This is a genomic window from Stenotrophomonas sp. Pemsol, assembly GCF_003586545.1.
Classification (GTDB): domain Bacteria; phylum Pseudomonadota; class Gammaproteobacteria; order Xanthomonadales; family Xanthomonadaceae; genus Stenotrophomonas; species Stenotrophomonas sepilia.
Genome location: NZ_CP025780.1, coordinates 1,806,822 through 1,920,745 on the forward strand (window position 1 = coordinate 1,806,822; position 113,924 = coordinate 1,920,745).

The 113,924-nt window shown below is 66.7% G+C and carries 109 protein-coding genes and 2 pseudogenes (2 of these 111 cut by a window edge); 53 read left to right on the forward strand and 58 right to left on the reverse strand.

What is annotated here, in order from left to right:
• Positions 1–181: the 5' end (the start) of an excinuclease ABC subunit UvrA gene (locus PEM_RS08420; protein ID WP_111128472.1), read on the reverse strand. It extends 2,501 nt beyond the left edge of the window; 181 of the gene's 2,682 nt are visible here — the first part of the coding sequence; its start codon is at positions 179–181; its stop codon lies off the left edge, out of view.
• A gap of 178 nt (positions 182–359) precedes the next feature.
• Here PEM_RS08420 and PEM_RS08425 point away from each other — a divergent pair, with 178 nt between their 5' ends.
• The gene (locus PEM_RS08425; RefSeq protein WP_111128470.1) at positions 360–638 is read left to right on the forward strand and encodes a hypothetical protein; all 279 of its coding nucleotides are present in this window, start codon (positions 360–362) and stop codon (positions 636–638) included.
• 230 nt (positions 639–868) lie between these two features.
• A complete protein-coding gene (locus PEM_RS08430) occupies positions 869–1,366 on the forward strand; it encodes a DUF892 family protein (RefSeq protein WP_005416567.1) in 498 nt (165 codons plus the stop codon).
• Between the two features lie 39 nt (positions 1,367–1,405).
• On the opposite strand, the gene PEM_RS08435 is transcribed toward PEM_RS08430, so the two are convergent.
• The 4 genes from PEM_RS08435 to PEM_RS20465 all read right to left on the reverse strand — a co-directional run bounded on the left by PEM_RS08435 (position 1,406) and on the right by PEM_RS20465 (position 4,031).
• On the reverse strand, positions 1,406–2,140 hold the full coding sequence (locus PEM_RS08435; RefSeq protein WP_111128468.1) for a DNA-formamidopyrimidine glycosylase family protein: 735 nt from the start codon (positions 2,138–2,140) through the stop codon (positions 1,406–1,408).
• Positions 2,133–2,900, reverse strand: coding sequence for a DUF72 domain-containing protein (locus PEM_RS08440; RefSeq protein WP_111128466.1), 768 nt, complete (start codon positions 2,898–2,900; stop codon positions 2,133–2,135). The genes PEM_RS08435 and PEM_RS08440 overlap by 8 nt, the downstream gene beginning before the upstream one ends.
• A complete protein-coding gene (locus tag PEM_RS08445) occupies positions 2,897–3,364 on the reverse strand; it encodes a BLUF domain-containing protein (protein ID WP_111128464.1) in 468 nt (155 codons plus the stop codon). Before PEM_RS08445 ends, PEM_RS08440 begins: the two co-directional genes overlap by 4 nt.
• A gap of 286 nt (positions 3,365–3,650) precedes the next feature.
• Positions 3,651–4,031, reverse strand: coding sequence for a hypothetical protein (locus PEM_RS20465; protein WP_229765966.1), 381 nt, complete (start codon positions 4,029–4,031; stop codon positions 3,651–3,653).
• Between the two features lie 166 nt (positions 4,032–4,197).
• Here PEM_RS20465 and PEM_RS08455 point away from each other — a divergent pair, with 166 nt between their 5' ends.
• A complete protein-coding gene (locus tag PEM_RS08455) occupies positions 4,198–4,575 on the forward strand; it encodes a response regulator (protein WP_111128462.1) in 378 nt (125 codons plus the stop codon).
• Between the two features lie 15 nt (positions 4,576–4,590).
• Here the strand turns inward: PEM_RS08455 and PEM_RS08460 are convergent, their stop codons facing one another.
• From PEM_RS08460 to PEM_RS08490, 7 genes are all read right to left on the reverse strand, one after another.
• Entirely contained in the window at positions 4,591–5,019 is a 429-nt protein-coding gene (locus PEM_RS08460) for a BLUF domain-containing protein (RefSeq protein ID WP_005416573.1), read from the reverse strand.
• Positions 5,020–5,197: 178 nt separating this feature from the next.
• Complete coding sequence (locus tag PEM_RS08465) at positions 5,198–5,887, reverse strand: glycosyltransferase family 2 protein (protein ID WP_005416574.1); 690 nt, start codon at positions 5,885–5,887, stop codon at positions 5,198–5,200.
• Positions 5,884–6,471: an SAM-dependent methyltransferase gene (locus PEM_RS08470; RefSeq protein WP_111128460.1), complete on the reverse strand. Its 588-nt coding sequence runs from the start codon at positions 6,469–6,471 to the stop codon at positions 5,884–5,886. Before PEM_RS08470 ends, PEM_RS08465 begins: the two co-directional genes overlap by 4 nt.
• Positions 6,468–7,226, reverse strand: coding sequence for a PIG-L family deacetylase (locus PEM_RS08475; protein ID WP_111174906.1), 759 nt, complete (start codon positions 7,224–7,226; stop codon positions 6,468–6,470). Before PEM_RS08475 ends, PEM_RS08470 begins: the two co-directional genes overlap by 4 nt.
• Complete coding sequence (locus tag PEM_RS08480; protein ID WP_111128456.1) at positions 7,214–8,155, reverse strand: acyl-CoA dehydrogenase; 942 nt, start codon at positions 8,153–8,155, stop codon at positions 7,214–7,216. The genes PEM_RS08475 and PEM_RS08480 overlap by 13 nt, the downstream gene beginning before the upstream one ends.
• A 109-nt stretch (positions 8,156–8,264) precedes the next feature.
• Positions 8,265–8,762 carry a hypothetical protein gene (locus tag PEM_RS08485; RefSeq protein ID WP_065186752.1) on the reverse strand — a complete coding sequence of 166 codons (498 nt, stop codon included), beginning with the start codon at positions 8,760–8,762 and terminating at the stop codon, positions 8,265–8,267.
• Between the two features lie 10 nt (positions 8,763–8,772).
• Positions 8,773–9,936 (reverse strand): zinc-dependent alcohol dehydrogenase, encoded by a 1,164-nt coding sequence (locus tag PEM_RS08490; protein WP_111128454.1) that lies wholly within the window; start codon positions 9,934–9,936, stop codon positions 8,773–8,775.
• 148 nt (positions 9,937–10,084) lie between these two features.
• On the opposite strand from PEM_RS08490, the gene PEM_RS08495 reads away from it, so the two are divergent.
• The 3 genes from PEM_RS08495 to PEM_RS08505 all read left to right on the forward strand — a co-directional run bounded on the left by PEM_RS08495 (position 10,085) and on the right by PEM_RS08505 (position 11,566).
• The gene (locus PEM_RS08495) at positions 10,085–10,273 is read left to right on the forward strand and encodes a hypothetical protein (RefSeq protein WP_053496592.1); all 189 of its coding nucleotides are present in this window, start codon (positions 10,085–10,087) and stop codon (positions 10,271–10,273) included.
• Between the two features lie 99 nt (positions 10,274–10,372).
• Entirely contained in the window at positions 10,373–11,011 is a 639-nt protein-coding gene (locus tag PEM_RS08500) for a DUF6766 family protein (RefSeq protein WP_111128452.1), read from the forward strand.
• A gap of 3 nt (positions 11,012–11,014) precedes the next feature.
• Complete coding sequence (locus PEM_RS08505) at positions 11,015–11,566, forward strand: cysteine hydrolase (RefSeq protein WP_005416582.1); 552 nt, start codon at positions 11,015–11,017, stop codon at positions 11,564–11,566.
• A 15-nt stretch (positions 11,567–11,581) separates the two neighbouring features.
• On the opposite strand, the gene PEM_RS08510 is transcribed toward PEM_RS08505, so the two are convergent.
• From PEM_RS08510 to PEM_RS08525, 4 genes are all read right to left on the reverse strand, one after another.
• A complete protein-coding gene (locus PEM_RS08510; protein ID WP_111128450.1) occupies positions 11,582–11,815 on the reverse strand; it encodes a hypothetical protein in 234 nt (77 codons plus the stop codon).
• Between the two features lie 141 nt (positions 11,816–11,956).
• Positions 11,957–12,403, reverse strand: a complete 447-nt coding sequence (locus PEM_RS08515; RefSeq protein WP_240431602.1) for a Rap1a/Tai family immunity protein — start codon at positions 12,401–12,403, stop codon at positions 11,957–11,959.
• Positions 12,404–12,448: 45 nt separating this feature from the next.
• Positions 12,449–13,135: a hypothetical protein gene (locus tag PEM_RS08520; RefSeq protein ID WP_111128448.1), complete on the reverse strand. Its 687-nt coding sequence runs from the start codon at positions 13,133–13,135 to the stop codon at positions 12,449–12,451.
• A 54-nt stretch (positions 13,136–13,189) separates the two neighbouring features.
• On the reverse strand, positions 13,190–14,173 hold the full coding sequence (locus tag PEM_RS08525) for a LacI family DNA-binding transcriptional regulator (RefSeq protein ID WP_005416586.1): 984 nt from the start codon (positions 14,171–14,173) through the stop codon (positions 13,190–13,192).
• Between the two features lie 157 nt (positions 14,174–14,330).
• On the opposite strand from PEM_RS08525, the gene ptsP reads away from it, so the two are divergent.
• The 4 genes from ptsP (at position 14,331) to PEM_RS08545 (ending at position 20,858) form a co-directional block, all read left to right on the forward strand.
• Positions 14,331–16,844: a phosphoenolpyruvate--protein phosphotransferase gene (gene ptsP / locus PEM_RS08530; RefSeq protein WP_111128447.1), complete on the forward strand. Its 2,514-nt coding sequence runs from the start codon at positions 14,331–14,333 to the stop codon at positions 16,842–16,844.
• Positions 16,841–17,797, forward strand: a complete 957-nt coding sequence (locus PEM_RS08535) for a 1-phosphofructokinase family hexose kinase (protein WP_119706092.1) — start codon at positions 16,841–16,843, stop codon at positions 17,795–17,797. The genes ptsP and PEM_RS08535 overlap by 4 nt, the downstream gene beginning before the upstream one ends.
• An 86-nt stretch (positions 17,798–17,883) precedes the next feature.
• A complete protein-coding gene (locus tag PEM_RS08540) occupies positions 17,884–19,590 on the forward strand; it encodes a fructose-specific PTS transporter subunit EIIC (RefSeq protein WP_119706093.1) in 1,707 nt (568 codons plus the stop codon).
• 14 nt (positions 19,591–19,604) lie between these two features.
• Positions 19,605–20,858: a carbohydrate porin gene (locus PEM_RS08545; RefSeq protein ID WP_111174907.1), complete on the forward strand. Its 1,254-nt coding sequence runs from the start codon at positions 19,605–19,607 to the stop codon at positions 20,856–20,858.
• Positions 20,859–20,971: 113 nt separating this feature from the next.
• Here PEM_RS08545 and PEM_RS08550 read toward each other — a convergent pair whose 3' ends face one another.
• The 7 genes from PEM_RS08550 to PEM_RS08580 are packed head-to-tail and all read right to left on the reverse strand — an operon-like array spanning position 20,972 to position 33,002.
• Positions 20,972–21,817: an aldose epimerase gene (locus PEM_RS08550; protein ID WP_111128070.1), complete on the reverse strand. Its 846-nt coding sequence runs from the start codon at positions 21,815–21,817 to the stop codon at positions 20,972–20,974.
• Positions 21,807–22,844: a glycoside hydrolase family 43 protein gene (locus PEM_RS08555; protein ID WP_111128071.1), complete on the reverse strand. Its 1,038-nt coding sequence runs from the start codon at positions 22,842–22,844 to the stop codon at positions 21,807–21,809. Before PEM_RS08555 ends, PEM_RS08550 begins: the two co-directional genes overlap by 11 nt.
• A 16-nt stretch (positions 22,845–22,860) precedes the next feature.
• Positions 22,861–24,345: an MFS transporter gene (locus PEM_RS08560; RefSeq protein WP_111128073.1), complete on the reverse strand. Its 1,485-nt coding sequence runs from the start codon at positions 24,343–24,345 to the stop codon at positions 22,861–22,863.
• A 59-nt stretch (positions 24,346–24,404) separates the two neighbouring features.
• Positions 24,405–27,098 carry a glycoside hydrolase family 3 protein gene (locus tag PEM_RS08565; RefSeq protein WP_111128074.1) on the reverse strand — a complete coding sequence of 898 codons (2,694 nt, stop codon included), beginning with the start codon at positions 27,096–27,098 and terminating at the stop codon, positions 24,405–24,407.
• A complete protein-coding gene (locus PEM_RS08570; protein WP_111128076.1) occupies positions 27,095–28,789 on the reverse strand; it encodes a glycoside hydrolase family 43 protein in 1,695 nt (564 codons plus the stop codon). Before PEM_RS08570 ends, PEM_RS08565 begins: the two co-directional genes overlap by 4 nt.
• A 53-nt stretch (positions 28,790–28,842) precedes the next feature.
• A complete protein-coding gene (locus PEM_RS08575; protein WP_111128078.1) occupies positions 28,843–30,795 on the reverse strand; it encodes a sialate O-acetylesterase in 1,953 nt (650 codons plus the stop codon).
• Between the two features lie 32 nt (positions 30,796–30,827).
• Positions 30,828–33,002 carry an alpha-glucuronidase family glycosyl hydrolase gene (locus PEM_RS08580; protein ID WP_240431604.1) on the reverse strand — a complete coding sequence of 725 codons (2,175 nt, stop codon included), beginning with the start codon at positions 33,000–33,002 and terminating at the stop codon, positions 30,828–30,830.
• A 92-nt stretch (positions 33,003–33,094) separates the two neighbouring features.
• Here PEM_RS08580 and PEM_RS08585 point away from each other — a divergent pair, with 92 nt between their 5' ends.
• Entirely contained in the window at positions 33,095–34,153 is a 1,059-nt protein-coding gene (locus PEM_RS08585) for a LacI family DNA-binding transcriptional regulator (protein WP_162911585.1), read from the forward strand.
• A gap of 8 nt (positions 34,154–34,161) precedes the next feature.
• On the opposite strand, the gene PEM_RS08590 is transcribed toward PEM_RS08585, so the two are convergent.
• The 8 genes from PEM_RS08590 to PEM_RS08625 form a co-directional block, all read right to left on the reverse strand.
• Positions 34,162–36,720 carry an exo 1,3/1,4-beta-D-glucan glucohydrolase gene (locus PEM_RS08590; RefSeq protein ID WP_119706094.1) on the reverse strand — a complete coding sequence of 853 codons (2,559 nt, stop codon included), beginning with the start codon at positions 36,718–36,720 and terminating at the stop codon, positions 34,162–34,164.
• Positions 36,717–38,126 carry a sugar porter family MFS transporter gene (locus tag PEM_RS08595; RefSeq protein ID WP_111128081.1) on the reverse strand — a complete coding sequence of 470 codons (1,410 nt, stop codon included), beginning with the start codon at positions 38,124–38,126 and terminating at the stop codon, positions 36,717–36,719. The genes PEM_RS08590 and PEM_RS08595 overlap by 4 nt, the downstream gene beginning before the upstream one ends.
• Positions 38,127–38,157: 31 nt before the next feature.
• Positions 38,158–39,492 (reverse strand): xylose isomerase, encoded by a 1,335-nt coding sequence (xylA, locus tag PEM_RS08600; protein ID WP_111128083.1) that lies wholly within the window; start codon positions 39,490–39,492, stop codon positions 38,158–38,160.
• Positions 39,493–39,535: 43 nt separating this feature from the next.
• Positions 39,536–41,029 (reverse strand): xylulokinase, encoded by a 1,494-nt coding sequence (gene xylB / locus PEM_RS08605; RefSeq protein ID WP_111128084.1) that lies wholly within the window; start codon positions 41,027–41,029, stop codon positions 39,536–39,538.
• Between the two features lie 165 nt (positions 41,030–41,194).
• Positions 41,195–42,727, reverse strand: coding sequence for a tryptophan halogenase family protein (locus tag PEM_RS08610; protein ID WP_005416603.1), 1,533 nt, complete (start codon positions 42,725–42,727; stop codon positions 41,195–41,197).
• An 11-nt stretch (positions 42,728–42,738) separates the two neighbouring features.
• On the reverse strand, positions 42,739–43,761 hold the full coding sequence (locus tag PEM_RS08615) for a cupin-like domain-containing protein (RefSeq protein WP_111128086.1): 1,023 nt from the start codon (positions 43,759–43,761) through the stop codon (positions 42,739–42,741).
• Between the two features lie 3 nt (positions 43,762–43,764).
• Complete coding sequence (locus tag PEM_RS08620) at positions 43,765–44,523, reverse strand: SapC family protein (protein ID WP_111128138.1); 759 nt, start codon at positions 44,521–44,523, stop codon at positions 43,765–43,767.
• Between the two features lie 130 nt (positions 44,524–44,653).
• Positions 44,654–47,782, reverse strand: a complete 3,129-nt coding sequence (locus tag PEM_RS08625; protein WP_119706095.1) for a TonB-dependent receptor — start codon at positions 47,780–47,782, stop codon at positions 44,654–44,656.
• Between the two features lie 423 nt (positions 47,783–48,205).
• Here PEM_RS08625 and PEM_RS08630 point away from each other — a divergent pair, with 423 nt between their 5' ends.
• On the forward strand, positions 48,206–48,766 hold the full coding sequence (locus tag PEM_RS08630; RefSeq protein WP_111128090.1) for a fasciclin domain-containing protein: 561 nt from the start codon (positions 48,206–48,208) through the stop codon (positions 48,764–48,766).
• Between the two features lie 96 nt (positions 48,767–48,862).
• On the opposite strand, the gene PEM_RS08635 is transcribed toward PEM_RS08630, so the two are convergent.
• Together PEM_RS08635 and PEM_RS08640 are read right to left on the reverse strand one after the other, a co-directional pair.
• Complete coding sequence (locus tag PEM_RS08635) at positions 48,863–49,075, reverse strand: hypothetical protein (protein ID WP_005416609.1); 213 nt, start codon at positions 49,073–49,075, stop codon at positions 48,863–48,865.
• 106 nt (positions 49,076–49,181) lie between these two features.
• Positions 49,182–50,363: a serine hydrolase domain-containing protein gene (locus PEM_RS08640; protein ID WP_111128091.1), complete on the reverse strand. Its 1,182-nt coding sequence runs from the start codon at positions 50,361–50,363 to the stop codon at positions 49,182–49,184.
• Positions 50,364–50,661: 298 nt separating this feature from the next.
• Here PEM_RS08640 and PEM_RS08645 point away from each other — a divergent pair, with 298 nt between their 5' ends.
• Positions 50,662–51,909 (forward strand): arsenic transporter, encoded by a 1,248-nt coding sequence (locus PEM_RS08645; protein WP_032954213.1) that lies wholly within the window; start codon positions 50,662–50,664, stop codon positions 51,907–51,909.
• 24 nt (positions 51,910–51,933) lie between these two features.
• Here the strand turns inward: PEM_RS08645 and PEM_RS08650 are convergent, their stop codons facing one another.
• The 5 genes from PEM_RS08650 to PEM_RS08670 all read right to left on the reverse strand — a co-directional run bounded on the left by PEM_RS08650 (position 51,934) and on the right by PEM_RS08670 (position 57,363).
• Positions 51,934–53,367, reverse strand: a complete 1,434-nt coding sequence (locus PEM_RS08650) for a porin (RefSeq protein WP_005416612.1) — start codon at positions 53,365–53,367, stop codon at positions 51,934–51,936.
• A gap of 132 nt (positions 53,368–53,499) precedes the next feature.
• On the reverse strand, positions 53,500–54,276 hold the full coding sequence (locus tag PEM_RS08655; protein ID WP_005409726.1) for an ABC transporter permease: 777 nt from the start codon (positions 54,274–54,276) through the stop codon (positions 53,500–53,502).
• A complete protein-coding gene (locus PEM_RS08660) occupies positions 54,260–55,093 on the reverse strand; it encodes an ABC transporter ATP-binding protein (RefSeq protein WP_005416613.1) in 834 nt (277 codons plus the stop codon). Before PEM_RS08660 ends, PEM_RS08655 begins: the two co-directional genes overlap by 17 nt.
• 14 nt (positions 55,094–55,107) lie before the next feature.
• A complete protein-coding gene (locus PEM_RS08665) occupies positions 55,108–56,166 on the reverse strand; it encodes an ABC transporter substrate-binding protein (RefSeq protein ID WP_069138690.1) in 1,059 nt (352 codons plus the stop codon).
• 75 nt (positions 56,167–56,241) lie between these two features.
• Complete coding sequence (locus PEM_RS08670; RefSeq protein ID WP_111128093.1) at positions 56,242–57,363, reverse strand: 4-oxalomesaconate tautomerase; 1,122 nt, start codon at positions 57,361–57,363, stop codon at positions 56,242–56,244.
• A gap of 109 nt (positions 57,364–57,472) precedes the next feature.
• Between PEM_RS08670 and PEM_RS08675 the strand changes: the two genes are divergently transcribed.
• Positions 57,473–58,375 carry a LysR family transcriptional regulator gene (locus tag PEM_RS08675; protein WP_010485668.1) on the forward strand — a complete coding sequence of 301 codons (903 nt, stop codon included), beginning with the start codon at positions 57,473–57,475 and terminating at the stop codon, positions 58,373–58,375.
• A gap of 61 nt (positions 58,376–58,436) precedes the next feature.
• On the opposite strand, the gene PEM_RS08680 is transcribed toward PEM_RS08675, so the two are convergent.
• The 4 genes from PEM_RS08680 to PEM_RS08695 all read right to left on the reverse strand — a co-directional run bounded on the left by PEM_RS08680 (position 58,437) and on the right by PEM_RS08695 (position 61,340).
• Complete coding sequence (locus PEM_RS08680; RefSeq protein ID WP_111128094.1) at positions 58,437–58,817, reverse strand: hypothetical protein; 381 nt, start codon at positions 58,815–58,817, stop codon at positions 58,437–58,439.
• 108 nt (positions 58,818–58,925) lie between these two features.
• A complete protein-coding gene (locus tag PEM_RS08685) occupies positions 58,926–59,453 on the reverse strand; it encodes a DUF6622 family protein (protein ID WP_111128096.1) in 528 nt (175 codons plus the stop codon).
• A 118-nt stretch (positions 59,454–59,571) separates the two neighbouring features.
• Entirely contained in the window at positions 59,572–60,426 is an 855-nt protein-coding gene (locus PEM_RS08690) for a methylenetetrahydrofolate reductase (protein WP_111128098.1), read from the reverse strand.
• The gene (locus tag PEM_RS08695) at positions 60,426–61,340 is read right to left on the reverse strand and encodes a LysR family transcriptional regulator (protein ID WP_005416621.1); all 915 of its coding nucleotides are present in this window, start codon (positions 61,338–61,340) and stop codon (positions 60,426–60,428) included. Before PEM_RS08695 ends, PEM_RS08690 begins: the two co-directional genes overlap by 1 nt.
• A gap of 75 nt (positions 61,341–61,415) precedes the next feature.
• On the opposite strand from PEM_RS08695, the gene msuE reads away from it, so the two are divergent.
• From msuE to PEM_RS08710, 3 genes are read left to right on the forward strand one after another with little or no spacing between them, the layout of a single operon-like run.
• Positions 61,416–62,009 (forward strand): FMN reductase, encoded by a 594-nt coding sequence (msuE, locus tag PEM_RS08700; RefSeq protein WP_111128099.1) that lies wholly within the window; start codon positions 61,416–61,418, stop codon positions 62,007–62,009.
• A gap of 56 nt (positions 62,010–62,065) precedes the next feature.
• Positions 62,066–63,043 (forward strand): DUF1852 domain-containing protein, encoded by a 978-nt coding sequence (locus tag PEM_RS08705; protein WP_111128101.1) that lies wholly within the window; start codon positions 62,066–62,068, stop codon positions 63,041–63,043.
• 39 nt (positions 63,044–63,082) lie between these two features.
• Positions 63,083–64,117, forward strand: a complete 1,035-nt coding sequence (locus tag PEM_RS08710) for a methionine synthase (RefSeq protein ID WP_095377560.1) — start codon at positions 63,083–63,085, stop codon at positions 64,115–64,117.
• Here the strand turns inward: PEM_RS08710 and PEM_RS08715 are convergent.
• From PEM_RS08715 to PEM_RS20585, 4 genes and pseudogenes are all read right to left on the reverse strand, one after another.
• Complete coding sequence (locus PEM_RS08715; RefSeq protein WP_162911586.1) at positions 64,074–64,643, reverse strand: hypothetical protein; 570 nt, start codon at positions 64,641–64,643, stop codon at positions 64,074–64,076. The genes PEM_RS08710 and PEM_RS08715 overlap by 44 nt on opposite strands.
• A 145-nt stretch (positions 64,644–64,788) precedes the next feature.
• Complete coding sequence (locus tag PEM_RS08720) at positions 64,789–65,592, reverse strand: trypsin-like serine protease (RefSeq protein ID WP_069138688.1); 804 nt, start codon at positions 65,590–65,592, stop codon at positions 64,789–64,791.
• Between the two features lie 173 nt (positions 65,593–65,765).
• Entirely contained in the window at positions 65,766–66,374 is a 609-nt protein-coding gene (locus PEM_RS08725; protein ID WP_138951294.1) for a hypothetical protein, read from the reverse strand.
• 165 nt (positions 66,375–66,539) lie between these two features.
• Positions 66,540–66,671, reverse strand: a pseudogene (locus tag PEM_RS20585) (PHB depolymerase esterase); the annotation flags it as partial.
• Between the two features lie 237 nt (positions 66,672–66,908).
• Here PEM_RS20585 and PEM_RS08735 point away from each other — a divergent pair.
• Both PEM_RS08735 and PEM_RS08740 read left to right on the forward strand, forming a co-directional pair.
• Entirely contained in the window at positions 66,909–67,865 is a 957-nt protein-coding gene (locus PEM_RS08735; protein ID WP_205529641.1) for an NUDIX domain-containing protein, read from the forward strand.
• A 49-nt stretch (positions 67,866–67,914) separates the two neighbouring features.
• A complete protein-coding gene (locus PEM_RS08740; RefSeq protein WP_111128102.1) occupies positions 67,915–69,759 on the forward strand; it encodes a hypothetical protein in 1,845 nt (614 codons plus the stop codon).
• A gap of 143 nt (positions 69,760–69,902) precedes the next feature.
• On the opposite strand, the gene PEM_RS08745 is transcribed toward PEM_RS08740, so the two are convergent.
• A complete protein-coding gene (locus tag PEM_RS08745; protein WP_111128104.1) occupies positions 69,903–71,477 on the reverse strand; it encodes a CocE/NonD family hydrolase in 1,575 nt (524 codons plus the stop codon).
• A 159-nt stretch (positions 71,478–71,636) separates the two neighbouring features.
• On the opposite strand from PEM_RS08745, the gene PEM_RS08750 reads away from it, so the two are divergent.
• Positions 71,637–72,650 (forward strand): DUF4034 domain-containing protein, encoded by a 1,014-nt coding sequence (locus PEM_RS08750; protein ID WP_111128105.1) that lies wholly within the window; start codon positions 71,637–71,639, stop codon positions 72,648–72,650.
• A gap of 311 nt (positions 72,651–72,961) precedes the next feature.
• The gene (locus PEM_RS08755) at positions 72,962–73,702 is read left to right on the forward strand and encodes a DNA/RNA non-specific endonuclease (RefSeq protein ID WP_111128107.1); all 741 of its coding nucleotides are present in this window, start codon (positions 72,962–72,964) and stop codon (positions 73,700–73,702) included.
• A gap of 18 nt (positions 73,703–73,720) precedes the next feature.
• On the opposite strand, the gene PEM_RS08760 is transcribed toward PEM_RS08755, so the two are convergent.
• Positions 73,721–74,191, reverse strand: a complete 471-nt coding sequence (locus tag PEM_RS08760; protein ID WP_240431605.1) for a hypothetical protein — start codon at positions 74,189–74,191, stop codon at positions 73,721–73,723.
• A 131-nt stretch (positions 74,192–74,322) separates the two neighbouring features.
• Here PEM_RS08760 and PEM_RS08765 point away from each other — a divergent pair, with 131 nt between their 5' ends.
• On the forward strand, positions 74,323–75,018 hold the full coding sequence (locus PEM_RS08765; protein WP_111128108.1) for an HAD family phosphatase: 696 nt from the start codon (positions 74,323–74,325) through the stop codon (positions 75,016–75,018).
• 7 nt (positions 75,019–75,025) lie between these two features.
• On the opposite strand, the gene PEM_RS08770 is transcribed toward PEM_RS08765, so the two are convergent.
• Both PEM_RS08770 and PEM_RS08775 read right to left on the reverse strand, forming a co-directional pair.
• A complete protein-coding gene (locus tag PEM_RS08770; RefSeq protein WP_111128109.1) occupies positions 75,026–75,256 on the reverse strand; it encodes a hypothetical protein in 231 nt (76 codons plus the stop codon).
• Positions 75,253–75,678, reverse strand: coding sequence for a VOC family protein (locus PEM_RS08775; RefSeq protein ID WP_111128111.1), 426 nt, complete (start codon positions 75,676–75,678; stop codon positions 75,253–75,255). The genes PEM_RS08770 and PEM_RS08775 overlap by 4 nt, the downstream gene beginning before the upstream one ends.
• Positions 75,679–75,864: 186 nt before the next feature.
• Between PEM_RS08775 and PEM_RS08780 the strand changes: the two genes are divergently transcribed.
• Positions 75,865–78,435, forward strand: a complete 2,571-nt coding sequence (locus tag PEM_RS08780) for an aminotransferase class V-fold PLP-dependent enzyme (protein ID WP_240431606.1) — start codon at positions 75,865–75,867, stop codon at positions 78,433–78,435.
• A 26-nt stretch (positions 78,436–78,461) separates the two neighbouring features.
• On the opposite strand, the pseudogene PEM_RS20590 reads toward PEM_RS08780, so the two are convergent.
• Together PEM_RS20590 and PEM_RS08790 are read right to left on the reverse strand one after the other, a co-directional pair.
• A pseudogene (locus PEM_RS20590) lies at positions 78,462–78,899 on the reverse strand (helix-turn-helix transcriptional regulator); the annotation flags it as partial.
• Positions 78,896–79,822 carry a LysR substrate-binding domain-containing protein gene (locus PEM_RS08790; protein WP_111128112.1) on the reverse strand — a complete coding sequence of 309 codons (927 nt, stop codon included), beginning with the start codon at positions 79,820–79,822 and terminating at the stop codon, positions 78,896–78,898. The pseudogene PEM_RS20590 and the gene PEM_RS08790, both read right to left, overlap by 4 nt.
• A 91-nt stretch (positions 79,823–79,913) precedes the next feature.
• On the opposite strand from PEM_RS08790, the gene PEM_RS08795 reads away from it, so the two are divergent.
• On the forward strand, positions 79,914–80,954 hold the full coding sequence (locus PEM_RS08795; protein ID WP_111128113.1) for a hypothetical protein: 1,041 nt from the start codon (positions 79,914–79,916) through the stop codon (positions 80,952–80,954).
• Complete coding sequence (locus tag PEM_RS08800) at positions 80,951–81,832, forward strand: PD40 domain-containing protein (protein WP_111128115.1); 882 nt, start codon at positions 80,951–80,953, stop codon at positions 81,830–81,832. The genes PEM_RS08795 and PEM_RS08800 overlap by 4 nt, the downstream gene beginning before the upstream one ends.
• Before the next feature lie 7 nt (positions 81,833–81,839).
• Here the strand turns inward: PEM_RS08800 and PEM_RS08805 are convergent, their stop codons facing one another.
• The gene (locus tag PEM_RS08805; RefSeq protein ID WP_119706096.1) at positions 81,840–83,195 is read right to left on the reverse strand and encodes a sigma-54 dependent transcriptional regulator; all 1,356 of its coding nucleotides are present in this window, start codon (positions 83,193–83,195) and stop codon (positions 81,840–81,842) included.
• Between the two features lie 397 nt (positions 83,196–83,592).
• Here PEM_RS08805 and PEM_RS08810 point away from each other — a divergent pair, with 397 nt between their 5' ends.
• The 15 genes from PEM_RS08810 to PEM_RS20475 all read left to right on the forward strand — a co-directional run bounded on the left by PEM_RS08810 (position 83,593) and on the right by PEM_RS20475 (position 93,362).
• A complete protein-coding gene (locus PEM_RS08810) occupies positions 83,593–84,123 on the forward strand; it encodes a hypothetical protein (RefSeq protein WP_111128117.1) in 531 nt (176 codons plus the stop codon).
• Positions 84,120–84,737 (forward strand): hypothetical protein, encoded by a 618-nt coding sequence (locus PEM_RS08815; RefSeq protein WP_005416643.1) that lies wholly within the window; start codon positions 84,120–84,122, stop codon positions 84,735–84,737. Before PEM_RS08810 ends, PEM_RS08815 begins: the two co-directional genes overlap by 4 nt.
• Before the next feature lie 43 nt (positions 84,738–84,780).
• On the forward strand, positions 84,781–86,097 hold the full coding sequence (locus PEM_RS08820) for an adhesin (RefSeq protein WP_111128118.1): 1,317 nt from the start codon (positions 84,781–84,783) through the stop codon (positions 86,095–86,097).
• Positions 86,098–86,196: 99 nt separating this feature from the next.
• Entirely contained in the window at positions 86,197–86,901 is a 705-nt protein-coding gene (locus PEM_RS08825) for a C39 family peptidase (protein WP_111128120.1), read from the forward strand.
• Between the two features lie 13 nt (positions 86,902–86,914).
• Entirely contained in the window at positions 86,915–87,664 is a 750-nt protein-coding gene (locus PEM_RS08830; protein ID WP_111128121.1) for a hypothetical protein, read from the forward strand.
• Between the two features lie 49 nt (positions 87,665–87,713).
• Positions 87,714–89,006, forward strand: a complete 1,293-nt coding sequence (locus PEM_RS08835) for a transporter (RefSeq protein ID WP_111128122.1) — start codon at positions 87,714–87,716, stop codon at positions 89,004–89,006.
• 300 nt (positions 89,007–89,306) lie between these two features.
• Positions 89,307–89,597 carry a RebB family R body protein gene (locus PEM_RS08840; RefSeq protein WP_005416648.1) on the forward strand — a complete coding sequence of 97 codons (291 nt, stop codon included), beginning with the start codon at positions 89,307–89,309 and terminating at the stop codon, positions 89,595–89,597.
• A gap of 43 nt (positions 89,598–89,640) precedes the next feature.
• On the forward strand, positions 89,641–89,910 hold the full coding sequence (locus PEM_RS08845; RefSeq protein WP_005416649.1) for a RebB family R body protein: 270 nt from the start codon (positions 89,641–89,643) through the stop codon (positions 89,908–89,910).
• Between the two features lie 26 nt (positions 89,911–89,936).
• Positions 89,937–90,203, forward strand: coding sequence for a RebB family R body protein (locus tag PEM_RS08850; protein WP_005416650.1), 267 nt, complete (start codon positions 89,937–89,939; stop codon positions 90,201–90,203).
• A 60-nt stretch (positions 90,204–90,263) separates the two neighbouring features.
• The gene (locus PEM_RS08855; RefSeq protein WP_005416651.1) at positions 90,264–90,536 is read left to right on the forward strand and encodes a RebB family R body protein; all 273 of its coding nucleotides are present in this window, start codon (positions 90,264–90,266) and stop codon (positions 90,534–90,536) included.
• Positions 90,537–90,606: 70 nt separating this feature from the next.
• Positions 90,607–90,843, forward strand: coding sequence for a RebB family R body protein (locus PEM_RS08860; protein WP_005416652.1), 237 nt, complete (start codon positions 90,607–90,609; stop codon positions 90,841–90,843).
• The gene (locus PEM_RS08865; protein WP_111128124.1) at positions 90,840–91,424 is read left to right on the forward strand and encodes a RebB family R body protein; all 585 of its coding nucleotides are present in this window, start codon (positions 90,840–90,842) and stop codon (positions 91,422–91,424) included. The genes PEM_RS08860 and PEM_RS08865 overlap by 4 nt, the downstream gene beginning before the upstream one ends.
• A gap of 47 nt (positions 91,425–91,471) precedes the next feature.
• Positions 91,472–91,819, forward strand: a complete 348-nt coding sequence (locus tag PEM_RS08870; RefSeq protein WP_005416654.1) for a hypothetical protein — start codon at positions 91,472–91,474, stop codon at positions 91,817–91,819.
• Positions 91,820–91,839: 20 nt separating this feature from the next.
• Positions 91,840–92,919: a hypothetical protein gene (locus tag PEM_RS08875; RefSeq protein WP_111128125.1), complete on the forward strand. Its 1,080-nt coding sequence runs from the start codon at positions 91,840–91,842 to the stop codon at positions 92,917–92,919.
• Positions 92,920–92,948: 29 nt separating this feature from the next.
• A complete protein-coding gene (locus tag PEM_RS20475) occupies positions 92,949–93,362 on the forward strand; it encodes a hypothetical protein (RefSeq protein WP_235649634.1) in 414 nt (137 codons plus the stop codon).
• 59 nt (positions 93,363–93,421) lie between these two features.
• Here PEM_RS20475 and PEM_RS08885 read toward each other — a convergent pair whose 3' ends face one another.
• Positions 93,422–94,915: an AraC family transcriptional regulator gene (locus tag PEM_RS08885; RefSeq protein ID WP_111128126.1), complete on the reverse strand. Its 1,494-nt coding sequence runs from the start codon at positions 94,913–94,915 to the stop codon at positions 93,422–93,424.
• A 667-nt stretch (positions 94,916–95,582) separates the two neighbouring features.
• On the opposite strand from PEM_RS08885, the gene PEM_RS08890 reads away from it, so the two are divergent.
• The 6 genes from PEM_RS08890 (at position 95,583) to PEM_RS08920 (ending at position 102,328) form a co-directional block, all read left to right on the forward strand.
• The gene (locus PEM_RS08890; protein ID WP_032956532.1) at positions 95,583–95,846 is read left to right on the forward strand and encodes a CD225/dispanin family protein; all 264 of its coding nucleotides are present in this window, start codon (positions 95,583–95,585) and stop codon (positions 95,844–95,846) included.
• A 132-nt stretch (positions 95,847–95,978) separates the two neighbouring features.
• On the forward strand, positions 95,979–97,118 hold the full coding sequence (locus PEM_RS08895) for an SPFH domain-containing protein (protein ID WP_065186440.1): 1,140 nt from the start codon (positions 95,979–95,981) through the stop codon (positions 97,116–97,118).
• Between the two features lie 20 nt (positions 97,119–97,138).
• Positions 97,139–98,491: a membrane protein gene (locus tag PEM_RS08900; protein WP_032954186.1), complete on the forward strand. Its 1,353-nt coding sequence runs from the start codon at positions 97,139–97,141 to the stop codon at positions 98,489–98,491.
• Positions 98,488–98,745, forward strand: a complete 258-nt coding sequence (locus PEM_RS08905; protein ID WP_119706097.1) for a hypothetical protein — start codon at positions 98,488–98,490, stop codon at positions 98,743–98,745. Before PEM_RS08900 ends, PEM_RS08905 begins: the two co-directional genes overlap by 4 nt.
• Positions 98,746–98,955: 210 nt before the next feature.
• On the forward strand, positions 98,956–99,537 hold the full coding sequence (locus tag PEM_RS08910; protein WP_111128128.1) for an AprI/Inh family metalloprotease inhibitor: 582 nt from the start codon (positions 98,956–98,958) through the stop codon (positions 99,535–99,537).
• A gap of 139 nt (positions 99,538–99,676) precedes the next feature.
• A complete protein-coding gene (locus PEM_RS08920; protein ID WP_146256553.1) occupies positions 99,677–102,328 on the forward strand; it encodes a hypothetical protein in 2,652 nt (883 codons plus the stop codon).
• 89 nt (positions 102,329–102,417) lie between these two features.
• On the opposite strand, the gene PEM_RS08925 is transcribed toward PEM_RS08920, so the two are convergent.
• Complete coding sequence (locus PEM_RS08925; protein ID WP_146256554.1) at positions 102,418–102,849, reverse strand: hypothetical protein; 432 nt, start codon at positions 102,847–102,849, stop codon at positions 102,418–102,420.
• Between the two features lie 158 nt (positions 102,850–103,007).
• Here PEM_RS08925 and PEM_RS08930 point away from each other — a divergent pair, with 158 nt between their 5' ends.
• From PEM_RS08930 to PEM_RS08940, 3 genes are all read left to right on the forward strand, one after another.
• Positions 103,008–103,967: a cation diffusion facilitator family transporter gene (locus PEM_RS08930; protein WP_095377543.1), complete on the forward strand. Its 960-nt coding sequence runs from the start codon at positions 103,008–103,010 to the stop codon at positions 103,965–103,967.
• A 71-nt stretch (positions 103,968–104,038) separates the two neighbouring features.
• Positions 104,039–104,665 carry a DNA-3-methyladenine glycosylase gene (locus PEM_RS08935; protein WP_111128131.1) on the forward strand — a complete coding sequence of 209 codons (627 nt, stop codon included), beginning with the start codon at positions 104,039–104,041 and terminating at the stop codon, positions 104,663–104,665.
• Between the two features lie 115 nt (positions 104,666–104,780).
• On the forward strand, positions 104,781–106,499 hold the full coding sequence (locus PEM_RS08940) for a diguanylate cyclase (protein WP_111128132.1): 1,719 nt from the start codon (positions 104,781–104,783) through the stop codon (positions 106,497–106,499).
• On the opposite strand, the gene xth is transcribed toward PEM_RS08940, so the two are convergent.
• The 3 genes from xth to PEM_RS08955 form a co-directional block, all read right to left on the reverse strand.
• Positions 106,500–107,291, reverse strand: coding sequence for an exodeoxyribonuclease III (gene xth, locus PEM_RS08945; RefSeq protein ID WP_005416667.1), 792 nt, complete (start codon positions 107,289–107,291; stop codon positions 106,500–106,502).
• A 223-nt stretch (positions 107,292–107,514) separates the two neighbouring features.
• Positions 107,515–109,458: a MacB family efflux pump subunit gene (locus PEM_RS08950; RefSeq protein WP_065186447.1), complete on the reverse strand. Its 1,944-nt coding sequence runs from the start codon at positions 109,456–109,458 to the stop codon at positions 107,515–107,517.
• Positions 109,459–109,460: 2 nt separating this feature from the next.
• Entirely contained in the window at positions 109,461–110,642 is a 1,182-nt protein-coding gene (locus tag PEM_RS08955; protein ID WP_111128134.1) for an efflux RND transporter periplasmic adaptor subunit, read from the reverse strand.
• 237 nt (positions 110,643–110,879) lie between these two features.
• Here PEM_RS08955 and PEM_RS08960 point away from each other — a divergent pair, with 237 nt between their 5' ends.
• From PEM_RS08960 to PEM_RS08975, 4 genes are all read left to right on the forward strand, one after another.
• Complete coding sequence (locus PEM_RS08960; RefSeq protein WP_240431609.1) at positions 110,880–111,446, forward strand: hypothetical protein; 567 nt, start codon at positions 110,880–110,882, stop codon at positions 111,444–111,446.
• Positions 111,447–111,487: 41 nt separating this feature from the next.
• The gene (locus PEM_RS08965) at positions 111,488–112,204 is read left to right on the forward strand and encodes a response regulator (protein WP_032954218.1); all 717 of its coding nucleotides are present in this window, start codon (positions 111,488–111,490) and stop codon (positions 112,202–112,204) included.
• A gap of 3 nt (positions 112,205–112,207) precedes the next feature.
• A complete protein-coding gene (locus PEM_RS08970; protein WP_005416672.1) occupies positions 112,208–113,284 on the forward strand; it encodes an ATP-binding protein in 1,077 nt (358 codons plus the stop codon).
• A 191-nt stretch (positions 113,285–113,475) separates the two neighbouring features.
• On the forward strand, positions 113,476–113,924 hold the 5' portion of the coding sequence (locus PEM_RS08975) for an ABC transporter six-transmembrane domain-containing protein (protein WP_111174630.1). 478 nt of this gene lie beyond the right edge of the window; 449 of the gene's 927 nt are visible here — the first part of the coding sequence; it begins with the start codon at positions 113,476–113,478; its stop codon lies off the right edge, out of view.

Here is a 113,924-nt window from a genome sequence, read left to right on the forward strand (position 1 = left end):
AGACCGTGCCGAAGGCCAGCGAGGACTTGCCGGACCCGGACACGCCGGAGAACACCACCAGCGCATTGCGTGGAATGGAGACGTCGACATTCTTCAGGTTGTGCTCGCGCGCACCGCGCACCTCGATGCAGCCGCTGGCTGCGGCAGCACATGACGATTCGCCAAAGGGGGTGTTGGACATCTCAGCATTCCTGCATTCGGTGGGCGGAGCCCGCATGGTGCGCCCGAGCGGCCATTGTCACCGGTCCGGAGTGAATGGCGCGAGGGCGCCGGAGGCGGGATGCTGTCTTCACCTCTCGTTCGTACGGCGTTGCCCAGCCAAGGGCTAGCGTGGGGCTGTCCACACACCGGAGGCTGCCATGCACCCCGACGTACTCGGCTGGGCCGCCACGGCGGTACTGATGGCAACCTTGATCCGGCAGATGGTGAAGCAGTGGCAGTCGCCCAACCCGGAAGCCGTGTCCAGGTGGCTGTTCGCAGGCCAGATGACCGCGTCTGCGCTGTTCACGGTGTACAGCGCGATGCTGGGCAGCGTGGTCTTCGTGGTGACCAATGCGATGCTGCTGTTGACGGCTGTGGTGGGCCAGGTGATGGCGTGGCGCCGCCGCGGCCGACGCCGGGCTCCCCCGCCCTGCTGATTGTTAATGCGCGTTGCCTGAAGGTTTGACATTACTTTCCCCCACCGTTGATGGGGCCGGACCGTCACACGGATGAGGAGGCCGCTGCATGCCGTACGGTTCTGGCGCACTCTCGTAAAGACCGTGCGCAGTAATCCTGCGGGCGCTCACATGCCGCCTTCACCTGGCCCCTGCCCGATCGCAACCGGGCAGGACCTACGCTGAGCACTCCACTCACTGCGGAGCCCAGTATGGCTATCAAGACGGCGGAAGACCTGTTCATCCACGAACTCTCGGATATCTACAGTGCCGAGAAGCAGCTGACCAAGGCCCTCCCGCGCCTGGCCCGTGCGGCCGAGAACCCGGACCTGGCGGCAGCGTTCGAAACGCACCTGGAAGAAACGCAGGGCCAGATCGAACGCATCGATCAGGTGGTGGAGGTGCTTGGCATTCGCCTGAAGCGCATCAAGTGTGCGGCGATGGAAGGCCTGGTGGAGGAAGGCAAGGAAGTGATCGACAGCATCGACAAGGGGCCGGTGCGGGATGCGGCCCTGATCGGCGGCGCGCAGAAGGTCGAGCATTACGAGATTGCGTCCTACGGCACCATCGCCGCGCTGGCCAAGCAACTGGGCTACAAGGATGCCCTTCCGCTGCTGCTGGAGACGCTGGAGGAAGAGAAGGCCACCGACGAGAAGCTGACCCTGCTGGCCAAGGGCGGCGGCAACGCCAAGGCCGCGCAGGCCGCCTGACCGGCGCACCGCGGAGCCCGGCGGCCACGGATGGCCGCCTCAGGGCCCGTACAGCACCTGATCATTCGGGCAGAAGAACGTGCGTCGCCGCGTGGTCCCCATGTAGAGCTTGCTGATCGGGCCACCGCACAGGGGGCAGACTTTTTTCGTGTGCACCTGCCAATGCTTCTTCAGCTCGAAACGGCGCTTCCACTCCAGGAAATCAAAGCTGTAGGCGCGGGCCTGCTCGATCATGGCGGTAAGCCTGCGTGGCGGCAGGTCGCCCAGCCGGGTGGCCGGATGCACGCCTATCCGGAACAGCACCTCGTTCTTGATGATGTTGCCCACGCCGGCGAAGACGGTCTGGTCCAGAAGCGCATCACAGACCATGACATCCGGCAGGGCCTTCAGCTTGCGCCGGGCCAGCTTTGGATCCCAGGCCTCGTTCATCACGTCCGCACGCCAATCGTAGATGTCGTCCAGCGGCTGGTCGATCAGGCGCACGGAACACGCGTAGAAGTTCAGCTCACCGTTGTCGAACACCAGCGATACCCGCGCCGGGCCTGGCTTCCGTTCGTCGATGCGCCAGCTGCCGAACATCATCAGGTGGATGCGCAGCGTGTGGCGGCTGAACTCCAGCAGGAAGTGCTTGCCCCAACTGCGGACCGCCTTGACCCTGCGGCCCTGCAGCGGTGACAGGTCGATGCGGCTGTTACCGGACACGGTGCGGACCACGTGCCCCTTGAAATGGCTTGCGGCTTCGCGCAACAGCACGATGGAAGGGCCTTCAGGCATGTGCGTTCTCCGACAGCAGCGCCTGCAGGCGCAGGGCGTTGCGGGTGGCATGGCCCAGTGCGGTATTGTCCAGTACGCACCAGGCGGGTCGTTGCGCGTCGGATTCGCGCCGCAGCCGTTCCGCGAGCCCGGCCAGGGCCTGTTCGCTGTACGCACTGCGATAGATCTGCGGTTGGCCGTGCCAGCGCCAGTAGCTCCAGGTGCGGTCACCGCCGGGGATCGCTGCCACCGGCACACGTGCCGGATCCGCGGCAACCCGCGCAACCCCATGCGCGCTCAGCAACGCATCCACGTCAGTAGTGAACCAACTCGGGTGGCGGGGCTCGCACGCCAGCTCGGTCTGCGTGCGAGCGCGCAGTCCGCGCAGGAAAGTTCCCGCCGTGGCCGTGTCGTACACCAGGCTGGGCGGCAACTGCAGCAGCAACGGACCGAGCTTTCCGCCCAGCTCCCGCGCGCCTTCCAGGAACTGTTCGAGCGGCCGCATTGCATCGCGCAACCGACGCTCATGGCTGATCTCGCGCGGGAGTTTCACCGCGAACCGGAAGCCCTCTGGAACGCTCGCTGCCCAACGTGCGTAGGTCCTGGGCTGGTGCGGTCGATAGAAGGACGAGTTGATCTCCACCATCGGCAGGCGTGTGGCATAGCGCTGCAGCGCGCTGTCGCCCGCGCCGAACGCTTCCTCATCCGCCCGCGGCAGCGACCAGCCCGCACAGCCAACACGCAGTGGGGCAGATGCACGCGGGGCGGCCGCCACCTTCATCGCACCGACTGCTCGTACGGTTCCAGGGGCTCTCCCGCACCTGCATCCGTCTGCAACTGCGAGACCGACAGCAGACGATCCAGTGCGCTTTTTCCCGAGTCGAGCGCCGACGCGCTGCGTACGAAGCCGGTCCAGTCGGAGATGGCGATCTTTCCCAGCGCCAGTTCGTCCACCCGCACGCTGCGCATCCGCCAGTGCGGAAACTGTCGACGCCCCACCCTGCCCCGGTTCAACTCGACGACCCCACTGTGGCTGCCGGCCGCGAGAATGCGCGTGTACGCCGCATTGATCCCGGCCTCCGGGCCCTCCAGATACTGCAGGAAGCGCGAGCCATCGAACAGCAGCGTGCCGGTGACATCGACGGATTCGTTGAACTGCACCGCTTCGGCCACAAGCTGCTGCAGCCGCGCTGCGGTCAGGTTGCGGGAGGCTTCACTCACGTAGGCAATCGCACGAAGAGGCATGGCACCACCGATGGTTGCGGACCGCTTTACCTTAGCGATGCCGGTCGTACGCGCGGTGAGTCCGGTGTGGAGGCTGCGTCGAGTTGCGGCGCGTCCACGCCGCTTGGGCATGACGCGCTGATCGGGCACAAGCCGCAGACCACCGCAATGTCCGGCGCGCCCGGTACGCAGCCACCTCAGCAGGGGACCGCCTCGTCGGGAGGTGTGAACCGCCCAAGGTGTGCGCTGCACGCAGCCCTGATGCAGCGATAGCATCTACGGACTTCGGGATGGCCCTGGTCTGCGCTCAGGGCATCGGGCTGGACAGTGCCGTGCCGCCGGCTCGACTTCGCAGGCTGCCAGCCGGAGCGCGCGGAGCGTCCGCTGCCACCAGCGCCTGTACCACACGATGTTGCATACGGTGAGCGCCGCCTTCCACGCCCACGACATACACGAAGCGCCCATCGAACTTGGCGTGCGCGTCCTCCAGGACATCGTCGGCCTGCAGCGCCCGCTTGAGCGACTTCATCCACGTCCGTTCAGGCATGCGGTCCAGTTCCACTACGACGGCCGTGCCACCGCAGTCCAGCGGCATGCACTCGACACGCAGCACGCGGGGGGAAGCAGAATCGGTTCCGGATAGCGGCATGAGAAAAGCTCCGATGCGGGGGACGGCGGCAGTATCCATGGCACGTGCCAAGGCGCCGTCAACAAACTCCATCCGGCCCTGCACGCTGCCTATACGGTGCTGGAAGCGCGCTTCACGGGCTTCGCGCCGGGCTGACAAGCCGCACGCACCGTATTGATGCTGCACAGCACAGACTGGCGTTCCCGAAGCAACACAGGCTGCACACATGCAATCCGGATTGAGCCAGCGCAGATGCAACCTGCTGCTGGTGGAAGACCAGCTCGACCTGGCAGCACTGATGGAACATGCACTTGAGGACGCTGGCGACCAGGTGACACACGCCTACAGCGTGTTCGACGCGCTGGGACTGCTGGATACCCAGCAGTTCGACGGCGCCGTGCTGGACGTCGAGCTTCGAGACGGCGTGGTATTTCCAGTCGCTGATCGCCTGGCGGAACTTGGCATCCCCTTTCTTTTCGTCTCTGCGGTCTATGACCAGCTGGTGCCACAGCGCCACCGCCGCGCCGCCTTCGTGACCAAGCCATTCCACATCGATCAGTTGCAGGACACTGTGCGGCGTGTGATCAGCTGCACAACATGCTAGCACCCGTCCCGCACTTCAAGCGGCGTTCGCGTAGGGCTCAACGACTGCAAGCAGCTTCTCCATCGCTTCGGCTTCGTCCTGGCTCGTTACCGCCCGCTGGATGAAACGGCTCCAGTCAGCAAGGGCGATCCTCTGCAGCTCGCCCGCGCTGACCGACAGGCAGCGCATCGGCCAGAACGGCAACCGCCGCTGCCCGACACGGCCACGCCCGAGTTCGGTCAGTTCGGTGTGGCTGCGGGCGCCGCTTACGCGGGAGAAGGCAACATCCAGCCCGTCGGCGGGGCCTTCCATGTATTGCAGGAAACGCTGCCCGTCAAACAACAGAACCCCGGTCACGCCCGCTGATCGATTGAAGCGGGCCGCATCTTCCATCAGTGCAGCCAGGCGTTCCGGCGTGAACCCGGGGGCAGCCCGGCTGGCGTAGACAATCGCGCTGTTCGGCATCGGCCGCTCCTGCTCTCCGAGCCGATCAATCTAAGGTCGGCAGCGTTCACGCGCCGTAAACGCGTACAGGGAGCGCGTCACATATCGGCCGATGTGCCCGGGTTTCATGGGATTCGGCCTGAATCGGAGACGCCTGACGGCGCGCCCCCCTGCTGCGGTGCGGCGAAATGGCCGGTGTTTACGCAATGGCCGGCCCGGTCAGCACGGCAGGGGCACCCGCCGCCCCCATTTCAGCCAGATAGGCTGAAAATCCCCCTGCGGCGCGCCCTTCCAGACGCGCACTGGTGAAGACGACGGGAGCACCGGCCCAGCGTACATCCGCGCCGCAGGCCTGCAGCGCCCTCACCATCTGAACGTCTTCCCCGCAGCGCAAGGCAGGAAAACCGCCGACCGCACGATAGAAATGGGCAGAGACACCCAGGTTGGCACCATGGATGCGCCCGTGACCTTCCCCCCACTGCTGCCGCCCCTGGAATACCCTGCGCAGGCGATGTTCGGACGGGCAGCGCGCCGCAATGTCCACCAGTCCGCAGAAGGCGTCACACGGCTGCTCCAGTTGTCCAACCAACCAGTCGCCAGGGACCTCGCTATCAGCGTCGGTGCTGGCCAACCACCTGGCGCCGCGACCCAGCAGCTCGACGGCGGCCGCTGCGCGGGCAATCCCCACGCAGCGTGCATCCAGCCGCACAATGCCGACGCGCTGTTGGTGGCAGATGGACGCCGTCGCATCCGAGCAAGCGTCCAGTGCAACCACCACTTCGACCGCTTCGCCGCCCAGGCCCGGGTGCAGGGCCGCCCTTCGGATCGATTGCAGGCAGCGCGCCATGCTGGCTGCCTCGTTGTGCGCGGGGACCAGAACGCCTATCACCGCAGGCCCTCGTTGCGGGCCAGTGACAGCGTGCCGCGCGTCCAGCCCTGCAGCACGAAGTCCGCATCGCGATAGTGGAAGGCTTCGTGCAGGCCGTCGGCAAGGCAGCGATGCACGACTTCGGTCCGGCTCACCCGCCCGGGGAACGAGGGCAACCAATGGCAGGCGACCAGCAATCCGTCGTCACGAAGTGCTTGATCGATTCCGGCCCGCAGCTCGCGAAGGGCGCTCGTCCCCAGGTAGTAGCCCATCTCACCGCAGACGATCAGGTCGAAGCGCCCCGGCGGCCATTGCTCGGGGTGGCTGGCGCAGTGGACCTGCACGTGCGGCAGGTGGGCCAGGTTGCGGCGGGCCCGGAACGCTGCGCGCGGGCTGATATCGGTGGCCAGCAGGCGCTCACAGCGGGCCGCCAGGGCCTCGGTCAGCACGCCGTTGGAGCATCCCAGCTCCCAGCCACGATTGAACTGGCGCTGGCTCAGGCTGGCCAGCAGCAACGCACGCTTGCGTTCTTCATACCACCGACTGCGGTAGCCAAAAGGGTCTTCCTGCTCATGCAGTTCATCGAAGTACGGTTGCGCGCTCATGCCAGAAATACCTCGTAATCGCGGAAAAATCGGGCCAGTACATGGGAAGGCAGCACCGGCGGGCTGTTCAGGCCCGGCACGTTGCCCGTCTGCGTCCGGAACCGGGCGATCGCACTTCGTTTCACCGACGCCACTGCGGAAATGTCGACAAGCTGCGGGAACTCCCACGCCATATGCGCGCAGGCCGGATCCAGCCAGTGCCAACCCCATACCGGGTACTCCAGGCGACGGCAACCCACTGCGCGCGCGGCGCGGCAGGCTGCACGCCCTGCCGCTTCGTGATCGGGGTGCCCATCGAAGCGCCAGGGCGCCAGTACCAGATCGCCCGGCTGCAGGTGCTGCTGCAGCCAGTCCTGCAGGCCCTGTTCGTGCTTGCTGACCGCGCCATCGCCGATGCCGAGATGAAACGTCGCGTCGGCCGCAATCCCAAGTTCCGCCAATGCAGCTGCAAGCTCTGCCCGACGCGCCGACCGCAGGCGCTCCGGTGTCCACCACGGTTCACCCGGATAACACGCTTCACCATCGGTCACGGCAATGACGCCAACCTGCATGCCCTGTGCCGCGGCATGATGGAGCAGCCCACCACAGCCAAGAATCTCGTCGTCGGGATGCGGCGCAACGACCACAAGGCGGTCGTGGCCGGCGCACAGTGAACGGGCGGACGTGGACGGTTGCTGCCAGAGCCAATCGCAGCGCAGCCAGGCCTGTTCCTGAGTTCCCTGTCCTTGCAGGGGTGTGCTGGCTACAGCGCCCATGCGGTCTCCTCGGCTGCCCGCTGCTCACCCAGCCACTGCCAATCGCGATCGGCATGGCACTGCCTGAGGAACACCGTCAGGTCCGCCCAGCGGCGGGCGTGACCGTCTTCCAGGCACATCGGCGCCGGACCGAGCGCCCGGCCTGCAAGATCCAGGACGCGCGTCGCCGCCCGCTCGACCACGCAGCGCAGCCGCACTACGTCTCCCCGATGCGCCGATTGAGGCGCGTCGTCGATGCGTGCGGCCACTTCGCGAAGCAGCGCCGCAGCCGGCCCCAGCACAAGGTCCGCTGCACCCAGCAGCCGTGCGCGGTTGCCGTCGCTGCAGGCCGGCCGCATGCGTTCAGCCAGTGCCACCGCTGCGCCAAACCAGACCGCCGCGATACCGGCTCCGCCATGCCAGAAGCCCGGCCGTTGCAGGTAGGCGTCGCGCGGTCCCAGAATCGTCATCGGTGCGCCGTCGAAGCGCACCGTCGTGGACGGAATGCCGGCCATGCCAGCCGCCGGCCAGGGCTCACCCGAAAGCGTGCACCAATGCTCCGCCGGCACATGGCACAGCCACACGCCGTGTGTGTTCCGCACGGTTACCAGTGCCGCATCCACCCACGCGCTGCCTGAACACCAGGGCTTGTCACCATACAGTCCACCGCCGGCGTCGATGCGCAGGGTGTTGGCTGGGCCTTCTGCGGCCCACACCGCCAGCAGCTGCCCTTCAGCAACCCTAGGCGCGTTCAGCTCGGCAATGATCGCCAGGGCGTCGTAATGCGCTTCCAGTACCTTGGCCAGGCAGAGGTCCTCTGCCCCCCACGCCGCCAGCGCCCGCCAACGCTGCAGCGTGTGGCCACTTCCGGGCAAAGGCAGTGCGGGCTGCTGGGCGAGAACCTGGCGCGCGCGGTTGAACAGCGAAGAAGGCGACGTCACATCCTGCATGGCCGGTCTGCAATGAAGATAGGTGATGAACGTAGGCGCCCTGCGGTCACATCACTGTCTTGGCGGTGTGGCGGCCACATGAATACCCGGCGCAGTGTTCCTCACGCGCTCACCGCTGGCGCTGTTCGCTGGCACGCACGCACTGGCGCAGTTCCCATAGCCATGGCAACACCACCAGGCCAAGCGCCGGCAGCAATACAAACCCCCACAGCGCCGGTGCTGCCGGTGCCACATTGACTGCCCAACGAGGCTCGGCCTGCCACGCCACTCCGCCCAGCAGCACCCAGGGAGCGGCGTCGAGCACACTGTGCACGTGCTGCTCGGCCGGGCTGATGCGTCGCCGCCCGTCCGCGCTGACGGTGTCGAGGTAGCCGGCGATTGCATGCGCGATGACCAGAACTGCCAGCAGCGTGACGAGCAACCACGTGCTTTCCAGCACGAGCCACGCCAGCACGCCGCTGCCGATGAGCAGCAGCTGCAGCCCATGCAGCAGGCTCTCGCGCATCGCGGACGTGTGCGGCAGATCGGTACGCCGGTGAAAGTGGAAGTCCAGCGCACCGGCGGTCAACCAGACTGCGTAGACACAGGCCATGACAATCCCGCTCATGACGGCTCGCTCAGGGTGTCAATACGATCTTGCGGCAGTCGTCGTCCTTGGCATCGAACATCGCATAGCCTTGCGCTGCATCGGCCAGGCGCATCCGGTGCGAGATGATGTCCCCCGGATCCAGCTTTCCTTCGATGATTGCGTCGAGCAGTTCCGGCATCAGTCCCTGCACGTGGGTCTGTCCCATCTTGAATGTCAGCCCCTTGTCGAACGCATCGCCCAGCAGGAACCCGTGGATGAAACCGGCATAGACACCGGGAATGCTGACCACGCCGCCGCGGCGGGCGGCAGCGATGCACTGACGGATGGCCACGCCGCTGCTGCCTTCCAGTTTCACGGCGGTCAGCGCTGACTCCAGGGCACTGCCCTCGGCCTCGAAACCGACGGCCTCGATGCAGGCATCCACGCCGCGTCCACTGGTCTGGGTCAGGATGTAATCGGCCGGGTCCTCGATCTCCTTGAAGTCGATCGGCGTCACACCATAGGCACGGCGCGCGTAGTCCAGGCGGTAGCGAAGATGGTCGACCATGAAGATGGTCTCCGCACCCAGCAGCCGGCAGCAGGCCGCGCTCATCAGTCCCACCGGACCGGCACCGAAGATGGCTACTGTCGAGCCCGGCTTGACCCCAGCGTTCAGCGCGGCCTGATAGCCGGTGGGCAGAATGTCCGACAGGAACAGAACCTGTTCGTCGGCCACGCCTTCCGGAATGCGCAGTGGGCCCACATTCGCCTTGGGCACGCGCACGAATTCGGCCTGTCCGCCTGCCACGCCGCCATACAGATGGCTGTACCCGAACAACGCCGCCGGAGGCAGAAGGCCCTTCTGGTTCAGCGCAGCGCCCTTGCCCGTGTTGGTGGTCTCGCAGGCGGCATACTCGGCCAGCCGGCAGTGGAAGCACTCGCCACAGGCGATCACGAAGGGGATCACCACGCGATCGCCCGGCCTCACCTGCGTTACGCCGCTGCCGACCTCTTCCACCACGCCCATGAATTCGTGGCCCAGCACATCGCCGTCGTGCAGATCGGGAATCTTGCCCCGATACAGGTGCAGGTCCGAACCACAGATGGCGGTGGCGGTAACCCTCAGGATCAGATCGTCCTCAGCCGCCAGCACCGGATCCGGCACGGTCTCGACGCGCACATCCTTGCGGCCGTGATAGGTCAATGCCTGCATCGTGCTTCTCCAGAAGATCAGAACGACAGCATCGCAGTGACGTCCTCCCGCCCCGGTGACATCCAGGTGTGCACAGCGTTCATTCCGCGGCGTCGTAGCGTTAACCCCGACCGGGTCACGCTGCGAACACCCGCCACAGGAGCCCAGCATGAACGACAAGCTGCCTTTCAATCCAACAACAGACGTGGACGATCAATCGAAGGCGCACACCCCGGACAAGCGGCGCAATGATCGAGCGAAGTGGAAGGCGCACGACATGCCGGACGACGGCGATGGCCCCAAGGCCGTACCCGAGGACTACGAACGTCCCGACCCCGATCCGACGGGCAAGCGTTGAGGCCGCCTCACATCCTGGATGCGCCGGATTCACGCGTCATGGTGCGCTACCGGCTCAAGCTGCATGCACGGTTTCCGGTCAGCCTGAATGAGGTGTTGCATGTGGAAACGCAACGGTCTCTCGCTGGTGCTGCTTGCACTCACTGTCGTCTTCATTGTCGGGCAGGCAGTTGCGGGACATCACGTGCACAACCAGACGTTGACGCAGCACGGACGCGCGCCGGTCGACCTGTGGCACTACCTGGCGACCGGGCATTTCGTGAGCGCTACATTCGAGAACTGGGAGAGCGAGTTCCTGCAGATGGGGATGTACGTTCTTCTGACCGTCAGCCTGCGCCAGCGTGGATCAGCCGAATCCCGGCCGCTGGACCCCGCGCAGGAGCAGAACCGCGTGGAGCCGGGACCTGCGCCGTGGCCGGTTCGTCGCGGCGGCGCATGGAAGGTGCTCTACGCTCACTCGCTTGCGATCGCCTTCGGGCTGTTGTTCCTGCTCAGTTTTACATTGCATGCATTGGGTAGCTGGCGCGCCGAGCAGGTCGAGCAACAGTTGCAGGGATTGCCGGTGCCGGGTTTCCTGGAGCATCTGGCCGGCAGCACGTTCTGGTTCGAATCGATGCAGAACTGGCAGAGTGAGTTTCTTGCGGTGCTGTCCCTGGTTGTACTTACGATCTTCCTGCGGCAGAAGGACTCACCGCAATCCAAGCCGGTCGAAGCTCCGCACGCGCAGACAGGGGATTGAACCATGGGAAATGCTCCGTCAACCGCCTTGCTGATCATCGATATGTTCAGTCGCTTCGACTTCCCAGGCGCGCAGGCGCTGGCGCCAGCAGCGGAGCGGGCGGCAGCACAGATCCGACGCTTGAGAGACCACTTTGATGGCCACGGATGGCCGGTCATCTACGCCAATGACAATTTCTCGGACTGGAAGCGTGACTTCCGCCAACAGGTAGCACAGTGCCAGCGGGATGGAGGACCGGCCGGGCGGATTGCCGACCTCCTCTCTCCCCTGCCCGGTCACTACTTCGTGCTCAAGCCCAAGCATTCGGCGTTCCTGGCCAGCCCGTTGCCGATTCTGCTGGCCAAGCTTGGCGTGCGCAGCCTTTGGCTCAGCGGGATGACGGCCGATTCATGTGTCCTGGCTACCGCGCTGGACGCCAACGCCAGGGAATTCGACGTAGTGGTGGCACGGGAGGCCGTGGCGGGGACGCCGGCCCGGAAACAGCGTGCGATGGCGCTGCTCGCGGATTCGGGTGCAGCCCGGGTCGCACGGCTCGCCTCGCTAGTCCCGGCATGACCGGCCGGAGCGGGCTCAGGCCCGGTCTGTGATTCCCTTTACACCGGCGTGACCGGCGCAATGTGCGCAGCAGAAGATCTGACCGTTTCCTTCAACGCCATGCCCGATGATCGCGCAGTCGCAATGTGCGCAGCGCGGTGCGAACGCATGGATGGCGCACTCGAACGAATCGAAGGTGCCGCTGCGTCCACCCTGCTGGAGGGTGAAGCTCTTGTCGTAGTCATTGCCGCAGACATCACAGGTAGCCATGGGGCACCTCATGCGGAGAAAGGAGCATGCAGTGTCGCGGGTGTCGGCGGTCGTGAATGCATCGTGTCGCCAGCGTGCAGAACACCGATGTGTTCATTACGCAGGCTGCAGCCCGCGTTGCCAACGCCCAGCCCACGCGTCTCAGCGTGCCTTGCCGGGCTCGGCACTGCCACCAGGCGATGTGCCGCGACCACAGGGAAACGCCGCGCGCAGCCCTTCGACAACCAGGGGAGACGCATCCTGTTGCAATCGCACGCGGGGCAGCTGCCGGAGATGGGAAGACACCTGATCGACCAGTTCATGCGGAAGGATCCGGCCCTGCCCACACCACTGACCGCGGCTGGCATCGGCGACACCCAGGATATAGCTGCTGGCCCGGGCGCTGGACAGCCCCCGGCAGTGTTCGCCATCGCAGAACCCGTCAGCGCCTTTGCCCTGCAGCAGCGTGATGAGCTCCGCACCACTGACAAACCAGGTGCGTTCCGGTTGCGTTGTGCCTGCCACGGCGGGTCCCACCAGGGCGCCGAGGCACAGTGTCAGGAGCCAACGCATGCGGCGGTGCGCGAGGCGGGCGTGATGTCCTTTCATATCGGGGTCCTGGCTGTCGTTTTTCTGGATTCCACGCGGTGCCGGTCAGAGTTGATCAAGCTGATTGCGTGGTTCAAACGCCGGGTCGTCCTCAGCTTCCAGCATGGCATCCACCAAGGCGTCGAAGGGCGCGGCAGCGGTATCCAGGTCCGTGGAAGAAAGGAATCCGGATTCCCCCTGGCCGGCCAGGGCAATCGCGGCAACGGTCTCGCGCTCACCTTCCTCTGCCCAGAGATAGTCGTGGACCAGTGCCACCCCGTGGTCGCCCGCCTTCAGGAAATCGGCCGCGCCCCGTGCCACAGCCAGAAACGCGATGAGATCGTAGAGGCTTTCCGAATACGTCAGCGATCCCGCAACAAAGTGCGTACCAGTGCGGTCATAGGCGGCAACCTGGATATTCTCGGCCTGCGCGGATGCAAGGAAGGCCTTCAATGCGGCGCGATTGTCGGGGTAGCGGGCCAGCAGGGCCTGGCAGGCTATGAGCAGTTCATCCAACGCCTCGTCGCTTGAAGACGCCAGGCATTCACCGTTGCCCAAGCGCCACGGCCCGGCGATGCATCGCCAGTCGGACCATCGGGATGGCGAAGGCAGGGGCGCCGCCAGCCATCTGGAGAGATCTTCGTGGCGCAACTGCAGGCGCAACAGCGCTGAATAAGGCTCTGACAAGGCGATGACCCATCCGGTCTGCGTGTCCAGATGGCTTTTAGCAGACAACGCGCGCCCCGCCAACACCCCAGTGCCAGCCTCATGGACTGCGACTGCTACTGCCGCAGACGCGGCGCCGGACTATCGCGCAGCCGTTGACCCTCTCACCACGCATCTTCCCGTCATCACCAGTCTGCGTACCGGCAGCTCCGGCATGCGTAGGCGCTCCAGCAACAACGACATCGCAGCTCGCCCCATCTCTTCAACCGGCTGCTCGACCACGGTAATACCCGGTTCGACCAGCTCGGTCCATCGCTCGTTGTCGAAGCCTGCCAGCGCCAGCTCTCCTGGAATCGCAAGCCCAGCGCTGCGGGCCGCTTTCAATGCGCCCATGAGCAGCAGGCTGTTGCTGGCGACCAGCGCATCGGGACGCGACGGACTGGTCAACCACTGCTCGACCGTTGCGATGGCGGCCTCGGCCGTGGGCTCTACCTCGCGGTAGTCCGGTTCCAGCCCGTGCCTGCGCATTGCAGCGATATAGCCGTCGCGGCGTTCGGCCGCGGTGGTACTGGTGCTGCCGAACAGGCCACCGATGCGGCAATAGCCGCGCTCGGCCAGGTGTTCGACCAGGCCCGCCATCGCCGCTGCGTTGTCGAGGACCACGCTGTCGATCGAGCCACCGGGTGCGGCACGATCGACCAGTACCGTCGGGTAATCCAGCGTGAGCCGGTCCAGCCGCCCCACCGTGGTCCGGGTGGGCGCAAAAATCAGCCCACTGATGCGTTCCTCATGCATCAACTGCAGATACAGCGCCTCGCGCTCGGGGTCCTCATCGGTGTTGCAGAGGGTGACGCGAAGGCCTTCCCGGTACGCGACTTCCTCCACGGCGCGGATCAGCGCGGTAAAGAACGGGTTGCGGATATCGGCCACGATCAGGCCGATGATGCCGGTATGCCGGGCGCGCAGGCGTCTTGCCTGCAGGTTGGGGTGATATCCGGTCTGGCGGATCGCCGCCTCCACCCGGCCGCGCACCGCCTCGCTGACCGGGCCGCCGCCGAGCACCCGCGACACCGTGGACTTGGATACCCCCGCCACGCGTGCGACGTCATTGATGCTGATGCTCACTGGTATCGTTCCCGGAATCGAGCGCTTTTCTGGGCCGGACGGCCGTCCAGGACCATGTTAACGCCAAAGGACTATTGGATTTTTGTGCACTGCACATTGAAATGGCGAGTGGGAACGTTCCCAATACATCTCAGCCACCCCTTCCGCGGAGCCCCCTTTGTCGCCCCAGACCTCCCCTTCCCCGGCCAGCCGAGAACTGATCCGCCTGGACGCGCGGGCGCAGGACAAGACCGATGCCATTGCCCAGGTCGCCCAGATGCTGGTCGCGTCCGGCTGCGTGGCGCCGGGTTACGAAGCCAGCATGGGGCGGCGCGAAACGCTGGCGAACACCTTCCTTGGACACGGCGTAGCAATCCCGCACGGGCTTGGCGAGGACCGCCATCTGGTGCTCCGCGATGGCATCGCCGTGCTGCAGTTGCCGCAAGGCGTGGAATGGAACCCGGGACAGATCACCCGTCTGGTGGTCGGCATCGCTGCCCAGTCGGATACCCACATCACGGTGCTGCGCCGCTTGACCCGGCTGATCCAGGACGAGTCCACGCTGCAGCGGCTGTTCACCACCACCGAGGCGGGCGAGATCGTGAACGCGCTGGCCGGCGATGTTGCGATTGCCGCCACCCACGCGCCAGCGGTGGATCTGGCCGAGCGCTTCGAATGGACCATCGCCTACCCCAACGGACTGCACGCCCGTCCTGCCACGCGCTGGGCCGAGACGGCGCGCGGCTTCGCAGCCCGCGCGCAGGTCCGCGTGGGCGATCAGGCGGCCGATGCCAAGAGTCTGGTAGCGCTGCTTCAGCTCGGGTTGCGTGAGGGCGATGCCGTGCGTGTTTCTGCCGAGGGCGCCGATGCCCCCGCGCTGCTGGCTGCGCTGCGCAAGGTCATGGATGGATTGGTCGCACAGGAAAGGGCTGATGCCGAGCGTGCAGCCCAGCGCAAGGCAGCAGCCCCTGTCGCCGGGTGGAAACCGCCCGAAGCGCAGGCGACGATCATTGGCATCGGCGCCAGCCCCGGATTGGCGATCGGCCCGGTGCATGTGCTGGCCAGCACGCAGGCGGAAGTCACCGACCGTCCTGCCCCGCTTGGCGAGGGCGGCGCACGCCTGCAGGATGCACTCGGCCGCACCCGCCAGCAGCTGGCCGCTCTGCAGGACGACACCCAGCGCCGCCTTGGCGCTTCGGATGCGGCGATCTTCAAGGCGCAGGCCGCGCTGCTCGACGACACCGACCTGATCACCCGCACCTGCCAGCTGATGGTCGAAGGCCATGGTGTGGCGTGGTCATGGCACCAGGCCATCGAGCAGATCGCCTCCGGGCTGGCGGCGCTGGGCAATCCGGTGCTGGCCGGGCGCGCGGCGGACCTGCGTGATGTCGGCCGACGCGTGCTGGCGCAGCTTGACCCTTCTGCTGAAGGTGGTGGCCTGGCGGATCTGCCGTCGCAACCGTGCATCCTGATCGCCACAGATCTGTCGCCTTCGGATACCGCCAATCTCGACACCGGTCGCGTGCTCGGCCTGGCCACCGCGCAGGGCGGGCCGACCTCGCACACCGCCATCCTCTCGCGCACGCTGGGCCTGCCGGCGCTGGTGGCCGGCGGCGCCGGGCTGTTGGCGATCCAGCCAGGCCGCGAAGCGATCCTGGACGGCAGCAGCGGACGGCTCTACCTGTCCCCCTCCGAAGCCGATCTCGCCTCGGCACGCGAATGGATCGCCGAACAGCAGCAGATCCGCGAGCGCGAAGCCGCGCAACGCGCGCAACCCGCCCAGACCCCCGACGGCCACCGCATCGACATCGGCGCCAACGTCAACCTGCCCGACCAGGTGCCACTGGCACTGGAACAGGGTGCGGAAGGCGTCGGCCTGATGCGCACCGAGTTCCTGTTCCTCGAACGTGGCAGTACGCCCAGCGAGGAGGAGCAGTACACCACCTATCTGGCGATGGCCAAGGCACTCAACGGCCGCCCGCTGATCGTGCGCGCGCTCGACATCGGCGGCGACAAGCAGGTGGCGCACCTGGAACTGCCACGCGAGGAGAACCCGTTCCTCGGCGTGCGCGGCGCGCGCCTGCTGCTGCGCCGCCCTGACCTGCTGGAGCCGCAACTGCGTGCGCTGTATCGCGCCGCCAAGGACGGTGCACGCCTGTCCATCATGTTCCCGATGATCACGTCGGTGACCGAGCTGGTCGCACTGCGCGCCATCTGTGAGCGCCTGCGTGCCGAGCTGGAGGCGCCGGTGGTGCCGATCGGCATCATGATCGAAGTGCCGGCTGCCGCCGCTCAGAGCGACGTACTGGCGCGCCATGCCGACTTCTTCTCGATCGGCACCAATGATCTGACCCAGTACGTGCTGGCGATCGACCGCCAGAACCCGGAACTCGCCGCCGAGGCCGACAGCCTGCATCCGGCGGTGCTGCGCGCGGTCCGCGCCACGGTTGAAGGCGCACGGCTGCATGGGCGCTGGGTCGGCGTCTGTGGCGGCCTGGCCGGCGATCCCTTCGGCGCCATGTTGCTGGCTGGCCTGGGCGTGGACGAACTGTCGATGACTCCGAACGACATCCCGGCGGTGAAGGCGCGCCTGCGTGGCACCGCGATGACCGAACTGCAAGCGCTGGCGAGCACCGCACTGGGGTGCGAAACCGCCGAGCAGGTGCGCGGCCTCGATGGAGCGCGCGCATGACTGCCCGCGCCGTCACCGTGACCCTGAACCCGGCCATCGACCAGACCGTGCGCCTGGCCCGCCTGCAGCCAGGCCGGGTGCATCGCGCCGGCAGCTCCCGCGACGACGCAGGCGGCAAGGGCATCAACGTGGCGGCCTGCCTGGCCGACTGGGGCGTGCCGATCACCGCGCTGGGTGTGCTGGGCGACGGCAACGACGGCGTGTTCCGAACGCTGTTCCGTGAGCGGGGCATCATTGACGGCTGCCTGCGCGTTCCGGGCCATACCCGCACCAACATCAAGCTGGTCGAAGAGGCCAACGGCGAAACGACGGACATCAACCTGCCAGGCCTGGCCGTGGACGCTGCCGGCCTGGACGCGGTGTCGCGCCAGCTCGGCGCCCTGCTCGCGCCCGGCCTGCCGGTTGTGCTGTCCGGCAGCCTGCCGCACGGACTGCCGGCCGATGCATGGGCGCGGTTGCAGGCGCAGGCCGGAACGGCCGGTGCGCGCGTGCTGCTGGACACCAGCGGCGATGCGCTTGCAGCTGCGCTGGACGGCGCGCGGGGCGCGCTGCCCTACGCCATCAAGCCCAACCGCCACGAACTGGAGGCCTGGACCGGCACGTCGCTGCCGGATCGCAGCGCACTGCGCGCTGCAGGCCAGGCCTTGGTCGAACGCGGTGTCGCACTCGTTGCCATCTCCATGGGGACCGACGGCGCGCTGTTCATTGATCGCGCCGGCGCCCTGGTCGCGCGACCGCCGCGTCTGGCCCAGGGCAGCACGGTGGGCGCCGGTGATGCCATGGTCGCCGGCATCGCCGCCGCGCTGTTGGAGCGCTCCCTCGACCTCGCCGCCTGTGCACGACTGGCCACGGCGTTCTCGATGAGCCGGCTGGATAGCGGAGACGCGCGGCGGCTCGATCCGGCGCATGTGCGCGCCGGGGCCGGCGATGTACTGATCGAGTGGTTGGATTGAAACACCTGCCGGAGGAGCAGCGGTTGGCTTCGGGCCACCCGCGATGCCTCCGGCAAGGACGAACCCGAAGCATTCCAGGAGTTCCCATGCACGCTTCCACCGTAGTCATCGCCGCTGGCGAACGCAGCATCGAGGCGGTACTTGCCGCCGAGGCTCTGCGTCGCGCGGCCCGCCAGCGCGGGCTTGAGCTGATGATCGAAATCCGCAGCGACCAGGGCGTGACCGGCGCGCTGCCCGCCTCGGACGCCACCTCCGCGACCCAACTGCTGCTGGTGGGCGATGGCGAGGCAGACATCGCACGCTTCGGCAATGCCCGGATCGTGCATGCCAGCCTGGGCGAGGTATTGGACGATCCGGTCGCCGCGCTTGCACCGCTCGCAGCCGCGCCGGCCAGTGTCCCCGCCACCGGGGCTGGCAAGCGCATCGTTGCCGTCACCTCCTGCCCCACCGGCATCGCTCACACCTTCATGGCGGCAGAAGGCCTGCAACAGGCTGCCAAAGCGCTGGGCCATGCGATCCGGGTGGAAACACAGGGCTCGGTCGGCGCGCAGGATGCGTTGAGCGATGCGGAAATCGCCGCTGCCGATGTGGTGCTGATCGCCGCCGACCGCGAAGTCGATCTGGCGCGTTTCGCTGGCAAGCGCCTGTTCAAGAGTGGTACCAAGCCGGCGATCAATGACGGCCAGAACCTGATCCGCAAGGCGCTGGCCGAGGCCGGCGTGCACGCGGGGACAGCGGCTTCGGGCCGTACCGCAGAAAAGAACAAGAGCACCGGCCCTTACAAGCACCTGATGACCGGGGTGTCGTTCATGCTGCCTTTCGTGACAGCCGGCGGCCTGTTGATCGCCCTGGCGTTCGCGCTCGGCGGCATCTATGCCTTCGACGATGCCCACAAGGGAACGCTGGCCTGGTCGCTGTTCCAGATCGGCGCCAAGTCCGGTTTCATGCTGATGGTGCCGGCGCTTGCCGGCTACATCGCCTACTCCATCGCCGACCGCCCCGGCATCGCGCCCGGCATGATCGGCGGGCTGGTTGCGGTCAACATGGACGCAGGTTTCATCGGCGGCATCCTGGCGGGCTTCATCGCCGGCTATGGCGTGCACTGGATCAACCGTGCGCTGCGCCTGCCGCGCAGCCTGGAAGGCCTCATGCCGGTGCTGATCCTGCCGGTGCTGGGCACGCTGCTGGTCGGCCTGCTGATGATGTACGTGATCGGCACGCCGGTGGCCGCACTGCTGGCCTGGCTGACCGACTGGCTGCGCGGCATGGAGGGCAGCAGCGCGATCCTGCTCGGTTTGCTGCTGGGCGGCATGATGGCCGTTGACATGGGTGGACCGGTCAACAAGGCGTCCTACGCCTTCTCCACCGCCCTGATTTCCAGCCAGGTCTACACGCCGATGGCGGCGACCATGATCGGCGGCATGACGCCACCGCTGGGCATCGCGCTGGCGACGTGGTTGTTCAGCAACCGCTTCACTGCCGAGGAGCGCGGCACTGCCGGTGCCGCCGGCGTGCTCGGCCTGAGCTTCGTGACCGAGGGGGCTATTCCCTACGCGGCACGCGATCCGCTGCGCACCATTCCTGCGCTGATCCTCGGCTCGGCCGTGGCCGGTGCGATCTCGATGGCCGCAGGCGTCGAGTTGAAGGTGCCGCACGGCGGTGTGTTCGTGCTGCCGATCCCGAACGCGGTCACCCATCTTGGTGTCTACCTGCTGGCGCTGTTGGCCGGCGTGGCGGTCACCGCGATTGCACTGCGCATCCTCAAGAAGCCGGTCACGGCCCCCACCCTGTAAAAGGAACCCCGCCCATGACCTGCCCTTCCTGCCGCCTGGTGCCGGTAGCGATCCTGCTGACCCTGCCCTCACTGACCGTAGCTGCCAACGCGAGTGATGTCCTCACTCCCAAACTGGCTTACACCGGCGAGGCGGCCGCCACGCTCGATGGTGGCAAGCGCAGCGGCACCGCTTACGCCGGCCAGCTGATGTTCGGCGCCGATGTTGACCTCGACGCTGCGTTCGGCTGGCGGGGGGCCACGATCAAGGCCTATGGCATCAATCGCCACGGCACCAACCTCGCCAACAGCAGCACCGGCAACAGCACCTCGGTGCAGGAAATCTACGGCGGCCAGGGGACCCGCCTGGCCAACCTGACCCTGGAACAGAAGCTGTTCAACGACCGGCTGGTGCTGGAGGCCGGTCGCAGCGTCGCCAACATCCACCACCTCGGGTCGGAGCTGTGCCAGTACTTCCAGGGCAACTCGGCGTGCGGCAACCCGACCTACGTTTTCCGCACCAGCAACTTCACCTGGTGGCCGGTGTCGAGCTGGATGGCCGACGCCACGGCCTGGGTGACGCCCGATGTCTATGTCCGCATCGGTGCCTACCAGGTCGATCCCAGCCAGGCCGAGGATGGCCAGCATGGCCTGAAGTGGAATACGAACCAGGCCACCGGGTGGATCGTGCCCTACACGATCGGCTGGCGCAGCCCGGCTTCGGCACGACTGAAAGCCCGCTACGAACTCGGTGGCTGGCAGGACAACTCGACCTATCGCGATCCGCTGCGCGATGCCAACGGCATTCCCGCGCTGCTCAGTGGCCAGGAGTACGCGGCACGCCACGGTCGCTCCGGTGCGTTCGCGCGCTTCGAGCAGCAGCTTACCGGCGATGGCAATGGCCGCGGCCTGACCCTTTTCGGCGCCGCGCTCAAGGGTACCTCCGGGCAGCTGATCGAGGATCACTTCCTGCAGGCCGGGCTTGTGCAGAAAGGCACGTTCGCCCGCCGGCCGCAGGACAGCATCGGCTTCGTCGTCACCCGGCAGAAGTACAGCGGCATCGCGCTGGAGAACCTCCGCCTGGCCCGCGCTGCCGCCGGCGGCAGCGGCACCCCGCACGGAAGCCAGGTGATGATGGAGCTGAGCTATGGCATCCAGCTCACCCCGCAGCTCAGGATTGCACCGAACCTGCACTACATCGTGCATCCGGACCCGTTCAACGAACCTGCGCGGCAGCGGGACCTGCCGAATGCACTGATCGCGGGCATGCGGGTTGACTGGAACCTGTAGCAGATCGCGCGTGTCGGTCAGGCGCAGCCCGTGTCAGGCACCAGGGTCCACACCCGGTCCAGGCGGCGTACCGATACTCCGGAACCAGGGCGATTGCGGGCCCTGGCCGGGCTTCAGCTGCTGTCTGCCACCCACGCCAGTTCGAACGTCAACGCGAGGCGCTGGCCAGGCTCCAGCCGGTGCGGCGCCAGCGTGAAGCCGTCCGGCGGGCCACTCTGCGGTTCGACACAGGTGGCGTGCGGCGCAGCGTCGTAGACCACCCAGTGGTCGCGGTCCGACCTCAGCCGCAGGCGTTGGCCTTCGCGTACCAGCGTGACGTCACCGTCGGCAACGAAGCAGTCATCCCAAGGGCCGGTGGTGGGCTCCACGTGGGGCAGCGTGGCAATACCTTCCCTGTCCCGCGGATACATCGCGCGAGGATTGAACAGCAACCGGTCCGGCTTCCTGAACCAGGGGTGCCAGCCCAGCACCGCCGGCATCGCCTGTCCGCCCGCCTGGACCGAGAGGCGCAGCTGCAGGGTGTGAGGGTGCAGGCTCACTTCCTGGAGGGCGACGCCACCGAAGGGCCAGTAGCTGTCGCGCGGCAGCTGCAGCGACAACTCGGCTGCGGCCGCATCCAGCCGGTCGATCTGCCAGGGTCGCGAGAAGCCAACCCCATGGATGGCATGCCCGCCGAAATTGAGCGGCAGCGCATGCGGCGTGCCGTCGAAGCAGAACTGTCCCTGGCGGATGCGCCCGGCCCACGGCACCATCGGGTAGCAGCCCCACGCGATCGCCGCCGTGCCCGCCTGCTGCGCATCCACCAGCCAATCCACGCCCCGGTAACGCAGGTGCGCGATGCGCCCGCCCGCCGCTGCGGCGAGCGCAACCTCCAGTTCGCCGCATCTGAGCCAGTGCAGCTGACCGGCCGGCAGCGGGGCCAGCGCATCATCCCTCGGCAACATGCGCTCAGGCCCCATAGGGATTGATCGTGCGGATGCTTCCGTCCGGCTCCATGTGCAGCGGCGTGCACTTCGCCGAGCGCAGGTGGGTAATGCCGCCGGACATCAGCGCATCGTGATAGAACAGGTACCACTGTCCCTGGAACTGGCAGATGGAGTGGTGGGTGGTCCAACCGACCACGGGGGTGAGGATCACGCCAGCATAGGTGAACGGTCCATACGGGCTGTCGCCGATGGCGTAGCACAGCTGGTGGGTGTTGCCAGTGGAGTACGACAGGTAGTAGCGACCCTGGTACCTGTGCAGCCACGGGCCTTCGAAGAAGCGGCGCGCATGGTCGTCCGCACGCAGCGGCTGGCCATGCTCATCCAGGATCTGCACTTCGCGGGTGGGCTCGGCCAGTTCGGTCATTCCGGCATCCAGGCGGCCCACGCGCGGCCCCAGGGCCGGCGCGCTGCCCTCGGGTTCCTCGTGGGCCTCGCTGTACTGGTTGTCACGATACTTCTGCAGCTGCCCGCCCCAGATGCCGCCGAAGTACAGGTAGTGGCTGCCATCGTCGTCCTCGAACACGGCCGGGTCGATCGAGTACGCGCCCTTGATCGGCTCCGGCTGGGGCACGAATGGGCCCTCCGGTCGCGCACCGATTGCCACGCCGATGCGGAACCGGCCCTCGGCGTCCTTGGCCGGGAAGTAGAGGTAGTAGCGGCCATCGCGGCAGGCAGCGTCGGGGGCCCACATCTGTTTCCGCGCCCAGGGAACGTCGCGCACGTGCAACGCCATGCCGCAATCGACGGCAGTGCCGTTGGGCGTATCCATCTTCAGCACATGGTAATCCTGCATGCCGAAATGGCCGCCTTCATCGTCGAAGGGCTGGCCACCGTCGATGTCGTGCGACGGATAGATGTACAGGCGTCCCTCGAACACGTGTGCCGAAGGGTCGGCCGTGTAGATGTGGGTCACCAGCGGTTGCGAAATGGCGTGTGCGCTGAGCTGCGCAAGACGGGCTTCGCTGGCCTGGCCGTCTTCACCGGCAGAGAGGTCGATCATGGTTGTCATCTTGGCGTTACGCGGAGGCGTCGGCGGAACGGCGACGCAGGTGGAGATCCTGCTCGATGCGGGTTTCCGCGCGCTTGTCGATCCGGTAGAAGAACAGCAGCGCGACGGCGAGCAGGAACGGAAGGGAGCAGTAGACGCTTACGGTCAAGCGGATGCCCTGCACCACGGCCTCAGGCTGCTGCACCAGGCCTGCCTGGTAGCCGTAGTGGGCAAGGATCGCGGCGACCAGTGCGCCGCCGACACTGAGGCCGATCTTCAGCCCACACAGCATCGCCGAGAAGATGATCGCCGTTGCCCTTCGATGGTTCTTCCACTCCGAGTAGTCCGCGACGTCGGCGATCATCGCCCACAGCAACGGGATGGTGATGCCATAGCAGAAGCCATGCAGCATGAAGGCTGCGAACGCCACCGCCACCGCCGTGGGTGGGAACAGGTAGAAGGCCAGCAGGAACAGGGTCGAAACAAACAAGGCGCCCCCGAAGACATCGCGCTTGCCGAAGCGATCCGCCAGCCGCCGTGATGCACCAATACCCAGGATCATGCAGAGGATGCCGCACGCGTTGAACAGGCTGAACGCCGAGGTGGCCGCGTCCTTCGGCCAGGTGAACGCCGCGAAACCGGCGCTGGCGAGGGCGCCATTCAATGCACTGATCAGGCCATTGAAGCCTGAGTTTTCCAGGAAGCTGGCCAGCGCCGCTTCGCTCATGTAGTACTGGAAGTAATAGATGTAGGTGCCGCCTTTCAACGCCAGGTTGATGAACACCAGCACGGTCAGCGCCAGCATCACCTGCCACGGGCTGTTGTGCAGCAGGTCCGACAGGTCCTGCACTATGCCGCCGGTCTGCTCGCGCGTCGGCACGATGCGTTCGCGGGTGGTGGCGAAGGTGATCAGGAAGAACACTGTTCCGATCAGTGCGAAGGCGGTCATGACCTGTTCGAAGCCGCGCACCCGGTCGCCGTCACCCAGAATCAGCACCAGCGGCATCAGCAGCACCTGGATGATGAACTGCGCGATCATCACGGCCACGAAGCGGTAAGCCGAAAGGCTGTTGCGCTGCGCCATGCTGCCGGTCAGCACGCCGCTCAGCGCCGAGTACGGCAGGTTGTTCGCGGCGTAAACGCAGACCAGCAGCGCGTAGGTGCCCAGTGCATAGATCACCTTTCCGCGCTCGCCCAGGTCCGGGGTGCTGAACGCCAGCAGGGACAGTACGCCAAAGGGGATGGCCGTCCACAGGATCCACGGGCGGAAGCGGCCCCAGCGGGTGGACGTTCGGTCGGCCGCGATGCCGATCAACGGCGTGAACACGAACGCACCCAGCAGGCCGACCACAAAGATGATCGTGGCCGCGGTCGCAGCTGGCAGGCGGTAGACGTCGGTGTAGAAGAATGCCAGGTAGGTGATCAGGGTCTGGAAGATCAGGTTGGCAGCGAGATCGCCCAGGCTGTAGCCGAGCTTCTCGCGTACCGACAGCGCGTGTTCAGTGCTTGCCATGCAGCGGACGTCCTGGAAAAGGGATCTGGTCGAAGGGGAATCGATGCCGACGAGGGCGATCAGTCATGCGCGGGCACCACGCTGAACCTGCCCTGCGCACGAATATCGGCACTGGACGCCCCTACCCTGACCTCGTAGGCACCGGGCTGCACGGCGTACGCCGCACGCGCTTGGTCATAGTGGCGCAGGGCCTGCGCTGCCTGCAGGGTGAACGTCACCGTGCGGCGTTCGCCCGGAGCCAGATGGACCCGCTGGAAGCCGCGCAGTTCCTGCACGGCATCACCGCCACCGGCGTGTTCGCGCCGCACGTACAGCTGTACCACTTCGTCACCGCTGCGTGTGCCCGCGTTGGTCACATCCACCGCCACGCCCAGGCGGCCATCGGCGCCGATGGTGTCCGCATCGAGGCGGAGCGCACCATAATCGAAGCGCGTGTACGAGAGCCCGTGACCAAACGGGTACAGCGGCGTGCCGCGGAAGTAGCGGTAGGTGCGGCCCTCCATGGCGTAGTCGTCGAATGCCGGCATCGCTTCGCCGGCCTTGTAGAACGTGACCGGCAAACGGCCGGCGGGATTGACGTCGCCGAACAGCGCCTGGCCAACGGCGGTGCCGCCGCGCTGCCCGGGGTACCAGCTCATCAGGATCGCCGGCAGATGCGCCTGCGCCCAGTCCACCGCGATGGCCGAGCCGCCGGTGAGTACCATCACCACCGGCTTGCCGGTAGCGTGCAGGGCCTCCAGCAGGGTGCGCTGCGGCGCGGGCAACCGCAGGTCGGTGCGGTCGCCACCGGCAAATCCCGGATAGTTGACCGTCATTTCCTCGCCTTCGACATCGCCGGTGAGTCCACCGACGAACACCACCACATCGGCCTCGCGTGCGGCATCGAGCGCTTCATCGAACGGCGCCTTGGCACCGGGCATGCGCCACCCCAGGCGCACGCCGGCATCGCGCTGGTCGTCGTAGTATTCCAGTTTCAGGTCATAGGCACGCCCCGCCTGCAGGTCGAGTTCGACACCCTCGGCATGCAGGCGATCCGTGTTCACCCAGTGATCGACCACACGCTTGCCGTCAAGGTACAGGCGGTAGCCATCATCGCCGGCCACCTCCAGCCGGTAGCGACCGGACACGGGGGGCAGCAGTTGGCCGCTCCAGCGGATGCTGAAGCGGTCGTTGGGAATCCCCTGCCCCGGTGCCGCTTCGCCGCGTGCCAGCAGGTTGTCGGTCGGCGAGCCCCGGTCCCAGCGGAAGCCGATCTGCGCGTCGGTCCGCACCAGGGCCGGAGTGCCAGACAGGTCGGGCGTGCGGAAGTACTCGCCGCGCAGGCCGCGCTCGGGCGAGTCCGCCGAGGGCCGCAGGAAGCTCGGCTCGATCAACGGCGTGGCACCGGGATCGTCGCGCCCTTCCACCAGGTCCACGCCGCGGGCATAACGCACTTCAACGCCCTTGGCCGCCTCGCGTATGCCCTGCAGGATGGTGACCGGCGCGGCCGGTGTACCGAAGTAGTTGCCGAGCAGCGCCATGGTGTCGTCGGCGGTCGGTCCAACCACGGCAATGCGCTTGGTGTCGCGCGACAGCGGCAGGATGCCATCGTTCTTCAGCAGCACCAGCGAGGCCTGCGCGGCCTTCAGGGCAAGCGCATCATGGGCCGGCGCCTGGTTCACCGAGGCCGGAATGCGCGCCCAGCGCACCCGCTCCGGCGGATCGAACATGCCCAGGCGCATCCGTGCGGTGAACAGGCGAGTCACCGCATCGTCGATCTCCGCTTCGCTGATCAGCCCCTGGCGCACTGCCGCAGGCAGCGTTGCGTACTCCTGGCCGCATTCCAGCTCCGTGCCGTTCCTGACCGCCAGCGCCGCGGCGGCTTCGCGCGTGCCGACGATACGGTGGTGCTTCCAGATGTCGACGATGGCCCAGCAGTCCGAGACCACGTAGCCCTTGAAGCCCCAGTCGCGTCGCAGCAGATCACGCAGCAGGAAGCGGCTGGCGCTGGCGGACTCGCCGTACACGCGGTTGTAGGCGCCCATGACCGCATCCACTTCGCCCTCCTTCACCAGCGCCTCGAACGCCGGCAGGTAGGTGTCATACAGGTCCCGCCGGCTGGGCCTCGCATCGAAGTGATGGCGGTCGGCCTCCGGCCCGCTGTGCACGGCCAGATGCTTGGCGGTGGCGTCCAGCTTGCGGTAGACGGGGTCGTCGCCCTGCAGGCCGCGTACGAAGGCCACGCCCATGCGCGCGGTGAGGTAGGGATCCTCGCCGTAGGTCTCCTGTCCGCGACCCCAGCGCGGGTCGCGGAAGATGTTGACGTTCGGCGACCAGAAGGTCAGGCCCTGGTAACGGCCATGCGCGCCTTCGCGGAGGAACTGGTGGTGCTTTGCGCGGGCCTCGTCGCTGATGGTCGTGGCCACCTGCCCCATCAACGGTACATCGAAGGTCGCGGCCAGGCCGATTGCCTGCGGAAACACCGTGGCCTGCCCTGCCCGTGCCACGCCATGCAACCCCTCATTCCACCAGTCGTAGGCGGGCACACCCAGCCGTTCGATTGCCGGCGCGGCATTCTGCATCTGCGCCGCCTTCTCTTCCAGGGTCATCTGCGCGACGAGTGCGGCGGCCCGTTGCTCGAAGCTTGCCGAGACATCCAGCCAGGGCCGTGGCGCGGCCGCGGATGCGGCGGCCGCCACGCAGCTCAGGACGAACACGGTGGCCCGGCCACGCCACGTACGGAGGCGGGTCCTGGACGAAATCGACAGTCTCATTTGCTTCTCCCGGTGCGCTCGTCGCGCGCGAAGGGACCCAGCAGTGCGCCCACGAAGCCGCCTGCCCGGTCTGTACTCAGAACGGTGCCGTCCACGTCGCCTGCGAGCAGTTGCCAGCCCTGCCCGTCGCCGATGTCGAACGAGAACGCGTAGTCGCCCTCGTTGCCGGCAATCTTCAGGCGCAGCGCTGCAGACGCCGGCACGTCATGGCTGGCCAGCGTCCGCGTGCTGCCACCCCCGTCACGCGCTTCGAGAAAGAGCGAGAGGCGCCCCCCGCCAAGGTCACGAACGCCGAGGAAGTACCAGTACGCCTCGCTCTGAAACGCCGCCAGACCGGCGGCGACACCGGGGGCGGGCGGGGTCATCGCGGTGCTCGCCTCGAAGCGCAGATGCTGCTGGCGCCGGCCGAGAAATGCCGGATTGCGCAACGTGTCCAGATCCTCGGCAAGCGGGTGCACGGCCAGCAGGCCGGGGCGCTTGTGCAGGTCAGCCCAGGCATGCCTGGGCACGCGCACGCGCAGCCACTGGCGATCGAGCGCTGGGCCATCAAAATTGTCGCGCGCCACGAAATTGCCGGTCGACGGGGCCTGCGATGCCTCGCCCTGCATCCACGACGGCGCCTCGGCCACGTAGGGAATGGCCTGGTCGGTCGGCAGGATCTGCGGCCAGCCATCCTGCCATCGCACCGGCAACAGGTAGGTCTCGCGCCCGGTGTTGTAGTGGCGCTTCTGATAGTTGCGGCTGGCCAGGAACACCGCCCACCACGAGCCATCCGGGCCTTCGACCAGATCGGCGTGGCCGGCATTGGTGATCGGAAGCGGACGGTCGTCCGGCAGCTCGCGCTGGGTCAGGATCGGATTGCCCGCATAGGCAACGTAGGGTCCCCACACCGCGCGGCTGCGCAGCACCACCTGCGAATGCTGCGGCCCGGTACCCCCTTCAGCGTCGGACAGGTAATACCAGCCCTCCCGCTTGTAGATGTGCGGTCCCTCGATCCAGATCGGATTCTTCGCCGGCTCCACGCCTCCATCAACCAGCACCCGGCGTGGCCCGACCGGCTTGAATGCCGCCAGATCGATCTGCTGCATCCAGATGGCGCGGTGCCCGTCGTAGCGCGGCGGACCGGGCGGTGCATCGTTGTTGATCAGGTACACCTTGCCGTCGTCGTCGAAAAACAGTGATGGATCGATGCCATCGATGCCGGGCAGCCAGTGCGGATCGGACCACGGCCCGGCCGGGTCGCGCGCAGTGGCAATGAAGTTGCCGCCGCTGTCGGTGGCTGTGGTCACCACGTAGAAGACCCCGTCGTGGTACTCGATTGTGGGGGCAAAGATGCCGCGCGAGACGCTCAGCCCGTCGAAGTCCAGCTGCGTGGGGCGGTCAATCACATTGCCGATCTGCTTCCAGTGCACCAGGTCAGCACTCTCGAACACCGGAATGCCCGGGAAGTAGGTGAAGCTGGAATTGACCAGATAGAACCGGCCGTTCGCGCGCACGATGCTGGGATCGGCATGGAAGCCGGCCAGTACCGGATTGCGGTAGTGCCCGGCCGGCAGCGGCACTTCAAACGCCTGGTCATTGCCGCGGTACTCGAACCAGTCGAAGTACACCGGCGGAGCGTCCGGCGGCGCGCTGGCCCGGGCGGCTGCGGCCGACAGCAGGAACACTGCCGCCAGCTGCTGGCGCGCCATGGATCTCAGGCCGGCCCTGTCGCGGGCCACAGGGGACTGCGTAGACAACGTCATCATCGTCGGGCCTCGGCTTCGGCAATGGGAAGTTCGAACGGGCCGGCCGGCGCCCCGCTGCGATCGCGCAGCGTGCACACCGGGCCATCGGCCCAGCAGTAGCGGACATGCGTTGCGCGCGTGGACAGCGGGCCTCGCAGCAGGATCCGGCGCGCATCCAGTTCGGCGTCGGCGTACTCGCAGTGGCGCGCATGGTCCTTGGCCTCGCACAGTTCAAAGCCGATCGGACGCAGCGAACCGCTTGCGGTGAGCGCGCCTTCGACATCCTCGAACGCAATGGCCACGGCCGTGGGCGTCCGCACGGCCGTGACCGCCCGCGGACCTGACGGTGCCAGATCCTGCTCGCCGTACACCACGTGGCGGGCCACGCGCGCCAGGCGGCGCCCGAGCTCCTGCTTGTTCGGCGGGTGGATGTCGTAGGCATCGCCGATGTCGATAGCGATGGCGAGCCCGCTCTGCGCATCCTCGGCTGCGACGCGCTGCTGCGCCTCGCGCACCTGCGCCCAACCGCTGTCGGCGGGCGCAACCGGTGGCGGGCCATAGCTGGCCAGCTGCACGAGCAGCAGTGGCATGCGCGCACCGAACTGACGCCGCCAATCCTCGCGCAGCGCACGCAACCGCGCAGCGTATGCCGCACCATCACCGGTGTTCGATTCACCCTGGTACCACAGCATGCCGCGCAGCCCGAAAGCGCCGAGTGGTGCGATCATTCCGTTGTACAGCGTCGACAACCCGGTGGCGGCCTGCCAGGGGGCAAATGGCGGCGCCTGTTGGCCCGGCGCCACCCGGTACTTCCAAGGACCCTGCAGTGCCACCCGCTCACCGTTGTCGAACTGCAGGCCGTATGCCGTGGCGGGGCCAGTCAGGCCGCCTTCACCGTAGGTGTCGAGCACGTTGACCGCAATGCTGTTGGACCCTGCCTTCAGCAGGCCGCTGGGCAACGGGTAGCGCCTCTCGCCGGTGCCGTACTGGCTGCCCACGGAGACGCCGTTCACCCAAGTCACGTCCGCCTCGTCGGCCGATGCCAGCTCCAGGGTCGCGCCGCGTGCAGCCTGTTCAGCGCTCAGCACCACCTGCGTGCGATACCAGACCATACCGTTGTAATCGGCAAGCGCGGGCACGTTCCACCGCTCCCACGCCCCCAGCGCGGCCGGTGCGCGTGACCAGCCGCCGTCATCGGTGTCTGCGCGCCAAGGTACGTCGCCGGGCAGCGCGCCTTCACGCATGGCCCACCAGTGCTGCCAGTAGCGGCCCCAGGCTGCGCGTGCCTCCAGCGGATCACGCGCAGACCGCGCGAGGATATCGAGGGCCTCATCCAGGCCGCCCTGCCCGCGCAGCGCACCAACGCTGGTCCAGGCCTCGATCCGCGAGCCACCCCACGCTGCCTCGATCAGCCCCATCGGCACGTCGACCGTGCGCTGCAGTTCGCGCGCGAAGTAGAAGCAGGTGGCGGAGAAATTGCGCACCGTATCAGGCGTTGCCGATGTCCAGGCAGTGCTGTCGTTGAAGCTCTCCTGTGCCTGCGCGGCGGCGTACTGCGGCGCGGTGAACAGCCGGATCCGTGGCATCGTGGCTGCGGCAATCTCGCTGGCTGCGTTGAGCGAGCGCCACACCGGCAGTTCCATGTTCGACTGTCCCGAGCACAGCCACACGTCGCCGACCAGCACGTCGCGCGCCATCTCCCGACGTGTCCCGGCGTTTACTTCCAGCGTGTGCGGACCGCCTGCGGCCACCGGGGGCAGCGTTGCCTGCCAGCCGCCTGCGGCGTCCGCCCGGGTGCTTACCGCCTGCCCGGCAAACGTCACGGAAACCGGCTGCCCAGGGCCTGCGTGCCCCCAGACCACAATGGGCCGGTCACGCTGCAGGACGGCGTGATCGCTGAACAGCGGATGCAGCAATCCCGTCGTTTCCCGCGCCGCGGCCGGCATCGCCACCACTGCCACAGCCATCATCAACAGCGCACACCCGACCGCTCCGAACCTGCTCATCGGCCATCCCCCGGTGCGGACGGAAACTGCAAGGCCTGGTAGTACGACAACGGATGCGGCGGTGGCTGTTCGCCCGCGGGCAGCGGGCGGCCACTGAGCGACTGGAAGTACGCCACGCTGGCGTCACGCCACCATTGCGCTTCGTCGTGCTGGATCTGCAGGAACGCCGCGACGTGCCGATGCCGCTGCGGATCGATCCGGTCGCGCAGGCCGGCCCAGGTCGCCTGCATCGACTGCACCTGGCGCACGCCGCGCGAATAGCGCCCGACCAGTTCGTCCCAGAGCGTCCTCCCCGAGCGCATGCGGCGGTCCCACGGCACATGATGGAACCACAGCAGCAGCGACTCGGGCACCCGCTCGGGGTCGCCATAGACCTCGGCGACCTGCGGGGCGTACTGGCCCACGGCGTTGCTTCCGCCGGCGCTGCGGTCAAAACCGATGCCCTGGCTGTCTGCGCGGTGGTAGTACACCGACGTCCAGTCCGCACGTGGGCCTCCGTCCACCCAGGGGCCGGGGCCGTAGTGATGGCCGCGTGCCATCAGGTGGTGCAGGCCCAGCGGCGTCATGTAATCCACTGCCGCCTCGCGCGAGTCCATCATCATCCGCACGATCGGGCCGGTCACCTGCGGGTCGGGCGAGAACGTCAACGCTGCCCAGTCTTCGGCAATCGCGCGCGCGGATTGCTGCGGGTTCCAGGCCAGCCGGCCGAAGGCGTACCAGTTGGCCTGGTCGAAGTGCGAGCCACTCCAGGTGCGGTCCACGCCGATGTTGGCGACGCCGGCAATACCGGTCAGTGCGTGGCCCTCCAGCGAGCCATCGATCACGCGGGCAACCGTGGAGCCCTCGCCGCGGGCATGGGTGTCGGCCTGCAGCACTTCCTCGTAGAGCGTTCCCAGGTAGACCAGGTGCGTCGCAAAACCCAGGTATTCCTTGGTGATCTGCAGTTCCATCATCAGCGGCGTGCGTGGCATCGCGCCGAACAGCGGATGGAACGGCTCGCGCGGCTGGAAGTCGATGGGGCCGTTCTTCACCTGCACGATCACGTTGGGGCGGAAGGCACCGTCCAGCCCGACAAACTCGCTGTACGCCTGCTTGGCGCGATCTTCGGGAACCTCGTGCGAATACACGAAGGCCCGCCACATCACCACGCCGTTGTAGGGCGCCAGCGCGTCGGCCAGCAGGTTGGCGCCGTCGGCATGGGAACGACCGTAATCCTGCGGGCCGGGTTGCCCCTCCGAGTTCGCCTTGACCAGGAAGCCGCCGAAATCCGGAATGCGCGCATGGATCTCATCGACCTTGTCGCGCCACCAGCGCCGCACAGCCGGATCCAGGGGATCGGCCGTTGCCAGGCCGCCGAGCTCGATGGGCGCACTGAAGCGCGCGCTCAGGTAGACCCGGATGCCATAGGGGCGGAACAGGTCGGCCAGCGCGGCGGCTTTGGCCAGATAGGCCGGCGACAGGCTCAGCGCACTGGCGTTGACGTTGTTGAGGACGGTGCCGTTGATGCCGAGCGAAGCGTTGGCACGGGCGTAGTCGGTGTAGCGCGGGTCATGCCATTGCGGCAACGTCTGCCAGTCCCATAGCGAGCTGCCCGCATAGCCACGCTCGACGTAGCGGTCCAGGTTGTCCCAATGGTCGAGCACGCGCAGTGCGACCCGCGGCGACTCCCGCACGTCCAGCCCCTGCAGCGGCATGCCACGCTGCAACAGGCGCAGCAGGTGGAACATGCCATACAGCACGCCGACATCCCGGCGTGCCGCCACCAGCAGCACATCGCGCCCCCCGGTCCGGACCTGCCGGATCAGGAAGCCCTCGTCGCCCAACGTGGCGATCTCGTTGCCGAACGCGGCAACCAGCGCCGAAGACTGCGGCGTACCCAGCACCAGGGCATGGTCAGTAGTGATTGCCGTTCGCATTGGTGGGGCCGTTCCCAGCAATCCAGAAAGGCTCCGCGCAAGCTCGTCGCGGGTGGCGCGCTGCATCGGCGTGCCATCCGGGGCCACCACTTCGGCCAGCTGCCGCCGGTAGACGGCAGCGACCGTTGTGGCAACCGGCTGGTAGCGCATCCACAGCCTGTAGCCATCCTCCGCCCGTGCCCCGCCAGCACAGGCCAGCAGTGCGAGCACGGCGCACAGGCGCGTGCCGACAGCACGCAACAACGGCGTTAACATGCGCCTTTGTAAACTACGTTCGGGCCCGGGGCAGCGCATCATCGTCCCTCGCACCCGCGCGGCAGCGCCACCAAGAACAAAGGGATCGTGCATTGGACAAGCCGAAGAAATCGGTTCGCCGCAGAACCGCAGGCGTGACGATCGACGAGGTTGCGGCCCTTGCCGGCGTTTCGCCGATGACCGTGTCGCGGGTGATCAACCAGGGCAGGGTGCGTGATGTCACCCGCGAGCGCGTGCTGCGCGCTGTGCGCGAGCTGGGCTATACGCCCAATCTTGCCGCCAGTTCGCTGGCCGCTGCACAGCACACGCGCATTGCGCTGATCTACACCAACCCCAGCGGCGCCTACCTGCGCGAACTGCTGGTGGGCCTGCTGCGCGTCGCCTCCAGTTCCGCCATCCAGCTGGTCATCGACTACTGGGACAAGCTGGATGCCGAATCCGAACGCAAGGCGGCGCGTGCGCTCGCCGGACGCGTCGACGGGGTGATCCTGCCGCCGCCCCTGTGCGAATCGCAGGCCGCCGTAAGCGAACTGGTCAAGGCTGGCATTCCAGTGGTGGCCATCGCATCGGGTCGCCTGAGCGAGGCCCTGTCCTGCGTCCGCATCGACGATTTCAGTGCCGGCAAGGAGATGACCGATCACCTGCTCCGGCAGGGACACACCCGCATCGGTTTCATCCGTGGGCGCGATGACCTGAGCGCAAGTGCGCTCCGCTACGACGGCTTCGTCACCGCCCTGCGCGAGGCCGGGCTGGCGGTGGAGCCTGGCCTGGTCCAGCACGGTGACTACACCTACCGGTCCGGCCTGGCTGCCGCCGAAATGCTGTTGTCCCAACGCCGCCCACCGACCGCGATTTTCGCCAGCAACGACGACATGGGCGCTGCCGCCATCTCCGTCGCGCACCGGCGCGGGCTGGAAGTGCCGCGCGACCTGTCGGTCGTGGGTTTCGATGACACCTCGGCCGCCACCACCGTGTGGCCGGAACTGACCACGATCCACCAGCCCATCGCCTCGATGGCCAACGCGGCCGTCGACATCCTGCTGCGCACCATCCGCCGTCCGGCGGCGGACGCAACGGTGCTGCGCGATCATGTGATGCCGCATCGGCTGATCGCACGCGATTCGGTCGCCGCGCCGCCCCGGCGGCGGTAGCGCAGGCATCATGCTCCGCATCCGAGGGTGACCTCGGCTTCGTTCAGCGCACCCAGCGCGACGCGTGACACCGAGATCGTCATCGCATCGCCCGTCACCACCGACCACGGTCGGTCGATCGCGTCCATCCTTGCACCCGCCCTGGCCAGGCACTTCAGCGGCACGCCGACACGCTTCCACTGGCCCTGTGGAAGCGCCGCCAACGCCGGCCCGATGGCGACGCGCGCCGAGCAGCCCGCACTGCAGCCCACCGACAGCCACGCCTCACCCTTCGGGGCTGCGTCCACCCGTAGCGTGGTCAGCAGCATCAGGTCGCCGTTGGATTCGCGCTGCAGGTCCAGCGCCGTGTGCGACTGCAGTGCAGCGACGGCCTCGCCCTTGCCCGACCAGGCCAGGCGTCGCCCATCCTCCTGCGCCAGATGATCCACGCCGGTGATCTTCAGCCGGTCATCGGGCAATGCGTCCGGTACGCGGGTCACGGTCAGGCCCTGGCCAGCGGCATCCTCGAGCCGCAGTGCCATGCCAGGGCCTGCGTCACCACGCGCGAAGAAGACGCCGGTCGCGCCTTCGTTGCCGGTCACGCCCGATGCCTCCGGCAGCGCGGCCAGGTCGCCGTTGTCGGCGTAGGTCAGGCCGAAGCCGAACGCAAACAACGGATCGTAGTCCTTCTGGCCGACGTTGTTGGCGTACTGGGTGGCGGTGCGCGGCCAGCTGAAACTGAGCTTGCCCTTGAAATCGTGCTGCACGCGGCCATCGCTTCCGCGCAGCAGTACGTCGGCAATTCCGGCGCCTTCCGAGCCCGGCAGCCATGCAGCCACGAAGGCATCGGCGGCATTGATTTCCCGGTTCACCCAAAGTGGCCGCCCGCTCAGGAAGACCGCGACAACCGGTATGCCATCGGCCTTGAGCCGCTTGAGCAGCGCCAGGTCCGTTTCGTTGCCGGGCTTGTAGGCCAGCGTCGGCCGGTCTCCCTGGAACTCGGCATAGGGGTCCTCGCCAAACACCACCACCGCCACATCGGGCTTCACTGCATAGCGACCGTCGACGGAAAGCACGGCTTCACCACCCGCCGCGCTGGCCTGGCGCGCGATGCCCTCGTAGATCGTGTCCGCATTGGGGAAGTCCTTGCGGGTGGTGCCGGTGCCCTGCCAGTTGAGCGTCCAGCCGCCGGCCTGCTTGCCGACATCGTCGGCACCGTCGCCGGCCACGAGGATCCGCTGCTTCGGCGACAGCGGCAGGAGGCCGTTCTGGTTCTTCAGCAGGACCAGCGATTCGCGCACGGCCTGCCGGGCAACCGCGCGATGTGCCGGCGCGCCGATCAGTGCGAACTGCCCGCCGACGGCCCGCGTGGATGGCCTGCCGGCCTCGAACAGCCCAAGGCGGAACTTGACCCGCAGGATCCGGCGCACCGCATCGTCCAGGCGTTGCGGCGTGATCCGCCCATCCTTCACCGCAGCCAGCGTCGTCTCGTAGAACCCCTTCCAGCTGTCCGAGGCCATCGCCATGTCCAGGCCTGCGTTGATCGTGGCCGGGCAGTCTGTGGTGGTGCAGCCCTTGACCTGTCCATGACCATTCCAGTCACCCACCACGAAGCCACCGAAGTTCATGCGGCCCTTGAGCACATCGGTGAGGTAATGCCGGTGCCCATGCATCTTTTCGCCGTTGACACTGTTGAACGACGCCATCGCGGTCTGCGCGCCGGCGGCGATTGCCGGCGGATATCCGGCGGCGTGGATGCACACCAGATCTGACTCGCTGATGCGGGTGTCGCCCTGGTCCTTGCCGTCGGTGGTGCCGCCATCACCGAGGAAGTGCTTCACCGAGGCGATCACATGGCGGCCATCGAGGAACTCCGGCGTTCCCACCCTGCCCTGCAATCCCTCCACCATGGCGGCGGCATAGCTGGCCACCACCTCCGGCGATTCGGAGTAGCCTTCGTAGGTGCGTCCCCAGCGATCATCCTGGGGTACCGCAACGGTCGGCGCGAACGTCCACTCCATGCCGGTGACGCGGGTCTCCAGCGCGGTGATGCCACCGATCTGCCGCAGCAGCTCCGGATTGCGCGTGGCGCCCAGCCCGATGTTGTGCGGGAACAACGTGGCACCCATGATGTTGCTCTGCCCGTGCACGGCATCGATGCCGAACAGCAGAGGGATGGGCTTGCCGCCTTTGGACGTATCCATGGAGGCGTCGTAGAACGCGTCGGCCAGCGCCAGCCATTCGGCCGGCGAGGCGTCATAGCGGCCGCCGGGATCGGAGTTGCCTCCGGCCAGGATCGAGCCGAGGCGGTAGCGGCGCACGTCGTCGGGGGTGACGCTGGCGATGTCGCCCTGCACCAGCTGGCCGACCTTTTCCTCCACCGTCATGCCGGCCATCAGGTCGGTGATCCGCTTCTCCAGCGCAGGATCCGCGGCCAGTGGCCAGGTGACCTGCGGCCACGGGTCGCTGGCGGTTCCCGCAGTGGCGGCGGGCCGGTCCTGCCCGTGGCAACCGAGCAATCCCAGCATCACTACCGCGAGCAGCGTGCCGCTGCGGGATAAGGAGGTCTGCGATGTCATGGCGCTCATCCTTCCATCTGCTCCAGTTCCTTGCCCTTGGTCTCGTGCACATGCCGGACCACGAAAACCACCGAGATGATCGCCGCCACCAGGTAGATGCCGTAGGTGGCCGCCAGCCCTGCCGCGGCCAGCAGCATCGGGAACGTCACCGTGACCACGAAGTTGGAGGTCCACTGCGCCGCGCCGGCGACCGCCAGTGCCGAACCCCGGATCTGGTTCGGGAACATCTCGCCCAGCATCACCCACATCACCGGCCCCCAGGACAGATTGAAGAACACGACGTAGGCATTGGCCGCCACCAGCGCCAGCGTGCCCATGCGGCCGGGCAGCTGCAGATGCCCGTCGGCCAGCGAACCGCTGGCAAACGCCATCACCACCAGTGCAAGCGACAGCGACATCCCGGCCGAGCCGAACCACAGCAGGGGCTTGCGGCCGATACGGTCAATCAGCAGCACGGTGACCACGCAGGCGCCGATGCTCAGTGCGCCGGACAGCACGTTGATCAGCAGCGCGTCGTTCTCGGAAAAGCCGACCGCCTGCCACAGCACGGCGCCGTAATAGAACACCACGTTGATGCCGACCAGCTGCTGGAAGCAGGCCAGCCCGACGCCGACCCACACGATCGGGCGGATCCGCCCGGTCAGCGTGCTCTTCAGGTCCGACAGTCGCGGGCGATGATGGTCGTTGGACAGCGAGGCATCGATCTCCTCGAGCGTGGCCCTGGCCTTGTCGCTGCCCAGCAGCCGGGTCAGTACCCGCAGGGCGTCGTCCTTGCGCCGTTTCACCACCAGGTAGCGCGGGCTCTCCGGAATGGTCAGCAACAGCAGCAGGAACACCAGTGATGGCGCGGCCTGCATCCAGAACATCCAGCGCCAGGCGGCCTGCCCGCCCCACAGCGGTTCGGTCGACGCGCCCGCTGCGGCCGCCAGCAGGTAGTTGGACAGGAACGCGGCGGTGAGGCCGGTGATGATCGCGATCTGCTGCACCGTAGCCAGGCGGCCGCGATAGCGGGCCGGAGCGACCTCCGCAATGTAGGCCGGCGAGATCACGCTGGCCGCGCCGACCGCGAATCCACCCACCACCCGCGCGGCAATGAACCAGGCCGACGAGACCGCCGCCCCGGCACCGAGTGCCGACAGCAGGAACATCACTGCCGACAGGATCAGCACGTTGCGGCGGCCCAGGCGATCGGCCAGCCGGCCTGCACTGAACGCGCCCACCGCACAGCCCAGCAGCATCGACGCGATCTCGAACCCCTGCATCCATTCACCGGACCGGAACGCCTGGTGCAGGCCATCCTGGGTACCGTTGATCACGCCGCTGTCGAAGCCGAACAGAAAACCGCCAATCGTCGCCACCACGCTGATCAGTACGATCAGCCGCGTGTTCTCACCGCTGCCCGCTGCCTGGTTCATCCCCATCCCCTTGAGTGCACCGTGGCCGCGCTCAGCGCAGCAGGTACTGGTTGAGCAGGTTTTCGTAACGCTCCTGCTTGCCGCTGGCCTGGCGCGGTTCGCCGAGGCGGGCGGCCAGTGCCGCAAGGTCCGGCAGGCTGAGCGTGCCACGCTCGAAATCCTGGCCGGCGCCGGAATCGAAGCTGGCGTAGCGCTGCGCACGCCATTGTTCCCACGGCGACTCGGTCAGCAGTGCATGGGCAACCTCCAGCCCGCGTGCGAAGGCGTCCATGCCGCCGATATGGGCAATGAACAGATCCTCCAGGTCGGTCGACTCACGGCGCACCTTCGCATCGAAGTTCAACCCGCCCTCCAGCCCGCCCTGGCGCAGCACGACCAGCATTGCGCCCACGGTGTCGTACAGATCGCTGGGGAACTGGTCGGTGTCCCAGCCGTTCTGGGCGTTGCCGCGATTGGCATCGATGCTGCCGAGCAGGCCATGATCGGACGCGACCTGCAGGTCGTGCTCGAAGGTATGGCCGGACAACGTGGCGTGGTTGGCCTCGATGTTGAGCTTGAAGTCCTTGTCCAGCCCGTGTTCCTTCAGGAAGCCCACCACCGTGGCACTGTCGAAGTCGTACTGGTGCTTCATCGGCTCCATCGGCTTGGGCTCGATCAGGAAGTTGCCCTTCAGCCCGATGCTGCGGCCATAGTCGCGTGCCATGGTCAGGAAACGTGCGAAATGCTCGATCTCCCGCTTCATCTGGGTATTGGCCAGCGACGCATAGCCTTCGCGCCCGCCCCAGAACACGTAGTGCTCGCCACCGAGTTCGACCGTGGCCTCGAGGGCGGCCTTGACCTGCACGGCTGCACGCGCGACCACCGCGAAGTCGGGATTGGTCGATGCACCGTTCATGTAGCGCGGGTGCGAGAACAGGTTGGCCGTGCCCCACAGCAGCTTGACGCCGGTGGCCTCCTGGCGTGCCTTGGCCAGGCCCACCATATGCGAGAGGTTCTTCTGGTACTGGCCGATGTCGTCGGCATCCGGCGCCAGGTCGATATCGTGGAAGCACCAGTACGGCACGCCCAGCTTGGTGAAGAACTCGAACGCCGCGTCCACCTTTGCTTCGGCCGTGGCCAGTGGCGAGGCGGCCTCCCACGGGAACTGGCGGGTGCCCGGGCCGAACGGATCGTGCCCGGCATTGCAGAAGGTGTGCCAGTAGCACACGGCGAAGCGCAGATGCTCCTGCATGGTCTTGCCACCGATGACCCGGTTGGCATCGTAGACCTTGAAGGCAAGCGGGTTGTCCGAGCCCTTGCCCTCGAACGGAATGCGGCCGACGCCGGGGAAGTATTCCTTGGCGCCGATGAAGGGCTGCGTGCTCATGGTGCGTGCTCCTGTCGTTGTAGGGGGTGTCGTGGAGGAGCCATCAGCCGCGCTGCAGTGGCGTGATGGCATCAAGATGGCTGAGGAAGCGTGCGTAGGCCCGTGCATAGGCATCGCTGTGGTCCGGATCCGGGCGTGCGGAGCGCGCGGGATCGACGGTGACGTGGCGCGCGGTGATGTCGCAGATCGACGTGGCCTCTCCCTGCGCCCGGGCGAGCGCCCACAGCGCCTGCAGTGCCGCACCAAACGCCGCGCCTTCGGCCTGCATCGGGACCTCCACCGGCAGGCCGAACACATCAGCCACCAGCTGACGCCAGGCAGCGCTGTTGCTGCCACCGCCGGTGAGCACGATGCGATCGAACTGCATGCCCGCGCGGACGAAGGCGTCGTAGCCGTACTTCAGGCTGTAGGTCGCGCCCTCCATGGCGGCGCGGTAGAGATGCGCCGGGGTGAAATTGGCGGTATCCAGGCCAGCCAGCACACCCTTGCCGAGCGGCAGGTCAGGGGTACGTTCGCCATTGAGGAACGGCAGCATCACCAGGCCCCCTGCCCCCGGCGGCGTTGCGCGAAGATGCGCGTCACCGTCGCGGCTGCTGAAACCGAAGGCGGTGGCCACGCGTTCGGTGGCCACGGTGCAGTTCATGGTGCAGATCAGCGGCAGCCAGCCCCCCGTGGACGAGCAGAACGCCGCCCACGCGCCGTCCGGATCGATCACTGGCGAGCCGGAATAGGCAAACAGCGTTCCGGAGGTTCCCAGGCTCATCGCCAGCCGCCCTTCCGTGACGCAGCCGGTGCCGATTGCCGCCATCATGTTGTCGCCGCCACCCACGGCAATCTTCACGGCCGCCGGCAGCCCGAACTCGGCGGCTGCCTTCGGCGCGATATCGAACAGGGCATCGGGCGCAGCGATCGGCGGCAGGCAGGCAGCAAGATCACGATCAGGATCGGTTGCGCGCAGCAGTTCCTGCGACCATGTGCGTGTGCGCACGTCCAGCCAGCCGGTGCCGGACGCATCGCCAAGCTCGCAGAACCGCTGCCCGGTCAACACGAAATTCAGGTAGTCGTGTGGCAGCAGGATGGTCGCCAGCCGCGCATAGGCGTCGGCACGGTGGGTCCGGGTCCAGGGCAGCTTGGAGGCCGTGTAGCCGGCCAGGATCGGATTGCCCGCCAGCGCGATGGTCCGTTGGAACCCACCCACGGCGTCCATGATCTGGATGCATTCGGCCGAGGTGCTGGTGTCGCACCACAGCTTGGCCGGCGCCAGTACCTCGCCAGCATCATCGACCGGCACGAACCCATGCTGCTGCCCCGATACCGCCAGCGCGACGATGCGTGCGCGCAGCGAGGGATCGATCCGGGCAAAGCAGTCGCGCAGAGCCGACACCCAGTCGGCCGGCGTCTGTTCACGGCTGCCATCGGCACCGCTGTCCAGCGCGAGCGGCGCGCTGGCCGAGGCCACCACCGCCTGCTTCCGCGGGTCATAGACCAGCACCTTCAGGCTCTGCGTCCCTGCATCGATCCCTGCAACCAGACCCATCGAAACCGCCTCCGATCAACAAAAAGGTAGCGCTAACATTCCGTGGACTCAAAAAGGGGGCGTGGTGTCCGGCCCCCTCGTTGCCACCGCGCGCGTCATCGCCAGCGGTGTTGCCGCACTGTAACCAGCTGCAGCGGAAAAAGCGTGCTGCAACGCAAAACCCTGCTACGCGCTTGCTGCCGTCGAACGCCACACGTCCACGCCGGACCTGCAGTACTGCGCGATGAACTCCGCCTGCGCCGGCATCTGCGCGGCGGCCTGCTGCACAGGCCGTTGGATGCCCTTCAACAAGGTGCGCAGATCGACATCACTCACGGCCCGCGCCAGCGGGTGGGCAGGACCGGGCGCGATGCCCTGCCCGAGCAGCACGCTGGTCCAGGATTCGACACGGAACAGCTCGCCGGGGTCCTGCCACGCATGTGCACGCTCGCGCCACGCCTGCAGCCGCTGCTGCAGCGATTCCGGCACGCGCATCTCGCGACAGGCCTTCCACATCGGTTCGCTGCGCTGCGTGGCGTGGTAGTGCAGGATGATGAAGTCGCGCACGTGCTCCATTTCCTGGCGGCTGACATCGTTGTACAGCTGCACCAGCGACGCACTGATGCCGTCGAACGGGAACAGCTGGATCAGGCGCACTACCGCGCTGATTGTCAGATGGATGCTGGTCGACTCCAGCGGTTCGATGAAGCCGCTGGCCAGCCCGAGCGACACCACGTTCCTGTTCCAGGCCTTCAGCCGGCGTCCACTGCGGAACGGCACCTTCCATGGATCGCGCAAGGGTGGAGCCCCGGCATCGCGCAACAGTTTCGCGGCGGCCTCGTCATCGGACAGATGGCGGCTGTCATACACCAGCCCGCAGCCAACGCGGTGCTGCAGCGCGATGTGCCAGCGCCACCCCGCCTCGTGGGCGATCGCCCGGGTATAGGGTACCGGCGGCGCCACCGCTTCGGTCTGCACCGCCACGGCCCGGTCGCATGGCAGCCATTCGTGCCAGTCCTCGTAGCCGGTGCCCAGTGCCTGCTCGATCAGCAGGCCGCGGAAGCCGGTGCAGTCGATGAACAGATCGCCCTCGATCACCTGGCCGTCGTCCAGCACCAGCGCCTGCACCGACCCGTCGTGCGCGTGCTGCCTGACCTGGGCGATCCGGCCTTCGATCCGGCGCAGGCCGTGTGCCTCGGCCCTACCGCGCAGGAACCTCGCATACAGCCCGGCATCGAAGTGATACGCATAGCTGGCCTGCGGCTGGGTGTGCAGCGAGAAGCGGTCGCCACGCGAGGCGATGCTCTCCAGGCAGAAGTCGCCCAGGTCCGAGGGCATGCCGCGGCGCAGGCTGTCCAGCCAGAAGTGATGGAAGGGGGCCGCCCAGGTGCCATGGCCGATGGTGCCGAACGGATGGAAGAAGCGATCGCCCGGCAGGCGCCAGTTCTCGAACGAGATCGACAGCTTGAAGGTGCCGGCCACCGCGCGCAGGAACTCCTGCTCGTCGATCTGCAGGAAGCGGTGGAAGGTGCGGATCGGCGGCACAGTGGACTCACCGACACCGACCGTGCCGATCTGCTCGGACTCGACCAGCGTGATCTCCAGTTGGTCACGGAACTGGTGCGCAAGCGCGCAGCCGGCCAGCCAACCCGCCGTACCGCCACCGGCAATGACCACCTTGCGGATGCGCCCTGAAGGCGTGCTCTGGGTATCCAACATGGTGCCCTCTCTCAACGGTTGAGCCTGCCCAGCAGCATCGCGCGCATGCGGCGGGCGCGCTGCTCGTCAAACGGTGCCAGATCCCCGCGCGCGGCGTCAGGCAGGTGCTGCCCCGCGCGCTCGCCAGGGCCGAATGCGTAGTAGCGGAAGAGCCCTTCCCACGCCTGCTTTTCGCGCGCCGGCAGATCACGCACGGCCCACATCGCGTGGTGCAGCGCCGCCAGCGCGGATCCCAGCCAGGCCGGCGAGCTTCGCCACCAGTAGTTCACCAGCACGTTGAACGGTTCCAGGCTGCGTACATGGTGCCACCACATGCTGGGAATGAAGATCGCATCGCCGGGCCCAAGCACCGCACTGCGCGCGTGCGCCAGCGCCTCGCGGAAACGTGGATGCCGATCGAAGTCTGGCTGTTCGAAGTCCACCACGCTGACCACCTGTCCGCCCGGCGTGGGATCGAGCGGGCCCGGATAGAGGTTGTCGATCTGGGCGGGCGGGAACAGGGTGAACTCGCGCCGCCCCACCGCGCAGCAGGCGAGGTTGTCGGGTGTGTCGAAATGGCACGAGGCCGTCACCCGGTTGCCGATCCAGATGCTGGCGGTGGCGTCAATGCCCTGCTTCGCCAGACCGGCGTCGTTGGCCTGCGCGAATGCCGGCAGCAGTGCCCGCGCAATCGGCAGCGAGGCCACGTAGTAAGTGGGCGGTTGCGGTGCATGCAGCGTCATGGCGATCTCTTCCAGCACCTGGGCCAGCACGCCGCGCCGCACTTCGAAGTTCAAACGGGTGAAGTCCGCGCTGTAGAACGGGCGCCCCCCGATCTCGGGGCCGCCGAACGAGTACTGGATGGGCGCACCCGCATCGACGCTGCACAGGTACGCCATTGCGTCCTGCACCCCGCCCAGCCCGGCCTGGACCAGTGGCCAATCGGTGGCGATGCCACGCAGTACGACCGGCTCACCGGCCTCCACCAGGTCAGCCAGTGGCAAGGCGGCAGGATCGATGCCTTCCAGGATCCGCATCGGCAGGGTGGCCTGCACCGGTCAGTTCCTGGCCGCCTGCGCGGTGCCGTCCTGGACGCGGAGACGGCGCTGCTTCTCGGCGATCAGGCGGCGCATGTTATGCAGCGAGGCAAACATCAGGTACGCACCCTCCAGGTAACCGGCGCGGTTCAACGCAGCCAGGCGTGGACTGTCCAGCGCAGCCAGGCGCTCGCGGTCGATGCCGTGCAATCCGCTCACGCTCACCCGGTGGTGCGGCGCGAGCTGCACATCGAGCGTGACCGGCTGGATGAGCCCGCAGTCGTCGAGCATCGTGAACATACTGGCCGCGAAGGCACTGCCCTCGTGGATGCCGCGCAGAACGCCGGCGATGTGGTCCAGGTAGGGCGTGTTGCCGCCCTGCGGCAGGAACACCGGCACACCGGCGCCGGCGGTGACGCGCGGATGGTCCAGGTCCACGTGCATCACCGCATCCTGGGTGAGCACGCCATCCACGTAGTGCTCCTGGAAGCCGATCAGGAACGGCCCTTTGGCCGCCGCGCCTGGCAGGTAGGAAGCATTCCAGCGCCCGTCCTGCAGGAACAGGTTCTCGTGTTGTTCGAAACCCAGCAGGGCCACGGACTGCCACGCCTTCGTCCCGGTATCCCTGCGCAGGAAGATCGGATACTCACGCTGCAGTTCGGCGAACTCGCTGGGATAGGCCGGCACCATGCCCACGGCATCGCCGAACTGCGGCCCGAATCCAGTGGCGACCTTCAGGTCCCGATGCGCGATGTTGTTGAGCATTTCATAGCGGGCCATCAGGGTATCCAGTCCAGTGCGGGGTGGCTGGCCGGCAGAGTAGCGCAGGCGCGACAGGTGCGGCGACACCGTCCCGGCGCGGCAACGCTGGCGGGCAGCGGTGCCGTGCCGGACGCATCGGCAACCAGGCTCAGAACTTGTAGCGTACGCCCAGCATGTAGCGCGGGCTCTGGTCTGCCAGCTTGACGATCATCTGCGACGTGCGCGAGCGCCACCGCACATCCTCACCGGTCAGGTTGATCGCCTCCAGGCTGAAGGACCAGTGGTCATCCAGCGCGTAGTTGACGCTGAGATCCCACTGCTCGTACGGCTCCACATAGTACGGATTGCGGCTGGAGCCCTGGTTGGCCAGGATCAGGTACTGGTCGCGCCAGTTCCATGCCAGGCGCACTGACCACCCGTACTTCTCGTACATCAGCATGGCGTTGGCGGTGTCGCTCAGGCCGGTGAGCGAGAACTGGTCGATGCCCGGGTCACCGCCATTGTTGTAGCCGACATCACCTTTGACCACGGTGTAGTTGGCCAGCACGCCGAAGCCGGTGTCACCGAAGAAGTACTGGCCGCCCAGCTCCCAGCCATGCAGCTTGGATTTGTTCTGGTTGATCGGGCGATTGACGTTGAACTGGTAGAGCGGATCGTTGGGCTGCCCATACAGATCGTAGGCCGCTTCGGTGGCCAGCACCTGCGCATCAGTGCCGTTGTAGGCGCCGAGGCCGGCAGGATTGTTTCGCAGCAATGCCAGCGCGGTGAACAGCGAGGTGTCGTTGGCCGAGCAGGCGGCCGCATTGGCCGGCCCGACCTGGGCGACGCAGGCGCCGCTGGTCAGGAAGTCCAACGCCGCCCGCGCATCCGGCCCGGAGGTCGGGTCGGTGAGGCCGTACAGGCTTTCCTGCACGACGGTGTTGCCGATGAAGTTGCTGACCGACTTGTTCCAGTAGGTCAATGACACATAGCTGGCGTCGGCGAAGTACCACTCCAGCCCCAGGTCGAGGTTGTCCGATTCCAACGGCTTCAGGCTCGGGTTCTGCGAATTGCCGCTGGCGCGCGACGAGGGATCGATCAGCACCGAGCCGAACGGCTGCTGGGCCCCGGGTCCCGCATAGAGATTGCCATACGGCGCGCGGGCGATGCTCTTGCCGAACGAAACGCGGCCCTTCAGCTCCTCGGTGAGGTCGATGCTGAAATCAAGGTTGGGCAGGATGTAGCTGTAGCGCGCCTTCTCCGTGAAGGGCTGCTGCTCATCGGACAGCACGATGCGGAAATCGTTGTTGGCCTGCCACTCGATGGACTCGGGGACGGCAATGACCGAGGTCGACACCACGTCAGTGGCTTCATAGCGCACGCCCAGGCGGGTGTTGGTACGCATGCCACCCAGCTCCCCGTCCAGCTCCACCTGGAAGTACGCCGCCTTGGTCTTCTCTTCCACGAAGTTGTCGGCCGCGCGTTGCGGGTTCACACCCAGGCCGACGCCGTACTCGCGCGATGCCCATTGCGCGAGCTGCCCGGCATTGCCGCGCCAGGCGGGCCAGCTGTTGGCACTGTAGTCGTCGAACAGGCCGACGATGCTGACCGGCTGCAGCAGGTCCATCAGGCCTGCGGCGGTATCCCGGTCCACGTTGGCCACGCCCCAGTCGCCCAGGGTCGAGTAGGCCTCGGCGGCCTGGATGCGGTGGGTGGTGGACTTGTTGGTGTCCACGCCGAACTGGAAGCGCCCGTGGTCGAAGTTCCATTCGCCATCGACGCGCGCCTGCTTGATCTCGCTGATCTGGGTCTGCGCGTTGACGCGCAGCACCTGCGTGCCAACCTCGCCTTCCTGGAAGCCCGGATTGACCACGCCATTGGTCCCGGCGACCGCATCGGCGGTGCTGGGATACCAGACCTGGGTGCCAACCGGCAGGCCATTGTTGAAGTTCAGCTCCTGCACCCAGGAGCCACCGCAATGCGGGCCACGGGTACAGTTGTTGGTGCCGGCGATGCTCATGAAGATCGAACCACCGCCGGTCAGCGGATCATTCGGGCGGCTCTCGTTCTTCGAGTTGTGCGCATCGAAGCTGAGCTTGAAGCGGTCGCTGACATTCCAGACGGCATTGAAGCCCAGCGAACCCAGCTTGTACTCCTGCATGCTGCGCTGCTGTTCCAGGCCGAAATCCTTGGTGCCGGCGATTTCACGGATGTATACCGGCGTCGCGACGGCGCCACTGGTGTCGAACTCGACGTTGGTGTAGTTGCTGTTCTGCAGCCACATGCCCTGCTCGCCGCGATTCTCGGTGATTTCGTTGGTCGAGTAGGTGTAATCCACGGTCAGGGTCAGGCTGTCCGTCGGTGCGAACTGCAGCACGGCCTGGCCGTTGACGCGTTCGCGCTCGAATTCGGAGAACGCGTAGCGCAGGTCGTTGGGCCGCGCGTAAAGCTGGCCGACGGCCGGGGCATTTACCACGGTCGGATTGCCCGGCATCGACCCTGTCCACGGCTGCACGTTCCAGTAGTTCTCCGTGGCCTGCACCGAGCCACCCTTGCGCTTCTGCTGGCTCGCGCTGAGGCTGACGCCAAAGGTCTTTTCCGGATTGCTGTAGCTGAAGATGCCCGACAGCTCCGGTGTCAGGTCATTGTCGAACGGCTGGCTCTGGTCGGACACCAGCTTCGCCCCGGCGTTGGCCACGATGCCGGCGTGATCGAGCGGGCGCGAGGTCAGGATGTTGATCGTCGCACCGATGCCACCGCTGGGCACCTGCGCCTGGCTGGTCTTGTAGACCTCGATACCATTGATGGCCTCGGCGGCCAGCTGCGCGAAATTGAAGGCGCGGGTGCCGCCGTCGACACCGCCGATGGCGACCTGTCCAGAGGCACCGAATGCATCGGCACCCGGCATCTGCCGACCGTTGAGCGTGACCATGTTGAACTGGGGGCCGAAGCCACGCGCGGTCACCTGCGCACCCTCGCCGTCACGGCGCTCGATGGAGATGCCGGTGATGCGCTGCAACGACTCGGCAAGATTGGTATCGGGGAACTTGCCGATGTCCTCGGCACTGATCGCGTCGACCACGCCCGCCGAGTCGCGCTTGATGTCCATGGCCTGGCTCAGGCTGTTGCGTATGCCCGTGACCTGCACTGCATCAAGCTGGGTGGGTTGCGACTGGCTCTGCGGCTGCGGCCCGGTCGCCGGTGCTGCGTCCTGCGCAAAGGCAGGATTGATGACCAGGGCACCACCCACGAAGGTGAACATGGCCCGGGACCGGAACTTCGCCAACGCGCGGCTCATGAACCGGCCCTCGGGGCCAGGGTGCCGCGGAAACTGCAAGTGCTCATGAAAGTCCCCTCTGACATACGATCGAATGGATGTACCGCCCCCTCCCAGGGGCACGCACGGGCGTGGCCCGCATTCCAAACCGAACAGCACGGGTGCTCGGGCACGCCGCGACTTACACTTGCTTTTCAAGCCTGCCAGGACAAACACGCGGCAAAGAAGGCAGCCTCCCGGACCCTGGATCCCCGTCCGACTGGTAGCGCTACCATCGCGTTGCAGCGGAGAGTAATCACCGCGGTTCGCCGTTGTCACCATGCAGCGCAGCAAAACCGCCTGCGGGCCAAACAGCTGATGACTCGGCCGTTGCTGCATCCGGTCACGCTCACCCGACGTAGGAAAAATGCCCGCACTTGCGGGTCATCCAGAAAGGAACGCACCGTGAACGCTCTTCAGCGCATCGCCGCCGCAGTCGGCTTCGCCGTACTCGTTTCGTCCGGCTCCTCGGTTTTCGCCGCCAACACCGTCATCGTGGGCGGGGCAGAAATGTACCCCACCAGGACCATCGTCGAGAACGCCGTCAATTCCAAGGATCACACCACGCTGGTTGCAGCGGTCAAAGCAGCCGGCCTGGTCGACACCCTCAACGGCGCCGGGCCCTTCACTGTTTTCGCGCCCACCAATGCGGCCTTCGAAAAGCTGCCTGCAGGCACTGTCGAGACACTGGTGAAGCCTGAAAACAAGGCACAGCTGACCCGGATCCTGACCTACCACGTCGTCCCGGGCAACTACAGTTCCGCCCAGCTTCTGGCCGATGCCCGCAAGCACAGCGGCAAGGCCGCCCTGAAGACCGTGCAGGGTGAGCCTCTCACCGTGGCGCTCCACGATGGCAAGCTCTGGGTCATCGACGCAAAGGGTGGAAAGGCAGGCATCAGCATTGCAGATGTCGGCCAGTCCAACGGCGTCATCCACGTGGTCGACACCGTGCTGATGCCCAAGTAAGCGGCCTCACGCAACGGGCATCCGGCGCGATGCCCGTTGCCCGGGCCGGTCATCCCGACGTCACCATGCGGATCCCTGCCCGGCATGGCGTCGTGGCTACCACTCCGGCCCGAGCAGCTTGGTCACTTCGGCCTCCAGTTTCTGCGCGGCCTCATCCTGGGAGGCGACCTTGATGCTCAGCCCCGACTGCGCCGGCCCCGGCACCAGCTGGTAGCGGTTGATGGTACCGCCACCGTCGCCGTCCAGCGCTACCCGCGCCACTACCGTGCGGCCATTGGCGTGGAAGGTCCAGTCCTGATAATCAAACATGCTTCAGTAGGTGTGCCGCCAAGATGTCATCCCACTTTTAGCGGCACGACAGTGAAGAACGCTCCAGGAGGATGTTCAGAGCGCGTGGACATGATGACGACAGGGCCTATTGCAGTGTCCGCGCCAACTGCAGGACATCGGCGAAGAAGGAGGGATAGTCGTCCTGTGGAGCGCTGTGGGTCTCGCGCCGGTGAACCAGACGCACGGCGACCACGCGCTGTTCCGGGACGATCATCAGGTATTGGCCCAGGTAGCCGTTGGCGGCAAAGCCGACGACCGGTCCCCGTGAGATGTCGTAGAGATCGGCGAGCTTCAGGCCGCGCGCGGAGATCTGGCTGCCGTAGCGCTGGGACCAGTCCGCGCCCATCTGATTGGCGAGGAAGGCGACCAGTGCGCTGCGGCTTTCGAATACTCGCCCTGCGCTGGCCTGCAGTGCGCGCTGTACGTCGTCATCCACGCCCCTTTTCACCAGCAGATCCCGTAGCCGGGGCTTGAGCTGGTACCGTTCCCAGGCCGGTATCCGCCACCACAGCAGCCCAACATCTGGCGCACGGGCGCTTTCGGTCGTCATCAACGCGACCGACTGCTCACTCAGGAGACGCCTGCCATCCGGTGCCACGCCTCCGTCCAGCAACAGTTGCCCGATGGCGGCAAGATCGGCCGCGCGCAGGGACAGCCCGGCCATGCCCAGCGGGGTGCCTGCCTCATCCTTCATCCAGGTGTAGTGGGCAATGCCCAGGGGCTTGAACAGCCGCGCGTCCAGATACGCGTCCACAGGCTCGCCTGCCAGGCGCTCGACAATGCCGGGCAGCAGGTTGGTAGCCTTGTTGTTGTAGGAGAACACGTTGCCCGGGTCATCGCTCAGCTCGGCAGCCAGTGCCAGCTTGACCAGGTCCGGGGCCCCTTCCAGCTCTTCGCCCGCGTTCGCCACGTTCTGCAGGCCCGAGGTATGGTCCAGCAGCATGCGCACGGTAATGGCGCTCTTCCTGCCCTGCTTCCATTCGGGATAGATCCGGCTGACCGGCGTATCGATCGAAGCCAGCTTTCCTTCGTCCAGCAGCAATGCAATGGCCAGCGCGACGACCGACTTGGTGGCCGACATCAGGTGAACGGATTCCTGCCCGGCGGCGGGCTTCAGCTCAAGCAGCGTCTCCCGCTCATGCATCACCAGGACCGCATCGGAATGCGCGGCGCGTGCATTGCGCTCGATCGCGGCAAGGGCATCGGCACGCGTCGCCGCTTGGCTGGGCCCGGCGATGCCGAACACCAGGGCCAAGGCGCAGGACAACCAGCAGGATCTTGGCATCGCAATCTCGTCCAATGAGTGTGTGCGTAGATTGGCTACATGTGTAGTCACGCTGCAGTGCCTGAAGTCATGGCGCGCTTGAGTGCTGAACGTGGGCTGGGCGCCGCCCCCCGGCCCACCTGCAACGCGGTCGACGGCAGCGGTCGCCAAGCCGCGCCGCACGGTATGATGCGGCGACCCGGAACCTGCGATGATTTGCAGCGGCCGCCCATCCGCTGATCGCGCGCGCCAGGCCCCACCTGCGCCGGGGTCGCTGCAGGTGCCGCTGAAGCCCCACTCCATGCTCGCCCCCCAAGCCCCCCTCGTGATCTGGGCAGCGGTCGCCGTTGCCACCCTCGGTCTGCTGTTCCGTCCTTTGCGCATCCCCGAATATGTGTGGGCGTTGGGCGCTGCCGCCCTGTTGCCGTTGCTGGGCGCGGTGTCGCTGCATACCGCATGGGGTGCGGTGGCCGAAGGCCGCGACGTCTACCTGTTCCTGGTCGGCATGATGATGCTGGCCGAACTGGCGCGGCGCGAAGGCCTGTTCGATTGGGTCGCGTTGTACGCGGTGCGGCATGCGGGCGGATCCGGGCGACGCCTGTTCGACCTGGTGTTCCTGGTCGGCACGCTGGTGACGGTGTTCCTGTCCAACGATGCAACGGCCGTAGTGCTGACGCCGGCGGTCTACGCTGCCTGCAAGGCGGCGCGCGCCAATCCCCTGCCCTACCTGTTCGTCTGTGCATTCATTGCCAATGCGGCCAGCTTCGTGCTGCCCATTTCCAATCCGGCCAACCTGGTGGTGTACGGCCAGCACCTGCCGCCGCTGCTGCAATGGCTGGCGCAGTTCGCGCTGCCGTCGGCGGCGGCGATCGGTGCCACCTACCTGGTCCTGCGCTGGGTGCACCGGCGCGAGATCGCCCAGCCGCTTGTGGCCGCGCCGGCGCATCGCCCGTTGACCGACGGCGGCCGGCTGAGCGCACTGGGCGTGCTGTTCACCGGCACCGTGTTGCTGGTCACGTCGGCCTTGAACGGGCCATTGGGCCTGACCACGTTCTGCGCAGGTACGCTGAGTGTTGCGGTGGTGGCGATCCGCCAGCGGCGCAGCCCGCTGCCACTGCTGCGCCACGTGTCCTGGGGGGTGCTGCCGCTGGTGGCGGGACTGTTCGTGCTGGTGGAAGCGGTGGCGCAGACCGGTGTCATCCAGACCGCGGCCAGCGCCCTGCAGGCCCTGGCGCAGGCATCTCCCCGCCAGGCCAGCTGGCTGGCCGGTGGCGCGGCTGCGCTGCTGAGCAACGTAGCCAACAACCTGCCGGTCGGCCTGGCCGCCGGTTCGCTGGGGCAGATGGCCGACCTGCCGGCGCAGACCCGTGCCGCATTGCTGGTCGGCGTGGATCTGGGACCCAACCTGTCGGTCACCGGTTCGCTGGCGACGATGCTGTGGCTTGTGGCGCTGCGCCGCGAGGGCGAGCATGTCAGCGCGCTCGACTTCCTGCGCGTCGGCGCGCTGGTGATGCCGCCGGCGTTGATCGGAGCACTGCTGCTGCTCTGATCGGCGCACGAGCGACATGCGCTGCTAGAAGGCCACCTGCAGGCGGGTGTTGAAGGTGGTGCCTTCATCCCTGCCCTGGCCGGTGCCGCTGCGGTTGCGGGTCTGCCAACGGATCGCCTCGAACATCACGCGGCTGAAATCGTTGAGATACCAGTTCGCACCCAGCGTCCACGCGTGGCCAGTACCGCCACTGGGCAGCTCGGCATAGTCCACATCCTCGTAGCGCCCCTTCAGTTCCCATGCCCCGGCACCGCCGCGGGTGACAGGATCGGCCACCTTGACCCGGCCCCAGGTGCCGGCCTTGCCCGAATAGGCCGGCCTTGCACCGGCCAGGAACCAGCCAGCCGAAATCGCCCAGGCCTGGTGGTCCAGATCGTAGCGCCCGCTGGCGTCGGCCCCGCGCAGGTTGCGCGTACCCCATTCGCCGGTCGCCCAGGCCGGCCCGAAGAAGCCTGCCAGTTCCGCGCCATAGGCCGTGCTGCGCTCGGCGCCCAGCAGTGTGCCCGGCGCGATCTTGACCAGGTCGTTGAAGTGCCCGGCGATGGCCGAACTGCGGACGACGCCGCTGGCGCCTGCGGCGATCTCCTCGTGGAAGGCCCAGGCCCCCAGGTGCACCGTGACCGCATCACTGGCCACCGGGTTCCAATGCACGCGCGTGGCCCAGGTCTGGCTGTCGTTGTCGGTGCCGGCGTTGTTGAGATCGTTGCCGGCCACCGACAGGCTGGCATGCCAGTCCTTGCCGTACACGCGCTCGGTCAGGCCGACACCGAACAGGCCGCGCTGCGGCAGCATCAGCGTGCCGACCACGTTGCGGTCCTGGAACGGCGTGTTGGAAGTGCTGCTGGAGCCGTCGATACCCCGGTCGTTGAGGCGGTTGCCCATGGTCAGGTCGGCCGGCAGCCCGAACAGGCGGTGGTCCACGGTGGCGTAGACCGACTTCCACGCCACCGCGTTGTCGGCGAAGTCACCTTCCACCGCCCAGCCGAGGATGCCATAGCGGCCTTCGGCGCCCAGCCGCACCGAGCGGATCTCGGTACCGGAGATGTTGCGGTCACTCACTGATGATCCGTCTGTGCTGGATGCGTCGACGAACAGGCGTCCGCGCGGACGGAACGCCACGCTGCCATCGGCACTGCTGAACTCCGGTGCGCCCTTGGACCAGGTGACCTTGGGCGCCTTGGCCTGGCTGGATTCCAGTGCGGCGACGCGGGTGTCCAGCGCGGGGCCCTGCGTTGCGGCCGCCGCACCGGCGGTGCTGTGCCCGCCCTCCACGGCACGCAGGCGCGCCTCCAACTGCTGGATCTGCAGCGCCTGCTGCTGCACCAGGCGTGAGAGTTCGGCCTGGCTCAGTGGTGCGGGTGGGGACGAAACAGCCTGGGCGCCAGCATGGCCACTGGCCAACAGCAGGCCGAGCGCGACCGACAGCGCTGCCAGCGGCAGCACGGTGGAATGGTTCATGGACTCTCTCCGGCCAGCCGGCCCCCTGGCCCGGCGCTGGCCTGTTGCGGTGGTGCGGGGGAAGATCGGGGGAGGAAGCGCGCGCCGCCGGATCGGCCCGGCGGCGCGGCAGGCGGGCTCAGCCCGGCCCGGTCAGCTGGTGGCCTGGGCCTGGGCGTTGGGACGCCAGGTGATCAGCTTGTTCTCGACCACGTCCAGCAGCGCGTCGATGACCAGCACGAAGGCGGCCAGGATGATGATGCCGGCGAACACACCGACGGCGTTGAAGTTGCCTTCTGCCTGCGCGATCAGGTAGCCCAGGCCCGCCGAGGCGCCGAGGTACTCACCGATGATCGCGCCGACCACGGCGAAGCCCACCGAGGTGCGCAGCGAGGACAGGATCCAGCTGGCCGCTGCCGGGAAGTAGACATGGCGTAGCAGGTCGCTGCGGCTTGCGCCCAGGATGCGGGCATTGGCCAGCACCACCGGATTCACCTCGCGTACGCCCTGCATGGCATTGAAGAACGTGGTGAAGAACACCAGGGTGACCGCCAGCGCCACCTTCGACCACAGGCCCAGCCCCAGCCACAACACGAAAATCGGGGCCAGCACCACGCGCGGAATTGCGTTGAAGCCTTTGATGAAGGGATCGAGGATGCGCGCCGAGCGGCGGCTCAGGCCCAGCCAGACACCGCCGGCCACGCCGAGGCCGGTGCCGATGATGTAGCCCAGCGCGGTTTCGGTCAGCGTGATGTAGACGTGCTGGTAGAACGAGGTATCGGACAGCCAGGTCCAGGCCTGCTGCACGATCGCCGTTGGCGATGGGAAGAAGAACGGATCGATCACGCCCAGCGCGATGCCGCCCTCCCAGCCGCCGAACACGGCCACAACCAGGGCCAGTTGGATGAACTTGTCAGTCTTGGCGTGCATAGCTCTTCTCCACTTCGCCGCGCAGGCAGGCCCATATGTCGCGGTACAGGTCGGTGAAACGGTCATCCAGCTTGATTTCGGCCACGTTCCGCGGCCGTTCCAGATCCACGTCGAAACTGCGCACGACACGGCTGGCCGGGCCGGAGGACAGCACCACCACGCGGTCGCCCAGGGCGATCGCTTCTTCCAGATCGTGGGTGATCAGGATCACCGAGCGCCGGTCCTCCTGCCACAGGCGCAGCAGCTCGTTCTGCATCAGGTGCCGGGTGTGGATGTCCAGCGCCGAGAACGGCTCATCCATCAGGATCACCTTCGGCTCGACGATCAACGCCTGCGCCATCTGCACGCGCTTGCGCTGGCCACCGGACAGCTGGTGGGGGTAGCGATGCTCGAAACCAGCCAGGCCGACCTTGGCCAGCCACGCGTTGGCCTTGGCCTTGCGTTCGGCTTCGGGCACGCCACGGAAACGCAGGCCGAGCTCAACGTTCTGGTATGCGGTCTTCCACGGCAGCAGCGCGTCCTGCTGGAACAGGTAGCCCACCGACTCCTGGACCCCGCTGACCGCACGGCCGTCGATGCTGACCTGGCCGGACGACGGCTTCAGCAGGCCCGCCACGGAATTGAGGATGGTGCTCTTGCCGCAGCCGGTTGGCCCAACGATGGCAAGGAACTCGCCATCACCTACCTGGATGTCGACATCACGAACGGCGGTGAATTCGCCGAAGGACATGGTCACCTTGTTGAGCGCGACCATGGTCTGTGCAGGCTCCAGCTGCGGTGCGCCATTGAGCTGGCGCACGGTGGCATTGAGGGCCATGGGGTTACCTCCGCTTACGGTTGGGCAGCCGGCGCCGCAGCGTTGGCACGCTCGACGAAAGCATTGGTGTAGGTGCGGGACAGATCGATGTTGGCCTTGGCCACGTCCGTATTGAACTCGCGCAGCACCTTCAACGGCGTTTCCAGATCAGCCGGCGTGAAATGACCGTCGCGGGTGAAGATCGCGCGGGCGTTCTCCACCGCGCGCGCATAGGTGGCGCGGTCGCCAGAAACGTAGCTGTCCGGCAGCGCCGCAACGATGTCTTCAGCACTGTTGTCGGCGATGAACTTCAACGCCATCTGCTCGGCGCGGGCAATCTTCTCGGCCGCTTCGGGGCGCTTGTCCAGGAAGCTCTGGTTGGCGTACATCACCGAGGTCGGGTACAGGCCGCCATAGACCTGGCGGGCGCCGTCATCGCTGCGCGCGTCGAGGAGGATCTTCCCGACCTTGCGCTCGGTGATCAGGGTGGCGGCCGGGTCGTAGTTGACCAGCAGGTCGATCTTGCCCTGCTCCAGCGCGGCTACCGCTGCGGCGCCCGAGCCGACGCCGATCAACGAGATGCTGTCAGCCGGAATATCGTGCTGGGCGAGGAAGTGACGGACGAAGAAATCCGACGATGAGCCCGGTGCGGTAATGCCGACCTTCTGGCCCTTGATGGTCTCCGGGCGGGCCGGATCGAAGGTGGCATCCTCGCGGCCGGCCATCACCAGGCCGGAGTTGCGCGAGAGCAGCACGAAGGCCACCACGTCCTTGCCCTTGGCCTGCATCTGGATGGTGTGGTCGTAGAAGCCGACGGCCACGTCGGTGGAATTGGCCACCAGCGCCTGCAATACCTTGGAGCCGCCCTGGGCGAAGTTCTCGGTCTTCACCTGCAGGCCGACGTCCTTGAAGTACCCCTTGGCGTCGGCGATGAAGAACGGCAGGTTGTTGAGGTTGTAGGAGCCGACGCTGATGCGTACCGGTGCATGGTCACCACCGCCGGCGGATGCGCCTTCGGTGCGCCCGCTGTTGCTGCATCCGGCCGCGGCCAGACCAGCCGCGCACAGCGCGGCCATCAAGAACTGCTTGTACATCATCCCTCCCAGGAGTGAAGCATCTACGTTGTAATGGCGGGCATGCGCACCTGCGCCGGCCCGTCCGGGTTCAGATCATGCCGCTGACGTCCATTGGCGGGCTTGGGTGGAACCGGCCACGGCAAGTGCTGGCGTGGTGGCAAACACGCGGCCCTCGAACAGGCGGCGTGCGGTGCGCACGACGCTGGCAACGACCGGCGCATCCTGCGAGCTGCGACTGAGGCCCACCTCCAGGGCCCCGCCCGGATGTTCGAGGGTAATGCTGCCGGGAACGGACAGGCATCCGACCAAAGTGTGGGCCAGCGTGCCCGGCGTAACGGCGGCGGTGGCCAGGCCAACCGCGCCGGTAATGGCCAGCGCGGTGTGGCATTGATGCGGCATGAAATAGCGCACCTGCAGATCGCCCCCATGTTGCGGCGCCGACAGCAGCACCGGCTTCGGAATGACCTTGTTGCCGGCGTCGGCGATGCCCATGCGGGCGCCTGCCTCGATGCGCAGCGCTTCCAGCCGGCGCATGAATACCGCGTCCGCGCTCAGTTCGGCGGGCGGGGCATCGCCGCGCACGCCCAGGTCTTCGGCACGTACCAGCATCATCGGCATCGCGCAGTCCACCAGGCTGACCGGCACGCCATCGATGGTCTCCTGCGCGTGCCCGCTGGGCAGCAGCTTGCCGGTGCGGGCACCTGCCGCATCAAGGAAGGAGAGCCTGACCGGCGAGGCCGAGCCCGGCGCGCCGGCAATGCGCGTATCACCGCGGTAGACCACATTGCCGCCCGGCGTTTCCACCGTGGCGATGATCAGCTTGCCGGTGTTGACGTTGTGGATGCGCACCTCGGTCTGCGGATCCTGCGCCTGCACCAGCCCACGTTCGATGGCATACGGGCCTACGGCCGCCAGCATGTTGCCGCAGTTCGGCGAGGTATCCACCACCTGCTGCTCTACCCGTACCTGGGCGAACAGGTAGTCGACATCGGCGTCCGGACGGCTGGAGCGGTCGATGATCGCCACCTTGCTGGTCAGCGCGTTGCCACCGCCGATGCCGTCGATCTGCAACGGATGGCCCGAGCCCATCACTTCCAGCAGCAGGCGATCGCGTTCAGCGATGTCCATCGGAAGGTCGCTGGCCAGGAAGAACGGGCCCTTGGAGGTACCGCCGCGCATGAGCACGCAGGGAATGCTGAGCAGATCGTTGGACATACGTGTGCTAGATTGATGCGTATAGGGGATGAATTACCCCTCTGTGATTCGATACTGGCATGACCCCAATTGATCTGTGAATTGCTGATTTTCGGATGATTGATACCCAATGAGCATCAATTGCGAAATCCTGGATCTGCGTGCGTTCCTGCTGGTCTCGGAGACCCGCAGCTTCCATCGCGCCGCGGAAATCCTGCACGTCTCCCAGCCAGCACTCAGCCGGCGGATCCAGAAGCTGGAGCAGGCCGTGGGTTCGCCACTGCTGGAGCGCACCACGCGCAGCGTCAGTACCACCGCTGTCGGCGAGAACCTGCTGCCGCTGGTACGCCGCATGCTGGAGGAATTCGATGGCTCGCTGTTCTCACTGCGCGGCCGGGAGGACACCCGCGGCGCCACCGTGACCATCGCGTGCCTGCCGACGGCGGCGTTCTACTTCCTGCCCAGCGTGATGGCGCGTTTCCACGAAGCGCACCCGAACGTGCGCTTCCGCATCCTGGATATCCCGGCGACGGAGGGTCTGCAGGCAGTGGAACGTGGCGAAGTCGAGTTCGGCATCAACTTCATGGGCGCCAACGATCCGAATCTCGATTTCGACGTGCTCGCTGAAGATCCATTCGTGCTGGCATGCCGCCGCGATCATCCTCTGGCACGCAAGCGCAAGGTGGAATGGGCCGACCTGGCCGAGCACCAGCTGATCACCGTGCATCGCACCAGCGGTAACCGCACGCTGCTGGATGGTGCGCTGGCGCGCGAGAACCTCAAGTTGAGCTGGCACTATGAAGTGACGCACCTGTCGACGTCACTGGGCATGGTCGAGGCGGGCATCGGCGTGTCGGTGCTGCCGAAGATGGCCACGCCGGACGGGGATCACCCCACCCTGGTGACACGCGCGATCGGCAATCCTGTGGTATCGCGCACGATCGGGATCGTCCGACGCCGGGGCGCCCTGCTCTCGCCCACGGCGGAGCGCTTTCTGCAGATGCTGATGAGCCAGTGGCGCGGGGAGGCGTGAGCAACTGCGCGGTTCACGCGCCTATGCGTTCCGGCGCGCCAGACGCTGGCAGGGCCGCCCTTCATGACGAAGCCACGAAGATCGACGCAATACCCGCGAGCGATCCCACGGCCACCCACGAGAGCGTGGCGAATGCAACCAGCAACACCTTCCGGTGGACGACCTGCGCTTCGTTTCGGGACTCCGGCCGCCGCGCAAAGGGCCTGGAGAAACCCAGCAGTTCGCCAGTGACTGTCAGCGCCCCCATCAGGATCAGCGCGGTTACGCAGAAGCCGAACATGGCGCCGATGAAGGCCAAATACCGGGTATCACCGATAGCCGGCTGCGTCCCGGCCAGCGCCTCCACAAGTTGCCCCGTCCACCGTGCGGGCAGCCAGGCCAGGGCGGCGACAATGCTGAAGTGACTGGCCACGTTGATCCAGAACCAGGATGTGGTCTTCATGACGTCAGCGTTTCCGGTGTTGGCCAGTGGCGGGCATCGTGACGCCTGCGCCAGCGCCGCACAACCCTGCCTGGGGACGCGGGCCAGCGGCCGGCACGCCTCGGACAATCAGCCTGCGGTTTCCAGCCCCTTGCCCGCCGCATCCATCCGCAGCGAGCCCAGGTACCGGCAATATTTGCCCACGAAGATGCCAGTGAACCCGCCCGTCAGCAGCAGGTAGGCGGCACTGAAGCCGGCATGGGCGGACAGCGACGGCGACACCGCAAATGCGACTTCGAAGCCGTACTTCACCAGGAAGGTAGCCAGCAGCAGCGGTAGCAGGCTGAAGTCCGCGCTGCGCCAGAGCTTGCCGGTGCTGCGGTCCAGCGTCAGCTTCAATCGATTCAACAGCAGCCAGGCAAGCGTCGCGCCCGTGGCGATGCCGACCAGCCATTCGCTCCAGGCGCTCAGCGAAGCGCCGAAGCGATGGCTGACCGACCACGCACCCCAGACAGCGAACAAGGCGGGTACGATCGCCAGCTTCTGCAGCGAGGTCTCGGCCGGCTTCATGGCGGCGATGCCACGGGTGATCAGGAAGGCCAGGAGCAGCCACACCCAGATTGGCGTCTGCGAGGCGAGGTGCTGAAGCATGTTCATGAGCGGTCCCCTTGGTGAGTGGTGGCGAGGCGCCCTCGCCTTGGCGCTCACTATTCGCTTCCGCCCGGGTTGCAGCCAGTGACAGCTGTCAGCCATCGCGGGTTACGCTGCGGACACTTTAAATGCGCCGCCGGTACTGCTCCATCCACTCCAGCGACGGCGCAACACCACCGAACGGGAAGAAATGCGGGCTGACCTGGCCATGGGCGTCCGTCAGCCCCTTCACCAGGCGATCGATGAACACCTCCGGCCCTGCCGTGCCGAGCAGCCGGCCGATCGAGATGCCATACCGGGCCAGCATCGATGCACTGGCACCTACGCCGCACATCGCGGCGTATCGCAGCAGCCGGGTGATGCTGGCCGGACCCGGCACACCGACCAGCACCGGAACCGCGATGCCACGCGTGCGCAGTGCATCCAGCCAGGCCAGCACGGTATCGGCATCGAAGGCGAACTGGGTGACGACCAAGGGGGCCATGCCACGTGCTTCGATGGCCTGGCATTTACCCTCCAGCGCCTGCCAGCGTTCTTCACTGCGCATTGCCGGATGCCCTTCCGGGTGCCCGCCGATAGCAACGACCTTGATGCCGGATTGCTCCAGAACACCGGTCTGGATGATCGAAGCACTGTCGGCAAACGGTCCGGCGGGCGTGGCCAGGTCGCCCGCGATCAGCAGGCAACGCGCGACCCCGGCTTCGCCGGCGGCACGCTCCAGGAAGCGTTCAAGCGCTGCGCGTGACCCGACGCGCCGCGCAGAGAGATGCGGCATCGGTTCGAATCCGAGCGCGCGCACCGTGTGCGCGGCGGCCAGGCGGGTGTCGTCATCCTCGCTGGTCAGGTAGGGAATGGAGATGACCGTACCGCGCGGGATCCGATCCGCCTCGGCGCACAGCGCGGGCATGGCCTTCGCGCTGACTTCCAGTGAAAAAGCGCTGATGAAGGCGTCCGCCCGCAGTGACAGGCCTGCCGGCATCAACGTGCTCCGCCCACATTGCCGGCAAGCGGCGAGCTGTTGCGGGCCAGTTCGATGAAGGCCTGCAGGTAGTCGATACCGGTATCGGCCTCGCGCGCGCCCAGGTAGATCTGCTTGGGGATGCCCTTGGCGCCCAGCCGTACGGGCACCACGTCCATGCGCGTGGCGTACTCCTCCACCAGCCAGCGCGGCATGGCAGCCACGCCGCGGCCGCTGGCCACCATCTGCATCATGATGTCGGTGGTTTCAATGGCCTTGTGGCGCCGCGGGGTGATGCCGGCCGGCAGCAGGAACTGGTTGTAGATGTCCAGGCGCTCGAACGGCACCGGGTAGCTGATCAGCACTTCCTGGCTGAGCTGGCGCGGCTTTACGTGATCCACCTTGGCCAGGGCGTGGTTGCTGGCCACCACCAGCACCTGCTCGTAGTCGAACACCGGGATGAACTTCAGGCCCGGCTTCAGCAGTGGATCAGGCGTGACCAGCAGGTCGATCTCGTAGCCGAACAACGCGCCGATGCCGCCGAACTGGAACTTCTGCTTGACGTCCACATCCACGTCCGGCCACGCGGCCAGGTACGGCGAGACGATCTTCAGCAGCCACTGGTAACAGGGGTGGCATTCCATGCCGATGCGCAGCGCGCCGCGCTCGCCCTGGGCAAACTGGCGCAGGCGCTCCTCGGCCAGGTCCAGCTGCGGCAGCACCCGGTTGGCAACTGCCAGCAGATATTGCCCGGCCTGGGTCAGCCGCAGGCTGCGGCCTTCGCGCAGCCAGACATCGGTACCCAGCTGCTGCTCCAGCTTCTTCATGCTGTGGCTGAGCGCCGACTGGGTCAGGTTGAGCACGCCGGCAGCAGCGGTGAGCGAGCCCTGCTGCTCGACCTGCTGCACGATGCTGAGGTGGATCCGCTCCAACATTAAGATGAATCTCACTCATGGGTAGGTGAAGTAATACCATTTTACGTCATGGAAAGGCATGACTAGGATCGGGTCATGCCTTCATCCCAACGCCCCCTCCGTATCGTCGCCGTTTCCGGTGGACTGCAGCGCCCCTCCCGGGCCGCCACCCTCGCCGAGCACCTGCTGGGCCTGATCGGCGAGAACATGCGCAGCGAACAGCAGCTGATCGAACTCGGCGAACTGGCGCCGCAGCTGGCCGGTGCGCTGTGGCGTTCGCAGCTCCCGGAGGTTGTCGAGCGCCAGCTGGTGGCCGTCGAACGAGCCGATGTCCTCGTGGTGAGCACGCCGGTCTATCGCGGCTCCTACACAGGGCTGTTCAAGCACTTCTTCGACTTCATCGACCAGGACGCGCTGGTCGATACCCCCATCCTGCTGGCCGCGACCGGCGGCAGTGACCGCCATGCATTGGTGATCGATCACCAGCTGCGGCCGCTGTTCAGCTTCTTCCAGGCCCGCACCCTGCCCCTGGGCGTGTATGCCACCGACCGCGATTTCACCGAGGGGCACGTGCACGACGAAGCGCTGATCCAGCGCGCACGACTGGCGGTGCAGCGCGCAATGCCGCTGCTTGCGCTGTCCCATCGCCGCGCGCCACTCGCCGCCGCTGAGGCCATCGAAGCCCTTTGAATGCCAGATGCCGCCGACCTGCCTCTGGATGTCACCCCGCAAACGGAACGCCGCCCATGACGAACGACGCCTTCACCTTCAGCATCACGCGCATCCCCTTCAACGAGGACTACCAGCCGGCCGAAGGCACGCGCATCACCACCAACTTCGCCAACCTGGCGCGCGGCGCATCCCGGCAGGAGAACCTGCGCAACACGATCAGCATGATCAACAACCGCTTCAATGATCTGGCGCATTGGGACAACCCAAGCGCCGATCGCTACGCGGTCGAGCTGGACATCATCTCGGTGGAGATGCACATCGATGGCAACGCGGGCAGCGACCCCTTTCCCTTGATAGAAGTGCTGCGCCCGACCATTGTCGACACGCACACCGGCGCACGCACCGAAGGCATCGTCGGCAACAACTTCTCGTCCTATGTCCGTGACTACGACTTCAGCGTGGTGCTTCCGGCCAGCAACGAAGGCAAGGACACCTTCGGCCTTCCGGAGGGCTTTGGCGACCTGCATGGCAAGCTGTTCAAGCACTTCCTGCGCTCGGACGCCTACCGCGCCAACTTCAGCAAGGGACCGGTGATCTGCATCAGCGTTTCCAGCAGCAAGACCTACCACCGCACCGAGAACCACCATCCAATCCTGGGCGTGGAATACCGCCAGGGTGAGTTCTCCCCCACTGACCAGTACTTCGACAAGATGGGCCTGCGGGTACGCTATTTCATGCCGCCGGGCAGCGTCGCACCGCTGGCGTTCTACTTCCAGGGCGACCTGCTGGGCGATTACTCGAACCTGGAGCTGATCGGCACCATCAGCACGATGGAGGCCTTCCAGAAGATCTACCGCCCGGAGATCTACAACGCCAATTCCGTGGCCGGCAAGGTCTACCAGCCCAGCCTGAAGCACCAGGATTACTCCTCCACCCGCATCGTCTACGACCGCGAAGAGCGCAGCCAGCTGGCGGTCAAGCAGGGCCGGTTCACCGAAGAACACTTCATCAAGCCGTACCGCGCCGTGCTTGAGCAGTGGGCCGCCCGCTGATCCATCGATTTACCATTCGCCCCCAGGACACACCACACGATGCCGACGAAGACGCTGCTCCCCACCTCCACCGCAGGCAGCCTGCCCAAACCCTCCTGGCTGGCAGAGCCCGAGAAGCTCTGGTCACCCTGGAAGCTGCAGGACGAAGGCCTGATCGAGGGCAAGCAGGACGCCCTGCGCCTGTCCCTGCAGGAACAGCAGCATGCCGGCATTGATATCGTCAGTGACGGCGAGCAGACCCGCCAGCACTTCGTCACCACCTTCATCGAGCATCTCAGCGGCGTCGACTTCGAGAAGCGCGAAACCGTGCGCATCCGCAACCGCTACGATGCCAGCGTGCCGACCGTGGTTGGCGCCGTGAGCCGCCCCAGACCGGTATTCGTCGAGGATGCGAAGTTCCTGCGCCGCCAGACCACGCAGCCGATCAAGTGGGCGCTGCCCGGCCCGATGACGATGATCGACACGCTGTACGACGCGCACTACAAGAGCCGCGAAAAGCTGGCCTGGGAGTTCGCGAAGATCCTCAACGAGGAAGCGAAGGAGCTGGAGGCCGCCGGCGTCGACATCATCCAGTTCGATGAGCCGGCCTTCAATGTGTTCTTCGACGAAGTGAATGATTGGGGCGTAGCCGCACTGGAGCGCGCGATCGAAGGGCTGAAGTGCGAGACGGCGGTACACATCTGCTACGGCTACGGCATCAAGGCCAACACCGACTGGAAGCAGACCCTGGGGTCGGAATGGCGCCAGTACGAGGAGTCGTTCCCGAAGCTGCAGACCTCCAGCCTCGACATCATCTCGCTGGAATGCCACAACTCCCATGTGCCGATCGACCTGATCGAGCTGGTGCGCGGCAAGAAGGTGATGGTCGGCGCCATCGACGTGGCCTCCAGCACGGTGGAAACCCCGGAGGACGTGGCCAACACCCTGCGCAGGGCGCTGCAGTTCGTGGACGCCGACAAGCTCTACCCGAGCACCAACTGCGGCATGGCGCCGCTGGCGCGCGATGTGGCCAGGGGCAAGCTGCGCGCGCTCAGCGCGGGGGCGAGGATCGTGCGCGAGGAACTCTCGGCATAAGCCTGGCCGGGGAGGCATTGCCGTTCGAATGCCGGCTTGACGGAGCCTGCCCGGGTATCGACCAGGCTCCACCTCGCCCCTGCAGCTCCGGCCGGGTCTTCATCGCGGGCTGTCGCGGCGCCAGTGCCTGTTTGATCCGTACCACCTCACCCGCCCCGGCCTCGGCCAGGCGGCGGGCCTGCTGCCGTTGTTCCCGCGAAAGTGCGGGCGACGGCGCAGCGCTTGTTTCCGGCGCCACGTCCACCAGGCGTGCCACCGCCTCGCGCAGCCGCAGCTGTGGGCAGAGCCGCGCGGCACACCAGCGCTCGGCGTAGCGCCTGGCCTGCCGCACATTCGTGGCGGCCACCACCTTGGTCTGGGACATCTTGCGTGCGTCCAGGTACACCCGGAACCCGAGCACGGCATGCGGCACGATGTTGGCCACGGAACGCCCGTTCCACCACAGGTCCCAACGCTCGCCGCTCTGCACCCAGCCGGAGGGCCGGGTGACCGTCATGAACTCTGGAAGATCGAAGGGAGAACTCATGCCGGGTAAGGATACGAGCGCCCGTCGCACCGGCTGAGATCCGCGCCGTGTGCTTGTTCTTGACCATGAATCGTTAAGGCGCGCTTCCTTCCGCTACGCCTGCTCCGCGCCGTCGCGCCAGGGGAACAAGAACTGAAGTTTCGCGTCACGCATCGATGATGCTTTCGATCCAATCGATGTAGCGGGACACGCGCACGTTGTAGACCACCTGCCCGTAGAAACCCGCCTCCAGCGCATGCTCGGGAACGGCGGTGATCCAGGAACCGAGGCCCACCAGCTGCCAGGCCCCATCTTTCCTGATCACCAGCGGGCCACCGCTATCGCCGTTGCCGAGCACGCCTTCAAGGGGAAGGCCCTGCGGAGGCGGATCGAAACGGTACCAGAGATAACGCGCGTTGCCGCCGGTGATCGCGTTGCAGGCCCGACGCAGGGTCGTCCGATGTGACCCGCCGGGTACCAGTCCAGTCGCTCCGTTGCCGGTGGCGCCCTTCCCTATCAGGGCGGCGACCTGCGTGACCTCGTCGGCGCCACGGTAGAGTGCGACCGGCGGAACATCGCTCACCGGTGCGGCAAGTTTGATCAATGCAATGTCATCGGACGCCGCCAGAAAGGCGTGGATTTTCGACGCACTCCCCGTTGCCATGGCTTCCTCGCCCAGCGCCTCGGGCATCCTGCGGTAGCCGGGATGCAGGAAGACACGCTCGACGCCGTAGCCCTTCCCATCGAGGGTGATGGTGGCGCCCATCCCCTCCATCGGTGCGGCATGCGCTGCGGTCAGCACCCAGCGCGGTGCGATCAGGACGCCGTGCCCCTCGCCTGGCATGTCCGCCAGTGCCGGGAACACCGATGCGTCGATCTGGTACCTGGCATCGTCAACGTCATCGCGGATGACCACGGCACCGGCAGCGAACGGGAGCGTGGCCAATGCCAGGAGAATCCAGCGGTTCATGATGACCTTCATCCTCGTCTTCGATCAGACCAGCCTAGCCGAACAGATCCAGCATGGGGATGTCGTACGACCAGACCCTGGCACGGGTCGATGAAGCGGCAGAATCGGGCCATGAAACCCACGATGCTGCACGAGCCGCCCTGCGCATCAACACAGGAGCGGCCCGGGAGCGGTCAGGATCGGATCGGACCGACGTCGCTGATGCCGCTGCGATCGCAGAGCTCAAGAACCTTGCCTGGCTCCTTCACTTCGCCGCATGACACCCAGTTCGGACGCAGCCCCAGCACATGCTCGACGCGATCATGGAACAGCTTCAGATCGGCCGTGCCCTGGCGTCCGTCCAGCGGAAGATCGTGACGGAAGCTGCTGTGAATGGCCGGGACAGCAGGGTTGGCCCAGTACGAAGCCTGATCGTCGGCACGCGTCTGCAGCGCAAACCGGGCCCGCGTACCACCGGCCTCTTCAGAAAGCGCAACGGTGTACCAGCTGACCGCCGTCATGTTGACGTTGTAGAACGTCGTCATGGTGCCCTGGTAGCCCATGCGGCGTTCGACATACCCATAGGTGCGCTTCGCCGCGATACCGGGCGCGCCAGCATCGAATTCCATCTTTCCGGGCGCCAGCAGGTTCAAGACCTCGATTGAAGCAGCCCTGACCTGGTCGATCGATTTCCCGGGATAGAAGCGGGATGCCGCCACCGCCTGCTCGGGCGTTTCCTTCTTCGGAAGCATCCCGCACCCACTGATGGACAACGCCAGCGCCAGAACAACAATAACTCTCACAGAACTACATCCTTATATGTGGGCGAGAAGTGCCCAATCGAGCGGGCACCATGCCCACCACTGCGCATTAGCGACCATCGGCAGTACTTCTTGAGCCCTCCGACCGCCCTGCGAGGCGGTTCGTGGGGCGGTGGCGTGCATGGTTCTGCGCAACTGACCTGCGCCTGCATCCGGCCCCTTGGGATCGGTGAACGGCAGGCCCGACTGACTGCCGCTCCATGCATGCCCCATCCCCTGCACCACATAGTGCTGCACCAGCGTCCTGCCACCGTAGGCATAGGTATCGACCGTGTAGGCGCACCTGTCCGTGGCAGGAAGAAGCTGCGTGGACTGCATGACCCGGAGGCAGGCGCCGGGAGTCGTTGACGCCCGGGCGGCCACGGGCTTGGCACCAATGCGGGGAAATCAACGCCCCCTGCCCTCCTGCTCCGTCGGTTCCACCGCATACATCATCGCTACCGCCGATTCTCCCTCGCCTCCCGCTCCTACAGTGGATCCACCGCGCCCGCCCCGCGCTTGATGGAGGACTGAATCATGCCCCAGGTCTATGCTGCGCTCTGGAACGGAACCCATTACCTGATCACCCGCAAGCGGGTCATCAACAACTGGTGGGCGTCCAATTCGGTGATGGTGCTGACTGCAGAAGCACTGGACGCTGCCCTGACAGTTGCCGCATCACCCGCATTGCCGCGGGACGAGGACTGGCAGCCTGCGCTTGCGTTGCTCCAGAGTGCCCAGGTCGCTGCCACATCCGCCGGCTACGCAGAGACGACCCAAGGCCAGAGCATCCTGGTGAATCTCAGCAATGCCGTCCAGGCGATGCAGGCGTCACCGCCGAATCCGGACCAGGTTGGATCTGCTGTCACCCACCTCACCCGCAGATTGTTCCGTCAATCCACGCTGCCAGAGCGCATCAGGAACCTGGCAAACACGTTGCCGGTGTTCTCGCCGGATTCATGGGGGCCCGCGCTGCTGACGGCACAGAACCTGGCCCGGGACACCCGCGCATGGGCGGCGCAGGTTCCCATGGTTGTCGTCAACCAGGCTGGGCAATGGACGCTCCCTGGCGGCCGCAGGCATGACAACGAGACCGAGGAAGATGCTGCCCGCCGGGAGTTCATGGAGGAAACCGGCATCTCCCTCGACACCGTCAACTTCCCGCGGGATCTGCTCAAGCCTGATCGACACTATGCATTGGTCCGCTTCAGGACGGTTGCCCGGGATCTGCAGAACATCGCTGATGCAGTCTGCGCCAACGTGCGGGCAAGGCCCAGTATGATGCGCCCGACCGCCAGTGAGGTGACCGATTGGGAAATCGATCATGCACAGCTGGTGGCGGCCGCCGATCTTGGCAACTACCTGGGCGCACGCGCGGCGGTCACGCCACCCAGCACGCAGGATTTCGCCACCATGCTGCAGCAGATGTCCAGGCCCTACAGCCAGTCGATTGACTGGTACGCCGCGATGGCCGCATCACTGTCTTCCAGCTGAGAGGGCCCTTCGCCCCCCTGCCCGCCCCTGCACCCCAGCGAGGCCCACCATGAAAGAGAGCACGCCCGAACGCGAGGCCCGGCGCCACATCAGCAAGCAGCTCACCGCGCAGATCAACAACGCGCAGGTGTATCCCGACGTCCGCTCGGTCGTGGTGAAGGCCCTGGCCGACATCAAGGACCAGCTGCGCAGCCTGTCCAGCAAGGTACGGCGGGATTACAGCCTGAAACCCGGTGAGCCGTTGATGTTCTTCTACGTAAAGGGCGGCAATGCGCTGGACGCACTGCTTGAACGCCCGGCAGACCCGCCGCCGACGCTGTTCGATTTCGGCAGGTCCGACTGGGACACGCAGGTGGTGATCAACCCCTGGATCCCGATCCCGGCACAGGACGCCCTGCACGGCGGTGTTGAAGACATCGTGATCGACGTGATGCAGGGTGCCGGCCTCAACATCGCGCTGGAGATCAGCGTCTTCCCACCCAACCAGAATCCGCTGGCCGGCCAGGTGGTGGATCTTGCATCGGTGGACATCCATGTGCCGCCCGGCCAGCAGTGCCTGGTGACATGTGACAACCCGCAGACGTTCCGGAAGGTGTACGAACGTGACCGCGCGGGCCTGCATCTGTTCACCAGCGAGCCATTGAAGGGCATCGGCACGTCCGCGCCGGTAACAAGCCCGTCCGTGCTGCCCCCTCCGCAGCCACCGTTGCCGCAGCCCGTCCAGCCGCCGCCTGTCCCTCCGCCGCCACCCGGCATCATCCTCAACGACGGCATCAAACCGTTCGTGCTGTATCGCATGGGCTATACCTGGCACGCGCGATGGGTGAAGGATCCGAAGGCGCCTGCCGGCGATGACCCGGTGACGCCGCGGCCGATCCTGATGGAACTGATCGATGTCACCACGCCGCGCCGCGATACCGTGGAGGCCGTGACAGTGTGGTCGGACATCATCCGCAACCACCTGGTGATTGCCGAGGATGCCGGTTCTGAAGAGCGCTGGCGGCTGCCCCTGCCCAGCATGGAGTACCACCTGTGGGAAGGCCTGACCATGCTGTGCGAGATCGCTGCTTATCCCGGCTGGCCAGGCGCGGACAAACTGCAGAAACGTCGCCGCAACGTGCAGCGCATCCACGACTGGTACCGCGACCAGCAGGGCGACCTGGCGACGTTCGGCCGGGTGATCGATGGCATCTCGGCGGCGCCGGTGTTCGCCGATGACAGGGACTGCATGCAGCAGGTCGATGCCTGCATGCGTATGGTCAAGGCGCGCATGCAGGCGTCAGCCTCGGGATTCGATCACGGCGCGCTGTCGGGCACCCACGCGCAGCGTCTGGCGCACGGGCGGCAATGGGGCGTGCAACGGGTCGCAGCGCTGCTGCAACGCCTGGGTGCACCTGCCGCTTCGTGCGGCTGCAGCGACGATCTCGCCTTGATCGGGACACTGGCACAGAACCCGTACCTGGATGTCACCCAGGTGCCGATCTCCGGCGTCGACTGCGCGATGATCATCCGCACCGACCCTGCAACGCTGCGCAAGGCGACGGCGGCCAACTGCTTCCTTGCGCTTGCCCAGGATCTCGGCGCGCACATGACCATCGAGGATTCCCTGCACTCGACCTTACGTGCGACGGGTATCAGTTACGAGCGGACGCTGGTGATCTTCGATGCGCCGCATTCGCCGTCGGCGCGCGTGGCCAAGGCAATCCTGACGTTGACCACTGCAGGTCCGATCGATTGCCCATTCCACGACAGCCCCCATGGTTCCGGGCAGGCCATCGCACCGTTGCTGGACATGGACAACCAGCGCAAGGTGGCGGCCTCGATCATCCAGGGTTTCGTGCAACGGGCGAACCTGTCCAGGCAGCACGAAATGATCCGAGTGTTGCTGCCGTAGGGGGAGTGAGCCGCGCCACCCTGCCCTGCACCTGGATCGCATCAATCGCGCAAACTCCGCCGCAGCACGGGTGCGGAGCAACTGATCCACCGGGAAACGCCTTCGCCCGGCATGGCGTCGAGCGAAGGCCGTGTGGCTTTGAATCAATGCAGCGGCACCTTCAGCACCGAAGGCGCGTTGGCCGGCGAGCTGAAGGTCACCGCACCCCCCAGCTGGCTGATGCCCGCATAGCGCAGGTCCACGGTATCGACCACCAGGGTCAACCGGCTGCCGGTCGGGAGGTTCCAGCTGCTGGCTTCCAGGCGAAGATCGATGGTTCTCGGCTGGCCGGGCGTGGCACCGCGCAGGGTGTACGGCTTGTGGCTGATCAGCTGGCCGTTGCCCAGCATATCCTCGGCATACAGGTAGGCATACAGCGTGGTGTTGGCACGAGTGGGCGTCACCGTCAACCGCACTTCCGGTGCGCCATCCAGGCGGCGTGCACTCCAGTAGATCGGGCCTTGCCAGACGCCTGCGGCGTTGCGGCCAACGAACGGCACATAGGCGCCGGGCGGCAGGTTGAACATCTGCAGCGCGCCGGACGCCATCACCACGCCGGAGTTGGCGGCGGTCAGCAGGCCGCTGCCGATCCGGTAGTTCCAACCGGTGCCGCCACCGCTCTCGGCCAGCCCTCCGGTGGGCAGCAGAAACCCGGTCGGCGCGGTCAGCCCGTAGCTTACGGCGCCGGTAGAGGTGGCCTGCCAGTCCGGATAACGGCTCCAGCTGCCCTTCTGCGACTTCAACTGCACCGCCGGCTGGCGATCGATGCCATTGGCGACGCCTTTGAGGTAGTGGTCGAACCAGTCGCCCACCGTGGCATAGACCTCATTGGGAATGCCGAGCGCACCGAAGGCTTCGTTGAGGGCGTGGTCGCCATGGCGCAGCTGCAACTGCTTGGGTCCCTTCAGGCGGGTGAAGAAGTCGACCAGCTGGCCCGGCGGAAACAGGCTGTCGTTGAAGGCGTTGGCGAGGAATACCGCTGGTTGGTTGGCATTGATCTCATCAAGGCTGCTGGCCGGGCTGCGCTGTGCCGCCACCGGCAGCAGCGAGTCCACCGCCCCCTGGTAGTTGCCGACCAGCACATTGCCGTTGATGGTGGCCAGCTCCGCCCCGGGGCGGCCAGTGGCCAGGCCGGCTGCCACCAGCAGGGCAATACCTTGCGCGCTGGGCGTGTCATGGCTGTAGAGCGACGCCTGCAGGTCGGCCCAGCCGCTCAACGCGGCAACGGCCTTGATGCGCGGGTCGCGTGCCGCCGCCAGCAGGCTGGTGCCGGCCCCATAGGAGATGCCCGATACACCGATTCGTGAGGGGTCGGCACGGGTGTTGTCCAGCGCCCAGTCAATCAGTGCACTGACGTCCTCAACCGTGGCCGGCCCGGCGATGTCGATGCTGCCGCCCGACTCCCAGAAGCCGCGCGAGCTGTAGCTGATGACCACATAGCCGCGCTGCGCCAGCGACTGTGCCACGCCCACGTACTCCACGCTGGGCACTGCCCAGCTGCTGGGCATCACCAGCAGCGGATAGCGGCCACTGCCGGCCTCCTGGGGTTCGATGACGAAGGCCCCGAGGGGCGTGCCATCCCAGCTGGGGAGGGTGCGATGGGTGGTCTTGACCGTGGCTGCCAGGGCCGTGGGCGCCAGCCCGGTCAGCAGGATCAACAGCAGCAGAACCTTGCGCATCGTTGTCTCTCCCCGTCGGTGGTGGTGCAACGGGTCGGACCGTACCAGTGCGAATGGTGACTGGCACCTTGCGACGCAACATGCCGCAAAGCGCGCCTTGCTATGCTTCGAGGCACTGCGGGCCCTCCGCAGTCTCCCATCAAAGCAAGGACGCCCCCGATGCACAGGATGCTCGTTGCAGGCACGCTCTCCAGCGTTGCCTGCCTGTTCGCCCCTTCAGTGTTGGCAGAAGATGCCCCCGAACCCGCCAACGACTGCGCGGAGATTGCGCGGCTGATGGCCAACGACGACTTTGCGGCACTCGACGCGATGGCCGCGCGTTTCCGCAAGGGCGAGCTCAACGCCGCCGGCCAATCCCGGCTCGGCCGTTTCTACATCTGCATGTCGCGTGCAATCGGCACGTCGCGGCAGGACGTTCAAGCCTGGAACGACTGGTCTGCATGGGCGGCGCGCTGGGTTCAGCACGCGCCGAAGTCTGCGGCGGCCCACCTGATCACTGCACGGATTCCACTCAACCTGGCCTGGAGCTACCGCGGCAACGGATACGCCAACACCGTCAACGACGAAGACTGGGCACAGTTCCATGAGTACAACGCGGTTTCGCGGGCCTACCTGCAATCGCATGAGGATGTTGCTGGCGGCGACCCGTTCTGGCACGAGATGAACGTGCTGATCGCGCTGCGCGAAAGCGCGGATGACGACGAAATGCTGGCGCTCGTTGATCGCGCAGCGAAGGCCTTCCCCGACTACGAACCACTGCACCTCATTGCCATGGAGTACTTCACGCCGGCCTGGGGCGGCAGCGCGCAGAAGATGGAAGCCTTCGCGCGGCACTCGATGGCCAGCGCACCAAAGAAGAAGCGGGCCATGCGCTACGCACGGCTGTACTGGTCGGCCACCGAATATTCGCCCGATCACTTCCGCGCGGCGAAGCCCGATTGGCCGCTGATGCGCCAGGGACTGGACGAAATCGCCCAGCAGTACCCGACCATCGACAACCTGGAATCGATCGTCCGCTATGCCTGCCTGGCACGCGACGGCGACGCACTGGTCCGCTGGAATCGTTTGTGGTTGAGCCGCGCCGGTTTCGACGAGGCGGCCATTGCGCACTCGACCGAGCAAAGCAAGGCCGCATGCCTGGCGCCGGACGAAGAACAGGAAACATTCCTGTAGCGCCCGCCGCCGCAGGCCCAGGCGCGCAGCTGGCAGGCCTGCCAGGCGCCTAGCACGCGCGCGTGTCATCCACGCGCCGCGTGATCTGACATATCACCAGTGCTTGCGCATGATCACAGCTTCGCCCTTTCGTCATTGACCACAAGGCGCCAGCTTGTGACGCTTATGACACCGCAGGGCTGATGGCCCAACAACGCGGCCAGGTTCCACCGCAATCCGCAGCATCCGTCTCCGCAGCATCTCCGCATGTCCTCGCCCCGGCCAGGTCGTGACGGGCGGCTGCGCCCTGAATCTTCTGCTGGAGAATCGAAATGCGCCTTGCAGGCTTTGTCTTTGCTTTCGTACTCAGTGCTTTTGCCGGTGCTGCACAGGCCCAGGTGGTCACCCTCAACAAGGGCGGCTTCGTGCTGACCTACGACTGCAGCGTCCACAGCGCCACCCGCTACGAGTACACGCTTACTGCCGATACCGGTTCGGCCGCACGGCCGTCCAGCTTCTACAAGGACCCGGACCTGCCGGCCGGCTGCCTGGGCCAGACCAGCACCGCGTCCTACGCCAGCATCAGATCCGGCTATGACCGTGGCCATCTGGTCACGTCCAACCACATGGACTACGACGCGACCTACATCCGTCGCGCCAACTACATGACCAACATCGTGCCGCAGGTGTCCAGCTTCAACCAGGGCATCTGGGTGAAGGCCGAAAACGTGGCCGAGTGCTACCGCGACATCGCACCGGTGGACGTCTACGGTGGTGTGGTCTACGGCGACGCCGCCAACGATTACTTCCTGGCCAGCCATGGCATCCCGACCCCGGAGTTCTTCTGGAAGACGATCATCACCCGTGACCCGAACACCGGAACCGCCAAGGCGATCAGCTGGATCATTCCCAACGAGGCCAACCTGGGCAGCCTGGACAACTACCTGGTGACGATTGCCGATCTGGAGGAGCTGCTGGGCGCCAGCTATGTGGCGATCAACGCACCGGCCTCGCTGAAGAACATGCTGCCGGCCAGCACCTGGCCACAGCCTGCAGGGTGTGACCTGGGCTGAGCGGCGGGCAGAGGAACGTCACGATGCCTGCACGCGCAGCCATCGTGACGCCAGCACTCTGGCAACCAGGAACTGCACTGCGGCGCCGACGACGGTGGCAACGACAAGCCCGTGCCCTGTCGTTGGCGCCCCGCCGGACAGCATTCGCATCAGGTAGGCCATGCTGGCCAGGATGATCAGCAGCGTCGTGGCAAGCAGGATCAGCGACGCCACCATCCTGCGCGCCGTCGATGCGGGTTCTGGCGACGGCGCGCTGGCCCACAGGCCGGCAAACGTGGCCAGTGCGCAAGACCCCAGCAGGACCAGGCTGGCAATCTGCAACTGCGCGGCGCCGTCGGCGACGGGCATGATGAACTCGCCTGGCGAGAATCCCGCAGGCAGCAGCAACACCAGGACGGGGAGCAGGCAGCTGCCGGCCAGCGTCACCGCGCCGGCGATGCCGGCACTGATGAGGCGATGGTGCCGGGCCTGGGATCGCACTCGGTTCAAGGGGTATTCCCGTGCAGGCGCTGGGTGAGGTGGCCCGGCAGTCTAGCGTTCCTGTGGCCAGCGTGCCCTGCCCGTCCCGCTATGGGAAAATGGCGGGCGCTTCGCCCTTTTGGCTGTTCCCGGAGTAGTAGATGTCCCGTTTCCCCTTCGATGCCGTGCTGTTCGACTGCGACGGCGTACTGGTCGATTCCGAGCCGCTGGTGGCCCGCGTGCTCTCGGAAATGCTGACCGCACGCGGCTGGCCGCTGACCCCGGCGCAGGCCGGCGAGGTCTTCCTGGGCCAATCCGTGGCCCATCTGGCCGGGCTGATCGCAGAGCGCACCGGCAAGCCGTTCACCGAGCAGTGGCTGGAGGAATTCCGCCAGCAGCGCAATCGTGCGCTGGAGCAGGACCTTGAGGCGATCCAGGGGGCGCCCGAGGCCGTGCGTGCGATCGCCATAGCGACCGGTGGCCGCATTGCCTGCGCGTCCGGTGCCGACCTGTTCAAGGTGAAGCTGCAGCTGGACAAGGTCGGCATCCTCGATGCCTTCGGTGACCACGTCTACAGCGGCCAGGACATGCCGAACACCAAGCCGCACCCGGACGTCTACCTGGCGGCCGCTGCCGCGCTGGGTGTGGATCCGAAGCGCTGCGCGGTCATTGAAGACACCGTGACCGGCGCGACCGCCGGCGTCGCGGCGGGTGCAACCGTGTTTGGCTTCAGCGAGGGCGGCCCGCACCACAGCACGCCGGAGGCCCTGCGCGCTGCGGGTGCGAAGGTGATCTTCCAGCGCATGGACCAGCTGCCGGCATTGCTGGCGGCCTACGCCGCCGACGCTGCCGCCTGAGTCGGCCTCAGCCTGCGGCGTCCAGTGCGGCGCTGCGGCGCTTCCCGGCGTAATGCAGCACGAACAGGTACAGGCCAGTGAACAGCTGCAGGAACAATGGCGGCAGCGGCGAATAGGTGATCCACGCTGCCGGCTCGCCCTGTCCCAGCCCGCGAGCGGCGAAATTGGCGATCACCGCCAGGGTGAAGACGATCGAGGTCCAGCGATGCACGGGCCGCGCCCAGCCACCCCGGCTCATTGACGGCGCCTCGCTTCAGAGCGGGCTTCGATCATCTTCCAGCCATTGCCGGACGGGTCACGGAATCCGGCATCGACGGCGCCGTAGCGTTCGACCGGCTCCTGGGTGAACTCGACGCCCCGTGCCAGCCATTGCGTATAGCGCGCCCGACAGTCATCGACGGCCAGCACCAGCGGCGGCATTGCGCCTTTCGCCACCAGCTGCTGCAGTGCCTGCGCGGTGGCCGCATCGTGGGTGGGCGGGCCCGGAACGAACAGCCCCAGCTGGAATCCGTCCTGGCCGGGGCTGCGTACCGTCAGCCAACGGTAGCTGCCATTGCGCACATCGGTGTGCACTTCGAAACCGAGCATGCCGACGTAGAACGCGAGCGCTTCATCCTGGTCGCGTACGTACAGACCGACCGTGTTTACCGTATCCGACATGCAACACCTCCTCTCAAGTGCCTCTACCTTACGCCCCCACGGCCCGCACCCGCTTCTCCAAAACTGCGCCAGTGGCCGGGACGGTGAGCGTGAAGAAGTCAGGGGTTAGTGACCCGCGCGGGGAGGATGAATACGCAACTCGACGACGGTGGATAATCCGCTCGAATATTAAGTCGACTTAATGTGATGCGAATCACGCACGCGCATGAGGACGCATGCGATAACCGCGCCAGCCCGGTCCATCGACACCATCACGCCGCCAGGGAGCGCACCATGCAGGACGTAGCGCAAGGCCAATGCAAAGTTGTGTCCGACAGCCGCTGGTCACTCAGTACCTTCATGGAATTCTATGAACGGGTATTGAGTCCTCGCATTTTCCACCCTTACGGGAAGCTGCTGGCCAGGGAAATCGCCAGTGACATCGATGGCGGATTCGTGGTCAGGGACGTGCTGGAAGTGGCGTGCGGCACCGGGGTGATCACCGCCAGCCTGTATGAGGATCTTGCGCGGCCACGGGGCTTGCGACTGGTGGCCAGCGATCTCTCGCAGATTGCGGTGGACATGGCCCGGCGCGTCCTGAGCCCGGAGCTCCAACAGCACGTTCCGCTGTTGGCCGACGTGGACATGGCAGAGCTTCCGTTCGAGGACAACAGCTTCGATGTGATTGTCTGTGGCTTCGGCCTGATGTTCCCGCCGGACAAGGCGCGCGTGGCCAGGGAGTTCCGCCGCGTGCTGCGGCCGGGCGGGCGTGTCTATGCCACGATGTTCCACTACAACCAGCTCTTCGAACTCACCCGCCAGCAATCGCAGCTGCATTTCGGCATGCCCTCGCGGCTGATGGACGCGGCGCTGAGCCTGACTGACCCGTCCCCGGTCACCCGGGCGTTTGCAGTCGAAGGCCTGTCCAGGCCCAACGATCTGCCTGCCGGGCTGTATCCCCTGTCGTTTTCGCTTGACGCGGCCGGTGCGCGCGAGTTCCTGTTCAACGCCTGCATCCTGCTCGAAGAGTTCAACCAGTGCGACACCCGCACCCGCGAGCACTACCTGGACCTGATGCTGGCGCAGTTCAGCAAGGACGTGCCCGACCAGCGCTACCGGGTGGAGGCCTGGCTGCTGCGAGGCCAGGCTGATCCCGCCCATGCGGGCATGACGCTGGACATCGCGCCGCCCGACTTCTCGCCACTGGTCGGCTGCCAGCAGCTGACCCATCGCGCGTCCGGCGCGGACGCCGAGCGCGCAATCCCTGCGCACGAGGTGCAGGGGCTCGCTGCATTCACCGCTGCCAGGGCGCAGTTCCTGGCCGAGCATCCGGGATTCCCCGACGCATCGGTAGAGAAAATGCGCAACGAGGAGTACGCACGGCTGGACGAGCAGTCCGTAACGTACCTGGATCATGTGGGCGGTACCCTGCCACCCGAAAGCCTGCTCGAACAGGACCTGCAGGCGTTGAAACACGCGATCCTGGGCAATCCGCACAGCGGATCGAAGGCCTCGCAGACCGCCTACCAGCAGGCACGGGACGCGATCTACGCCTTTTTCGGCTGTTCGCCGGACGAGTACGAGGTGATATTCACTGCCAACGCCAGCAGCGCGATCCGGCTGGTGGCGGAATCGTTTCCCTTCCAGCCGGGCACGCAGCTGCTGCTGACCAAGGACAATCACACATCGGTGCATGGCCTGCGCGAATACGCCAGGGCCAAGGGCGCCTCGCTGAAGTACATCCCTCTGGACGAAGACCTTCTGCTGCACGAGGACCTGATGTGGCGTGCGCTGCGGCGGTTGGGCGACGGCGCCCCGCACCTGCTGGCTTTTCCCGCCCAGTCCAACGCGACCGGCGCCCGGCATGACCTCGCCTGGATTGCCCGCGCACAGGCGCATGGTGCGATGGTGCTGTGCGATGCGGCCGCCCTGCTCCCGCAGGCGCAGCTGGATTGCGGCACCCTTCAACCGGACTTTGTGGTGGCCTCGTTCTACAAGATCTTTGGCTACCCCACCGGCGCGGGCTGCCTGCTTGCCCGCCGCTCGTCACTGCAACTGCTCAGGCCACCGTCCTTTGCCGGTGGTGGTGTCTGCTACTACTCCGGTCCCTGGTCGCCGACCGAGCGGCTGCTGTATCGCGACGCCGGGCAACGCTTCGAGATCGGAACACCCAATTACGCCGCGTTCCCGGCGATCACCCGAGGTTTTGCCTTCGTGGCGCGGATGGGCGGCGTCGAGGCCCTGGCGCTGCGTTCCGGTGCACTGGCCCGGTGGATCGAGATGCGCCTTACCGCGCTTCGCCATACCGTGCGCGGCGACATACCGCTTTGCTGCGTGTACGGCCCGCCGGCACAACGCAAGGGAGCAACGGTGATGCTCAACTTCTTCGACTGCTATGGCTCGATCATGCCGCATGCCCGCATCAAGCACCTGGCCGACCGCTTCGGCATCACCCTGCGCAATGGATGCTTCTGCAACCTTGGCGCCGTCCAGCAGGCGACCTACGCGACCGCGGGTGCCGAGCACTGCGAACTGGACAAGACCGGGAAAATCCTCGACTGCACTGCCTTCGACGAGAAAATCCTGGACAAGGGAGACTGCGGCGCAGTCAGGATTTCATTTGGGCTCGGCTCGAATTTCGCCGACGCCTACCGCTTCCTGGTGTTCGCGACCTGCCTGCTGGATACCGACGTTTCAGGTCTTGAAAGTGTGATCGCCGGGAACGCCACTGCGGCCGATGCAGGCAGTTCCCGTGGCGCTCCTGCCGTGCCGGCCTGACCCCCTGCGGCGAGCGCCACCGGCGGCGCGCCACGGCGACGTTGTTCCAGCACGGACGTCTCCAGGTGGGGGCGTTGCGCGGAGCGCGCATGGCACTCGGGCACGGCGCCCCGTAAAGGGGGCTGCATGCGCTCGCGTGCACGCACCCTGCCCGGGTTGTCGCCGGTGATGTCACGGAAGATGCGGCCGAAGGTGCCCAGGCTGCTCCAGCCGGTCTGCGCGGCGATCTCGGTGACCGGCAGGTCGGTGTCACGCAACATCGCCACGGCCCGTTCGATGCGGCGGCTCAGCAGGTAGCGGTGCGGCGGCAGCCCGAATGCCTGCTTGAACGAACGCGCGAAATGCGCCGCGGATACGGCACTCACTTCGGCCAGGCGGGCCACCGGCCAGTCCTCGTGGCTGGCATGGTCCATCCGGTCCTTGGCACGCAGCAGGCGTCGCAGCAGTTCGGGGCTCTGGTTCATGCCGCCACCGTGCGCGCCAGATGATGTCGCGCCGCATGCCTGGCCTGCGCGGCCTGCTCGCCCAGCCAGTCACCGAACGCAATGACCTTGGCGCACCGGCTGCGCGCCGTCGGTGCGACGAACCAGAAACCCCGCCCGTCGCTGGCCACACCGGGATGTGCCTGCACCAGGCGCCCGCTGTCCAGTTCGGCCTGGAACAGGATTGGCGAAGCAATGGCGATGCCCTGCCCGGCAATGGCCGCGCCCACGTCCAGATGCTCTACCGCAAAGGGGGTGATGAAGCTCTCTGCGGCCGGCGGCGGGACGGCACCATGTGCGGAGAACCACAGTGCCCACCAGTCGGGCCTGCCGAGCAGCGGAACGTCCAACGCCCGGCGACCGAGCCCGTCTGCCGCCGGCAGCAGCGCTGGCGCGCACAACGGGGTGAAAATGCTGGGGAACAGGGGCGTGGCCTGCAGCCCGGGCCACCCGCCATGCCCATTGCGGATGGCGGCATCGAAACGCCCGGCGGCCAGGTCCTGGGGCTCTGCCGACAGGTCCAGTTCCAGCACGATGTTCCGATGGCGGGCACGGAAGCTGCCCAGCCGCGGCGTCAACCAGCTGGTGCCCAGCGTGGGCAATACGGACAGGCGCAATCGCGCCGCATCCATGTCAGCGGCACGCATGAAACTGGCACGAAGCGCGTCGAAGGCCCGGGTGGCCTCCTGCGCGACGCTGGCACCCGCTGCCGTCAGTTCCACATGCTGTGCATGGCGCAGGAACAGGCAGGTACCGGTCTGGGCCTCCAGCCGGCGCACGTGGTAACTCACCGATGCCGCACTGGTGTCGAGCTCCTCGGCGGCACGGGCGAAACTGCCCAGCCGCGCCGCCGCTTCGAAGGCGCGGATGGCGACAAGCGATGGAAGCTGGCGTTGGGTCACCATAAGTGTGGCTTAGCCTGAGCCCCGATATCTGCGTGGTCAATCCCCCTCGCACCCGCAACGATGGAGGCACGTCCGGCAAGGGGTCACGCACATGGATCGACGGCAGTTCCTGGCCACCTTGGCCGCGGCGGCAGCCTCAAGCGCCCTGCCCTCGGGGCGGCCCCTGGCCAGCCACAGCGAAGACTGGAAATGGTTACAGGGCAACTGGCGGGTCCGGCACCAACGGCTGAAGGAGCGCCTGCGGGGCGATACCCGCTGGGAAGCCTTCAGCGGCGCCAGCGCGGTCTGGCTCACCCTGGGCGGACTCGGCACCATCGATGACAACGTCATGGCGCTGCCTTCGGGTCCCTACAGGGGCCTGGGCGTGCGTGCGTTTGATCCGGTGTCTTCCACGTGGTCGATCTGGTGGATCGATGGGCGCAACCCTGCCCATATCGAAGCGCCTGTGCGCGGCGCCTTCGAAGGCGATGGCGGCAGCTTCCGTGGTCGTGACCACTTCAAGGGACGCCCCATCGACGTCTGGTTCCGCTGGCATGACATCCATGGCGAGGAGCCGTGGTGGGAGCAGGCGTTCTCCGACGATGCCGGCGCGCACTGGGAAGTGAACTGGCGCAACTGGTTCCGCCGCACTGCGGCAGCCCCCTCTCCGCTTCCGAAGCTGCCGGATGCACCGCGCGATTTTGATTTCCTGGTGGGCCATTGGAACGTGCGCCATCGTCGCCTGCGCGCTCGGCTGGCAGGCAGTGATGCGTGGGACGCGTTCAACGGCACCCTGCACAACTGGCCGGTACTGGGAGGATTCGGCAACGTGGGCGACAACCTGATGGACGTGCCTGGAGCACCGGTGCGCGGCATGGGTATCCGCGCCTGGAACGCGGCGGAACAGCACTGGCTGAGCTGGTGGCTGGATGGCCGGGAGCCGACCCGGATCGGCGCGCCGCTGCGCGGTGGTTTCGAGGATGGTGTCGGCCGCTTCTTCGGCGAAGACCAGCTCGACGGTCGAACAATCCAGACGCGGGTGATCTGGTCACGCATCACCCCGCGTTCGGCGCGCTGGGAACAGGCGGCCTCAGCCGATGGTGGCCGCAGCTGGGAAACCAACTGGGTCAGCGACTTCGAGCGACAGGCATGAAGCCGCTGTTGGCCGTGGTGCTGCTGGTTGCTGCGTCGCCTGCCGCGTCTCAATCAAGGCCGCTGCAGATCATCGGCCCCGCCGAACGCTTTGCCCCGGGCGTTGCATCCACGCAGTACGACGAGATTCGACTGACCTTGAGCCCGGACGGAAACACCGCACTGTGGTTCAGCCGCAACCGTCCCGGCGGTCCGGGCGGGTATGACATCTGGGTCTCCCGCCACGATGGGCAGCGCTGGCGGCCGGCGACGCCGGTACCGTTCAACACGGCTGGGCGCGACTTCGATCCCGCGTTCTCCGCAGATGGGCGCGTCGTGTATTTCTGCTCGGACCGCGCAGGCGGCCAGGGCGGCGACGATCTGTACCGGGTCAGCATTGGACGTGACGGTCGATTCGGCGAACCGGAGAATCTGGGCCCCGCGGTGAACAGCGCGGCCGACGAGTTCGCGCCGATGCTCTCGCTGGACGGTCGTACGCTGTTGTTCTCCAGCGATCGCGCGGGCGGTGCCGGCGGCCATGACCTCTACAGCGCCACGATGATCGGCGGCGTGGCGCAGCTGGCGCGGCCGCTGGTCGGTGGCATCAATACCGCCGCGCAGGAGTTCGATGCCACTTTCCTCGGCGACGGCCGAACGGTGGTGTTTGCCCGCGCCCTGGACTTCGGCAGTGCACCGGTGCGCCAGTTCATTGGCTACGAGCGTGGAGGCCGTTATGACGCGGGCCATGCATTGCCCTCCCCGGTGAACGAAGCCTTCGGCGACAGCTACGGTGCGATGCTGGATGGCTCGCAATCTGACACTTTGACCTATTCGGCGCGGCGCGCAGACGGTGCGGGGTTGGACCTGTACCGCATCCGCTACCGTTCGGGCGAACCATGATCCGCGCTCAGCGCTGCGCCGGCAGTTCCAGCCGATGCTTGCGGCACAGCCGGTACACGGTCACCCGCGAGATCTGCATCTGCCGTGCGCACTCGGAGACGTTGTAGCCGGTCTGGCGCAGGGTCTGCAGCAGCACATCGCGCTCGGCCTGGCCGCGAGCATCCTGCAGCATCGCGCCCGGCGGCGCATGCTCGGCCCCACCCAGTTCAAGGTCACGCTCGCTGATCAGCTCGCCTTCGGCCATGATCGCCGCCCGCTGCACCCGGTTGAGCAGTTCACGCACGTTGCAGGGCCAACCGAAGCGCCGCATCGCCTGCAGCGCAGCGGGCGCAAAGCCACGTGCACGCACGCTGTGGCGCAGGCGGAAGCAGCGCAGGAAGTGCTCGGCCAGCAGCTGCACATCGGCGCCACGCTCGCGCAAGGGCGGCATCAGCAGGCGCAGCACATTGAGCCGATAGTAAAGATCGCTGCGGAACCGCCCCTGCGCCACCGCGTGCTCCAGTTCGACGTGGGTGGCCGCGAGTACACGCACGTCGGCCCGCAGCGGCTGGCTGCTGCCGACGCGCTCGAAGGTGCCTTCCTGCAGCACGCGCAGCAGGCTGGTCTGCGCCTCCGCCGGCAGGTCGCCCACCTCGTCGAGGAACACGGTGCCGCCGTGTGCGGCTTCGAATACGCCTATCTGGCGCTTGTCGGCGCCGGTGAACGAGCCACGCTCGTGGCCGAACAGCTCCGACTGCACCAGGCTGGCCGGAATGGCACCGCAGTTGATCGCGATGAACGGCTTGCCCGCACGGCCAGACAACGCATGCAGCGCGTGAGCCGCCAGCTCCTTGCCGGTACCGGTTTCGCCGGTGACCAGCACCGGCAGTTCGACCGGCGCGAACTTGTGCAGCACGGTGCGCACCGCATGCAACGCAGGACTCTCGCCGATCAGTGTGCGCGGCCCCTGGCCGCCGCATACCTCGCTGGCAGAAGGATCATCCGCGTCGAACTGCTGGCGCATCGCAGCCACCAGGTCCTGCAGGCCGAAAGGCAGCGTGAACCGCGAGATGCAACGCTGCAGCAAGGGCAGCCACGCTGCAGGCGTGGGCCCTGCGCCGGGTGGCAGCACCGCAAGCCAGGGCAGATGCACGTGCTGTTCGATCCATGGCGCCAGCAACTGCAGCGCGGGCGTATCCAGATGGCGAAGATCCAGCACAGCGACCAGCCGATCACGCCCGCGCAGCCCGATCGCCATCGCCGGGTCGGGATGGATGCGGCGCACGTACCAGCCTGCGGCCGCCAGCGCGCTGCGCTCGTTCGCCAGCGGCTCGCCGAACCAGAGCACGCAACGTGATGTAGAAGCCTCCGGGACCGCCGCCATGCTTCCCCCAGCATCCGGACACCGTCGGCGGACTGTCAGGCAATCACCGGCGTGCCGCCCTCCGCCGGGACCCTCTACGGCCACCGCAGCGGCCTTTGATGGGCGGATCCTAGCGCTGCGCTAAACGGCGGCGCAATAAGCGCCGCGTCAAGAGACCACCGGCTGAAGCGGCATCGTTACAGTCCGCGACGGCACCTGTAACACCCGTGTGACAGTCGGGCGCCCGCCTTGCCCTGCGGCGCCAGGTACAGCGCGACCCCAACATTTTTCCGACGCCGCTGTAACAGCGCGGCAGCAGCACCCGACGCCCGCCAGCGCCTGGCGCCAGGGCAGCCAAGCCTTGCAGGGTTGGCACGGTTGATGCGTGCTTCCGCCGCACCCACCACGGGAGATCGGCATGGACGGCATCACCCCCATTCGCGGCCTGCTGGCAACGCTGGCCATGGCCCTGCTGTCGGTTGGCGCGAGCGCCTCTGCCTCCGGTGCACGCCAGGGCGTGAAGGCTCAACCGGGCGAAATCGTCCTGTTGCGTGATGTGTCCGCACGCCCGGCCTATCGCATGGCGCCGCCCGGCATGGCGCTGATCGCCGACCCGAAACCCCAGCGCGAGATCGCAGCGGCCCTCGGTGCGGGTGCCCCGGCAAACGGGATGGACGAGCTGAGCGATGAGGACTACGCAGACATGGGGGCAGGTCAGGCCGCCACAGCCACCGCACCCGCAGGCACCACGGTCGAACGTGTGACGCAGCAGGCATTGCGCGGTACGCTCGGCCGCAACGGTGACGGCATGGTCGGCAGCAGTCTCGGTGGCGCCATGAGCGGGCCGCTCGGCGCGGTCGGCAACAGTACCCGCGGCATCGGCGAGACCGTGCGCGGCGCTCTCGGCCAGTTCCCGCTGCAGGGCATGGCCCCGGCAGGTGGCAAGTGAGGCGGGCGCACTGGCTGCTGCTGATCCTGCCTGCCACGCCGTTGATCGCGCAGGCCGATGACTACAGCGGCATGCTCGCCTACCTCGACGTTGCCCGCATCGACGGCCGTGCACTGGCCGGCGCGAACGGCGCCATCGCGGTCAACCAGGCGGCCGGCGACCTCAATATGCAGGCCAACCTGCGCGGCATCGCCACGGGCGAACATGCCGACGTCTCGATCGGCAACCGACAACTGCGCGGTGGCAACCGCGTGCTGGGTGCACCGATGCACGCCACTGCCGTCATCGATGGCAAGGCGCTGGCCGGTGCCAGCGGCATCGCATCCATCAACCAGGCCAGCGGCATCGCCAACACGACGCTCAACGTCGTCAGCGCGACGCTGGCCCGACAGGGCATACGCGAAACCGACGATACGGCCTTGGCCGCCGAGGGTTCCGCGTTGGCAGGGGGGCGGGACGACGCCGGTCGCGGCGTCGCGACGGGCACCCGCAGCGCCGGTGTCACCAGCACCGCGCTGCGGGGATTCGACGGGGTCCTGCAACTCAATCAGATCGCGGGCAGCGGCAATGACACGGCCAATGTGCTGGGCCTGGTCGTGCAGGACCGCCCGTGACAACCACCCAACCGATGCACCACCTGATGAGAGAGAGGGCACCATGAAAGCGACCGTCAAACGGACCATGCTCGCCATGGCGATTGCCACTGCCTCGACCGCCGCTGCGGCCAATGGCTGGGACAACCAGAACGCCAACGCGAACATCAAGCACACCCACACCGTCAGCGAAACCCGCAACGAGACGCACAACCATACCGACAACGACGTGCGCAACCGCACCGTCAACGTCAATGTGCAGAAGCACAGCACCATCCAGGCCGACGAACGCAAGGAAAAGAACAACCACGGCGTCGACGTGAACCTGGAGAAGGACCTGCGACTGAGCACCGACATCAATTTCTCCGGCGACCCGAACATCACCGGCGACATCGACCTCGACTCGGCGGCCATCGCCGTGATCGACAACCGCCAGTCGATCAGCAACAACGCCACCAGCAACAGCCTGGTCACCAACAGTGCCTCCATCGGTGACAGCGTGGGCGCAGGTGCCTCCGGCAACCTCGGCTTCAACGTGGTATCGGGCGACAACAACGCCCAGGACAATGCCGCGTCATTGTCCGCCGCCGACGCGTCCTTCAGCTTCGGCATGGCCGACGCCGAGGTGTTCGTCAACCAGGCCGGCTTCGGCAACGCGACCATGAACTCCGGCGTGACCAATGCCGCAGGTCTCGGTGGCAATGCCTTCGGCGGTGCGTCAGGCAACATCGGCGTCAACATTGCTTCGGGCAACAACAACGAGCAGAAGAACGCGCTGGCGGCGTCGGTCGCGACCACCGCGGTGGCGCAGTCGAGCATCAGCTCCAACCAGGTCTCCACCGGCAACACGGTCAGCAACGCCGGCTTCGTGCAGTCCTACACCGATACCGTGCAGGTCGGCATGCGTGGCGGCGTCAGCGGCCTGACCCTGGCCTATGGCGCCGGCACCTACCGCGGTACCGGCAACGCCTATCAGATGGCCAACTACTATCTGGATACCTGGAGTGGCGAGCTGCCACACCCGGGTGGCAGCAGCACCGGCCACATCGACCTGGACGACGAAATCCAGAACGCCACGATGAACCCCAACCGGCCGGGGGTGGGTGGCCTGGGCTTCGATACGCGTGAGAGTGGCACCAGCCAGTTCGTCGAGCTGGGCGTGGCCGACCTGTATGCCAGCCTCAGCGGCACGGTCAGCACCACGCGCTGGGTGAACGTCAACGCGACCAACACCTCGGCCTTGTCGGGCAGCGCCTTCTCCGGCGCCTCGGGCAACATCGGCGTGAACGTGGCCGCGGGCACCGGCAACCTGCAGGCCAACAGCCTGGCCCTGGCAGTCGCCCAGCCCAGCACCGGCGGCGGTGGTGGCAGCGGCGAGTAAGCGCAACACCCCGGCCGTCCGCCAATGGCCGGGTTCCCGGGAGCTCCTGTTCCTCCTCCCCCTTGGGACAGGGGCTCCCCCTTGCTGCCGGAGAATGCGATGTTCGGCCACCGTCTCTCGATACGCCTGCTGGCCTGCCTGCTGTTGCTGGGCGGCGCGTCTGCGTGGGCGGGCGACGTCGGCTTCGCCGGCGTACTGCCCAATGGTGCACTGCTGCAGCGGAAGGTGGAGAGCATGCAGGAGCGGCGCTACCGCAATGTGGTGCGGCAGCACACCGATTACAGCTGCGGGGCGGCCGCGCTGGCGACCCTCCTGCGCCATGCCTACCACCTGGACACCGACGAGGCCACGGTGATCGAAGGGATGATGGGGGTCTCCGATCCGGCACTGGTGGCCGAGCGCGGTTTTTCGCTGCTCGACATCAAGCGCTACGTGGAATCGCTGGGCATGCGCGGGCGCGGCTATCGCATCGATGAGGCGCGCCTGCGCACGCTTCGCGTTCCCGGCCTTGTGCTGATGGACGTGCGCGGCTTCCGCCACTTCGTGGTGCTCAAGCAGGTGCGCGGCGGTGTGGTCGAGGTGGCTGATCCCATCCTTGGCAACCGCAGCCTGGCGCTGCCTGAATTCCTCGCTGCGTGGCCATCGCATGCCGTATTCGTGGTGATCGGCAGTGATTTCGATCGCAACACGGTCCTGCTGCAACCCAGCGAACGGCCCAGTGCCCGCGCGCTCTACGCGCGACAGGGGCCGATCACCGATGCCGAACTGGTCGACTTCGGCTTCAGCCACGCCGACCTGTTCTGAAGGAGGCTCCGCCATGTTCCGCCACCGACTGTTGATGGCCCTGCTGCTGGCCTGCCCCGCCCTGCCCCTGCAGGCAGCGGACGCGGCGCCCGGGCGTGGCCTGAAGGAAATTCCGGATCCCGAACTGAACCTGATGCGCGGCCGCTACACCGTAGGTGGCAATACCGTGGCCTGGTTCGGAGTGACGATGGTCTCGCAGTGGCAGGCCAGCAACGGAAGCGTGCTGCAGGGTGCGTTGACCCTGGGCATGGACTTCCGCGGCGGCGGCAGCCCGAAATTGAGCTTCCAGCCCAGCGTGCACGTGACCGCCGCAGATGCGCCGCTGCCTGACACGCAGGGTCGCCACATCGACAGCAGTGGCCTGGCCAACGCCAGCGGCCTGGTGCAGAGCGTGCAGGTGGCCGGCGACGGCAACGTCGCCCGCAATGCGACCACGCTGGTGGTGCGCAACGGCACGGTGCCGGCCCGTTCGTATGACGGTGCCTATTCGCTCAGTGCGCAGGGTGCAGGCGTCTCGGCCTCCGCGGTGCTGGACGGCAACCAGGCACGCCTGCAGTTGCAGGTGGATGGCCAGGGCCTGGTCCAGCAATGGATACGCAACGGCAGCGTCGGCCAGGGCATCGCCCTGAACGGTGACGGCCAGATGGCCAGCAACCAGCTGCGGCTGGAGCTGGTGCGGGATACCGCGGGCGGCAACCTGCCGTTGAGCCAGAACGTGGCCCAGGCGATTGCGATGAACTGCGGCATGGGGCCGGGCCGGTAGCACCACGGCACGGCGTTGGGGGAAGCGTTCCACAACGCAGGACACGAACATGCACACCCTGATGAGGATCACACCGTTGGCGCTGGCGGCGCTGGCGGGCACCGCCTTCGCCGCGCCACCCGCGGCGGACGATGGCGCCGACGTGCAGGCACTGGCCAACCAGCTGGAGCAGCTCAAATCCAACTATGCGCAGGAAGTGCGGCGGCTGCGCGAACTGGACATGCAGGTGCAGGCCATGCAGGCGCGGCTGAGTGGGAAGGTTGGCCCGATGGCCCTGTCTACGGCTACGGCAGTCGAGCGTGGCGCGACTCTACAGACTTCGTCGGGTGGCGAAGGCTACGCCAGTACCGCCGCCGAGGCACAGCAGGCGAAGCAGGAATCGCGGCGCAGCGTGGATGATGTGAAACAACAGCAGTCGGCGCTGTTCTCGCGCCGCTTCACCGTCGAGAACAGCCTCACCTACGCCCGCTACGACCGCAAGCAGCTCACCCTCAATGGTTTCCTGGCGCTGGACGCGATCTTCCTCGGCAACATCGCCATCGAGAGCGTTGAATCCGATTCGCTTACCTACAACCTGGCCGCACGTTGGGGTGTCAGCCCGAACCTGACGCTCAACCTGGACGTGCCTTACCTGGCGCGGCGCACCGTCTACCAGAAGGGCGGCGCCGGCGGTGCGGCGGCCGCGATCGCGCAGGAAGAAACCAATGGCAACGGGCTGGGCGATATCGGCCTGAGTGCGAATTACCGCTTGTTCGGCGAACGCGGCTGGCGCCCGGAGACCGTTCTCACTGCCGGCGTGACCGCCCCTACCGGGCGCGCACCTTACGGTCTGGACTGGAAGGTGATCGAGCGAGACGACGATGACTACATCCGCTTCGCCGTACCCAGGGAACAGCCCACCGGCAATGGCGTGTGGCAGGCCAATGTGGGCCTGTCGATGGTCAAGACCGCCGATCCGGCGATCCTGTTCGCCAACGTCGGCTATGTGCATTCGTTCCCGCGTGGTTTCAGCGACATCGACAGCAACCCCGACACGGTCAACCCGGGTGACGTGAAGCTCGGCGGCGCGGTCTACTTCGGCGCTGGCGTGGCCTTTGCGTTCAACGAGCGCACCAGCCTCAGCCTGTCCTTCAGCGACCGCATCAGCGCCCGCGCTTCCACCCGTTTCCAAGGCGGGAAGTGGATGAAAGTGATCGGCAGCGACGCCAACGCGGCATCACTGAATCTGGGCGTGACCTACGCGCTCAACCAGCACACCACACTGGTGACCCTGCTGGGCATCGGGCTGACCCCGGATGCACCGGACTTCACGCTGGCGTTCAAGATCCCTTACATGCTCTGAGCGGCCGGACCCGGCGACGACGTGGCCACGGCCCGTCGCCGCCGGATCGCGCTACCCACGTGCAGCCTCTGTGTGTGCCCCAGGGCAACCCGCAAGCGCTGGCGACGACGGCGATGATCATCAGTTCCGCCGCATTCACGCCGCACCTTCACGGTGATCCCCCCGCATTCTCCGTCGATTCCGCCAATCCGGCGGCGACGCCATTTCCTACTCTGGCCCCACGGTGAGGCCCAGGCCGCTGCAGGCGACGCACCGTGACACTGGATACCACGCACTTCCACCCTTTCGCAGGAGCAGGACATGGCATTTCCAACCGCGGTAAACGACCAGATCACTGATTCGGTCACCCAGGCCAACACCAAGGTGCTGGGCGATGCGCCCGCCGTGGCAGTGGGCAATCTGTACCAGGCCACCGCACAGGCGCTGGCCAATGCCGCCCACAACGCCACCAACGCGCAGCAGCAGTCCTACGTCACCGCGCAGTCGGCCACCACCATGGGCGTGGCCACCCTGTACTCGATCGATACCGCCACCACAGCGGTGGCGAGCAAGGAAATCCTCAGCACCCGCGTTCGCGGCCTGGGTTCCTGACCTGTCGTTCCGTAGCTGATCCGCCAACCTCAAGGAGATCGACATGGCATTCCCGACCGCTGTAAACGACCAGATCACCGATTCGGTCACCCAGGCCAACACCAAAGTGCTGGGTGACGCGCCCGCCGTCGCCATGGGCAATCTGTACCAGGCCACCGCACAGGCCCTGGCCAACGCCGCCCACAACGCCACCAATGCGCAGCAGCAGTCCTATGTGACGGCGCAGGCGGCCACCACCATGGGTGTGGCCACGCTGTATTCGATCGACACCGCCACCACAGGCGTGGCCACCAAGCAGATCCTCGGCGCGTGATGCGCCGGCAGGCAAGGAGCTGAGCCATGGCATTTCCCACGGCCGTCAACGACCAGATCACCGACTCGGTCAGCCAGGCCAACCTGCAGACGCTGGGCGTGGCGCCTGCCACGGCAATGGGCACGCTGTACCAGGCCACCGCGCAGGCACTGGCCAATGCCGCCCACAACGCGACGCTCGCCCAGCAGCAGATGTATGTCACGGCGCAGGCCGCGACCACGATGGGCGTCGCGCTGCTCTACGCCGTCGATACCGGCGCCACCGGCGCCGCCACCCGGAAGATTCTCGGCTGATTCCATTGAGTGCCGGCAATCTCCGTTCCTGTAGTGCTGTCCACCCTAGGAGCTTCCACCATGGCATTTCCCACCGCCGTCAACAGCCAGATCACCGATTCGGTCTCGCAGGTCAACACCAAGGTGCTTGGTGATGCGCCGGCTATCGCAATGGGCAACCTGTTCGTGGCCACCAGCCAGGCGCTGTCCAACGCCGCGCACAACGCCACCAACAACCAGCAGCAGTCCTACGTGACCATGCAGGCGTCGACCACCCAGGGGGTGTCCACGCTGTATGCGATCGATACCGCCTCCAACGGCGTGGCCACCCGCGAAATCCTGGGTCTGCGCTGACGTGTCGGCCCGGCGTGACGCCAACCACCGCGCCCCCGCTCAGGGCGGCGTCACGCCGGGCCCCTGATCGATGGCCGCATCGCCCGCCACCGGCTACCTGCTGGCCGCCACCAGCGCCGGATCCGGTGTGGCGATCGCCCTCGCCCCCTCGTTCGCGATGTCCGCCACCTACCTGGCGATGGCCGACAGCCTCGGCCTGGCAATGCAGAACGCGGTGGCCAACCAGCAACGCGGCCAGGTGACCGCCGGCGCAAGCCTGGCCCAGGTCCTGGCCCTGATCATCCAGAAGGGAGCCGTTCCGTCATGAGCAGTGAGAACACCGTCAACAGCCAGATCGTCGACAGCGTCAGTGCCGCCTCGACCCTGCTGGTGGCCCAGGGGCCGGCGCAGTCCTTCAGCATGCTGGACATGGTGATGCTGGAGACGCTGGGCACCGCCATGCACAACGCTGTCGCACGCCAGCAGGGTGCCGGCATGGTCAGCAACGCAGCGGTCACCGCGACCTGCGCGAAGATGATCAATGCCCCCTGGCCGGTGCCACCGCCTGCTCCGGAACCCCCTCCGCCGCCACCGCCGCAGGTCATCCCCCTGCCCGGCCCGGTGCCGGCGCCCCCTTCGCCTGCGGCCGTGATCGCCGCGGCCACCGCAGAAGGAAAGACCGCCATCGGCGTCCTGCAGGCACAGACCCACGGTGCCACTGCCGACGCTGCGGCCGCCACCAGCAGCCTGCATGCACTCCAAACGCTTGCAGGCAATGCGGCAGCGCCTGCGCCCGGTCCTGCGCCCGACGCCGCGTCCGGTCCGGATCCGGACGCAGGTCCCGCCCAGGATCCCGCGCCAGATTCTCCTTCTTCTTCCCCGGCAGCCGACGCTGACGCCGGGGCCTGACACCCTGCAGGCCGCCTGCGGCCCCACCCGCCCATCAAGGAGCCCGTATGGACCCGAGCAACGTCAACGCCCAGGTCATCGATGTGATCAACCAGGTGCAGACGGCCACCATGTCCGCATCCGTGGTGAAGACCAGTGGCGCCGGCAAGGCCTACCAGTCGGTGGCCCAGTCTGCGGCGATCGCCGTGCAGGATGCCGCCGACGCCCTGCGCAATGTCTCAACCATCGCGACCACCGCGGCCGGCGTGGCCATGGCCCAGTACCTGGCGACGGGGGACGAAAAGTATGCAAGGGTGCTCACGCAGGCGCAGAACATGATGCAGGGGGCCACCGACGACTTCAATCGCGTCGGCAATGCCGCTGCGACCGTCCTAAAGGAATTTCCGGCCCAGTGAGGCCACCAGGAGAGCCACGCATGAGCGTTTTCATTGCCGGTCGTTCCATCCCCCAGGCCAATCAGATCAGCCAACCCTGCAGGCATGTCCTTCAGTTCATCGACGGTGGCGAGCAATGGCTGAAGTGGGCCATGGAATCGCATGAGCACCGTTACGCTTTCTCCGACGAGGGCACGATGCTCGATGGGGTGCAGCAGGGTCTGCACGGTTCGCGCATGACATGGTTGCCACGCCTCGGGTTGCAGGTCGGCCCGATCAAGCTGCTCAGCCTTGGCGCCAGCGACCTCGGTGCCCTGCGCAACATGGAGTTTGACGAAGAAACACGCCTGTCGCACAACGAGGCGCAGCGGGTACTGGACAAACACCAGCTGCTGACCAACACCGACCTCGGGGCCTCGCGCGCGTTCCTGGCGGCGATCGGTGCGGCCGCTGCTCCCCTGCTGCAGCAACTGGATTTTCGTGAGTCGCTGGCGCTCCACCAACTGGCCGGTGAGGTCGGCATGCCTGCCACAGGGCGCGATGACCTGGCCGACGCTGCCCACTTCGCGCTGCTGCACGCGCGCAGGCCCATCGAGTTTGCCGACTACTTCCGTTTCTACCAGCGGGTGAGCGCAGGTGGCGGCAGTCGCGAGCATCGGCTGGCGCGTGCCACCCGCGCGTTGCAGCAGGTGCTGCCGATCCTGTTCGGCTTCCTGGACGGGCCGCAACTGCCACAGTTGCCGTCGCCAGAGCAGGTGCGTGAGGCGATCGACGCAAGCCTGGCCGCGAACCGGCAGATCGGCTACGCCCGCATCTCGCTGGCCGCCCAGCAGATGGCAGCCTGCTTCGACAACGATCCCGACCTGCTGCAGGATGACAGCCGGCTGCGCGAGGCCGTGCGGTGGCAGCTGCGCGATGCGCAGGAATTCCTCAACGAACATCCGGTTTCCCGCGGCCGCCTCGGCCAGGATGGTGCCAGCGTGCAGTTCCCGATCGATGGCTCCAGAGCGCAGGCGCTGGTGCAGGTGGAGGACAATGTGATCACCCTGCAGGACTACCGCCGAACCGGCGGCTACCTGGGCGATGAAGGGACGCTGGATTACCGGGCGGACGCGGTGTGAACCCGGCTCCGGCGCCAGGTGGCGATGGCGTGCAGGCAGCAACGGAGGCGCTCGCGTCGGCAGCCGGCGCGGCCGTTGCTGCCGGACGCCTGGCGGCCCGGCAACAGGCGCAGAAGATCCTGGCCGATGCCCAGGCGGCATTGCGCCACATCCTGGGGGAACGCAGCGACGGTGTTCCCCCCTCATCCCCAGCAGGAGCACCGACGATGACCTTCCCGACCCCGCTTCCCGGCAAGCCCACTCCCGCCCATCCGGCGGGCAAATCCCCGATGCAGATCGCCCAGGAGCTGGCGGACGCCGCGATGGCCGCCAGTGAAGACGGCATCCGCGCCGCGATGGAGGTCTCGCAACGCGCGGTCGACGCTGCCGCCGAGGCGGCACGGCGCGCCGACGAAGCCGCCGAGCAGGCCGTGCAGCGCGCTGCAGAAGCAAACGCACGGTAACGCTGGATCTGCCACCCCAGCGCCCCGGGCAGGCCCGCGCCTGCGCCGGGGCGTTGCTTTTACTGGTGCGGGGTTCGCCGGTAGCTGCGCGGGCTGACCCCTACCGCGCGCCGGAAGCTCTTCTCGAAGTGGCTCAGGTCACCGAAGCCGACCTGCAGCGCGACATCGGTAATGCGCAGGCGCTGCCCATCCCGCAGCAGCTGCTTGGCATGCTCGATGCGAAGTTGCTGCAGCAGCAGCTTGAACGTCGTGCCCAGCTCGCTGCGGAACAGGAATCCCAGGTGCGACTGGCTCACATGGGCCTGGCGAGCGAGGTCGCCCAGGGTGAGCGGCTCCGCAGCATGGTCCTTCAGATAGGCCAGCGCACGTTTCAGGCCGTCGTGCAGGCCCTCATGCGCTGCCCGCACCGTATCCGGCTGCGCGGGCTCAGGAGCGACGATCTCCTCAAGCGTGGGCAGCCGTTGCGGCGCGCACCCGGCACCGCTGGCGACGTGGCCTGCTGCCAGATCCGGCGCGTGGCGTGCAAGATCCTCGCGGCGGATGCATCGGCCACCGGTCATCACCGCCAGCCGTACCACCACCCGCTCCATTTCCAATAGATTGCCGGGCCAGTCATGCGCGCACAGGGCTTCCAGCACATCGTCGCCCAGCACGTGGGGATTGAATCCATGCAGCTCAAGCGAACGCGCCGCCAGCGCACCGATGTCCTCCACCCGTTCGCGCAGCGGTGGAATATCCACCGTCAGGAACTCCAGCCCGGCCAGCAGGGCGCGCGAGAACTGCTTTTCTCTCACCCGTTGTTCCAGGTCCGCGCTGGTCGAAGCGATCACCCGTATCGGGCCGGCCGCCAGCGCTTCAGCATGGGCAGCAGGCAGCCCACGCATGCGATGTGACAGCTGGCCCTGCAGCGGCACCGGCAGTTCGTCGACTTCGTGGAAGTACAGCGTCCCGCCCTGTGCGCGCGCGAACCAGTCGCTGGCTTCGCCCTGCGGGTGGACACAGTTCACTTCGACGAACGGGCCCTGCCTGCAAGGGCCGCCACTGTGCAGGGCAGCGGCCAGCTCCATCTTCTCGGTACCGAACTCGCCGCGCAGCAGGACCGGCAGCGGGCTGGCCGCCGCGCGCTCGACGAATTCATCCATCTGTTTCAACGCCTCGCCAGCGCCGACCAGCAGCAGCGGCCGGCTAAGCGCCTGTTCGGCCCAGTCCTTTGCCTCGTAGCGCTTGATCAGGTGCGCGCAGCGCTGGGCAAACTGCTCCCCCAGCGCCAACGCACTGCCATCCAGCCGCCCCCCCTCACTTTCCAGGTGCAGTTCACCCAACAGCTCGCCGCCATAGCGGATGGGAACCCGCTGCAAGCAAACCTCTTCCGCATTCCCGGACGCCGCCGGCAACCCCGCTGCCGCCCCTGCCACCGCACCACGCAACCGCACTTGACCACCACGCATCACCTTGTGCCGGGACAGCTCCTTCACGAACGCGCCCAGCAGGTCGGGCAATGACGGATAGGGCCGATAAGCGCGCTGCAGCATCTCACTGACTTGCCTGTGCATCGAAACTCCCCTTTGGAATGGCGACCCGATGCATCTGCAACGGGCGATCTCGCGATGCAGGCCCTCCGGCATCATCGCGGGATGCTGCGACGTCCACGCCGCATGCCGTGCCCGCTGGTCGAACCGCTGTTGCCGTGCACGCTTTCCGCTCCCGCGGTGCCGGGAACTGCCATCGCTGCTGGAGGTCGGCAACGCGGACGTCGTCCAGGCCTGGGTCGTGCGCCACAGGGCGGCACTGCCTGTGACGCGGCGCTCCCTGTGTTCCGGCCATCGCGTCCCTGGATTATGGAGAGCGAGTTTCCAGAAAATAAGCATGATAATGACGTGAATATCCGCGCCGGATATTTGTCGCCCACGTTTCCGTGCGCCGCTCGCCGCTCGCCGCAAAGCAGGTGAAGGCAAGCCGCCGAAATCCCATCCACGCTGATGATCAGCGCGTCTGCCCGAACCAGAGGCGGGCACGTGTTGCGCCGCCATGACGGCTACACCGCCTGCTCGCCCAGCCCCGCAGGCCACCGCGCATGCCTGCCGCGTCGCCGCCCCCGATCAATGACCATTCGACCAGCAGAAGATTGCGCACCACGCACGGGTGGCATGCCTTCCGCTGCGATTGGCCTGTCGGCATACTCGCGCTCCCGGCCGCAGCATGATCAAGGAGATCGACCGCATGGACCGCACCCCGCCACCCGTGCCCCCCAGGAACTACCTGATGTGGGCCATCCTGAGCATCATCGCCGGCTTCTGGCCGTTCGGCATCGTCGCCACCGTCTACGCCAACCGCAGCACGTCACTGGTCGCCAGCGGCCAGATCGGCGCGGCCACCGAGGCTTCGCGCAAGGCCCTGCGCTGGATGATCGCCTCCTTCGTCACCTTGCCACTGTGCCTGGCACTGATGATCGGCTATGCCCTGATCGCGCGCGGCATGGCCTGATCGCCTGCTGCCGCCGTCGCGCCATGATGAATGGGAGGCGCGCGCGGCGGTGGCGGCGGCCCATGCCGCTCCTCTATAGTCAGTCCAGCTCGGCAGGCATGGTGCCTGCCCTCGAATCACAGGGAGTTGGACATGGGTCTGGTACAGGCGGTGAAGGGTGCAGTCGGTGGTGTGCTGGCCGACCAGTGGAAGGACTTCTACACCGTGCCCACGGGCCTGCCCTCGACGGCGGCCCTGTTCGCGGCGGTGCCGCGCGGCACCAACGCCGGCCGCGGTTCCAACACCAGCGGCTCGTCCAACATCATCACCAACGGCTCGAAGATCATCGTGCCGGAGGGCTACGGCCTGCTGCTGTTCCAGGACGGCGCGATCACCGCGTTCGTCGCCGAACCGGGCGGCTACGAGTGGCGTTCGGACGATCCCAACTCGCAGTCGATCTTCGCCGGCGACGGTCTGGTCAGCACCTTCATCAAGCAGAGCTGGGAACGCTTCAAGTTCGGCGGCCAGCCCGGTTCGCAGCAGGCGGCTTATTTCGTCTCGCTGAAGGAGCTGCCGGACAACCGCTTCGGTACCCAGTCGGAAATCTACTGGGACGATGGCTTCCTCAATACCCAGGTGGGCGCGGTCACGCGCGGCTCGTACACGCTGAAGATCGTCGACCCGATCCTGTTCGTGAAGAACTTCGTGCCGGCCAGCTACCTGCAGCCGGGCCAGGTGTTCGACTTCACCGACCTGGACAACGCCGCCGCCAGCCAGCTGTTCAATGAAGTGGTCGGTTCGCTGGCACCGGCCTTCAGCCTGTACACGAACGATCCGGGCAAGGGCAACCGCATCACCAAGCTGCAGCAGGACTCGCTGGGCTTTGCACAGAGCCTGTCGGCCGCCGTCGAGCAGGGCTACCAGTGGAAGTCTGATCGCGGCCTGGCCATCGTCAAGACCGCCATTGTCTCGATCGAGTACGACGCCAACACCCGCGAACTGCTGAAGACCGTCCAGCGCGCAGATGCGCTGTCCGGCTCGCGCGGTAATTCCAACCTGCAGGCGAGCGTCGCCCAGGGCATCCAGTCGGCCGGCGAGAACGGCGGTGCGGCTGGCCTGGTCGGTGTCGGCATGGCCTCGGGCATGTTCGGTGTCGGCGGCATGCAGCAGCCGGTCACGCCGGCTGCCGACGATCCGGTGGCCAAGCTGAAGAAGGCCAAGGAAATGCTGGACCTGGGCCTGATCACCCAGGGCGACTACGACGCCCTGAAAGCAAAGGCACTGGGCCTGTAACAGCAGGACGCACAACGAACATGTCCGATCCCCGAAACGGCCCACCGCCGCTGCCCGGATCCGCGCCCGCGACGCCGCCGCCCTTGCCGGCGGCGTCGTTGGATGGGCCCGGTTCACCGCAGGACGTCCCTCCCCTGCCCGGCAGCTTCCCGCTGGACACCTCGAAGCTGCCCCAGGCCATCCGCGATGAAGTGGAAGCGCCCGATCCTGTAGCCATCGATACCTCAGCCAGCGAGCTGAAGGACGGCCTTAACCGCTGCCCGAAGTGCGGCGCCACCGACATCCGGCCCAAGGCCGGCACCGATATCCTCGTCTGCCTGTACTGCCGTCACGAATGGCATGGCGCGCGCGTCGAGGAGGAATTCGGGCTGGGCGAGGCCATCGACCAGCTGCGCGGTACGGTCATCGCCTCCGGCGCGCGTGACATCGACGCCGACACCTCGGCGCTGATGACGTTCAAGTGCACGGGCTGCGGTGCCGAAGTCACGGTCAATACCGAAAGCACGATGACGGCGCGCTGCCACTGGTGCCGCCACGTCTTCGGCGTCAACGAACAGATCAGCAATGGTGCGGTGCCCGATGCGGTGCTGCCCTTCCACATCAAGAAGGACGATGCGGTCGCGCGCATCCGCCAGTTCGTCGACAAACGCCGCATGTTCGCGCTGAAGGCGTTCAAGGAGCAGTTCACCCCGGAAAACGTGGTGGGCGTGTTCCTGCCCTACATGATCGTGGACAGCAATGTCAGCGCGGCCGTGGCCGGCAAGGGCGAGATCCAGACCCGGCAATACACGGTCGGCAGCGAGAAGAACAAACGCACCCTGTACGACGCAGATGTCTACCAGGTCGAACGCCAGGTGGATTTCACGGTCGATGACCTGCCCCTGGAATCCTCGGCCGAGCGCGGCAATCTGGATACCCGCGCCAACACCAACAACATCATCAACACCATCCTGCCGTTCGACACCAAGAACGCGGTGAAATGGAACGCCTCATACCTGGCCGGCTTCACCTCTGAGAAGCGCAACCTGGACGTGGAGAAGCTGCGGCCGCGGCTGGAAGACCAGCTGCTGTCGATCGCGCGTGCGCAGGTGGAAGGTTCGGTGAGGCGCTACAACCGTGGCGTGCGTTGGGAACAGGAGCAGCTGGAGGTGCATGGAACGCGCTGGGTGTCGATGTACCTGCCGGTGTGGTTGTACTCGTATCACCAGCCCGGCAAGAACGGCGGCATGCTGCACTACATCGCAGTGAACGGCCGTACCGGCGAAACCATGGGCAGCGTGCCCGTGCAGCAATGGAAGATGCTGCTGGCGGCCCTGGCCACCGGCACCGTCATTGAAGCCCTCGCAATTGCCTTCCTGGTGGCATCGACATGAGCGACGACAGTGGCCTCTGGCTGTTGGCGGCAGGTCCGGCCGGCGCAACCGCGCTGTACTGGGCGCTGTACCGCTATTACCGCAACACCGACAAATCGCACTCCTTCGAACACGAGACCGAGATCGAGGCCAAACCGGTCACCGGCTCGGACCAGCAGGTCGGCCGGATCACCGGCACCGAGGACAAGCGTATCCGCGGTGACAACGTGTATAAGTACCGGAAACGGGTGGCAAGGGTGAAGCCGGATCAGTAGCGCCAGGCGATGCCTGGCTGCGGGAAGTGCCGGCCGCGGGCCGGCATTCCTTCGGTATCTGGGCGTCAAAGGGGAGCCGGCCAGCGGCCGGCACGACCCTTCAGCGGACAGCACCTGTTCTTGGCTGGCTTGCCTCAGGGCGCGCCCTCACACCGTCTCCCACCCCACCGGTTCGATACTCGCGCGATCCACCCTTCCGAGGATCCTGCGATGGCTGCCCTGCTTGCCCGTAGCTGCCTGTCGGCGCTGTACTTCCTGGCCCTGCCCGCCCTTGCCCAGGACGCCTCGTCCGGCTTCGGCGAACAGACCACCCGCACCGACCAGACCACCCAATCGAGCAGCACAGAGACCCGGACCAGTGGCTCGGTGACCACCCAGACCACCACCAGTGGCAGCTCGCAGTCCGAGTCACGCAGCGAAAGCAAAGAGATCGACGTGGGCTTCGGTTTCCACGACGACAACGACGACTGGAGCCATGACCGCCACCGTGGCGGCGGCGATGTGCGCGACAGCGATCTGTTCGGCAGCTGGACACTGGGCCAGGAGAACGGCAACACCTGCACCATTGAGCTGAAGAACAGTGAGTGGTTCGGTGGCTACAGCGCCTACGTGCCTGCTGGCTGCCCGGACGGCTTCTTCTCGGCCAACCGCTGGGTACTGTCGGGCAACCAGCTGTTGCTGACCGATACCAACAACACCGTATTCGGGCGCTTCCGCGCGTCAGGAGGCGGGCGCTGGTCGGGGTTCCGCGAGTCGGATGGGGCCCGGCTGTATCTGAACCCACGCAGGTAGGAAGCCTGCGCAGCGCCAATGCGTAGCGTGCGAAAGGCAGCTGCCACGCCCGAGGATCGTATGTGTCCTATGGCATGGCAACGAACTGAGCGGGACGATCACGCCACCTTAACAAGCGTGATCGGAGCCAAGTTCCTTCATGAAAGCCGCATCTGTTCAACGGCCATTGGCCGCGATGATTTCCCTGGCGCTGCTCGCACCGCTTCCGGCGATGGCGGGCAACGCCCCGGAGTGTACGGATGATGATGCCCACGCCTGCACGGAGAGCGGGACAAGCCGCGCCTGGCTGTGGGGCGGTCTGGCCGCTCTCGGCCTCGGCGCCGCCGCAGCTGGCGGTGGAGGTGGCGGTGGTGGCGGTGCATCGGCACCTGGGGCGGGCGCTGGCGGCGGCGGTGGCACCGGTGGGCCGGCGCCGGGCACCGAAGGTGGCAGTTACGGTCGCGGCGGCGTCCTGCTGGGCGCCGGTGTACAGGCCAGTTGGAGCCAGCCGCTGACCACCCGCATCACCGGCGACACCCGCAACGATGGCCAGCTGCAGATCGGCAATGGCACGCTCCATATCACAGACGACGGTGAACTCCGCAACAACGGCACACTGCAGATCCAGCAGCCGGCCACACTGCGCCTGGAAGGCGACGCCGACCTCGACAATCATGGCACGCTGCGGGTCGCCGGCACGCTGTCGATGGATCGCGAGGCAAGCCTGGAGAACCACCGCACTGCGGAATTCGATGGCGCGCAGGTCACGCTGTCGCATGAAGCCGAGCTGGACAACCACAGCCGCATGACCCTCAATGGCGGCCAATGGTCGCTGGCCGGTGATGCCGACTTCGACAACAATCGCGGCGCCGTGCTGGACGTGACCGGTACCGTTCTGCAGCTGTGTGGGCGCGCGGAATTCGAGAACGGCGGCACCATCCAGGCCCGAGGGACCTCCGCAGGGAGCGCATTGATCGACGCGGTGACCTCACAGTATGGCAACGACCGTGATGCCATCACTGTGCTTGACAACCGGGGTTCGATCACCCACCAGGGTCAGGGAGGCGTACTGCGCCTGGTCGCCGACAGCTTTGCAAGCCAGGCGATCAACCGCAGCGGCGGCCACATCCAGGGCTCGGCCGCGCGCAGCAGCCTCCTGACCGCGGAAGGCACACACGCCACGCTGTTGAACCAGGGCACGCTGACCGTCACCGGCGACGGCACCGTCGCCATGGACGGCCGTCGGGGTGCCACGCTGCTCAACGACGGCGTGATCAATCTGGGGACCGCCACCGAGTCTGCCGGCCGTGGGCTGATCGCCATGAAGTCCGACGGCAGCGCGACCCTGAATAATCGCCGCAAGGGTGTCATCAACATCCACAGCGCCGATTCGTTCGCTTTCCAGATGGGCGCCGGCGGCGGCCGCCTGATCAACAATGGCGTGGTCAACATCTACGGTGCCGGCAGTGCCATGCATGCGGACGCACCCACCCAGGCGGCAGCCGACGCGGGTCGTGGCGCGCCTGACATCGGGTGGCAGGCGCAGCGCAGCATCTCCGGCTATACGATCGGGACCAACGCCAACGGCAGCGCAGGCCAGCTCGCCCTGCATGACGGCGGCACCCTGCAGGATGTCGACGTAGACACCGGGTTCACGCGTGGCACCGATGCGTCCAACGTGACGCTCAAGGACGTGGTGACGGGCGCCGAGGGCGGCGCCGAAAATGTGCGCAGCGCAACGGTCACATGGTCGGCACGCGCCCACCAGAACGCCGAGGGCGGCATTGATGTCGTCATGCAGCGGCGCGATTATCGCGAACTCGCCTCGGCCGACCAGGCCGGTCTCGCATCCGCGCTGGAAGCGGGATACCGCAATGACGCGCTGTTCCATGGCCTGGAAGTCGCAGACCAGCGCGAGTTCCAGCGTGCCCTGCATCAGCTGTCCGGCGCCGATGTAGCCAGCCGCAGCCTGGGCATGACCGGCAACGCGGACGCGCTGTGGTCGCAGCTGGCCGCCTTGCCAGCCGACCGCCCAGGAGTGCTTTCGTTCGGCGGTGGCGCCCGCAACGACTTCGGCGTGCGCGGAGACGGTTCGGCAGCGCATGTGGCGTTGGGCCTGGGCAACGGCCGCACGCTGCAGATCATGACCGCCGCCCTGAAGGGCGAACTGGGGGGGGCGCAGCAACGTGGGCACTCCCGGTTCGCTGGCGTTGGCATGGCCCAGCAGTGGGGAACGCTGCAATTGCGCCACCAGTTCGGCTATGAGCGTCATGGTCTGGAGGGCCAGCGCAGTCTTGCCTTTGGACAGGTACGTGAGGTGGCGCGCAGCCAGCGCCAGATGCATCGGAGCATGCTGGCGACCACGCTCAGCCACCAACTCAAGCGCGGCAACCTGCATTGGCAGCCGCGCCTGAAGGGCATGGCTTTCCAACTTGACGAAAGCGCCTTCAGCGAGGCCAGCGCCGGCAGTTTCGGCCTGCAGGTGGTCCCGGGCCGTACCCGAGGCCTGCGCATGGAACTGGGCAGTCAGTGGGCGTACTCCATGGGACCGAACCTGCGGGTGCACGCAGACGTGTCAGTGGCCAAGGCGATGGCGGTGCACAGCGACGCGCGCCATGCGCAGCTGCTGGGCGCTGCTGGACAGTCGTTCGTCCTTCCCGGCCTGCGCGCGCAGGGCCTTGACCATCAGGTGGCACTGGGCCTGGACTACCGGCGCAACCAACTCTCGTTGGGCGCGCAGCTCGTCGGTCAGCGGGTCTGGGGACAGGACGATTCCCGTGCCGAGCTGCAGCTGGGCTATCGCTTCCGTTGACAGCAGAAGGGCGGGCCTTGAGCCCGCCCTTTCTTCATCGCCGCTTGCCACATCGCCCCCGCAACGCTGCGACACCGGGCGTCGCGCGGTCAGAGACCGATTCCCGGCGCATGCGTCATCATCGCGGCCACGCCTGCCAGCAAGCCCAGCACCGGAAGCAGAATCCACTGCGCTGAAGCCAGGGTCGCGGCCGGCGGCTGGTCGCGCGCGTTGGCCTCGGATGCTCCTGCGCTTTCTGGCCGAAGCCTCCGGCGCACCGACGCATGGGAAAGAATGGCCAGTGGATAGCCGTCCTCCGGCAGTGCAGGCGCCGAAGGCATTTCGACCGCAGCGGCCGGGTTGTCGGCGGAACGCGACGGTTTGCCATCGAGCATGAAGTATGTGGCATCGCACAACGCAACAAGGCCGGCAACGCAAAGCGCCATACGGCTCAGCCGAACCGGATCGGACGAGCACGCGTTGACCGCCCTGCGATAGCGGCTCGGCTCACCAGATGCGTTGCGGAAAACAAGGTCGAGCACCGCGCCCGTTCCATTCTTGAGGAAGAGCTCAGGCTAGGCAGGGCCGCGCGCGGCCAACATCGGACAATGCCGAAAGCCACTTCGGGCCGGCACACGTGCACACCACACGGACGGCGGTCCAGCCACACTCAACTGCGCCGTCACTGTTCAGCCTGCCCATGTCCGCCCCCACCGGCTCCCGTCTCGTCATCTATGCCGCCCTCGCGGGTAACCTCGCCATTGCCATCGCCAAGTTCGTCGCTGCCGGCATCTCCGGCAGCTCGGCCATGCTCAGCGAAGGCGTGCATTCGCTGGTCGACACATTGAATGAACTGCTGCTGCTGTACGGCCTGCGCCGTGCCGGCAAGGCGCCGGACCCGGTGCATCCCTTCGGCTATGGCCGCGAGCTGTACTTCTGGAGCTTCATCGTCGCCCTGCTGGTGTTCGCTGCTGGCGCCGGCGTCTCGGCGTACGAGGGCATCCAGCACATCCGCCGGCCGGAGCCGGCCACCAACCATGCGTTGAGCTACAGCGTGCTGGGCATTTCCATCCTGTTCGAGGGTGCTTCCTGGTGGGTGGCGCTGCGCGAGTTCCGGCGTACCAAAGGCAAGCTTGGCTACTTCGAAGCCTTCCGCCGCAGCAAGGATCCTTCCACCTTCACCGTACTGCTGGAAGACAGCGCTGCATTGCTCGGGCTGGGCTTCGCGTTGATCGGGCTGGTGGCCGCGCAGGTGCTGGACATGCCGGTGCTTGATGGGGTCGCCTCCCTTTGCATCGCCGGCGTGCTGGCCGCAACCGCCTTCCTCCTGGCCCGTGAAACCAAGGGCCTGCTGGTCGGAGAGCCTGCACATCCGGCAGTAGCCGAGCGGATCATGGCGGTGGCCGAAACCGATCCGGATCTGCGTCGCGCGAACGGGGTGACCACCATGCAGATGGGCCCGGAACAGGTGGTGGCCATGCTCAGTGCCGAGTTCGAGGACGATCGGCGGACCCCGCAGATCGAAGCCTGCATCACCCGCATCGAAATGGCGGTGAAGCGCGAGCATCCGGAACTGGTGGCACTGTTCATCAAGCCGCAGACGCCCGAGATCTATGCCTCCCGCCGCGCGGCACTGGCCGCTCCGCCTGCACCGGAATGACGTGGCGTCTGCGCACGTTTCACCTCGCCAGTGCCACAGTGCCAGCTCTCTCGCCCGAACCTGCCACTCTCGTGCCGGACTGGTTGCCCGTTTCCCTGCAGAGCCTCCCGCGCGGCTTCTACCGGCGCCCGCCAACCGAGCTCGCCCCGGAGCTGCTCAACAAGCTGCTGGTGCGCAACGATGGTCGCGTCGGTCGCATTGTTGAAGTCGAAGCCTACGCGGGCAGTGTCGATCCGGCCGCACACTCCTATCGCGGTCAGACGCCGCGTACGGCCAGCATGTTCGGTGAGGCCGGCCACCTCTATGTCTACTTCACTTACGGCATGCACTGGGGCAGCAACGTTGTCTGCGGCGAAGTGGGCGAAGGCGTAGCGGTGCTGCTGCGGGCCATCGAGCCGCTGCTGGGCCTGGAGCGCATGCGCGAACTGCGCCCCGCTGCGCGCCGCGACCACGATCTGGCCAGCGGGCCCGGCAAGCTCTCGCAGGCCTTCGGGCTGGACCGCAGCTTCGACGGCGCCGATCTGGTGACAGGCAGCCACGGCATTGTCATCGCCAGCGATGGCGTGCCGCCTCCGGCAGATCCGGTGATCGGGCCCCGCATCGGCATCACCCGCGCGGTGGACTTCCCCTGGCGCTGGCATGTTCGCGACCACCGTCACGTTTCAGTGCGGCCCTCGCGCGGGCCCCGCAAACCCTGACCGCGATGCGTCACGTCGGCATCACCCCGTCATGGCGATACATAACGCGGCAAGCACTAGCGTAGTGCCAGACAGCCGCCGCAACCGCCCTCGCCACCCTGCCCTGAAAAGCACCATGGACGAAGCCGAACGACTGCTCGAAATCGAACGACTGCACCTGCTGGACACGCCGCCGGAGCCGGTGTTCGATGCCATCGTCGCCGCCGCCCGCGCCGCGACCGGCATGACCATGGGCCTGATCAGCGTGGTGGCCGAAGACCGTCAGTGGTTCAAGGCCAACATCGGCCTTGAGGGCGTCAGTGAAACGGCCCGCGAAATCTCCTTCTGCACCCATGCCATACGCCAGGACGAGCTGCTCGAGATAGCCGATGCACGCCAGGATCCGCGTTTTTCCACCAATCCACTGGTGACGGGCGGGCCGCGCATCCGTCACTACGCTGGCATCCCTCTGGGCTCCGCGCACGGCGCACGCATCGGCACATTGTGCCTGCTCGATCCGATGCCCGGCGTGCTGTCTCCGTCCCAGCGCGAGCTGATGGTGCACCTTGCCCGGGTCACCACCCAGGTACTGGAGCAGCGCAGCATGCTGATGGCGCAGGTGGGCCAGGCCAAGGCGCTGCATCGTGAGCTCAAACGCAGTGAGGACTTCCTGGAGCGCACCAACCGTGCAGCCCGGGTGGGCGGCTGGGAGATGGACCTGGTCACCAACGAAGTGCGCTGGACCCGCGAGACCAAGCAGTTGCACGGCGTGCGCGGCAACTTTGAACCGACGCTCGACACCGCGCTGTCGTTCTATCGCGAAGACAGCCGCAACATCATCCGGGCAGCAGTGCAGCGTTGCATCGACGAAGGCACGTCCTGGGAAGTGCAGCTGCCGATGACCACGGCCGACGGTCGCTCGATCTGGACGCGCGTCGTTGGCAGCCGGCAACAGATCGACGGGCATCCGCGCCTGGTCGGGGCGATCCAGGACATCACGGACGAGCGAGCCGCGCTCGATGCGCTGGAAGCGAGCGAAACCCGCTATCGGCGACTGTTCCACTACAGCCTGGGCCTGATCTGCACCCACACGCTGGACGGAACATTGACCTCGGTGAATCCGGCGGCCGTGCAATCGCTGGGTTTCGAAGAAAGCCAGATGATCGGGCGCAGCCTGTGTGACCTGATGCCGCCGGAAAAACGCGCGGGCTTCAATGCCTACCTCGCTCGGATCCAGGCAAACCACACCGACGCTGGTGTGATCGAGCTGATCGCCGCGGACGGAACGCGCCACTACTGGGCGTATCACAACGTGCTCGACAACGAAGCCAGCCCGCCCTACGTGCTGGGACATGCTCAGGACGTCACCGCGCTGCGGATGCAGGAGCAGCAGCTGCGCGAAATGTCCTTCAAGGATCCCCTCACCCAGTGCTACAACCGGCGCTACCTGCACCGGCTGGATGAACTGATTGACGAGCGCTGGGCCTGCGTGATGTTCGATCTGGACCATTTCAAGCACATCAACGACACCCAGGGCCACCGGCGTGGCGACGCCGTCCTGGTCGAGTTCGCCACGTTCCTGCGCTCACCGCTGGGCAGGGATGAGACGGTGGTGCGACTGGGCGGCGACGAATTCATGGTGGTACTGGTCGCGCCTGCGGACGGCCGGCTGAGCGAACTGGAGCATTGGTACCAGGACCACGCCGCGCTCTCGCCCAGCGCGTTCTCGATGGGTGCGGCCATCAACACGCCTGGCGAACCGGTGGCCGACACCATCCAGAAAGCGGACAGCCGCCTGTACCGCACCCGCGCACGGGTGCGCCGCGAGCGTCGCGAAGACCCAGCCGCGCGTTGATCACGCGCTTACCGTCACCCAGGCCGGCGCGTGGTCGCTGGCCTTTTCCTGCAGGCGTACCCAGCGGTCGACGCCAGCGTCCTTCAGTCGCTCCGCCAGTACGGGGTTCAACAGCAGATGATCGATGCGCAACCCACGGTCGCGCTCGGCATGTTGGCGGAAATAGTCCCAGAAGGTGTAGATCGTGGCGTCGCCGTGCACCTTCCGCACCGCATCGGTCCAGCCCTGCGCCAGCAGTCGTTCGAAGGCCTCGCGTACCTCCGGCTGGAGCAGCGCGTCGCGGCGCCAGGCTTTGGGGTCATAGACATCGGCGTCGGTGGGAATCACATTGAAATCACCCAGCAGCAGCGCAGGGTGCGGCAGCTCGACCAGGCTGCGCGCATGCCGGATCAGGCGCTCCATCCAGCGCAGCTTGTAGTCGAACCTGGGCCCGGGCTGCGGGTTGCCGTTGGGCAGGTAGAGTGCACCCACCACAATGCCATGCGCCGCCGCCTCCAGGTAGCGGCTCTGGGTGTCCTTGGGCTCGCCCGGCAATCGGCGGCGGCTCTCGACCGGCGTGGTCCCTCGTGCCAGCAGCGCCACGCCGTTCCACCGCGCCTCGCCCTGCCAGAGCGCGCCGTAGCCAGCCTCTTCCAATGCCGAAGCCGGAAACGCGGCGTCGGTCGCCTTCAGTTCCTGCAAGGCAACCACATCCGGCGATTCCCTGTGCAGCCAGTCCAACAGCTGCGGCAGGCGTGTGCCGATGCCGTTGACGTTGAACGTGGCAATGCGAAGCATCTTGCGACGGGCCATGCGGGAAGTCTCCTCGGCGCATCGGGTGAGCGTTCAGTGTGCGCGCCCAGGCATCCAAGGACCGTGGATGCCGCGTAATGATGCGGTGCCATCCGGTTCACCGACCGCTGCCATGCCGCGCAGCAGGCTGGTCACCGTGAACCCGGCATCAGCCACCTGTGGCTGCTGCCGTTCTACCGCAACGCCGGCCGTGATGGCGGCTACGATGTCACCGGGTGCGCCCCTACTCCGCCGCCAATGCCTGGATCGGGTCCAGCTGCGCGGCAGTGCGTGCCGGAAAGTAGCCAAAGCCCAGCCCGATGGCCGAAGAGCACGCCAGTGCGGCGAGCACCGGCCCCGGCGAGAACAGGAACGGCACGCCCAGCGACAACAGGCTCGACAGCGCACCCACAGCGAACGCGAGCAACACCCCCAGCACACCGCCGAACAGGCAGATCAGCACCGCCTCGATCAGGAACTGGCGCAGGATGTCGTTCTGCCGCGCCCCCACCGCCAGCCGCACGCCAATCTCGCGCACGCGCTCCTTCACCGACACCAGCATGATGTTCATCACGCCTACGCCGCCCACCACCAGCGCCACCGCCGCGATCGCCGAAACCAACGCGGCCAGGGTCTGGCTGGACTTCATCACCGCCTTGCGGATCTGGTCGGCGTTGTAGATGAAGAAGTCACGACGGCCATGCAGGCGCTCCAGCTCGGCGCCCAGCGAGGCTTCGGCGGCATTGGTGGGTACGTTGTCGCGTACGCGCACGGTGATGCTCTCCAGGCGTTGGCTGCCCAGCAGCCGGGAAGCCGCCGAGGTGTACGGCACGTAGACCGTGGGGGTTGCACCACCGGCGAACGCATTGGGACCGACCGCGCCGATCACCTCGACCGGCATGCCACCCAGCAGCACCGTGCTGCCGATGGGATTGCCAGTGAACAGCGCCTTCGCCGCCTTCTGGTCGACCACGCCCACTGCGCGGTGCGCATCGACTTCGGCGTCGGTGAAGAAGCGGCCGGCCTTCAGCCGCAGCCCCCGCACGCGCGGCATGTCGGCCCCTACGCCCAGCACCTGGGTGTTGGCACGACGGCTGCCCTGCAGTGCCGCCACCGATCCCGTCAGGTTCGGACTGGCGCTGTCCACATAACTCAACGCCGCAAGATGGTCCGCGTCGGCCACCACCAGCGTTTCGACTTCCGCCGAGCGCGGGTCACCGAAATCTGCGCCCGGGAAGATCTCCAGGGTGCTGGCGCCCAGCGCGTTGATCTGGGATTCAACCTGCGCTTGTGCGCCCTTGCCCAGCGCAACCACGGTCACCACCGCGGCCACGCCGATGATGATGCCGAGCATGGTCAGCAGCGTGCGCAGGCGATGGGCCAGCATCGAACGCGCCGCCATGCGTGCCGCTTCGCGGACCGCGTCCCTGCGTGCGCGGCGCTCGGCGACCGGCGACGTGCCGCGTTCGGTCCCGCATCCTGCGGCCGCAGCCAGCAATCCAGGCTCGGCGCGGTCGGCCACCATCCGGCCGTCGGCGATCTCGATCACCCGCGCCGCGTTGGCGGCGATCGCCGCATCATGCGTCACCAGGATCACCGTGTGGCCCTGCGCGTGCAGGCGCTTCAGCTCGGCCATCACCTGCTGGCCACTGGCGTGATCGAGCGCACCGGTCGGCTCGTCGGCCAGCACGATCGCGCCGCCGTTCATCAGCGAGCGGGCAATGGACACGCGCTGCTGCTGGCCACCGGACAGCTGACCCGGCCGGTTCCCGGTGCGTTCGCCCAGCCCCAGCGCTTCCAGCAGCGTGCGTGCGCGCGCAGTGCGCGTCTGTGCGTCCACGCCCGCATAGACTGCCGGCAGCGCTACGTTCTCGGTGGCACTCAGGTTCTCCATCAGGTTGTAGCGCTGGAAGATGAAGCCGAAATGCTCACGGCGCAGGCGTGCCAGCGCGTCCGGCGCCATCTGTTCGGTGGCCTCGCCGTTCACGCGATAGCTGCCCTCGGTCGGCCGGTCCAGGCAGCCCAGGATGTTCATCAGCGTGGACTTGCCCGAACCCGAGGGGCCAATGATGGCGATGAACTCGCCGGCGTTGATGCGCAGCGAGACCTCCTTCAGCACCACCACCTCGCCGGCGGCCGAGCGATAGGCGCGCGATACGCCCTCCAGTTCCAGCAGTGCATGGGCCATGCTCACATCCCCAGCAGGCTGGCGGGTTCGGCGTCGCCACCGCTGGGCGCCTGGCCAACCACCACGTTATCGCCCGCTTTCAGGCCAGACAGGATCTGCACGGCGGTGGCGGTGCGCAGGCCGGTCGTCACCGCACGTTCCTCAGCGCGGCCCTTGGCATCGACCACGCGCACGGTGCCGCGGTTGCCATCCTTGTCATCCGGCTCGGCCAGTGCCGTCAATGGCACCTGCAGCGCGTTGGCGACCCGCGCCAGCTGCAGGGTCACTTTCACCGTCATCGAAAGCTTCAGCTTCAGGCCAGGATTGGTTACATCGAACAGCCCGGCGTAGTACACCGCTTTCGGCGTCTGCGCAGAGCCGCCCGCATTGCCGGAAGCGGCCTCGGCAATCGAGGTCGGCGCTGGCTCCAGCTGCTGCAGATGGGATTCATAACGGCGCCCGCTCGGCCCCAGCGTCGAGAACCACAACGGCTGGCCGGGTGCGACCAGTTCCACATCCGCCTCGGCGATCTCGGCACGCACGGTCATCGTATCCATCTGCGCCAGCATCACGATGGTTGGCGTGGTCTGCATCGAGTTCAACGTCTGCCCGGCCTTGGTGACGATGGCCACGATGTAGCCGTCGCTGGGCGAGACGATGCGGGTATAGCCCAGATTGATCCGTGCAGTTTCGACCTGGGTCACAGCCTGGTCGATCTGCGCCTGCAACGAGGCCACCTCCGAACGCGCCGCATCGCGTGCCACGCGCGCGGCTTCGAAGCCTTCCTGCGACACCAGGCGCGATGCCACCAGCTGCGACTGGCGCTGGTAAGCACGACTGGCCTGCGCATAGCGCGCCAGGCTGGCCGCATGCTGGGCACGCAGCGTATTGGTGGCCGCCTCGGCGCTTCGCAGCGCGATCCGCTGCGGTTGTGAATCGACCTCGGCGATCAGATCGCCGGCCCGCACGCGCTGGCCCAGCACCACATGCAGGCGCTTGACCTGGCCGGACACCTGCGCGCCCACCGCCACCAGCTCCTTCGGATGGACCCGGCCGACCGCCTGTACGGTCTTCTCCAGATCCGCCACCCTTGCCGGCGCGGTGATCAGCGCGGCATCATCGCCGCCTGCAAACGTCCACCATCCAGCACCGGCGGCCAGCGTGGCCACGGCGGCAGCAATCATCCAGGTCCTGCGGTTGCTCATCGAAACGCCCGGTTGCGGGCAGTCACCCAATGCGACCGCCGGAGCCGCAGTCTGGAAGACACTGATGGACGTTTCTTGGAGCCACCGTGGAGATTGCATGGAGGCGCCGCGGCCGTTCAGGCACCAGCGCCACGCCTGAACGCGATAGCTCCGCGTCCACGCAATCTCGACACAATCTCGACCGAATCTCCATCAACGGTCGCTAGCCTCGTCGGCCTCGCCGACTGCCTGTTTGCCGTGTCCCTTTCCTACCCGGACCTGCCACCCATCGATGTGCGCCGTGCCTACCTGGCATGGTGTGCGCCTTCGCCATGGTTGATAGCACTGGTGCTGGCATCGACCAGCACGTGGATGTGGGTCGCGCCGTATCCGGGCCTGCCATTGCTGGCCGGCTTCGGGGCCGCCGCACTGGTGGGGTTCGGCAGTGATGGGCCCGGCCGCACCCGCCGCACCGGGTCCCTCGCATCGCTGGCCTTGATCGGCCTGGCGGTCTGGGCGGCAACGCACCCGGCCGCCAACGTCAACCTGCATCTGCTGCTTGCCCTTGCCACCACCGTGGTGGCCGCCCTGCTGGCAGTGCGCCTGCACACCATCGCGCGCATGGCTGCACGGCTGCAGGCCCGGGTGGACGCCACCCCCATGGCCTCGCGCTGGAGCAAGCTACCCTCGGCGGTGTCCACCCTGAAGCAGCAGCAGCTGCGCGGCGCGGCTGCGGTGGAACCCAGCCTGCAGCGCACGCTGGTGCTGGCCACACTGGCCTGGGCAGCCAACGAGGAAGCACAGGCCATGGAGCGCCGCCGATGACCCAGCCCCTTCCCGCCCTGCCCTCGAGCCCGCAGCACGCAATGAGACATGAACTCCGTAGCCGGCCCGCGCCCCTGGTCCTGATTGCCGAAGATGAAGGCGAAATCGCCGATATCCTCGGTGCCTACCTGGCCCGTTCCGGCCTGCGCAGCGCACGCGCCGCCGACGGCGAGGCGGCGCTCGCCAGCCATCGCCAGCTGCGCCCGGACCTGGTGCTGCTGGACGTGCAGATGCCCAGGCTCGATGGCTGGCAGGTATTAAGCGAACTGCGGCGGCGCGGCAACACGCCAGTGATCATGCTCACCGCGCTCGACCAGGACGTGGACAGGCTGACCGGCCTGCGCGTGGGTGCCGACGACTACGTGGCCAAACCATTCAATCCCGCTGAGATCGTTGCACGCATCCAGGCCGTGCTGCGCCGCAGTGCCCCCACCGCCGCCGAAGAACCCAACGGGTTGATCCGCCAGGGGCCGTTCGAGATCGACCTGCGCAGCCACGAGGTGACGGTGCGCACCGGCGAGCAGGTGCACGCACTGAGCGTCACCCTCACCGAGTTCCGGCTGCTGGTGCATATGGCGCGCGCGCCGCGCCAAGTGCATGCGCGCGCGGACCTGCTGCATGCCTGCCTGCCCGAAGGTGATGCGCAGGAACGTACCGTCGACAGCCACGTCAGCAAGCTGCGGCGCAAGCTTGAAGAGGTGGGCGTGATCGGCATTCCCGCCACCATCCGTGGCGTCGGCTACCGTTTCCTGGACTGATCGATGAATCCCAAAGGCAAGAGCATCGGCCGCCAGATCACCCTCTCCATCACGGTCGCCTCGTTGTGTTCGACGGTGCTCTCGATCAGTGGCTTCTACCTGTTCTATTACCTGCTGGAGGTGTTCTATCCGCGCTGGTACGACGCGCCGGAAACGATCATGCCGTCCGGGCTGGAATGGCTGTGGATCGGCTTGACCGCCACCGTGGTGGTCATCTTCGCCACGCTGGTCGCCTCGCGCCTGACCCGGCGCATCATCACCCCGTTGAACTCGGTGGCCGAGAGCCTGCGCCGGGTGGCCAGCGGGGATCTGGAAGCGCGTGCACGTGGCGGCAACACCACGATGGCCGAAGCGGCCACGCTGGTCAGTGATTTCAACTCGATGGCCGAACGGCTCAGCCGGATGTCCGAGAACCGTGTGTTCTGGAACGCGGCGATCGCGCACGAACTGCGCACGCCGATGACCATCCTGCGCGGCCGCCTGCAGGGTATTGCCGAGGGTGTGTTCGAGCCGGGCCCCGAGCAGTTCAACAGCATGCTCACCCAGCTCGAAGGACTCACCCGCATCATCGAAGACCTGCGCGTGGTCAGCCTGGCCGAGAGCGGTCACCTCGATCTGCGCCTGCAGCGCAGCGACGTCAGCGTGCAGGTGGCCGCGGTGGTGGAAGCAATGTCCGACGCACTGGCCGAAAGCGGGTTTTCGGTGACCCTGGAGGCACGGCCGTCACTGGCGGACTGCGATCCGGCCCGCATCCGCCAGGCGGTGCTGGCGCTGCTGGAAAACGCACGACGCCATGCCGTCCCCTGCCCACTGCGGGTTCGTGTCACGCTGGCCGAAGGCCATTGCACCGTGACAGTGGAAGACGGCGGCCCCGGCGTGCCCGACGAGCTTCGCGACAGCATCTTCGAGGCGTTCCAGCGCACCGATGTCTCGCGATCGCGACAGAGCGGAGGCTCCGGCCTAGGCCTGGCCGTGGTGCGGGCGATTGCCGTGGCCCATCACGGAACGGCGCAGTGCCGCCCAACCGAACGCGGCGGCAGCGCGTTCGAGCTCCGTTGGCCGGTGCATGCGCGTCGTTGAGGACGCGGCAGACGCTGCCCTGGTAGCGGCCCACCTTTGATGGGCATTCGCTTCGCTGAACGGCGCCGGTTTCTCCACGCAATCTCCATCGATCCTCCATGCCCGCTCCAAAGGGCCGCAGATACTGGGCGCAACCCGGGAGATGGCAGGCATCCGTCCCCTGCCCTGTCCCCGACCCACCCAGGCATCCCATGAAACACCCCAACGATCCAGCGGCAGCCGCCGGCAGCATCGGGCAGCAGAATGCGGCCGCCACTCTGAAGGCGATCCTGCGCACCTATCCCTGGCAGCTCACCGGCACGTTCTCGCTGGTGGCGCTGGAGAACACCCTGCTGCTGGCCTATCCGTTGTTCGCCGGCTTCGCGGTGGACGCGATCATCAGCGGCAACATCGGCCATGCCGTTTCCTATGTCGGCGTGGTGCTGTTGTTCTGGTTGGTCGGCGCCGCCCGTCGAGCGGTCGATACCCGCACCTTCACCCGCATCTATGCCGATCTGGCAGTGAGCGTGGTGCAGGCACAGCGCCGCCTGGGCCAGGCCACGTCCACCTCGGCGGCACGCGTGGTGCTGGCCCGCGAGTTCGTCGACTTCTTTGAAAAGCACGTCCCGATCATCGCCACCGCGCTGGCATCCATGTTCGG

Coding starts and splice junctions, on each gene's coding strand:
- PEM_RS08690 (WP_111128098.1), bottom strand. CDS start 60,426: ATGCCGGCAGGCCTGTCACTGCGGGCGGACGCCTTCATCAGCGCTTTT.
- PEM_RS08830 (WP_111128121.1), top strand. CDS start 86,915: ATGTTCCGCCACCGACTGTTGATGGCCCTGCTGCTGGCCTGCCCCGCC.
- PEM_RS20465 (WP_229765966.1), bottom strand. CDS start 4,031: ATGGATACTGCCGCCGTCCCCCGCATCGGAGCTTTTCTCATGCCGCTA.
- PEM_RS08595 (WP_111128081.1), bottom strand. CDS start 38,126: ATGAACCAGGCAGCGGGCAGCGGTGAGAACACGCGGCTGATCGTACTG.
- PEM_RS08495 (WP_053496592.1), top strand. CDS start 10,085: ATGAACGACAAGCTGCCTTTCAATCCAACAACAGACGTGGACGATCAA.
- PEM_RS08755 (WP_111128107.1), top strand. CDS start 72,962: ATGCGCCTTGCAGGCTTTGTCTTTGCTTTCGTACTCAGTGCTTTTGCC.
- PEM_RS08885 (WP_111128126.1), bottom strand. CDS start 94,915: ATGCACAGGCAAGTCAGTGAGATGCTGCAGCGCGCTTATCGGCCCTAT.
- PEM_RS08545 (WP_111174907.1), top strand. CDS start 19,605: ATGACCTGCCCTTCCTGCCGCCTGGTGCCGGTAGCGATCCTGCTGACC.
- PEM_RS08550 (WP_111128070.1), bottom strand. CDS start 21,817: ATGGGGCCTGAGCGCATGTTGCCGAGGGATGATGCGCTGGCCCCGCTG.
- PEM_RS08790 (WP_111128112.1), bottom strand. CDS start 79,822: ATGGTGACCCAACGCCAGCTTCCATCGCTTGTCGCCATCCGCGCCTTC.
- PEM_RS08505 (WP_005416582.1), top strand. CDS start 11,015: ATGGGAAATGCTCCGTCAACCGCCTTGCTGATCATCGATATGTTCAGT.
- PEM_RS08575 (WP_111128078.1), bottom strand. CDS start 30,795: ATGATGGCTGTGGCAGTGGTGGCGATGCCGGCCGCGGCGCGGGAAACG.
- PEM_RS08680 (WP_111128094.1), bottom strand. CDS start 58,817: ATGAAGACCACATCCTGGTTCTGGATCAACGTGGCCAGTCACTTCAGC.
- PEM_RS08510 (WP_111128450.1), bottom strand. CDS start 11,815: ATGGCTACCTGTGATGTCTGCGGCAATGACTACGACAAGAGCTTCACC.
- PEM_RS08570 (WP_111128076.1), bottom strand. CDS start 28,789: ATGGCGCGCCAGCAGCTGGCGGCAGTGTTCCTGCTGTCGGCCGCAGCC.
- xylA (WP_111128083.1), bottom strand. CDS start 39,492: ATGAGCACGCAGCCCTTCATCGGCGCCAAGGAATACTTCCCCGGCGTC.
- PEM_RS08560 (WP_111128073.1), bottom strand. CDS start 24,345: ATGGCAAGCACTGAACACGCGCTGTCGGTACGCGAGAAGCTCGGCTAC.
- PEM_RS08770 (WP_111128109.1), bottom strand. CDS start 75,256: ATGAGCCGGGGTGGCTGGGCGCGGCCCGTGCATCGCTGGACCTCGATC.
- xylB (WP_111128084.1), bottom strand. CDS start 41,029: ATGGGTCTGGTTGCAGGGATCGATGCAGGGACGCAGAGCCTGAAGGTG.
- PEM_RS08710 (WP_095377560.1), top strand. CDS start 63,083: ATGCCGACGAAGACGCTGCTCCCCACCTCCACCGCAGGCAGCCTGCCC.
- PEM_RS08460 (WP_005416573.1), bottom strand. CDS start 5,019: ATGCCGAACAGCGCGATTGTCTACGCCAGCCGGGCTGCCCCCGGGTTC.
- PEM_RS08735 (WP_205529641.1), top strand. CDS start 66,909: ATGCCCCAGGTCTATGCTGCGCTCTGGAACGGAACCCATTACCTGATC.
- PEM_RS08620 (WP_111128138.1), bottom strand. CDS start 44,523: ATGGCCCGCTATGAAATGCTCAACAACATCGCGCATCGGGACCTGAAG.
- PEM_RS08645 (WP_032954213.1), top strand. CDS start 50,662: ATGCTCGCCCCCCAAGCCCCCCTCGTGATCTGGGCAGCGGTCGCCGTT.
- PEM_RS08855 (WP_005416651.1), top strand. CDS start 90,264: ATGGCATTTCCCACCGCCGTCAACAGCCAGATCACCGATTCGGTCTCG.
- PEM_RS08715 (WP_162911586.1), bottom strand. CDS start 64,643: ATGAGTTCTCCCTTCGATCTTCCAGAGTTCATGACGGTCACCCGGCCC.
- PEM_RS08685 (WP_111128096.1), bottom strand. CDS start 59,453: ATGAACATGCTTCAGCACCTCGCCTCGCAGACGCCAATCTGGGTGTGG.
- PEM_RS08765 (WP_111128108.1), top strand. CDS start 74,323: ATGTCCCGTTTCCCCTTCGATGCCGTGCTGTTCGACTGCGACGGCGTA.
- PEM_RS08910 (WP_111128128.1), top strand. CDS start 98,956: ATGGCTGCCCTGCTTGCCCGTAGCTGCCTGTCGGCGCTGTACTTCCTG.
- PEM_RS08555 (WP_111128071.1), bottom strand. CDS start 22,844: ATGATCGACCTCTCTGCCGGTGAAGACGGCCAGGCCAGCGAAGCCCGT.
- PEM_RS08875 (WP_111128125.1), top strand. CDS start 91,840: ATGAGCGTTTTCATTGCCGGTCGTTCCATCCCCCAGGCCAATCAGATC.
- PEM_RS08800 (WP_111128115.1), top strand. CDS start 80,951: ATGAAGCCGCTGTTGGCCGTGGTGCTGCTGGTTGCTGCGTCGCCTGCC.
- PEM_RS08865 (WP_111128124.1), top strand. CDS start 90,840: ATGAGCAGTGAGAACACCGTCAACAGCCAGATCGTCGACAGCGTCAGT.
- PEM_RS08950 (WP_065186447.1), bottom strand. CDS start 109,458: ATGGCCCATGCACTGCTGGAACTGGAGGGCGTATCGCGCGCCTATCGC.
- PEM_RS08860 (WP_005416652.1), top strand. CDS start 90,607: ATGGCCGCATCGCCCGCCACCGGCTACCTGCTGGCCGCCACCAGCGCC.
- PEM_RS08955 (WP_111128134.1), bottom strand. CDS start 110,642: ATGAGCAACCGCAGGACCTGGATGATTGCTGCCGCCGTGGCCACGCTG.
- PEM_RS08805 (WP_119706096.1), bottom strand. CDS start 83,195: ATGGCGGCGGTCCCGGAGGCTTCTACATCACGTTGCGTGCTCTGGTTC.
- PEM_RS08850 (WP_005416650.1), top strand. CDS start 89,937: ATGGCATTTCCCACGGCCGTCAACGACCAGATCACCGACTCGGTCAGC.
- PEM_RS08440 (WP_111128466.1), bottom strand. CDS start 2,900: ATGAAGGTGGCGGCCGCCCCGCGTGCATCTGCCCCACTGCGTGTTGGC.
- PEM_RS08845 (WP_005416649.1), top strand. CDS start 89,641: ATGGCATTCCCGACCGCTGTAAACGACCAGATCACCGATTCGGTCACC.
- PEM_RS08705 (WP_111128101.1), top strand. CDS start 62,066: ATGACGAACGACGCCTTCACCTTCAGCATCACGCGCATCCCCTTCAAC.
- PEM_RS08670 (WP_111128093.1), bottom strand. CDS start 57,363: ATGTCCAACGATCTGCTCAGCATTCCCTGCGTGCTCATGCGCGGCGGT.
- PEM_RS08660 (WP_005416613.1), bottom strand. CDS start 55,093: ATGGCCCTCAATGCCACCGTGCGCCAGCTCAATGGCGCACCGCAGCTG.
- PEM_RS08795 (WP_111128113.1), top strand. CDS start 79,914: ATGGATCGACGGCAGTTCCTGGCCACCTTGGCCGCGGCGGCAGCCTCA.
- PEM_RS08825 (WP_111128120.1), top strand. CDS start 86,197: ATGTTCGGCCACCGTCTCTCGATACGCCTGCTGGCCTGCCTGCTGTTG.
- PEM_RS08965 (WP_032954218.1), top strand. CDS start 111,488: ATGAGACATGAACTCCGTAGCCGGCCCGCGCCCCTGGTCCTGATTGCC.
- PEM_RS08635 (WP_005416609.1), bottom strand. CDS start 49,075: ATGTTTGATTATCAGGACTGGACCTTCCACGCCAATGGCCGCACGGTA.
- PEM_RS08665 (WP_069138690.1), bottom strand. CDS start 56,166: ATGTACAAGCAGTTCTTGATGGCCGCGCTGTGCGCGGCTGGTCTGGCC.
- PEM_RS08750 (WP_111128105.1), top strand. CDS start 71,637: ATGCACAGGATGCTCGTTGCAGGCACGCTCTCCAGCGTTGCCTGCCTG.
- PEM_RS08445 (WP_111128464.1), bottom strand. CDS start 3,364: ATGCCTCTTCGTGCGATTGCCTACGTGAGTGAAGCCTCCCGCAACCTG.
- PEM_RS08480 (WP_111128456.1), bottom strand. CDS start 8,155: ATGCAGGATGTGACGTCGCCTTCTTCGCTGTTCAACCGCGCGCGCCAG.
- PEM_RS08500 (WP_111128452.1), top strand. CDS start 10,373: ATGTGGAAACGCAACGGTCTCTCGCTGGTGCTGCTTGCACTCACTGTC.
- PEM_RS08835 (WP_111128122.1), top strand. CDS start 87,714: ATGCACACCCTGATGAGGATCACACCGTTGGCGCTGGCGGCGCTGGCG.
- PEM_RS08425 (WP_111128470.1), top strand. CDS start 360: ATGCACCCCGACGTACTCGGCTGGGCCGCCACGGCGGTACTGATGGCA.
- PEM_RS08490 (WP_111128454.1), bottom strand. CDS start 9,936: ATGCAGGCATTGACCTATCACGGCCGCAAGGATGTGCGCGTCGAGACC.
- PEM_RS08610 (WP_005416603.1), bottom strand. CDS start 42,727: ATGTTGGATACCCAGAGCACGCCTTCAGGGCGCATCCGCAAGGTGGTC.
- PEM_RS08775 (WP_111128111.1), bottom strand. CDS start 75,678: ATGTCGGATACGGTAAACACGGTCGGTCTGTACGTACGCGACCAGGAT.
- PEM_RS08870 (WP_005416654.1), top strand. CDS start 91,472: ATGGACCCGAGCAACGTCAACGCCCAGGTCATCGATGTGATCAACCAG.
- PEM_RS08905 (WP_119706097.1), top strand. CDS start 98,488: ATGAGCGACGACAGTGGCCTCTGGCTGTTGGCGGCAGGTCCGGCCGGC.
- PEM_RS08540 (WP_119706093.1), top strand. CDS start 17,884: ATGCACGCTTCCACCGTAGTCATCGCCGCTGGCGAACGCAGCATCGAG.
- PEM_RS08470 (WP_111128460.1), bottom strand. CDS start 6,471: ATGAGCGCGCAACCGTACTTCGATGAACTGCATGAGCAGGAAGACCCT.
- PEM_RS08720 (WP_069138688.1), bottom strand. CDS start 65,592: ATGAACCGCTGGATTCTCCTGGCATTGGCCACGCTCCCGTTCGCTGCC.
- PEM_RS08820 (WP_111128118.1), top strand. CDS start 84,781: ATGAAAGCGACCGTCAAACGGACCATGCTCGCCATGGCGATTGCCACT.
- msuE (WP_111128099.1), top strand. CDS start 61,416: ATGCCTTCATCCCAACGCCCCCTCCGTATCGTCGCCGTTTCCGGTGGA.
- PEM_RS08580 (WP_240431604.1), bottom strand. CDS start 33,002: ATGTTAACGCCGTTGTTGCGTGCTGTCGGCACGCGCCTGTGCGCCGTG.
- PEM_RS08655 (WP_005409726.1), bottom strand. CDS start 54,276: ATGCACGCCAAGACTGACAAGTTCATCCAACTGGCCCTGGTTGTGGCC.
- PEM_RS08590 (WP_119706094.1), bottom strand. CDS start 36,720: ATGAGCGCCATGACATCGCAGACCTCCTTATCCCGCAGCGGCACGCTG.
- PEM_RS08745 (WP_111128104.1), bottom strand. CDS start 71,477: ATGCGCAAGGTTCTGCTGCTGTTGATCCTGCTGACCGGGCTGGCGCCC.
- PEM_RS08565 (WP_111128074.1), bottom strand. CDS start 27,098: ATGAGACTGTCGATTTCGTCCAGGACCCGCCTCCGTACGTGGCGTGGC.
- PEM_RS08695 (WP_005416621.1), bottom strand. CDS start 61,340: ATGTTGGAGCGGATCCACCTCAGCATCGTGCAGCAGGTCGAGCAGCAG.
- PEM_RS08485 (WP_065186752.1), bottom strand. CDS start 8,762: ATGAGCGGGATTGTCATGGCCTGTGTCTACGCAGTCTGGTTGACCGCC.
- PEM_RS08840 (WP_005416648.1), top strand. CDS start 89,307: ATGGCATTTCCAACCGCGGTAAACGACCAGATCACTGATTCGGTCACC.
- PEM_RS08780 (WP_240431606.1), top strand. CDS start 75,865: ATGCGAATCACGCACGCGCATGAGGACGCATGCGATAACCGCGCCAGC.
- PEM_RS08740 (WP_111128102.1), top strand. CDS start 67,915: ATGAAAGAGAGCACGCCCGAACGCGAGGCCCGGCGCCACATCAGCAAG.
- PEM_RS08650 (WP_005416612.1), bottom strand. CDS start 53,367: ATGAACCATTCCACCGTGCTGCCGCTGGCAGCGCTGTCGGTCGCGCTC.
- PEM_RS08890 (WP_032956532.1), top strand. CDS start 95,583: ATGGACCGCACCCCGCCACCCGTGCCCCCCAGGAACTACCTGATGTGG.
- xth (WP_005416667.1), bottom strand. CDS start 107,291: ATGGCCCGTCGCAAGATGCTTCGCATTGCCACGTTCAACGTCAACGGC.
- PEM_RS08895 (WP_065186440.1), top strand. CDS start 95,979: ATGGGTCTGGTACAGGCGGTGAAGGGTGCAGTCGGTGGTGTGCTGGCC.
- PEM_RS08675 (WP_010485668.1), top strand. CDS start 57,473: ATGAGCATCAATTGCGAAATCCTGGATCTGCGTGCGTTCCTGCTGGTC.
- PEM_RS08515 (WP_240431602.1), bottom strand. CDS start 12,403: ATGAAAGGACATCACGCCCGCCTCGCGCACCGCCGCATGCGTTGGCTC.
- PEM_RS08970 (WP_005416672.1), top strand. CDS start 112,208: ATGAATCCCAAAGGCAAGAGCATCGGCCGCCAGATCACCCTCTCCATC.
- PEM_RS08900 (WP_032954186.1), top strand. CDS start 97,139: ATGTCCGATCCCCGAAACGGCCCACCGCCGCTGCCCGGATCCGCGCCC.
- PEM_RS08920 (WP_146256553.1), top strand. CDS start 99,677: ATGAAAGCCGCATCTGTTCAACGGCCATTGGCCGCGATGATTTCCCTG.
- PEM_RS08930 (WP_095377543.1), top strand. CDS start 103,008: ATGTCCGCCCCCACCGGCTCCCGTCTCGTCATCTATGCCGCCCTCGCG.
- PEM_RS08535 (WP_119706092.1), top strand. CDS start 16,841: ATGACTGCCCGCGCCGTCACCGTGACCCTGAACCCGGCCATCGACCAG.
- PEM_RS08940 (WP_111128132.1), top strand. CDS start 104,781: ATGGACGAAGCCGAACGACTGCTCGAAATCGAACGACTGCACCTGCTG.
- PEM_RS08435 (WP_111128468.1), bottom strand. CDS start 2,140: ATGCCTGAAGGCCCTTCCATCGTGCTGTTGCGCGAAGCCGCAAGCCAT.
- PEM_RS08455 (WP_111128462.1), top strand. CDS start 4,198: ATGCAATCCGGATTGAGCCAGCGCAGATGCAACCTGCTGCTGGTGGAA.
- PEM_RS08475 (WP_111174906.1), bottom strand. CDS start 7,226: ATGGGCGCTGTAGCCAGCACACCCCTGCAAGGACAGGGAACTCAGGAA.
- PEM_RS08430 (WP_005416567.1), top strand. CDS start 869: ATGGCTATCAAGACGGCGGAAGACCTGTTCATCCACGAACTCTCGGAT.
- PEM_RS08810 (WP_111128117.1), top strand. CDS start 83,593: ATGGACGGCATCACCCCCATTCGCGGCCTGCTGGCAACGCTGGCCATG.
- PEM_RS08625 (WP_119706095.1), bottom strand. CDS start 47,782: ATGAGCCGCGCGTTGGCGAAGTTCCGGTCCCGGGCCATGTTCACCTTC.